108 protein-coding genes, 1 tRNA gene and 2 riboswitches (1 of these 111 running past the window's edge) are annotated in these 115,343 nt (G+C 30.7%); of the genes, 16 read left to right on the top strand and 93 right to left on the bottom strand.

The annotated features are described in order from the left end of the window. The 9 genes from FYJ27_RS06615 to FYJ27_RS06575 form a co-directional block, all read right to left on the bottom strand. Positions 1–641, bottom strand: the 5' portion of a protein-coding gene (locus FYJ27_RS06615; RefSeq protein WP_195839098.1) for a polysaccharide deacetylase family protein. The gene continues 220 nt to the left of window position 1, outside the view; only the first 641 of its 861 coding nucleotides appear in the window; it begins with the start codon at positions 639–641; its stop codon lies beyond the left edge, outside the window. A gap of 137 nt (positions 642–778) precedes the next feature. Next, entirely contained in the window at positions 779–2,422 is a 1,644-nt protein-coding gene (gene groL, locus FYJ27_RS06610) for a chaperonin GroEL (RefSeq protein WP_154484068.1), read from the bottom strand. A gap of 23 nt (positions 2,423–2,445) precedes the next feature. Next, positions 2,446–2,727, bottom strand: a complete 282-nt coding sequence (locus FYJ27_RS06605; protein ID WP_154484067.1) for a co-chaperone GroES — start codon at positions 2,725–2,727, stop codon at positions 2,446–2,448. Positions 2,728–3,260: 533 nt separating this feature from the next. Beyond that, positions 3,261–4,148, bottom strand: a complete 888-nt coding sequence (locus tag FYJ27_RS06600; RefSeq protein WP_154484066.1) for a DNA-3-methyladenine glycosylase family protein — start codon at positions 4,146–4,148, stop codon at positions 3,261–3,263. Positions 4,149–4,296: 148 nt separating this feature from the next. Continuing rightward, positions 4,297–5,562, bottom strand: coding sequence for a Glu/Leu/Phe/Val family dehydrogenase (locus tag FYJ27_RS06595; protein ID WP_154484065.1), 1,266 nt, complete (start codon positions 5,560–5,562; stop codon positions 4,297–4,299). A gap of 205 nt (positions 5,563–5,767) precedes the next feature. Then, positions 5,768–6,991 (bottom strand): electron transfer flavoprotein subunit alpha/FixB family protein, encoded by a 1,224-nt coding sequence (locus tag FYJ27_RS06590; protein WP_154484064.1) that lies wholly within the window; start codon positions 6,989–6,991, stop codon positions 5,768–5,770. Positions 6,992–7,033: 42 nt separating this feature from the next. After that, a complete protein-coding gene (locus FYJ27_RS06585) occupies positions 7,034–7,828 on the bottom strand; it encodes an electron transfer flavoprotein subunit beta/FixA family protein (protein WP_154484063.1) in 795 nt (264 codons plus the stop codon). Positions 7,829–7,854: 26 nt separating this feature from the next. Continuing rightward, on the bottom strand, positions 7,855–8,994 hold the full coding sequence (locus FYJ27_RS06580) for an acyl-CoA dehydrogenase (RefSeq protein ID WP_154484062.1): 1,140 nt from the start codon (positions 8,992–8,994) through the stop codon (positions 7,855–7,857). A gap of 330 nt (positions 8,995–9,324) precedes the next feature. Continuing rightward, a complete protein-coding gene (locus FYJ27_RS06575) occupies positions 9,325–9,972 on the bottom strand; it encodes a redox-sensing transcriptional repressor Rex (RefSeq protein ID WP_154484061.1) in 648 nt (215 codons plus the stop codon). Positions 9,973–10,145: 173 nt separating this feature from the next. On the opposite strand from FYJ27_RS06575, the gene FYJ27_RS06570 reads away from it, so the two are divergent. Both FYJ27_RS06570 and FYJ27_RS06565 read left to right on the top strand, forming a co-directional pair. After that, on the top strand, positions 10,146–10,358 hold the full coding sequence (locus FYJ27_RS06570; RefSeq protein ID WP_154484060.1) for a hypothetical protein: 213 nt from the start codon (positions 10,146–10,148) through the stop codon (positions 10,356–10,358). A gap of 74 nt (positions 10,359–10,432) precedes the next feature. Then, positions 10,433–12,340 (top strand): ABC-F family ATP-binding cassette domain-containing protein, encoded by a 1,908-nt coding sequence (locus FYJ27_RS06565; RefSeq protein WP_154484059.1) that lies wholly within the window; start codon positions 10,433–10,435, stop codon positions 12,338–12,340. Positions 12,341–12,503: 163 nt separating this feature from the next. Here FYJ27_RS06565 and tsaD read toward each other — a convergent pair whose 3' ends face one another. The 22 genes from tsaD to FYJ27_RS06455 form a co-directional block, all read right to left on the bottom strand. Next, the gene (gene tsaD / locus FYJ27_RS06560) at positions 12,504–13,526 is read right to left on the bottom strand and encodes a tRNA (adenosine(37)-N6)-threonylcarbamoyltransferase complex transferase subunit TsaD (RefSeq protein ID WP_154484058.1); all 1,023 of its coding nucleotides are present in this window, start codon (positions 13,524–13,526) and stop codon (positions 12,504–12,506) included. Positions 13,527–13,546: 20 nt separating this feature from the next. Further along, positions 13,547–14,011, bottom strand: coding sequence for a ribosomal protein S18-alanine N-acetyltransferase (gene rimI / locus FYJ27_RS06555; RefSeq protein WP_226807314.1), 465 nt, complete (start codon positions 14,009–14,011; stop codon positions 13,547–13,549). After that, positions 13,998–14,693 carry a tRNA (adenosine(37)-N6)-threonylcarbamoyltransferase complex dimerization subunit type 1 TsaB gene (gene tsaB / locus FYJ27_RS06550; protein WP_154484057.1) on the bottom strand — a complete coding sequence of 232 codons (696 nt, stop codon included), beginning with the start codon at positions 14,691–14,693 and terminating at the stop codon, positions 13,998–14,000. Before tsaB ends, rimI begins: the two co-directional genes overlap by 14 nt. Further along, the gene (tsaE, locus tag FYJ27_RS06545; protein WP_154484056.1) at positions 14,690–15,148 is read right to left on the bottom strand and encodes a tRNA (adenosine(37)-N6)-threonylcarbamoyltransferase complex ATPase subunit type 1 TsaE; all 459 of its coding nucleotides are present in this window, start codon (positions 15,146–15,148) and stop codon (positions 14,690–14,692) included. Before tsaE ends, tsaB begins: the two co-directional genes overlap by 4 nt. Positions 15,149–15,282: 134 nt before the next feature. Next, positions 15,283–16,497: a peptidase T gene (pepT, locus tag FYJ27_RS06540; protein WP_154484055.1), complete on the bottom strand. Its 1,215-nt coding sequence runs from the start codon at positions 16,495–16,497 to the stop codon at positions 15,283–15,285. Between the two features lie 32 nt (positions 16,498–16,529). Then, positions 16,530–18,047 (bottom strand): YfcC family protein, encoded by a 1,518-nt coding sequence (locus tag FYJ27_RS06535; RefSeq protein ID WP_154484054.1) that lies wholly within the window; start codon positions 18,045–18,047, stop codon positions 16,530–16,532. 115 nt (positions 18,048–18,162) lie between these two features. Beyond that, positions 18,163–18,771 carry an ECF transporter S component gene (locus FYJ27_RS06530; RefSeq protein WP_154484053.1) on the bottom strand — a complete coding sequence of 203 codons (609 nt, stop codon included), beginning with the start codon at positions 18,769–18,771 and terminating at the stop codon, positions 18,163–18,165. Between the two features lie 106 nt (positions 18,772–18,877). Further along, positions 18,878–19,000: riboswitch (FMN riboswitch) on the bottom strand. A gap of 50 nt (positions 19,001–19,050) precedes the next feature. Next, positions 19,051–19,257, bottom strand: a complete 207-nt coding sequence (locus FYJ27_RS06525) for an amidohydrolase family protein (RefSeq protein WP_326831050.1) — start codon at positions 19,255–19,257, stop codon at positions 19,051–19,053. Next, on the bottom strand, positions 19,235–19,729 hold the full coding sequence (locus FYJ27_RS06520; protein ID WP_154484052.1) for a hypothetical protein: 495 nt from the start codon (positions 19,727–19,729) through the stop codon (positions 19,235–19,237). Before FYJ27_RS06520 ends, FYJ27_RS06525 begins: the two co-directional genes overlap by 23 nt. Before the next feature lie 79 nt (positions 19,730–19,808). Continuing rightward, on the bottom strand, positions 19,809–20,975 hold the full coding sequence (locus tag FYJ27_RS06515; RefSeq protein WP_195839097.1) for an amidase domain-containing protein: 1,167 nt from the start codon (positions 20,973–20,975) through the stop codon (positions 19,809–19,811). Between the two features lie 241 nt (positions 20,976–21,216). Continuing rightward, positions 21,217–22,377, bottom strand: a complete 1,161-nt coding sequence (locus FYJ27_RS06510) for an amidohydrolase (RefSeq protein ID WP_154484050.1) — start codon at positions 22,375–22,377, stop codon at positions 21,217–21,219. A gap of 30 nt (positions 22,378–22,407) precedes the next feature. Then, entirely contained in the window at positions 22,408–24,168 is a 1,761-nt protein-coding gene (locus FYJ27_RS12755; RefSeq protein ID WP_154484049.1) for a hybrid sensor histidine kinase/response regulator, read from the bottom strand. 22 nt (positions 24,169–24,190) lie between these two features. Next, the gene (locus FYJ27_RS06500) at positions 24,191–26,296 is read right to left on the bottom strand and encodes a Tex family protein (protein WP_154484048.1); all 2,106 of its coding nucleotides are present in this window, start codon (positions 26,294–26,296) and stop codon (positions 24,191–24,193) included. Between the two features lie 129 nt (positions 26,297–26,425). Beyond that, positions 26,426–27,533, bottom strand: a protein-coding gene (gene prfB / locus FYJ27_RS06495) for a peptide chain release factor 2 (RefSeq protein WP_195839096.1) whose coding sequence is annotated in 2 segments (ribosomal slippage) — positions 26,426–27,457 and positions 27,459–27,533 — 1,107 coding nt in all. Because the reading frame shifts where the segments join, the coding sequence is not laid out codon by codon here. 14 nt (positions 27,534–27,547) lie between these two features. Next, on the bottom strand, positions 27,548–30,283 hold the full coding sequence (gene secA, locus FYJ27_RS06490) for a preprotein translocase subunit SecA (RefSeq protein ID WP_154484046.1): 2,736 nt from the start codon (positions 30,281–30,283) through the stop codon (positions 27,548–27,550). A 79-nt stretch (positions 30,284–30,362) separates the two neighbouring features. Next, positions 30,363–30,965 (bottom strand): DUF5317 domain-containing protein, encoded by a 603-nt coding sequence (locus FYJ27_RS06485; RefSeq protein ID WP_154484045.1) that lies wholly within the window; start codon positions 30,963–30,965, stop codon positions 30,363–30,365. 75 nt (positions 30,966–31,040) lie between these two features. After that, complete coding sequence (gene hpf / locus FYJ27_RS06480; protein WP_154484044.1) at positions 31,041–31,574, bottom strand: ribosome hibernation-promoting factor, HPF/YfiA family; 534 nt, start codon at positions 31,572–31,574, stop codon at positions 31,041–31,043. A 447-nt stretch (positions 31,575–32,021) separates the two neighbouring features. Further along, on the bottom strand, positions 32,022–32,492 hold the full coding sequence (gene flgN, locus FYJ27_RS06475) for a flagellar export chaperone FlgN (RefSeq protein ID WP_154484043.1): 471 nt from the start codon (positions 32,490–32,492) through the stop codon (positions 32,022–32,024). 8 nt (positions 32,493–32,500) lie between these two features. Continuing rightward, the gene (gene fliS / locus FYJ27_RS06470; RefSeq protein ID WP_154484042.1) at positions 32,501–32,890 is read right to left on the bottom strand and encodes a flagellar export chaperone FliS; all 390 of its coding nucleotides are present in this window, start codon (positions 32,888–32,890) and stop codon (positions 32,501–32,503) included. A 19-nt stretch (positions 32,891–32,909) separates the two neighbouring features. Continuing rightward, positions 32,910–34,643 (bottom strand): flagellar filament capping protein FliD, encoded by a 1,734-nt coding sequence (gene fliD / locus FYJ27_RS06465; protein ID WP_154484041.1) that lies wholly within the window; start codon positions 34,641–34,643, stop codon positions 32,910–32,912. Between the two features lie 11 nt (positions 34,644–34,654). Next, the gene (locus FYJ27_RS06460) at positions 34,655–35,020 is read right to left on the bottom strand and encodes a flagellar protein FlaG (RefSeq protein ID WP_229775496.1); all 366 of its coding nucleotides are present in this window, start codon (positions 35,018–35,020) and stop codon (positions 34,655–34,657) included. Between the two features lie 47 nt (positions 35,021–35,067). Then, entirely contained in the window at positions 35,068–35,748 is a 681-nt protein-coding gene (locus FYJ27_RS06455; protein ID WP_154484040.1) for a TVP38/TMEM64 family protein, read from the bottom strand. A 188-nt stretch (positions 35,749–35,936) separates the two neighbouring features. On the opposite strand from FYJ27_RS06455, the gene FYJ27_RS06450 reads away from it, so the two are divergent. Next, positions 35,937–36,818 (top strand): FUSC family protein, encoded by an 882-nt coding sequence (locus FYJ27_RS06450; protein WP_154484039.1) that lies wholly within the window; start codon positions 35,937–35,939, stop codon positions 36,816–36,818. 47 nt (positions 36,819–36,865) lie between these two features. On the opposite strand, the gene FYJ27_RS06445 is transcribed toward FYJ27_RS06450, so the two are convergent. Beyond that, a complete protein-coding gene (locus FYJ27_RS06445; RefSeq protein WP_154484038.1) occupies positions 36,866–38,563 on the bottom strand; it encodes a M3 family oligoendopeptidase in 1,698 nt (565 codons plus the stop codon). A 150-nt stretch (positions 38,564–38,713) separates the two neighbouring features. On the opposite strand from FYJ27_RS06445, the gene FYJ27_RS06440 reads away from it, so the two are divergent. Next, positions 38,714–40,462 carry a hypothetical protein gene (locus FYJ27_RS06440; protein WP_154484037.1) on the top strand — a complete coding sequence of 583 codons (1,749 nt, stop codon included), beginning with the start codon at positions 38,714–38,716 and terminating at the stop codon, positions 40,460–40,462. Between the two features lie 7 nt (positions 40,463–40,469). Here FYJ27_RS06440 and FYJ27_RS06435 read toward each other — a convergent pair whose 3' ends face one another. Further along, positions 40,470–40,724 (bottom strand): TIGR03905 family TSCPD domain-containing protein, encoded by a 255-nt coding sequence (locus FYJ27_RS06435; protein ID WP_154484036.1) that lies wholly within the window; start codon positions 40,722–40,724, stop codon positions 40,470–40,472. Positions 40,725–40,984: 260 nt separating this feature from the next. On the opposite strand from FYJ27_RS06435, the gene FYJ27_RS06430 reads away from it, so the two are divergent. Beyond that, positions 40,985–41,404: a Fur family transcriptional regulator gene (locus FYJ27_RS06430; RefSeq protein WP_154484035.1), complete on the top strand. Its 420-nt coding sequence runs from the start codon at positions 40,985–40,987 to the stop codon at positions 41,402–41,404. A 90-nt stretch (positions 41,405–41,494) separates the two neighbouring features. Further along, entirely contained in the window at positions 41,495–42,040 is a 546-nt protein-coding gene (locus FYJ27_RS06425) for a rubrerythrin family protein (protein ID WP_154484034.1), read from the top strand. A gap of 45 nt (positions 42,041–42,085) precedes the next feature. Here the strand turns inward: FYJ27_RS06425 and FYJ27_RS06420 are convergent, their stop codons facing one another. Then, positions 42,086–43,153 carry a hypothetical protein gene (locus tag FYJ27_RS06420; RefSeq protein WP_154484033.1) on the bottom strand — a complete coding sequence of 356 codons (1,068 nt, stop codon included), beginning with the start codon at positions 43,151–43,153 and terminating at the stop codon, positions 42,086–42,088. Between the two features lie 12 nt (positions 43,154–43,165). Continuing rightward, on the bottom strand, positions 43,166–43,681 hold the full coding sequence (locus tag FYJ27_RS06415) for a cob(I)yrinic acid a,c-diamide adenosyltransferase (RefSeq protein ID WP_154484032.1): 516 nt from the start codon (positions 43,679–43,681) through the stop codon (positions 43,166–43,168). 155 nt (positions 43,682–43,836) lie between these two features. Here FYJ27_RS06415 and FYJ27_RS06410 point away from each other — a divergent pair, with 155 nt between their 5' ends. The 3 genes from FYJ27_RS06410 (at position 43,837) to FYJ27_RS06400 (ending at position 47,696) form a co-directional block, all read left to right on the top strand. Continuing rightward, positions 43,837–44,730 carry an MBL fold metallo-hydrolase gene (locus FYJ27_RS06410; protein WP_154484031.1) on the top strand — a complete coding sequence of 298 codons (894 nt, stop codon included), beginning with the start codon at positions 43,837–43,839 and terminating at the stop codon, positions 44,728–44,730. Between the two features lie 490 nt (positions 44,731–45,220). Beyond that, the gene (locus FYJ27_RS06405) at positions 45,221–47,218 is read left to right on the top strand and encodes a S9 family peptidase (protein WP_154484030.1); all 1,998 of its coding nucleotides are present in this window, start codon (positions 45,221–45,223) and stop codon (positions 47,216–47,218) included. 238 nt (positions 47,219–47,456) lie between these two features. Then, entirely contained in the window at positions 47,457–47,696 is a 240-nt protein-coding gene (locus FYJ27_RS06400) for a hypothetical protein (protein WP_154484029.1), read from the top strand. A 77-nt stretch (positions 47,697–47,773) separates the two neighbouring features. On the opposite strand, the gene FYJ27_RS06395 is transcribed toward FYJ27_RS06400, so the two are convergent. The 4 genes from FYJ27_RS06395 to FYJ27_RS06380 form a co-directional block, all read right to left on the bottom strand. After that, positions 47,774–48,724: a LysO family transporter gene (locus tag FYJ27_RS06395; protein ID WP_154484028.1), complete on the bottom strand. Its 951-nt coding sequence runs from the start codon at positions 48,722–48,724 to the stop codon at positions 47,774–47,776. A gap of 310 nt (positions 48,725–49,034) precedes the next feature. Further along, positions 49,035–49,661 carry a hypothetical protein gene (locus tag FYJ27_RS06390; protein ID WP_154484027.1) on the bottom strand — a complete coding sequence of 209 codons (627 nt, stop codon included), beginning with the start codon at positions 49,659–49,661 and terminating at the stop codon, positions 49,035–49,037. Between the two features lie 161 nt (positions 49,662–49,822). Beyond that, entirely contained in the window at positions 49,823–54,169 is a 4,347-nt protein-coding gene (locus tag FYJ27_RS06385) for a SpaA isopeptide-forming pilin-related protein (RefSeq protein ID WP_154484026.1), read from the bottom strand. Between the two features lie 311 nt (positions 54,170–54,480). Beyond that, the gene (locus tag FYJ27_RS06380) at positions 54,481–57,042 is read right to left on the bottom strand and encodes a GH39 family glycosyl hydrolase (RefSeq protein ID WP_229775495.1); all 2,562 of its coding nucleotides are present in this window, start codon (positions 57,040–57,042) and stop codon (positions 54,481–54,483) included. A gap of 128 nt (positions 57,043–57,170) precedes the next feature. Here FYJ27_RS06380 and nadE point away from each other — a divergent pair, with 128 nt between their 5' ends. Next, on the top strand, positions 57,171–57,998 hold the full coding sequence (gene nadE / locus FYJ27_RS06375; RefSeq protein ID WP_154484025.1) for an NAD(+) synthase: 828 nt from the start codon (positions 57,171–57,173) through the stop codon (positions 57,996–57,998). Between the two features lie 41 nt (positions 57,999–58,039). Here the strand turns inward: nadE and FYJ27_RS06370 are convergent, their stop codons facing one another. From FYJ27_RS06370 to FYJ27_RS06340, 7 genes are all read right to left on the bottom strand, one after another. After that, positions 58,040–59,428, bottom strand: coding sequence for a sigma-54 interaction domain-containing protein (locus FYJ27_RS06370; RefSeq protein WP_154484024.1), 1,389 nt, complete (start codon positions 59,426–59,428; stop codon positions 58,040–58,042). A gap of 99 nt (positions 59,429–59,527) precedes the next feature. Then, complete coding sequence (locus FYJ27_RS06365; RefSeq protein ID WP_154484023.1) at positions 59,528–59,935, bottom strand: hypothetical protein; 408 nt, start codon at positions 59,933–59,935, stop codon at positions 59,528–59,530. A 30-nt stretch (positions 59,936–59,965) separates the two neighbouring features. Beyond that, positions 59,966–61,447 carry a sodium:solute symporter family transporter gene (locus tag FYJ27_RS06360; protein ID WP_154484022.1) on the bottom strand — a complete coding sequence of 494 codons (1,482 nt, stop codon included), beginning with the start codon at positions 61,445–61,447 and terminating at the stop codon, positions 59,966–59,968. A gap of 20 nt (positions 61,448–61,467) precedes the next feature. Beyond that, positions 61,468–61,890 (bottom strand): hypothetical protein, encoded by a 423-nt coding sequence (locus FYJ27_RS06355; protein ID WP_154484021.1) that lies wholly within the window; start codon positions 61,888–61,890, stop codon positions 61,468–61,470. 21 nt (positions 61,891–61,911) lie between these two features. Next, positions 61,912–63,240 (bottom strand): acetyl-CoA hydrolase/transferase family protein, encoded by a 1,329-nt coding sequence (locus tag FYJ27_RS06350; RefSeq protein ID WP_154484020.1) that lies wholly within the window; start codon positions 63,238–63,240, stop codon positions 61,912–61,914. Between the two features lie 206 nt (positions 63,241–63,446). Further along, positions 63,447–64,469 carry an alpha-hydroxy-acid oxidizing protein gene (locus tag FYJ27_RS06345; protein WP_154484019.1) on the bottom strand — a complete coding sequence of 341 codons (1,023 nt, stop codon included), beginning with the start codon at positions 64,467–64,469 and terminating at the stop codon, positions 63,447–63,449. Positions 64,470–64,665: 196 nt separating this feature from the next. Then, complete coding sequence (locus FYJ27_RS06340) at positions 64,666–66,678, bottom strand: SPOR domain-containing protein (protein ID WP_195839095.1); 2,013 nt, start codon at positions 66,676–66,678, stop codon at positions 64,666–64,668. Between the two features lie 311 nt (positions 66,679–66,989). Between FYJ27_RS06340 and FYJ27_RS06335 the strand changes: the two genes are divergently transcribed. Next, positions 66,990–67,529 (top strand): HdeD family acid-resistance protein, encoded by a 540-nt coding sequence (locus FYJ27_RS06335; protein ID WP_154484017.1) that lies wholly within the window; start codon positions 66,990–66,992, stop codon positions 67,527–67,529. Positions 67,530–67,581: 52 nt separating this feature from the next. Here the strand turns inward: FYJ27_RS06335 and FYJ27_RS06330 are convergent, their stop codons facing one another. Then, on the bottom strand, positions 67,582–68,823 hold the full coding sequence (locus FYJ27_RS06330) for an aminopeptidase P family protein (RefSeq protein ID WP_154484016.1): 1,242 nt from the start codon (positions 68,821–68,823) through the stop codon (positions 67,582–67,584). 69 nt (positions 68,824–68,892) lie between these two features. Continuing rightward, positions 68,893–70,221 (bottom strand): circularly permuted type 2 ATP-grasp protein, encoded by a 1,329-nt coding sequence (locus tag FYJ27_RS06325; protein ID WP_154484015.1) that lies wholly within the window; start codon positions 70,219–70,221, stop codon positions 68,893–68,895. A gap of 282 nt (positions 70,222–70,503) precedes the next feature. On the opposite strand from FYJ27_RS06325, the gene FYJ27_RS06320 reads away from it, so the two are divergent. Then, complete coding sequence (locus FYJ27_RS06320) at positions 70,504–71,433, top strand: TDT family transporter (protein ID WP_154484014.1); 930 nt, start codon at positions 70,504–70,506, stop codon at positions 71,431–71,433. 30 nt (positions 71,434–71,463) lie between these two features. Here the strand turns inward: FYJ27_RS06320 and FYJ27_RS06315 are convergent, their stop codons facing one another. Both FYJ27_RS06315 and FYJ27_RS06310 read right to left on the bottom strand, forming a co-directional pair. Further along, complete coding sequence (locus tag FYJ27_RS06315; RefSeq protein ID WP_154484013.1) at positions 71,464–71,928, bottom strand: C-GCAxxG-C-C family protein; 465 nt, start codon at positions 71,926–71,928, stop codon at positions 71,464–71,466. Positions 71,929–72,064: 136 nt separating this feature from the next. Next, positions 72,065–74,110 (bottom strand): methyl-accepting chemotaxis protein, encoded by a 2,046-nt coding sequence (locus FYJ27_RS06310; RefSeq protein WP_154484012.1) that lies wholly within the window; start codon positions 74,108–74,110, stop codon positions 72,065–72,067. 471 nt (positions 74,111–74,581) lie between these two features. On the opposite strand from FYJ27_RS06310, the gene FYJ27_RS06305 reads away from it, so the two are divergent. Continuing rightward, positions 74,582–75,490: an SMR family transporter gene (locus FYJ27_RS06305; protein WP_154484011.1), complete on the top strand. Its 909-nt coding sequence runs from the start codon at positions 74,582–74,584 to the stop codon at positions 75,488–75,490. Here FYJ27_RS06305 and FYJ27_RS06300 read toward each other — a convergent pair. Together FYJ27_RS06300 and FYJ27_RS06295 are read right to left on the bottom strand one after the other, a co-directional pair. Continuing rightward, positions 75,462–75,974, bottom strand: a complete 513-nt coding sequence (locus tag FYJ27_RS06300; protein WP_154484010.1) for a GNAT family N-acetyltransferase — start codon at positions 75,972–75,974, stop codon at positions 75,462–75,464. The two genes, FYJ27_RS06305 and FYJ27_RS06300, sit on opposite strands and share 29 nt — an antisense overlap. Further along, positions 75,974–77,695 carry an ABC transporter ATP-binding protein gene (locus FYJ27_RS06295; RefSeq protein ID WP_195839094.1) on the bottom strand — a complete coding sequence of 574 codons (1,722 nt, stop codon included), beginning with the start codon at positions 77,693–77,695 and terminating at the stop codon, positions 75,974–75,976. Before FYJ27_RS06295 ends, FYJ27_RS06300 begins: the two co-directional genes overlap by 1 nt. Before the next feature lie 330 nt (positions 77,696–78,025). Here FYJ27_RS06295 and FYJ27_RS06290 point away from each other — a divergent pair, with 330 nt between their 5' ends. Next, positions 78,026–79,090, top strand: a complete 1,065-nt coding sequence (locus tag FYJ27_RS06290; protein WP_326831049.1) for a uroporphyrinogen decarboxylase family protein — start codon at positions 78,026–78,028, stop codon at positions 79,088–79,090. A 153-nt stretch (positions 79,091–79,243) separates the two neighbouring features. On the opposite strand, the gene FYJ27_RS06285 is transcribed toward FYJ27_RS06290, so the two are convergent. The 20 genes from FYJ27_RS06285 to FYJ27_RS06190 form a co-directional block, all read right to left on the bottom strand. After that, positions 79,244–79,627 (bottom strand): DnaA N-terminal domain-containing protein, encoded by a 384-nt coding sequence (locus FYJ27_RS06285; protein WP_154484007.1) that lies wholly within the window; start codon positions 79,625–79,627, stop codon positions 79,244–79,246. Between the two features lie 107 nt (positions 79,628–79,734). Next, entirely contained in the window at positions 79,735–80,997 is a 1,263-nt protein-coding gene (locus FYJ27_RS06280) for a flagellin N-terminal helical domain-containing protein (RefSeq protein WP_154484006.1), read from the bottom strand. Between the two features lie 233 nt (positions 80,998–81,230). Then, positions 81,231–81,467, bottom strand: a complete 237-nt coding sequence (gene csrA, locus FYJ27_RS06275; protein WP_154484005.1) for a carbon storage regulator CsrA — start codon at positions 81,465–81,467, stop codon at positions 81,231–81,233. Positions 81,468–81,469: 2 nt separating this feature from the next. Further along, positions 81,470–81,922: a flagellar assembly protein FliW gene (gene fliW / locus FYJ27_RS06270; RefSeq protein ID WP_154484004.1), complete on the bottom strand. Its 453-nt coding sequence runs from the start codon at positions 81,920–81,922 to the stop codon at positions 81,470–81,472. 569 nt (positions 81,923–82,491) lie between these two features. Beyond that, positions 82,492–82,926: a DUF6470 family protein gene (locus FYJ27_RS06265; protein WP_154484003.1), complete on the bottom strand. Its 435-nt coding sequence runs from the start codon at positions 82,924–82,926 to the stop codon at positions 82,492–82,494. A gap of 131 nt (positions 82,927–83,057) precedes the next feature. After that, complete coding sequence (flgL, locus tag FYJ27_RS06260) at positions 83,058–84,029, bottom strand: flagellar hook-associated protein FlgL (protein WP_154484002.1); 972 nt, start codon at positions 84,027–84,029, stop codon at positions 83,058–83,060. Positions 84,030–84,053: 24 nt separating this feature from the next. Further along, complete coding sequence (gene flgK, locus FYJ27_RS06255) at positions 84,054–85,478, bottom strand: flagellar hook-associated protein FlgK (RefSeq protein WP_154484001.1); 1,425 nt, start codon at positions 85,476–85,478, stop codon at positions 84,054–84,056. A gap of 43 nt (positions 85,479–85,521) precedes the next feature. Then, positions 85,522–86,931 (bottom strand): flagellar hook-associated protein FlgK, encoded by a 1,410-nt coding sequence (flgK, locus tag FYJ27_RS06250; RefSeq protein WP_154484000.1) that lies wholly within the window; start codon positions 86,929–86,931, stop codon positions 85,522–85,524. Positions 86,932–86,934: 3 nt separating this feature from the next. Continuing rightward, positions 86,935–87,408 carry a flagellar protein FlgN gene (locus FYJ27_RS06245; RefSeq protein WP_154483999.1) on the bottom strand — a complete coding sequence of 158 codons (474 nt, stop codon included), beginning with the start codon at positions 87,406–87,408 and terminating at the stop codon, positions 86,935–86,937. Between the two features lie 16 nt (positions 87,409–87,424). Continuing rightward, on the bottom strand, positions 87,425–87,703 hold the full coding sequence (gene flgM, locus FYJ27_RS06240; protein ID WP_195839093.1) for a flagellar biosynthesis anti-sigma factor FlgM: 279 nt from the start codon (positions 87,701–87,703) through the stop codon (positions 87,425–87,427). A 72-nt stretch (positions 87,704–87,775) separates the two neighbouring features. Next, positions 87,776–88,195: a TIGR03826 family flagellar region protein gene (locus FYJ27_RS06235; RefSeq protein WP_154483997.1), complete on the bottom strand. Its 420-nt coding sequence runs from the start codon at positions 88,193–88,195 to the stop codon at positions 87,776–87,778. A gap of 11 nt (positions 88,196–88,206) precedes the next feature. After that, a complete protein-coding gene (locus tag FYJ27_RS06230; RefSeq protein ID WP_154483996.1) occupies positions 88,207–88,872 on the bottom strand; it encodes a ComF family protein in 666 nt (221 codons plus the stop codon). A 9-nt stretch (positions 88,873–88,881) separates the two neighbouring features. Beyond that, a complete protein-coding gene (gene recD2 / locus FYJ27_RS06225; protein WP_154483995.1) occupies positions 88,882–91,095 on the bottom strand; it encodes an SF1B family DNA helicase RecD2 in 2,214 nt (737 codons plus the stop codon). A 67-nt stretch (positions 91,096–91,162) separates the two neighbouring features. Continuing rightward, entirely contained in the window at positions 91,163–91,741 is a 579-nt protein-coding gene (locus FYJ27_RS06220; protein WP_154483994.1) for a hypothetical protein, read from the bottom strand. Positions 91,742–91,806: 65 nt separating this feature from the next. Then, entirely contained in the window at positions 91,807–91,950 is a 144-nt protein-coding gene (locus FYJ27_RS06215) for a YvrJ family protein (RefSeq protein ID WP_154483993.1), read from the bottom strand. Between the two features lie 66 nt (positions 91,951–92,016). Further along, positions 92,017–92,235 carry a DUF2922 domain-containing protein gene (locus tag FYJ27_RS06210; RefSeq protein WP_326831047.1) on the bottom strand — a complete coding sequence of 73 codons (219 nt, stop codon included), beginning with the start codon at positions 92,233–92,235 and terminating at the stop codon, positions 92,017–92,019. 31 nt (positions 92,236–92,266) lie between these two features. Then, positions 92,267–92,491: a DUF1659 domain-containing protein gene (locus tag FYJ27_RS06205; protein WP_154483992.1), complete on the bottom strand. Its 225-nt coding sequence runs from the start codon at positions 92,489–92,491 to the stop codon at positions 92,267–92,269. Positions 92,492–92,624: 133 nt separating this feature from the next. After that, a complete protein-coding gene (locus tag FYJ27_RS06200; RefSeq protein WP_154483991.1) occupies positions 92,625–93,107 on the bottom strand; it encodes a sigma-70 family RNA polymerase sigma factor in 483 nt (160 codons plus the stop codon). A 193-nt stretch (positions 93,108–93,300) separates the two neighbouring features. Beyond that, a complete protein-coding gene (gene metK / locus FYJ27_RS06195; protein WP_154483990.1) occupies positions 93,301–94,488 on the bottom strand; it encodes a methionine adenosyltransferase in 1,188 nt (395 codons plus the stop codon). An 89-nt stretch (positions 94,489–94,577) separates the two neighbouring features. Next, positions 94,578–94,690: riboswitch (SAM riboswitch) on the bottom strand. A gap of 58 nt (positions 94,691–94,748) precedes the next feature. Beyond that, positions 94,749–95,222 (bottom strand): COG2426 family protein, encoded by a 474-nt coding sequence (locus tag FYJ27_RS06190; protein WP_154483989.1) that lies wholly within the window; start codon positions 95,220–95,222, stop codon positions 94,749–94,751. Between the two features lie 323 nt (positions 95,223–95,545). Here FYJ27_RS06190 and FYJ27_RS06185 point away from each other — a divergent pair. Further along, positions 95,546–95,622 (top strand) — tRNA-Pro (locus FYJ27_RS06185). A 461-nt stretch (positions 95,623–96,083) separates the two neighbouring features. Continuing rightward, on the top strand, positions 96,084–96,794 hold the full coding sequence (locus FYJ27_RS06180; RefSeq protein ID WP_154483988.1) for a tRNA 2-thiocytidine biosynthesis TtcA family protein: 711 nt from the start codon (positions 96,084–96,086) through the stop codon (positions 96,792–96,794). Positions 96,795–96,836: 42 nt separating this feature from the next. On the opposite strand, the gene FYJ27_RS06175 is transcribed toward FYJ27_RS06180, so the two are convergent. From FYJ27_RS06175 to FYJ27_RS06075, 21 genes are all read right to left on the bottom strand, one after another. After that, positions 96,837–97,172: a rod-binding protein gene (locus FYJ27_RS06175; protein WP_154483987.1), complete on the bottom strand. Its 336-nt coding sequence runs from the start codon at positions 97,170–97,172 to the stop codon at positions 96,837–96,839. A gap of 22 nt (positions 97,173–97,194) precedes the next feature. Further along, positions 97,195–97,989, bottom strand: a complete 795-nt coding sequence (gene flgG, locus FYJ27_RS06170; protein WP_154483986.1) for a flagellar basal-body rod protein FlgG — start codon at positions 97,987–97,989, stop codon at positions 97,195–97,197. Positions 97,990–97,999: 10 nt separating this feature from the next. Then, positions 98,000–99,040: a flagellar hook-basal body protein gene (locus FYJ27_RS06165; RefSeq protein ID WP_154483985.1), complete on the bottom strand. Its 1,041-nt coding sequence runs from the start codon at positions 99,038–99,040 to the stop codon at positions 98,000–98,002. Positions 99,041–99,104: 64 nt separating this feature from the next. After that, positions 99,105–100,130 (bottom strand): rod shape-determining protein, encoded by a 1,026-nt coding sequence (mreB, locus tag FYJ27_RS06160; protein WP_154483984.1) that lies wholly within the window; start codon positions 100,128–100,130, stop codon positions 99,105–99,107. Between the two features lie 168 nt (positions 100,131–100,298). After that, complete coding sequence (spoIIID, locus tag FYJ27_RS06155; protein ID WP_216383582.1) at positions 100,299–100,553, bottom strand: sporulation transcriptional regulator SpoIIID; 255 nt, start codon at positions 100,551–100,553, stop codon at positions 100,299–100,301. Between the two features lie 99 nt (positions 100,554–100,652). Further along, entirely contained in the window at positions 100,653–101,411 is a 759-nt protein-coding gene (locus tag FYJ27_RS06150; protein ID WP_154483983.1) for a M23 family metallopeptidase, read from the bottom strand. A gap of 190 nt (positions 101,412–101,601) precedes the next feature. Further along, complete coding sequence (spoIID, locus tag FYJ27_RS06145; protein ID WP_154483982.1) at positions 101,602–102,624, bottom strand: stage II sporulation protein D; 1,023 nt, start codon at positions 102,622–102,624, stop codon at positions 101,602–101,604. Positions 102,625–102,700: 76 nt separating this feature from the next. Beyond that, positions 102,701–103,954 (bottom strand): UDP-N-acetylglucosamine 1-carboxyvinyltransferase, encoded by a 1,254-nt coding sequence (murA, locus tag FYJ27_RS06140; protein WP_154483981.1) that lies wholly within the window; start codon positions 103,952–103,954, stop codon positions 102,701–102,703. A 20-nt stretch (positions 103,955–103,974) separates the two neighbouring features. Continuing rightward, positions 103,975–104,733 carry a YwmB family TATA-box binding protein gene (locus FYJ27_RS06135; RefSeq protein ID WP_154483980.1) on the bottom strand — a complete coding sequence of 253 codons (759 nt, stop codon included), beginning with the start codon at positions 104,731–104,733 and terminating at the stop codon, positions 103,975–103,977. Positions 104,734–104,867: 134 nt separating this feature from the next. Beyond that, positions 104,868–105,299, bottom strand: coding sequence for a F0F1 ATP synthase subunit epsilon (locus FYJ27_RS06130; RefSeq protein ID WP_154483979.1), 432 nt, complete (start codon positions 105,297–105,299; stop codon positions 104,868–104,870). A gap of 1 nt (position 105,300) precedes the next feature. Next, on the bottom strand, positions 105,301–106,698 hold the full coding sequence (gene atpD / locus FYJ27_RS06125; protein WP_154483978.1) for a F0F1 ATP synthase subunit beta: 1,398 nt from the start codon (positions 106,696–106,698) through the stop codon (positions 105,301–105,303). A gap of 18 nt (positions 106,699–106,716) precedes the next feature. Then, positions 106,717–107,583, bottom strand: a complete 867-nt coding sequence (gene atpG / locus FYJ27_RS06120) for an ATP synthase F1 subunit gamma (RefSeq protein ID WP_226807702.1) — start codon at positions 107,581–107,583, stop codon at positions 106,717–106,719. Between the two features lie 14 nt (positions 107,584–107,597). Next, the gene (atpA, locus tag FYJ27_RS06115; protein ID WP_154483976.1) at positions 107,598–109,103 is read right to left on the bottom strand and encodes a F0F1 ATP synthase subunit alpha; all 1,506 of its coding nucleotides are present in this window, start codon (positions 109,101–109,103) and stop codon (positions 107,598–107,600) included. A gap of 21 nt (positions 109,104–109,124) precedes the next feature. Continuing rightward, positions 109,125–109,667, bottom strand: coding sequence for a F0F1 ATP synthase subunit delta (locus FYJ27_RS06110; RefSeq protein WP_154483975.1), 543 nt, complete (start codon positions 109,665–109,667; stop codon positions 109,125–109,127). Then, a complete protein-coding gene (locus FYJ27_RS06105) occupies positions 109,655–110,167 on the bottom strand; it encodes a F0F1 ATP synthase subunit B (RefSeq protein ID WP_154483974.1) in 513 nt (170 codons plus the stop codon). The genes FYJ27_RS06110 and FYJ27_RS06105 overlap by 13 nt, the downstream gene beginning before the upstream one ends. Positions 110,168–110,225: 58 nt before the next feature. Continuing rightward, positions 110,226–110,504 carry an ATP synthase F0 subunit C gene (gene atpE / locus FYJ27_RS06100; RefSeq protein WP_154483973.1) on the bottom strand — a complete coding sequence of 93 codons (279 nt, stop codon included), beginning with the start codon at positions 110,502–110,504 and terminating at the stop codon, positions 110,226–110,228. 38 nt (positions 110,505–110,542) lie between these two features. Next, positions 110,543–111,214, bottom strand: a complete 672-nt coding sequence (atpB, locus tag FYJ27_RS06095; RefSeq protein WP_154483972.1) for a F0F1 ATP synthase subunit A — start codon at positions 111,212–111,214, stop codon at positions 110,543–110,545. 32 nt (positions 111,215–111,246) lie between these two features. Further along, complete coding sequence (locus tag FYJ27_RS06090) at positions 111,247–111,633, bottom strand: ATP synthase subunit I (RefSeq protein ID WP_154483971.1); 387 nt, start codon at positions 111,631–111,633, stop codon at positions 111,247–111,249. Then, complete coding sequence (locus tag FYJ27_RS06085) at positions 111,581–111,865, bottom strand: AtpZ/AtpI family protein (RefSeq protein ID WP_154483970.1); 285 nt, start codon at positions 111,863–111,865, stop codon at positions 111,581–111,583. Before FYJ27_RS06085 ends, FYJ27_RS06090 begins: the two co-directional genes overlap by 53 nt. A gap of 236 nt (positions 111,866–112,101) precedes the next feature. Next, positions 112,102–113,700 carry a sigma-54 interaction domain-containing protein gene (locus FYJ27_RS06080; protein ID WP_154483969.1) on the bottom strand — a complete coding sequence of 533 codons (1,599 nt, stop codon included), beginning with the start codon at positions 113,698–113,700 and terminating at the stop codon, positions 112,102–112,104. A 160-nt stretch (positions 113,701–113,860) separates the two neighbouring features. Continuing rightward, a complete protein-coding gene (locus FYJ27_RS06075; protein ID WP_154483968.1) occupies positions 113,861–115,207 on the bottom strand; it encodes a short-chain fatty acid transporter in 1,347 nt (448 codons plus the stop codon). Positions 115,208–115,343 lie beyond the last annotated feature (136 nt).

Here is a 115,343-nt window from a genome sequence, read left to right as displayed (position 1 = left end):
ACTTCTTCTGTATCTTTTAAAAATCTATCATAATGGAAATTTTCATCTTCCAAAGCCATTGGAAGTACGCCTTCCCCATGGTGAGAATTTTCTTTATAATAATGAAGATCATAGGAATGAGGTTGTATCTCTATGATTCCACTTTCATACATTTCTTTTGCTTCTTCCCAAGTAAAGTAAGAATACCTTGGATCATTATTATAGTTCTTTATGCCAATTCTAGAACCTATTGCAAATATAGTAGCCTTCATATGATTCTTTTTAAGAATAGGATAGGCGTATTTATAATTATCATCAAGTCCATCATCAAAGGTTATTATTATAGGTTTTTCTGGTAAGCTTGTCCCGTTATTTACATAGTCAACTAATTCTTTAAAGGATATAGCTGTATATCCATTGTCTTTTAAATACCTTATATCTTCTTCAAATCTTTTATTAGTTATTGTTATTTTATTGGTCTCTATATTTTCTGCTCCAACATGATGGTACATAAGTATTGGTATAAGTCTTTCTTTATCTATTAGTGAAGTAGTTTTCAAAGAAATATTTTTAGTTGCACTTTTTCCCGCTACTAACATCATCAATAGTACTGAAATAGGTATTATATTGAAAAGTTTGTATACTGTTTTCTTATCTGCCATAGAAATTCCCCCTAATTGTATTTGGTTAATAAATAATAGCATATTTACCTTACAATTAGGTTTAAATTTGGTTACAATTTTGTAAGTTAGAAAAGAAAAAACCTCTGAGTTTCCTCAGAGGTTTTTGTTGATGTATATTACATCATTGGCATTCCGCCGCCCATTCCACCGTTCATGCCAGCCATTGCTGCTGCCATGTCATCGTCTTCTTTTACATCTGCTACTGCACTTTCAGTAGTTAGTACCATTGCAGCTACTGAAGCAGCATTTTGAAGTGCTGAACGAGTAACTTTAGTTGGGTCTACGATACCTTCTTCTATCATATTTGCATAGGTTTCTCTTAGTGCATCGAATCCAACTCCAGTTTCTCTTTCTTTAACTTTTTCTACTATTATTGAACCTTCAAGTCCTGCATTTGTAGCTATTTGTCTTACAGGTTCTTCTAATGCTCTAACTATTATATTAACTCCTGTTCTTTCATCGCCTTCTGTTTCGTCTAATAACTTTTCAACAGCTGATATACTGTCAACAAGAACTGTTCCTCCTCCTGGAACTATTCCTTCTTCAACTGCAGCTCTTGTAGCAGCTAGTGCGTCTTCAATTCTTAGTTTTCTTTCTTTAAGCTCAGTTTCTGTAGCAGCTCCTACTTGAATTACAGCTACTCCACCAGCAAGTTTTGCAAGTCTTTCTTCTAATTTTTCTGCATCAAATTCTGATTCTGTTTCTTCTAATTGAGCTCTTATTTGATTTACTCTATCTGCAATTTCTTCTTGGCTTCCTTCTCCATCAACTATTGTAGTGTTTTCTTTATCTACTCTTACTGTTTTAGCTTTTCCTAACATATCTATTGTAGCTTCTTTTAATTCATATCCTAATTCTTCTGAGATAACTGTTCCACCAGTTAATATTGCAATATCTCTAAGCATTTCAGTCCTTCTATCACCAAATCCTGGAGCTTTAACGGCTACACAATTGAATGTTCCTCTTAATTTATTTACAACTAATGTTGCTAGTGCTTCGCCTTCAACATCTTCAGCGATTATTAATAATGGTTTGCTTTGTTGAACTACTGCTTCTAAGATTGGAAGAATTTCTTGGATATTTGAAATCTTCTTGTCAGTTATTAAAATGTATGGTTCATCTAATTCCGCTTCCATTTTTTCAGTATCTGTTACCATGTAAGGGGATAGATATCCTCTATCAAATTGCATACCTTCAACTACATCTAAAGTAGTTCCCATGGATCTTGATTCTTCAACTGTTATAACTCCATCATTTCCTACCTTTTCCATAGCTTCAGCTATAAGTTTTCCTATTTCTTCATCTGCAGCTGAAATTGAAGCAACTTGCGCTATAGCTTCTTTTGATTCAACTTTCTTTGAAAATCTTCTAATTTCATCTACTGCTGTATCTACAGCTTTATATATACCTTTTTGTAGGATCATTGGGTTAGCTCCAGCAGCAACGTTTTTAAGTCCTTCTCTGATTATAGCTTGAGCAAGTAATGTAGCAGTAGTTGTTCCATCTCCAGCTACATCGTTAGTCTTTGTTGCAACTTCTTTTACAAGTTGAGCTCCCATATTTTCATATGCATCTTCTAATTCTATTTCACGTGCAATTGTTACACCATCGTTAGTTATTAGTGGTGCACCAAAAGATTTATCTAAAACAACATTTCTTCCCTTTGGTCCAAGGGTTACTTTAACTGTATTAGCAAGTTTATTTATACCTTTTTCCATTGAACGACGTGCGTCTTCACCAAATTTAATTTCCTTAGCCATTTTTTTCACTCTCCTTTAATTTTTTATTCAATAACAGCTAAAATATCATTTAATTTTACTATTGTATATTCTTCTTTATCAAGTTTTACTTCAGTTCCACTATATTTGGAGAATATAACCTTGTCTCCTAATTTAACTTGTTTGCTTTTCTTTTCATCATTTTCAATATCTGGTCCTATGGCAACTATTTCTGCCATTTGTGGTTCTTCTTTTGCTGAGCTTGGAAGTACTATACCACTTTTAGTTTTTTCCTCAACTTCAATCATTTTAATAACTACTCTGTCTCCTAAAGGTTTAATATTCATATACTTAGCCCTCCTTATATTCAAGTATTCATTTATTCCGAAATTTTATTAGCACTCGACTCTTATGAGTGCTAATACTTACAGTTTATATGTTACTTAATATGTTTTTAGTAATCAAGTCTCAAATTTAGGGTTTTTATGGCTATAATCCTATTATTTAATAAAAATAGCTAAATATCTTATTTTTTCATTAATTACCTTCCTTTTTATTCGTATACCCTATATATTGTTTTCTATACTATGTTAATGAAATAAAAAAATTCCTGGAGTTCCAGGAATTTTTTTATTATCCATCTAATTATATTTTACTTGGTTTATATATATACCCCTTATTACAAGGAAATATACTATTTGAAATACTAAATATCCTGCCATAACTACAAGACCATTAGTAAATAAAGTGTAAACTAGTCTTACAAGTTCTCCAAAGGCTTAAATTTCTATCCGCCCAACAGTATATAGTCTATCTTTTGTAAGTTTTAAAATCTTTTCATCATCTTCAACTACTAAAATCTTATACATTTATTTCACCCTTATTTTTTCTTTTTACCAATTCCAAGCTCCCTAGCATAGTAAAATAGATACTGTTGTGCAAATCCTGCTAAATCTTTAAATTTTTCCTCTCCATATCTTTGTATTTTTTTCATGCTAGTATCTTCTTTTAAATAAAAATATTCCATAATCCTTTTAACCCATACATCTATAGGGAATGCATCATATTTTTCCATAGCAAATAATAGTATACAGTCTGATACCTTTGGTCCAACTCCTTGAAATTCCATAAGTTTTTCCCTTGCTTCATCTGTGTCTAAGGTTTTTATATCATTTAAATCTGCCTCACCATTGTACACCCTTTTAGCTGCACTGGATACATATTTTGCTCTAAATCCTATTTTAGTTTCCTTTAATTCCTCTACATCTACCTTAGATAAGGCTCCAGCAGTAGGAAAAGCATAATAATCTTTGCCGTTGTACTCTCCTATATACTTACCATATCTTTTACTTAAACGTTCAATAGAAGATTTAATTCTAGGTATTGCATTGTTAGCAGAAATAATAAAGGATATAAGTGTTTCAAAAGGTTCTTGTTTTAATATTCTAATACCACTACCGAATTTAACTGCTTCCTTAAGTATTTCATCTTCTGAAAGTTCTTCTTTCATTTCACCATAGTCTCTTTCTAAATCAAAATAGTTATACCAAATATTATTAAAATCTTCTAAATTGGTATTGGACAGTATAATTTTATCATCTTCACTTTTAACATTCAATACTCTTTCAAAAGCCACTCCAGTAAAGCTATTGTCATCTTCTTTATTCCATCTAAAACATTGACCACATTCAAATATATGTACAGGGTCAAAATCTTTAATCCCTTCTATTATAACTTTATTATTGCCTTCCATTATATTGTATTTCATAATATCCACCTTTCTGTAATTTTGCATTTACCTATATGATACCCTAATATAGGCATTTTCACGCCAATTTTAAATTACAAATTATAAATTTACTATAATATAAAAAAGGCTGGTGAAAATTCACCAGCCTTTTTATATTAGGGATTTATTAATACCATCCTCTTAATTTCATTACATCTGCAACTTTTTTAACTGAGTGCATATAAGCAGCTTGCCTCATAGTTACATCATGTTCTTCTTTAATTGCCCATATATCATTAAATGCGTTAACCATAGCAATTTCTTCTTTTTCTATTACTTCGTCTTCTTCCCAATAATATCCGTACAAGTTTTGTACCCATTCGAAATAAGATACTGTAACTCCACCAGCATTAGTTAAGATATCTGGAGTAACAGTGATTCCTCTTTTTTCAAATACTTCATCTGCATCTGTTGTAAGTGGACCATTTGCAGCTTCACATACAAGCTTAGCATTGATTTTTTCTGCTACTTCAGCAGTAACAGCATTTTCAAGAGCTGCAGGAATCATAATATCTACTTCTAATTCCCAGAACTCATCAAGAGATATTTCTTTTGCATTTGGATATCCAACTAAGTTGCCATGTTCTTCAACATATGCAGCCATATCATCATAGTCTAGGCCATTTTCATTGTAAATAGCATAAGTTCCCTTCTTAGGTGCCCATTCTCCAACAGCTATAACTTTAGCACCTTGTCTTTGGCAATTTCTAACTGTATTAGAACCTACATTTCCAAATCCTTGAACAGCTACTTTTGCTCCATTCATTTCAAGTCCAAGTTTTTTAGCAGCTTCTCTTGCAATAACAGCTACTCCAAGACCTGTAGCTTCATTTCTACCCTTCGATCCACCCCATTCAACTGGTTTACCAGTTACAACGCCTAAGGCATCATGGCCTGCAAATTTACTATATTCATCAACCATCCATGCCATTATTTGAGCATTAGTATTTACGTCTGGAGCTGGAATATCTATTTTTTCACCTAGATATTTGTTCATGCCTGCTATATAACCTCTTGCAAGTCTTTCTAGTTCCCCTTTAGATAATTCTGTAGGGTCTACTGTTATTCCACCTTTTCCTCCGCCATAAGGAATGCCTGTTACACAACATTTAAATGTCATCCACACTGATAATGCTTTTACTTCAGTTGGATCTACATTTGGATGGAATCTTACTCCACCTTTTGCTGGTCCTATAGCATCGTTATGTACTGAACGATACCCCTTAAAAGTTTTTACAGAACCATCGTCCATTTTAACAGGAATTGAGATTTCAATAAATCTTTTAGGTTCTTTTAATATTTCGTATACAGATGGGTCTAATCCTAATTTGTCACATGCTGCCTTAACTTGTCTTTGAGCACTTTCTAATGGATTTAAATTTTCCTTTGCCATTGAAATGACCTCCTTTAATATACAATAAGTCCCTTTAATTTTATCTTGAAATCGTTTTCTTTTAGCAAGCTTCCCTAATTCACTAGACCTAGAATAAGCTCACTAATTAATTATATTTTAACACTCATTTCCTTTAATTGCAAGAATCATGTTGAAAATACAAATGAAAATGAGACAAAGGCTAGCCTTTGTCTCATTTATATGATTAATTTTCTGAAAGGGATTTTACAGCTTCCATTATGTCGTCTACATTGTCTAATGCTTGGATTAATTCTGGTATTACTTCATATAAGTCTCCAACTATACCATAGTCAGCTACTTCGAATATTGGAGCATTTGCATCTTTGTTTATAGCTACTATACATTTAGAATCTTGCATACCTGCCAAGTGTTGGATAGCTCCTGAAATACCACAAGCTACATAAAGTCCTGGTCTTACAGTTTTTCCTGTTTGACCTACTTGATGTGAATGGTCAATCCAGTTAGTATCTACTGTAGCACGGCTTGCTCCTACTACTCCGCCTAGTTTTTCAGCTAATTCTTCAATTAGCTTAAATCCTTCTTCGTTTCCTAATCCTCTACCACCAGATACAATGATTGGAGCTTCTTCCAATGCAACTACTGGTTTGTCACTCTTAACAACTTCTACAACTTTAGCCTTAATATCTTCAGCTTTTAAGTTTGGTTTAACTACTTCTACAACTCCTTCATGGTCTTCATGAAGTTTTGCTTTTTCCATAACTCCAGGTCTAACTGTTGACATTTGAGGTCTGTGTTTTGGACAAAGAATTGTAGCCATTAGGTTTCCACCAAAAGCTGGACGAGTCATCATAAGACGTCTGTTTTCTTTGTCTACATCTAATCTTGTACAGTCAGCTGTAAGTCCTGTATGAACTTTTGCTGATAGTCTAGGACCTAAATCTCTTCCTATATTTGTAGCTCCTATTAATAGAATTTCTGGTTTTCTTTCTTCAATTAAGTCAAATATAACTTTTGAATAGCCATCAGTTGTATAAACATCAAGAAGTTCGTCATCTACATAGATTACTTTATCTGCACCATATTTAATTAATAGGTCAGCTTCTTCTTCCATGTTATGGCCTAGTAAAACTGCAGAAAGTTCTGTTTCTAATTCGTCTGCAATTTTTCTTCCTTCACCTAATAATTCTCTAACAACATTAAGAGTTTTTCCTTCTCTTTGTTCTGCAAATACCCAAACGCCTCTGTAATCATCAACGTTTACTCCGCCATTTTTTGTGCTTTCTTTATAAATAGCTTTTACAGGACATTTATTGATACAAGCACCACATGCTATACATTTATCTGTTATAACAGCTTTTTTATCTATCATATTAATTGCATCTGCTGGACAAACTGTAACACAAGCTCCACAGCCAACACATTTTTCTTTTATGACTTTTATTGCCATAGCTAAATCCTCCTTTATATTAGATGTTATCCGTCCGTAAGTTTATATAATCTTTCTTTCTTTAAGTCTTACTACTAATTGTCTAGCAGCTTCTTTTCCATTACCTTCTAAGATTTCACATGCTGAATCTCTTCCAGGTGGAGTGAAAGATTTGCTTACTTCAGTTGGTGAACCGTCAAGTCCAATATTTTCTCTATCTACATTATAGTCATTAGCTGACCATACTTTAACTCTATCTTCTTCTCTATATGCTTTGTAGATACCTTTTATTGAAGGATATCTAGGTTCGTTTAATTCTTTAATTGCAGTTAAAAGTACTGGAAGTTCACTTTCAACTACATAATATCCATCTTCTAAAGCTCTTTTAGCTACAACTTTTCCTTCTTTTACTTCTAAATCTTCTACATAAGTGATTTGAGGTAAACCTAAATGTTCTGCAATTTGTGGACCAACTTGTGCTGTATCCCCGTCAATAGCTTGTCTACCACATAATATAATGTCGTAATCACCAATTTCCTTAATTGCGTCTGCTATTGCAGTTGATGTTGCCCAAGTGTCAGAACCAGCAAATGCTCTGTCACTTAAAAGTATTGCATCGTCAGCACCCATAGCTAATGCTTCTTTTAAAGCTACATCTGCTTGAGGTGGCCCCATGCTTACAACTGTTACTATTGTATCTGGATTTTCATCCTTTATTCTTAATGCTTCTTCTAAAGCATTTCTATCATCAGGATTTATTATGCTTGGAACTCCTTCACGGATTAAAGTTCCTTTAACTGGATCAATTTTTACTTCATTTGTATCAGGAACTTGTTTTAAACATACTATGATCTTCATAATTTCCTCCTCCTTTAAATTGTTAATTATCTTAATAAGTTTGCTGCAATAACCATTTGTTGTACTTGAGATGTACCTTCATATATTTCAGTTATCTTAGCGTCTCTCATCATTCTTTCAACTGGATAGTCTTTAGTGTATCCATATCCACCGTGTAATTGAACACATTTTGTAGTTACACTCATAGCTGTATTTGCTGCAAATAATTTAGCCATAGCTGCTTCCTTGTTGTATGGAAGTCCGTTAGCTTTGTTAAATGCCGCTCTGTAAACTAATAATCTAGCAGCGTTAATTTCAGTTTCCATATCTGCAACCATCCATTGTAATCCTTGGAATTTAGATAATGGTCTACCAAATTGTTGTCTTTCTTTTAAGTATTCAACAGTTACATCTAATGCACCTTGTGCTATTCCTAATGCTTGAGCAGCAATTCCAATTCTACCACCATCTAGTGTTGCCATTGCAATTTTAAATCCTTTGCCTTCTTCACCAAGTAGATTTTCTTTTGGAATTCTACAATTTTGGAAAATAAGTTCTGTTGTTGCTGAACCTCTAATACCTAACTTATCTTCTACCTTACCAATGCTGAATCCTGGAGTATCTGCTTCAACTATGAAAGCACTTATTCCTCTAGTGCCTTTAGTTCTATCAGTCATAGCAAATATAACATATGTGTCAGCCTGTCCACCGTTAGTAATAAATATCTTTGAACCGTTTAATACATAGTGATCACCATCAAGTACTGCAACCGTTTGTTGTCCAGCCGCATCAGTACCTGCATTTGGCTCAGTTAGACCAAAAGCTCCTAATTTTTCTCCTTTTGCTAATGGTACTAAATATTTTTGTTTTTGTTCTTCTGTACCAAATTTGTATATTGGCCAACTACCTAGTGATGTATGAGCTGATAAAATAACTCCTGTAGTAGCACACACTTTTGATAATTCTTCTACAGCTATAGCGTAAGCTATTTCGTCTCCGCCAGCTCCACCATATTCTTCTGGGAAAGGTATGCCCAACATATGTGCTCTAGCCATTTTCTCCACATTTTCCTTTGGGAACCTTCCTGTTTCGTCAATATCCGCTGCAATTGGTTCTACTTCGTTTACAGCGAATTCTCTCATAACATTTCTAACCATTTCTTGCTCTTTAGTTAAAGTGAAATCCATATTATATTTCCCTCCCTGTAATATTGGCTAAGTATTATCCAAATTATATTATAATTCATTTGAAAGTTTTTTTCCATCATATTTGTTAATTATTTATCTTTTTTTACATAGTTCTACTATTTTTTCTCTTATACAGCTTCACAGAAATGCCTATATATTCTGCTATATATCAGATATATAGGCATTTCTACATCATAAAAAATATATTTTAAAAAAATATTATTCGATTAAAAAGTAATTTTTTGTCGCCTTATTCACAAGTTGTTAATTTTTTCAACTCTGATGTAAAAATTTTCATCTATGATACATTCTATGTGAGCGTAAACTATTTTATGAATTATAGATATCACAATTTTTTAAGAAATAAGACAATGTAAATAGACTTTCATTTAAATGAACATTTTCTACTACTATGTGTTCAGGTACTTTTAAATCTGCAGGAGCAAAATTCCAAATTCCTTTTATTCTTTCACTCTTTATGAAAATATCTGCTATATCCTGTGCATTTTCCTTTGGTGTAGTTATAATACCAATCTCTACATCATTATCTCTTATGAATTGCTCCATTAAATCAACGTCTCTTATTTCAACTTCTCTTATTTTTAATCCAATAAGCTTTGGATTTTTATCAAATAAAGACAATACTTTAAATCCTGCATCTTCAAATCCTTTATAATTTGCAACTGCTTGGCCTAAGTTTCCTGAACCAGCTATTACAGTATTATAATCTCTATCAAGACCTAGAATTTTACCAACTTGTCTGTGAAGTTCTTCTACATTGTAGCCATAACCTTGTTGGCCAAAGCCACCAAAATTATTTAAGTCTTGTCTTATTTGAGATGCTGTAAAACCTGTTAATTTACTTAGTTCTTGAGATGAAATTCTATTTATTCCCTTATTTATTAAATCTCCTAAATATCTATAGTATTTAGGAAGTCTTCTTATGACTGTCATTGAAACTTTACACTCTCTATCCATATTTAAACTCCCTTTCTTGCTTAATTTTAAAAGAAAGTACTGTTTCCTATTTATTATATCAATTTGTTATTTACGTGTCAATTTTATATCCCCTTCTTAATTTAACTTGAAAAATGAATATTAAAACCCTATTTTACAAACAATAATCTTGAAAATTATAAAGGAGGAATTCTATGGCTAGTAAAGAGCAATTAATGAAAGTCGCCTTATATTGTGATGAATATAAAACTGATGAAAATTCATCTATACAATCTTCTGTTGACCCTTGTATTAACAATATGAAAAGCTGTGAAAATTGTACCCATTTTACAGCAGAACATAAATGTGACATAGACCTTGTAGATAAAGTTTTATCTAGCATGGCTATGGAACTAGATAATAAATAGTCCTTAATCTTTCATAGGACTATTTTTTTTGATAGAATAAGTTTACTGAACTTATTTGTATAGGAGGAAAAATCATGATAATTTTATCTTGTAATAATATATCTAAATTCTATCTTGCAAAAGAAATTTTAAAAGATATAAGCTTTTCTATAGATGAAGGAGAGAAAATAGGATTAGTAGGTTTAAATGGTTCTGGAAAAACTACCCTATTCAATATATTAGCCAAAGAAATTCCCAAAGATGGTGGGGAAATATATACTCAAAAAAATTTAAGGATTGGTTATTTAAAACAACATACACAAATCCAAAGTAAAAATACAGTATTTAATGAATGTTTAAAAGTATTTGAGCATCTAATAGAAATGGAGAAAAACCTAAGAATATTAGAAGAAAAAATAAGTATAGAAGGAAAAAAAGGGGATTCAGAAACCTTACAAAATCTTATGGAAAAATACTCCAACCTATCAGAGCAATTTTCTAATCAAAATGGATATGGATTTAAAAGTGAAATAAAAGGCACCTTAAAAGGATTAGGTTTTTCTGATGAAGATATGGACAAGAAGGTAAATAATTTAAGTGGAGGTCAAAAATCTAGATTAGCTTTAGCAGAACTACTTCTTCAAAAACCTGATCTGCTTTTGTTGGACGAGCCTACAAACCATTTGGATATTGAAGCAATATCTTGGTTAGAAAAATTTTTAAATGAATATAAAGGTTCTGCTCTAATTATCTCCCATGATAGGTACTTCTTAGATAATGTAGTAAGTAGAGTATTCCACTTAGAAAATCTAGAACTAAAAACCTACAATGGAAACTATACTGAATTCATGAAAAAGAGAAAAGTGGAAATGGAACTACTTAAAAGACAATATGAAAATCAGCAAAAAGAAATAGAACGACAAGAAGAAATAATCAAACGCTTTTTAAACTATGGAGGCCAGAGATATATTAAACAAGCCCAAAGTAGGCAAAAAATGTTGGATAAAATAAAAAGAATAGACAAACCCCTAGCTGATTCTAAAAAAACAAAATTAAAATTTGAACCTAAAATAAAAAGTGGTAGGGATGTTTTAGCAGTAGAAGATTTAGGAAAATCCTTTGATGAAACTCCTCTATTTAAAGATGTAAGTTTTAATATATATAGGGGAGAAAAGGTTGGACTTATTGGTCCAAATGGCATTGGAAAAACTACATTATTTAAAATCATCTTAAACAATATGCCTCCTACCTGTGGAGAAATAACGTTGGGGCATCATGTAAATATTGGATACTTTGATCAAGAGCAGACTGATTTACATCTAGACAAGACTATTATAGATGAAATATGGGATGAAAATCCTAAACTAGACTATTATCAAATAAGAACTTATTTAAGCCAGTTTTTATTTTTTGGAGATGATATATTTAAGGAGGTTGGAGATCTCAGTGGTGGAGAAAGGAGTAGATTGGCCCTTCTCAAGCTAATGCTTTCTAAAGCCAATTTTCTTTTAATGGATGAGCCTACTAACCATTTAGATATTGACTCTAAAGAAGTATTGGAAGAATCTCTTAAAAACTATAATGGTACATTATTTGTTATATCCCATGATAGGTACTTTTTAAATACAGTAACAGATAAAATACTTGAATTATCTAAAGATGGTATGGAAGAATTTTTAGGCAATTATGACTATTATGTAGAAAAGAAAAACCAAATTGAAGAAGTAGAGGAAGAAGAAACTAAGACTAAAACACAGATAAAACTTGAAAAAAAGAAGGAAAGAAAAAAAATAGAAGAAAAACGAAAAATAAAAAGGAAAGCTACAGAATTGGAAAATCAAATTATATTAAATGAAGAAAAAATAGTTAATATAGATGAAAAGCTATCTGATCCAAATATATATGATAACCTTGAAAAAGTGAAAGAATTGACAGAAAAAAGAGAAGAAACTCAAAGACTAGTAGAAAAGCTTTATGATGAACTCATAAATTTAGAGGACTAAGACTAAAAATAAATACTGTCCCCAATAAATCCACAAGTTATTCACAATGTCCACAGTTTTATCCACAGCTTTTCCCCTCTAGTCTCCTTATTTTCTTTACTTTTTCCACAATATACACATTGTTTCTCAAATATATCTAATTTAAATGTGAATAATTTGTTGATTATTTCTGATCTAGCTCTAAATTTGGCTCTACTGTCAAACCTAGATCAGAACTTTGTCCACTAATATAATTAAAATATGCACAGGATCCAATCATAGCTGCATTATCTGTACAAAGGGTTGTGGAAGGATATTTTATTTCTATACTTTCTTCATTTCCCCTTATCTCTAATAAATTCCTTAAACCCTTATTTGCAGCTACTCCACCTGCCAATGCTATGGTCTTACTATTTCTCTCTTTTGCCAATCTTATAGTTTTTTCAACAAGTACTTCTATAGCTGCCTGTTGAAAACTGGCTGCTACATCTTCAACTACTATTTCTTCCCCTTTTTGTTTCATCTGATTTAAATAATTTAAAACAGCAGTTTTAAGTCCGCTAAAACTAAAATCATAACTATTTTCTTCCAAACATGGTCTTGGAAAATCTATAGCTTTAGGATTTCCAACTTTTGAAAGTTTATCTATCACCGGTCCTCCTGGATAAGGTAAGCCTAAGGACCTAGCCACTTTATCAAAGGCTTCTCCTGCTGCGTCGTCCCTAGTTCTTCCTATTAGTTCATAGTCTGTATAAGAGTTAGCTTGTACTAAATAGGTATGTCCTCCCGATACTACTAAACAAGTAAAAGGGGGCTCTAGTGTTTTATGTTCAATATAATTAGCACAGATATGACCTTTTATATGGTTCACCCCTATGAGAGGCTTATCTAATGCATAAGCTATAGCTTTGGCACTAGATATCCCTACAAGTAAGGCCCCTACAAGACCTGGCCCACGTGTAACTCCTACTATATCTATATCTTTAAAATCTACATTGGCTTCTTTCAAAGCTTTTTCTATAATTATATTTATATTTTCAATATGTTTTCTTGAAGCTACTTCTGGAACTACTCCTCCAAACTTTCTGTGTATTTCTATTTGAGAAGAGATTATATTTGAAAGAACCTCTCTTCCATTTTTCAAAACTGCACAGGAAGTTTCATCACAGGAAGTTTCTATAGCTAAAGTTATAATATCTTTTTCCATTTTTTAACCTCCAATTGCCTTTATATAGTTTTCCACATGATTATAGCATCTTCATTGTCATCTGAATAATATCCTGGACGAATTCCACATTCTTTAAACCCGTACTTTTTATATAATGATTTTGCTATCTCATTTGATTTTCTAACTTCTAATGTCATAGCTCTAATACTTCTATCTATACATAGATCTATAAGACCTTCTACAATTTTGTTTGATATTCCAAGGCCTCTATACTTTTCATGAACAGCTATATTTGTAATATGACCTTCATCTATAATAAACCATATACCGCCATAAGCTACTACTTTATTATCCATTTCTGCTACTATATATTTTGCAAGGGTATTTTTAGTTATTTCCAACGTAAAAGCATCTTTTGACCAAGGGCTGGAAAAAGAAGTTTTTTCTATTTCCAATACATCTTCAATATCAACTTCCGTCATATCCCTTATTAATGCATCCATAAAATCACTACCTTTTTTCATTTAATTGTCTTTGTGCTTGGGATTCTCTTAAATAATCTGGGGATAAATTAAAATAGTTTTCCTGAGAACCTTCCTCCCATTTTAAAAGGGCTAGTTCTCCTATACTTGATGCCTTTGCCATATTTAAAGATATTGGAGCATATAATGCTTTATCCTTTAATTTTTCATCTATTCTATCTTTAAAAACAAGGGTGCCATCCCCATTAAATAATACCTTTTCATATTTAGAATCTACTATATCTAAAAGCTCATCTATATTTAAAATAGTAGGTTCCATTATATTGAGAAGTTTTCCATTTTCCCATCTATATATACCTGTATATACCCTATCCCTTCTGGCATCCATTATAGGTATGACAATTCCATCAAAAGGTACATTAAACGCCAAAGCCTCCAATGTAGATATTCCAATAACAGATTTATCTACTACATGGGCTAATCCTTTAATAGTAGCCAATCCAATCCTAAGCCCTGTAAAGGAGCCTGGTCCTACTGAGCCAGCAAATAAATCTATATCTTCTGGCTTCAATTTTAGACTATCCATCAATGTTTTAATCATAGGTATAAGTCTTTCTGAATGTGTCATATCTTGATTTAAAGTATATTCTCCTAAAAGTTTTTCCTCATCTAATACTGCACAAGTAGCTACTACACTAGATGTATCTATTGCTAAAACCTTCAATTTTTCTTCAACTCCTCTATTATTGTTTCGCTTCTTTTTCCATTACTAAAAATAGAAATTATTCTCTCATTATCAGTTTTTCCTCTATTCATTTCAACAGTTAGAATATCTTCTGGAAGAAACTTTTCAATTTTATCTCCCCATTCTATAATTGTAACTCCCTTAGAATAAAAGTATTCCTCAAATCCTAAATCTATTACATCTTCTATCCCTTCTAATCTATAAACATCAAAATGATATACTGGTACCCTTCCCTTATATTCATTAATAAGGGCAAAAGTAGGACTAGTGACATAATCTTTTACATCTAATCCTTTTGCAATAGATTTAGTAAGAGTAGTCTTTCCAGCTCCCAAATCTCCAGTAAGGCAAACTATATCCCCACCTTCAAGAAGACTACCAAGTCTATACCCAAACTTTTCAGTATCTTCTAAACCTTTCAATACAATTTCCATCTAAATCAACCTTCCCATTAATAATAAACTATCTTATATTATAGCATTTACAAATTATTTAAGCTATATTATTAATATTAGTATAGGATGAAACAAGGTGGCCTAGAAATAGACCACCTTGTTTTATACATTAACTATTTTTTAGCATTATTTTCAGCAATCTTCACTATTAGCTGAGATGCTAATTTCATAGATTCTGTTGGTATAAATTCAAATCTTCCGTGAAAATTGTAGCCACCTGTGAAAATATTTGGACAAGGAAGACCCATGTAAGAAAGTCTTGCTCCATCTGTACCTCCTCTAATAGGTTTAATATCAGGTTCAACTCCAATATCCAACATAGACTTTTTAGCAAGTTCAACTATTTCCATATGGGGTTCTATTTTTTCTTTCATGTTATAATAGCTATCTTCAATTTCTATATTTATTATATCCCCATATTTATCATTTAAAAAACCTACAACTTTTCTAATATATGTTTTCTTCTGTTCAAATTTTTCCATAGAATGATCTCTAATAATGTAATTAACTACAGTATAATCTACACTTCCATTGATATCGTCTAGCAAGTAAAAACCTTCATAACCTTCTGTATACTCTGGTTTTTCGTTTACTGGCAACATATTCTCAATTTCCATAGCTACTCTAAGAGAATTAATCATTATATTTTTTGCTGAACCTGGGTGAACATTCTTTCCTTGAATTTCTATTCTAACACTTGCTGCATTAAAGTTTTCATATTCTAATTCACCAACTGGCCCTCCATCTACAGTATAGGCAAAGTCCGCTCCAAAACCTTTTACATCAAATAAATCTGCTCCTCTACCTATTTCCTCATCTGGAGTAAATCCTATCTTAATATCCCCATGCTCAATCTCTGGATGTAAGGTTAAGTATTCTATTGCATCCATAATTGCAGAAACTCCTGCCTTGTCATCAGCTCCAAGTAGTGTTGTTCCATCTGTTGTAATAAGCTCCTTGCCTACAAGCTCTTTTAAGAAAGGAAATTCTTCCTCTTTTATACTATACTTATCATTTAGTTTAATATCTCCGCCTTCATATGTTAAAATCTGTGGATTTGTACATTTACCATCTAAATCTGGGCTAGTATCTAGATGGGATATAAAGCCTATTGTAGGAACATCATTATTTGTATTCGATTTAAGTGTTCCATATACATATCCATTTTCATCTTGCTTTGCATCTTCAATTCCCAATTCTTTTAGTTCTTCTACTAATAAAGCTCCAAGTTCTAATTGGCCTGGTGTACTCGGACAAGTTTTGCTATTTTCATCAGATTTAGTATCTATAGCAATATACCTTTTAAATCTTTCAATAATTTGATCCATGACAAATCACCCTTTCTTTAATATTTATTATCCTATAATATCGTTTGTAGAGCAAGCATTAAAATGGAAAACACCCCTATTATGCCCATTAGTGGAAGTATAAATTTCAACCATTTATTATAAGTTACATCTACCATTTCAAGGGTTGCTAAAATCAGTCCTGTTGGAGTGATAAATGCCATCCAACCTTGACCCCAATTATATGCAGTAACTACAACAGCTCTTGATATGCCTACTGTATCTGCTAAAGGTGCCATGATAGGCATGGATAATGTAGCCAAACCTGATGAAGATGGTATGAAAAATCCGAGGAAACTAAATAGTATCATTTGGACTGCTGCAAAAAGACCTCTATTCATATTTTCAATAATTGATGATGTATAATGAAGTAATGTATCGGATATCATTCCGTTATCCATTACTATATTTATAGCCCTTGCAACACCAATAATAAGGACAACCCCTATTAAATCTGCTGCACCGTCTAAAAATGTATTAACAGCCTCTTTTTCAGAAAGTCCTGATAAAAATGCAATTATAAATGTTACTGCTAAAAATAGGCCGGACATTTCAGGAAACCACCACACACCTGTAGATACACCCCACACCATAACTGGAAATGCAGCTAAGAATACAATCAGTATTAAAATTCTTCTCCAATTAAATGGAACTACATTATCAGGATCATAATCTTCTAAAAACTTTTTCTCTATATTTTCCATATCATCATAAATTAATGAATTCTTTGGATCTTTTTTAACTTTATTGGCATATCTATAGATATATATAAGTGTTATAATCATGGCTAACACTAAACTTATAATACGGAACGTAAGCCCTTCACTAAAAGATATTCCTGCAGCATCTGAAGCTATTACTACAGAAAAAGGATTTACAGTTGAAAACATAGTACCAATAGAAGAACCCATATATATAGCTGCGATACATACTATAGCATCATAACCACTTGCTATGAATATAGGCATAAGTATAGGATATAAAGCTATGGTTTCTTCTGCTAATCCAAAGGTAGTACCACCTACTGCTATTAAGGCAGAGACAAATATTACTAATAAAAATTCTTTTCCTTTAGTCTTTCTTGACAATGCTGCAATACCTGCATCAAAGGTACCAGTCTTATTGATCAAACCTATAATACCTCCAAGTATCAATACGAAAACCATAATATCAACAGTATCCATTACTCCCTGAATAGGAGACATAATAATAGGCAATATACCTTGAGGTGATTGCTCTATTCTTTCATAGGTACCTGGAATTGCAATAGGTTTTTTAATACTTCCACTCAAAAATTTGTCTATATTCATTTTAATATTCAATCTATCTAAAGTTTCTTGAGTAGCTGGAAGGGTGCTTATTTCTCCTTTGTGATCTTCTACTTTAAAAACATTTTCTTCTACATTATATTCTAATCTTGAATAAAGTCCTGCAGGGACTATATAAGTCAATATAGCAGCCAATATTAAAACAATAAATAGAACTGTAAAAGCTGTAGGAAACTGAATCTGTTTTTTCTTTTGTTTTTTCATATGAGCTTTCATCTCCTTAATAAATATTATTTTTTCCAATCCCATTTATTATATTACCCTAATTTTTTTAATATATTGAATAAAATAAGACTGTCCAAAAGGACAGCCCTATAATTTATTTATGAAGTATTGGTGATACTTTTTTGTATAGAAGGAATGTAATTGATGTAACTATTACACCTTTTAATATATTGAAAGGAACTACTGCATAGATTATAAGTGATTTAAAATCTACTACATATTTGTTAACTGCACTTCCCATAGCTACAATCTTGTCTAATGGCATTCCAAATAACTTAGCATAGAATGGTATCATTACATAGTAGTTGGCAACAGCCATAGCAATAGTCATAGCTATAGTTCCTGCAATCATTCCTATAATTGCATTCTTAATATTTTTATTTTTGTGGTATATATATCCTGCTGTATATACAAATATACTTCCTACAACAAAATTTGCAAGTTCTCCTACTCCTCCAGTACTTGTTCCCTCTATAGCCACATTCAAGATATTTTTTATAAGCTCTATCAGAACTCCTGCTACAGGTCCTAGTGCAAATGCACCCATAAGTGCTGGAACTTCACTCAAATCCATTTTTAGAAATGGTGGTGCAAACCATAGCGGAAACTCTATTAACATCAATATAAATGCAATAGCTGATAATACTCCTACCTTAGTTAACATCCTAGTTGACATTTTACCTTTTTCTCTTTTTAACTCCATAATAAAATCCCTCCAAGTTTAGTATTTCTTCAGGGACTCAGAAAGGATTCAAAAAACCCCGAAGGATAACCTTCGGGGCAAAAATATACTCGCATCACATTTAAGTATAAATCTTCTCCCATCCAGACTTTAACTGTCGGCCTTGGATTTTCACCAAGTCAGCCAAAAAACTCTTGGCTCGCGGGCTATAACCGCCGGTGAGGAATTGCACCTCGCCCTGAAGATTATATTTAATCTCAATTACATTATATATATAAATAGTATTTATGTCAATAATATTTATCCTTTATATACTACTTTTCCATTGATAATAGTTGCAAAAGTTTTATAGTCTATATCTTTTAATGGATTTCCATCAAATATAACTATATCTGCATCTTTTCCTACTTCTAAACTTCCTACCCTATCTGATATTCCTATTATCTCTGCTGGATTAATAGTTATAGCTTTTAGTGCTTCTACTTCATCTAACCCTACTTGACATATGACAGATTGTATATTTATCTTTATCTAATTGTCTAATATTTATTATAATTCTATTTCCCTTAACCCAATTATTTTTATTTTCTATACCATTACCTACAGTACAATAATCTATATATCCATCTTTAGCTTGTAAGTCATATGTTATAAAAGTCTCAAAGCTTTTATCCTCTAAGTCCTGTATAAACTCTACCTTTTCAATTTTATAATCTTTAAGTGGATTAATTGCACCCTCTTGCATATCTATATTTTTAAATGTATATTCTATATATTTCGAAAATAATATTTTAGCTACTTTCACTTTATCTTTTTCATTAGTTTTTATTATAGGAACAAAAAACTTTGTATTTGTATCTACTTCAAAAGCTTCGTTCGTACCTACTATATCAACTCTAGTTTTAACATCCATTATATATACATATATTAAAATCATAAATAAAAATATTGATAATAAAAAATATGCTACTTTTTTCAATTTAATCACCTTCTATTTTAATTCTTATACAAGGCGTACATATAAAACCATCTTACTCAATACAATCTAATTTTTGAATTTACAAATAATATATATATATTCTTATTCCAGAAACTCTTCCTTTAAGACTATTATGATTTTTGCTATCAGAATGAGCCGCATATGAAAAGTCAGACTTTGAAGTATTTCTCTTATTTACAAATATTGTATGATATGCTACTCCCTTGCTATTAACCAATGATATAGCATCACCTTGATAGGTTTTGTCATAAACAGCTTTTTTAAAATTTGATTTAGTTTGCGATGCTGATACATCAGTAAATTTACCTGCCCTTACTTGCCAATGCCATCTAAACATATTGGCTCCTCTCCACGTAGAAGATATCTGGTTTAAATTATATCCTTTATAATACCAAGCTGAAGTATTATCTACTTTTCCATCTTTAAATTTCATGCCTCCCGCTCTTAAACACTGAGAAACAAAGTTAGCACAATCACCACCAGAACCTGAAAAATCTCTATAATTAGGATTACGTTTAGATCCATCCCATTTTATCGCATAAGCCATAGCCTTTGACTCATTATATTCAATAGCTTTTGTTAAGCTGATTTCATCATCTTTTATAAATTCACCTAGTTTTTCATTAATTGATTTCATTAATTTTAAATTTTGTTCATCATTATAATTATCTTCCGTTGAAATATTAGACGCTAAAGAAGCTATAATTTCTTTAACTTGGAATTCACCCATTCCTGTTTTTTTAACCACATCTTCAATATTACTTGCTAAATAATTCATAGACTTTTCTTTCATGTCATCAATATTTATATTTGCATATTTTAATAAATATTGCTCTACTTTCATATAAGAATCAACGCTTTGATAATATTGGGGCATTGGATCATGTCCCATATTGTTTTCATAAATATATTCTAAAATGTCTGTCTTCAATTGATTTTGATCAATATCATTTAGGTCAGGATATGATTCTTTAATATATTCATCTAAAGATTTTTTTACTTCAGTGATTTTAATCTTCTTATCTTCTTCATTCAAGTCCTCCGATTGAATAGAAAAATCAATAATTTTTTCTTGTTGTTCGTTAATCTTAATCTTTTCATTTTCATTATTATTTTCTACCACATCAAAATTTAAATATTCCTCTATTTCATATTCATTACTTGCAAAAGATGTCGTTGTAAAAATAAACATTATTGCAAAAACTAACCCTAAAATTTTTTTCATAATATTCTCTCCTATCATATTATTAGCTTTGTAGATTTAAATAAAAGTTGTTTTATATTCTTATTTTCAAATCTACAAAGCCATATGATTACAATATTATTTATATTATACCATTTTTGGAACAAAATAAATTACTATTATTAAAAAATTTCATTTTTAATCTAATTATAAATATATTAAGAGGTAGCTTTTTAAAAAGCTACCTCTTAATATATTTCCTCTTCAAAATTTGCTATGCAGCCTACTTTCTATATACTACTTTTCCATCGATAATAGTTGCAAAAGTTTTACAATCTATGTCTTTTAATGGATTTCCATCAAATATAACTATATCTGCATCTTTTCCTACTTCTAAACTTCCTACCCTATCTGATATTCCTATTATCTCTGCTGGATTGATTGTTATAGCTTTTAGGGCTTCTACTTCATCTAATCCAGACTTAGCTGCTAGTCCTGCACAAAGGGGTAGATATTGTAGTGGAATAACTGGAGAATCTGTTATAATAGCAATTTTTACTCCTGCTTCATGGAGTATCTTAGGAGTATCAAAGGTTTGATTTCTAAGTTCTATCTTAGATCTATCTGTTAAAGATGGTCCAACTATAGCAGGTTTCCCTTCTTCTGCTAATATATCTGCAATTAAATGGCCTTCAGTACAGTGATCTAAAGTTATATCTACATCAAATTCTTTAGCTATTCTTATAGCTGTTAAAATGTCATCTGCCCTATGGGCGTGAGCTTTAAGTGGTATTTCCTTTTTAAGTACCTTTATCATGGCCTCCATCTTCATATCATATTCTGGCATTTTAGAAGAATCTTCTAACCCTTCTTCTTTCTGTTTAAGGTACTCTTTCGCCTTAAATAATGTTTCTCTCAATTTAGCTGCTGTAGCCATCCTAGTTATAGGGGATTTTTTTTGACTTTCATACACCCTTTTTGGGTTTTCTCCAAAGGCAACTTTCATAGCCACAGGTTCTTTTATGATCATATCATCAACCCTTTTTCCATAAGTCTTAATAGCTACAAATTGTCCCCCAACTACATTGGCACTTCCAGGTCCTGTAACTGCTGTAGTTACTCCTCCCATATAAGCTTCTTTAAAATTAATATCCATAGGATTTATTCCATCTATTGCTCTTAAATGGGGAGTTACTGGTTCTACCCATTCATTTCCGTCATCACCTTCAAATCCCATACCATCTTCCCACATTCCTAAATGACAATGAGCATCTATAAATCCTGGAGTTATCATTCTTCCCTCAGCATCTATAATTTCTGAGTCCAATGGTGCTACAAGGTCTTTGCCTATTTCTACTATTTTTCCATCATCAATTAATATACTTCCATTTTCAATTATTTCCCCGGCCATAGTATGGATACGACCATTTTTTATAAGCAACATATAATCCCTCCCTATATTTATTTTGACTCTCTAACTAATATTATAGCTTTTATTCTTAACCACATCAACAATTTTTAAAGCTTTCCCAATAGTATCTGATAATTCTTCTACTGTACAAGGCTTATTCAATATATAATCGATAGTATCACAATTTTCTACAATATCATCTACAAATCCCGTTAAAAGTATAAAAGGTTTATTAGGATATTCTTTTTTTACCTTTTGTGAAACCTCAATTCCATTTTTATATGGCATAGAATAGTCACATATTATGAGGTCATATTCTTTTTCTGAAAGTCTTGACATAACCTTTTCTCCCCTAGTCTCTACATCTGCATTCATATTCAATAGGGAAACAAGTTCTTTTATAGATTTTGCTACAATATATTTATCATCTACCACTAAAATATTTGCAGCAGTCTTATATTCTTCTTCCTCTTCTGCTACTTTTAACTGTTCCTTCGTAGTACTAGGGAATATTATGGTAAACTTGCTACCTTTATTTACTTGGCTTTCTACTTTTATATCTGCACAATGTTCGTTTAATACTTTTTTAACAATGTTTAGTCCTAAACCCGTTCCATGTTCTCCTTTGGTAGTAAAGAAAGGATCAAATATTTTTTCTAACATATCTTCTTCGATCCCTATTCCTGTATCTTCTACTTCTATGTAACTATCTTCACCTTTGTCATAGGTCTTTATTTTAACAACTCCATCATATGTTATAGAATCAACAGCATTTAATAGTATATTTAATATTACCTGTCTTATTTCAAATTCATTGCAATATATATATTTTCTTGAATTTAATTCTTTTATAAGTTTTACATCTCCTGTGTTTTTCCTATCCATTTCAATGACACCATGATCGATCATATCTACACTGTCTTTAACCAAATCATTTAACCCATGTATTTCTTTTTTAGCATTATAACTACCCTTTATATAGCTTTGTATTTTATTCATCATAGCTTTTCCATCAAGGGCAGTCTTATATATAGTATTTAGATATTTTTTTACTTCTTCATCTTTTTCTTTCAGCAAACACATCTGTGAAAATCCTACAATAGTTGCTAATATATTGTTAAAGTCATGGGACATACTTTCAGATAGTTCTCCCAAAGTCTTTAAGTTTTCAATTCTCTTTAGTTCCCTTTCATATTCTTCTTGTTGCCTTTGTCTTATGGATAAGTTAATAAGAGAAGTTTTTATAAGTTCTAAATAAGTATATACATTTCCACCACTAGAATCTTCTAGAACAAATAAATCATGAAGAGTGATAAGACTTAAAAAATCTTTTTCATGAAAATCATCAATTATATATTTAATAACTACCATTATATTTTTTTGTCTACAGATCTTTTTCATTTTTTTATGAAGGGTACATAGCTCTTCCCCTTTTACACGAGAAGTATAAAAACTGTCCCTTGTAGTATAAACTATTATCTTTTCAAATCCTTTTTCCTTATAACTGTCTATTTCTTTTTCATAAAAATCTATTATTTTATCTAATGAAAGCAATCCATTATCTAAAAACTTTTCTTCTGAACATACAAAAGTTAATTGTCCATTTTTATATTTCTCTTCCATATCTATTTTAAAATACTTCCCCATACTTTTTAAATCAGGCTTATCTTTTTTTTCATTATACACATATATTAGTGCTCCCTCATCATGTAATACATTATTGACAAGTTTTTTAAGGGGTGTTACATACTTCTTCCCAAAATTAGAGCTAATAATGCCACAGAAAAGTTTTCCAGTATACTCTAATTCTCTAACTTCTTCCACAGAACTACCTCCTTAATGGGACCTATATATCTCTCATACTTAAAGAAATTTTTCCCTTGGATATATCAATATCTAAAACCCTTACTTGGACTATATCCCCTATTTTTACTACTTCCATAGGATGTTTTATAAATTTATCGCTTAATTTTGATATGTGAACTAGTCCATCTTGTTTTACACCTATATCTACAAAAGCTCCAAAATCCACTACATTTCTCACTGTTCCTGTAAGGACCATATCTGGCTTTAAGTCTTCTATATTTAATACATCTGTTCTAAATATGGGTTTTGGCATATTTTCCCTTGGATCTCTTCCAGGTTTTTTTATCTCCTCGATAATATCTTTCAAGGTAGGTATACCTACTTCTAACTCTTCAGATAAGCTATCTAAACTTACTTCATCTAAAGCATCTCTTTCTAGAATTTTCTCAGCTATATCATAAGACTCTGGATGTACTGCTGTATTGTCTAGTGGATTTTCGCCTTCTGGAATCCTTAAAAAACCAGCACATTGTATGAAAGTTTTTTCTCCTAAGCCCTTAACTTTTAAAAGCTCTTTCCTATTTTTAAATATACCATTCTCATCCCTATAGTCTACTATATTTGCAGCTACCCTATTAGATATTCCTGACACATATTTAAGTAGTGATGTACTGGCTGTATTTAGATCTACTCCTACTGTATTTACAGAAGACTCTACTACTCCACTTAAAGCTTCATTTAATTTAGTTTGATTTAAATCATGTTGATACTGGCCTACCCCTATATGTTTAGGCTCTATTTTTACAAGTTCAGCTAGGGGATCTTGTAGTCTTCTAGCTATAGATATAGCGCCTCTTAGTGAAACATCCATGCCTGGAAATTCTTCATTAGCTATTTTAGAAGCTGAATAAACTGATGCTCCTGCCTCACTAACTATTATGTAAGACACATCTTTATTTTCCAGTTCTTTTAGCATCTCTACTACTACTTGCTCCGTTTCCCTAGAAGCCGTTCCATTACCTATAGCAATTATATCCACATTGTGTTTATTTATTAGTCTTTTTAGCTCTGTTTTTGTCTTTTCTACTTGATTTTGAGGTTCTGTAGGATAGACTACAGTAGTTTCTAATAGTTTTCCAGTTCCGTCTACTACTGCTACTTTACATCCTGTTCTAAACCCTGGATCTACTCCCATAACTACTTTGTTTTTTATAGGAGGTTGCATAAGTAATGGCTTTAAATTTGTAGAAAAGACTTTTATTCCTTCATCTTCTGCCCTTTCTGTTAAAGCTCCTCTAATTTCTCGCTCTATTGAAGGAAATATAAGTCTTTTATATCCGTCTTCAATAGCCATTTCTAAATATTCTGTAGTAATAGCTCTATTATTTTTTATCATTTCCCTTTTTAGAATATTTAATATTTCTTCATCAGGAACCAATATTTTAACCCTAAGAACTTTTTCCTTTTCTCCTCTATTTATAGCTAATATTCTATGATTAGGAATAGTTTTTACTTTTTCATTATAGGAATAATACATTTCATATACAGTTGATTCTTTACTATCTACTACTTCTGATTTTAAAATTCCCTTTTCGAAAAATATCTTTCTTATTATCTTTCTAAACTTAGCATTATCAGAAACTATTTCTGCTATAATATCCATTGCTCCATTATAAGCTTCTTCTGTACTTTCTACTCCTTTTTCTATATCTATAAAAGGGCTAGCTATTTTTTCTAAGCTACCTTCTTCAATCTCTTCATCAATAATTATCTTAGCTAAAGGTTCCAATCCTTTTTCCTTTGCCTTAGTAGCTCTTGTTCTCCTTTTTTTCTTATAAGGCCTATATAGATCTTCTACCCTTTGAAGAGTATCTGCATTTAGTATTTCCTTTTTTAAATCATCTGTTAGTTTTCCTTGTTCTTCAATAAGTCTTATGACTTCATCCTGTCTATTTTCTAGATTTCTTAAATAATTTAGTCTATCATTTAGCTCTCTTAAAACTATATCATTTAATTCTCCAGTTTGTTCCTTCCTATATCTGGCAATAAAAGGAATAGTATTACCTTCGTCAATAAGCCTTATAGTATTGTTGACTTGGAAACTTTTAAGTTTAAATTCCTTCATCAAAATACTACTGATGTCCATTTAACCACTTCCTATCCTAATATATTGTTAATATTATTAAAACCACCACTATACTATTCTACAAATTTTATAAAATTCCTTTGTTTGACAATTAATAATTTTTTAATAGCTATTAATTAAAACCCTTCTTTAAAGAAGGGTTTTTTGTTTTAAGTATTCATTTATAAACATATCTATATCTCCATCCATCACACTATTTATATCTCCTACTTCTAAATTAGTCCTATGGTCCTTGACCATATTGTATGGATGGAAGATATAAGACCTAATTTGAGATCCCCATGCAATTTGAGTATATTTACCTTGTAAATCCTCAATTTTTTCCTTATGTTCTTCTTCTTTCAGTTGTATAAGCTTAGCTTTGAGCATCTTCATAGCATTTATCCTATTGCTATGTTGAGATCTTTCATTTTGACATTGTACTACAATACCAGTAGGAATATGGGTTATCCTTACGGCAGAATCTGTTGTATTTACATACTGTCCTCCTGCACCACTAGATCTATAGGTATCGATTTTTAAATCCTTAGAATCTATATCTATATCTGTATCATCACCTAGCTCTGGATAGACATCTATACTAGCAAAAGAAGTATGTCTTCTACCCGAAGAATCAAAAGGGGATATTCTTACAAGTCTATGAACCCCTTTTTCAGATTTTAAATATCCATAGGCATTTAACCCCTTTATAAGAAGGGTTGCACTTTTTATTCCTCCTGCTGTATCAGGAAGGATATCTAAAGTATCTATTCCAAAGCCTTTGTCCTCTGCCCATCTTCTGTACATTCTAAGAAGCATTTCTGCCCAGTCTTGAGCTTCCAATCCTCCAGCTCCTGAATGAATGGATAGTATAGCATTATTTTTATCATATTCTCCATTTAGAAGGGTAGTTAGTTTCAAATTCTTAGCCTTTTTGGCCACCTTATTGTAAGAATTTTTTATCTCCTTATTTAAAGAAAAATCTTCTTCTTCAAGGGCCAATTCAATAAGAACTTCTAAATCTTCTAATTCCGATTCTAAACTTTCATACTCATCTATTCTATCTTTTAAATGTTTAGATTCTTGAAGAACTTTCTGTGCATTTTCTACATCCTGCCAAAACTCTTCTTTAGCTGCTTCTATATCTAAGTCTTTAACCCTTTTTTTCATACTATCTATGTCAAAGGGAAACACCCAAATCTTTTAGTTCATTCCTAATTGAGGCTACTCCTTCTCTATATTCATGAATGCCTTCCATTAAATCACTCCAATCTATGCATTTCTGCCACAGCACTTTTTATATTTTTTCCCACTTCCACAAGGACAAGGATCATTTCTGCCAACTTTTTTCTCTTTAACTATTGGCTTTTGTTTCCCCTGATTTTCTTTATTGGTTGAAACCGCTTTTGCAACCCTCTTTCTTTCCATTTTATCTGGAGTTTCAACATTGTACAAATATTTAACAGTATCTTCTTGTATGCTAATAGTCATATCTTCAAACATGTCAAAACCTTCTATTTGGTAAGCTCTTACAGGATCTTCTTGACCATAAGCTCTAAGGCCAATACCTTGCTTTAGTTGAGCCATAGCATCTATGTGGTCCATCCACTTATTGTCTACTACCTGAAGAAGTACAATCCTCTCTATTTCTCTAAATCTTTCTTCTCCTATTTCTGCTTCTTTTTCTTTATAGCGTTTTTCAGATAGACTGTACAACTTTTCTCTAATTTCTTCTTTATCCATATTGTTAATATTTTCTTTAGTCAAATACCCAGAAGGTAAAAAAGATGTTTTTAAATAATTTTCAAATCCCTCTAAATCCCATTCTTCTACAAACTCGCTGCCTTGAGAATACATATCTATAGCCCTATCTATCATGGATTTAGTCATAGACATTATATAGTCTCTTAGATTTTCTCCTTCTAGCACTTTTCTTCTTTCACTGTATATTACTTCTCTTTGCTTATTCATTACATCATCATATTGAAGAACATGCTTTCTAATAGCAAAGTTATTTCCTTCTACTTTACTTTGAGCACTTTCAATAGACTTAGTTAAAAGTTTATGTTCTAATGGTTCATCATCTGGAAAATTATCCCCAATAAATCCTTGAACCCTATTACTTCCAAACAATCTCATTAAATCATCTTCAAGGGAAATATAGAATCTAGATGAACCTGGATCTCCTTGACGACCAGCACGTCCTCTAAGCTGATTGTCTATCCTTCTTGACTCATGTCTTTCAGTACCTATGATATGAAGTCCTCCTACCTCTACAACTTCATCATGTTCTTTATCTGTTTCTTCTTTAAACTTTTCATAAAATTTTTCATATACCTTCCTTGCTTCCAATATCTCAGCATCCTTTGTGTCAATAAAGCTATCTACTTGAGATATAATTTCTTCATCATAGCCTTTCTTCTTCATTTCTGCCTTTGCAAGGTATTCTGGATTCCCTCCAAGTACTATATCTGTACCACGACCAGCCATATTTGTAGCTATAGTCACCGCTCCAATCCTACCAGCTTGAGCTACTATCTCAGCTTCCCTCTCATGATGTTTAGCATTCAATACTTCATGTGGTATTTTTTCTTTTTTAAGCATTTTACTTAGTATCTCAGATTTTTCTATAGAAATGGTACCTACAAGTATAGGTTGACCTGTACTATGTCTTTCTTTTATCTCTCTAACTGCTGCATTGAACTTAGCTTCTTCATTTTTATATATGCTATCATGGAAATCTTCCCTTATAACAGGCTTATTTGTTGGAATCTCTACTACATCCATATTATATATCTCTCTAAATTCAGATTCCTCTGTTTTTGCTGTACCTGTCATACCAGAAAGTTTCTTATACATTCTAAAATAATTTTGGAATGTAATTGTAGCTAAAGTCTTAGACTCGCTTCTTACTTCTAATCCTTCCTTAGCTTCAATAGCTTGATGTAGTCCATCGCTATACCTTCTACCATGCATAATTCTTCCTGTAAACTCATCTACAATCAATATTTCTCCATTTTTCACTACATAATCTATGTCCCTTTTCATTAGATATCTTGCTTTTAAACCTTGATTTATATGGTGAGCTATCTCCATATTATCTGGGTCTGCTAGGTTTTCAAGTCCAAAAAAACCTTCTGCTTTTTTAGTCCCTTTTTCAGTTAGTGTAACAGTTCTAGCCTTTTCATCTACTACAAAGTCTACTACTTCTTCTTTTATTTCTCTATCAAATGGATCAGACTTTCTTTCATTTGGATCTATTTTTCTTCCTTCTAATTTTTTAACAAAATTATCTGCTGTATAATAAAGTTTTGTAGATTTATCTCCTGCACCTGAAATAATAAGAGGTGTTCTTGCTTCATCTATAAGAATACTATCTACTTCGTCTACTATGGCAAAGTTTAATTTTCTTTGAACCATTTCATCTTTGTATATAACCATATTGTCCCTTAAATAGTCGAATCCAAATTCATTATTGGTTCCATAGGTTATATCACAATTATAGGCTTCTTTCCTTTCTTCACTATCCATATCATGGGTGATACAGCCTACACTAAGACCTAGGAATTCATATACTTTTCCCATCCATTCTTTATCCCTTTTTGCCAAATAGTCATTGACTGTAACTATATGAACCCCTTCTCCAGTAAGGGCATTTAAATATGCAGGAAGGGTTGCTACAAGGGTTTTTCCTTCCCCTGTCTTCATTTCTGCTATTCTTCCTTGATGGAGTATTATACCTCCTTCAAGTTGAACCCTGAAATGTTTCATACCTAAAACCCTACTAGAAGCTTCTCTTACTACTGCAAAAGCTTCTGGGAGTATATCATCTAATGTCTCTCCTTTTTCCAATCTCTTCTTAAATTCAGATGTCTTTTCTTTCAACTCTCTATCAGAGAGTCTTTCTGTACTGCCTTCTAAATCTTCTATTTTATCTACTAAAGGAGCTATCTTTTTCAATTCTCGCTCACTATAGGAGCCAAATATCTTTTCAAATAAGGCTTTCATTTTCTAACCACCTTTCAAAAACAGAACATATCCATCAATCAATTTTACCATTAATTATTTTGATATACAAGATATGTGATTATCTGCTTATAAAGTCAAATTGAACCATATTCCCAAAATCCCTATCTTCAGATATCATTATTTCTTGTATAAGTACAAATAATCCTAAGTAAATTATAAAATCCCCTAAGCTAAATATATGAGGATAAGGATATGGTTTTGGTAATACGATTATATCTCCTAATATAGCCAATTTAGTTTTTTCTACTATAGGAGTATATAAAGGTAATTTCCCTTGTTCTAAAAGGAAGCCAAGGTCTTCAAAACCTAATAATTCTATTCCTTCAACAAGTATAGGTCTCTTCCATCCATTGAAAATCATTGCTAAAATATTCATAATTGAACCTGCTAAAACAACCCATAATGATCTATATCTTAAATTAATTATTATTCCTATAAACAACAATATATAGGATATAATAGATAACTGTTTGGTAAATCTAAATACTTCATCAAGATAATGTAGTTCTTCGATGAAATTAATTGTTACTAAAAAGTATTGAATAATTAAGGCCAATATTAAAACCCACATTTTCTTGAAATTAACCCTCTTAAATCTTGATAATTTGCCACCTCTTACAAGGCCTATTATTATAGATAATATAATTATTTCAATAAACAATAAAATCCCTCCTTATACTAAAAAATTGCAGGATTTTCATCCTGCAATTTTGCACTCTATATAAATATTATACTATTAAAACTCTGGTTCAATCAAGCCATAATTTCCGTCTTTCCTTTTATATACTACATTTACTTCATCAGTCTCTCCATTCATAAATACAAAGAAATTATGTCTAAGTAATTCCATTTGAAGAATAGCTTCCTCAGCATCCATTGGTTTCATTGCAAATCTTTTCACTTTAACTAATTTTGGTATATCTTCTTCCTTTGGTTTAGGCATTGGTTCAATATTTTCAAATCTTATAGTTTCCCCATTTTGGTATCTCTTTTGAAGCTTTGTCTTATATTTTCTTATTTGTCCTTCTAAAACATCAACTGCTTTATCAATAGAGTTATACATATCATCACTATATTCCTCAGCACGGAGTATTGTTCCAGGAAGGTTGATTGTAACCTCAATTATCTGTCTATTCTTCTCTACGCTAAAGGTTACATTGGTATCCACATCCTCTTGAAAGTACTTATCAAGTTTCCCTATTTTTTTAAAAGTTATTTCCTTTAGAGCATCTGTTATATCCATATTCTTACCAGTGATCTTTATCTTCATAGACCCCAACTCCTTTCATGCAAGTAAAACTACTTGCTTCTCTTATTAGTATATAATACCCACAAAAAACCCACTTATAACAAAAATATTTTACTTATGGATTTATTCACTCCTTTTGTATAATTATTTATAAACTTATTAACAATTATATGTGGAGCAATAGTGGATTATATTCATGTTTTTCTGTGGATAGTGTGTATAATTCTGTGGAAAACTGTATATAGTACTTTTAATCATGTGGATAAGTCTCTTGATAAAAAGTGGACAAGTCATATTTCTTTGAAATTCCACCTTTTATGATAATATTAACAATTATTTGATAATTATACTTATTCTTATTGTAGTACTTTAAGAGAAAAAAATCAACTAAAAACACTATATGTACAATATATACATCTTATATACATAGAATATGCATAAAAAAAAGAAATAACTGTAAAATTACAGCTATTTCTTTTCATCTATAAAAATATTTGAATCTAAAGTTTTGTTATAACCTTTATAGGCTTTTTTCCCTTTTTTCAATTTTTTTAGGTCTAATTTTATTTTTTCCAAACTCTTTTTTAAAACTTTATTGTTTTCTTCATCTAAAATAGATATAGCCATCAAAGTAGAGCTTATCTCTCTTATAGTCCCCTTTAGTTCTCTTAGATTTGGATACTCTTCTACATTTAACTCATTTATATCGTCAATATTACATTTATTTTTTAACTCAGAAAATTTGATTAAAAATTCCCTATCTAATACATCTATTTTTTTTATTATCTCGTCTTTTTTGTCCAGTATTTCATCATTACTAAGCATATCTTCTTTTCCAATATATTTTTTTTGAACTTTTGTAAGTTTTAAAATAGAGTTTAGATGGCCTAGTTTTTCTTTACTTATGTATATCATACTATCTATTAGTTCTTTAGCCATATCTACACCTACTTATTTTTATATCTAGCTTTTTTAGATTTTTGCATAGCTTCTTTCCAAGTATCTTTTAAATCTGTTAAAAGCTCTAAAACTTCATCTAAAGGTTCTACTTCCTTCTTTATATTTCCATCAATTAGCCTGTCCATCATAAATTCATAAAGCTCTCTTAAATTCTTTGATACTTCATAATCCATATTTAATGACGCATTTAATTCTATAATTATATCTTGAGCTCTCATTATAGATTCATGAGCTCTCTTTATGTCCCCTTTTTCAATACTTAATTTCCCAATATTTATAAACTTAATTCCACCTTCATAAAGCATAAGGGTCAATTCCTCTGGAGTTGCTGTATATACAGTATTTTGTTTATATTGATTTAGGGCATTATAATTCATTTAACCAATCCTTTCCCTTCTAATTAGAAAATTGCTGCATAAGCCACATACTCTGTTGATTCATACGAGAAAGAGCTTTTTCCATAGCTGCAAATTTGGAGTAATAATGGTTTTCTTTTTCAAATAAGTACACATTCAAATCATCAATCTTACTTTCTAATTTCATAACATCTTTATCTATCATACTAATACTACTATGCTTCGTTACAAAATCTATAAGCATATTAGACTTAACATTTCTATATAGATTGGAATCATCACCTATGCCTGATTTATTGATAATATCTTGCATACCTAAAATAAGATTATCATAAAGTCTTGTTACGATTCCACTTTGTTTCCTTTTAGCTTGAAGCTGTTCACTACTAAGTTCTCTATCAGATTTATAAGATGTAACCCCTTCTAATTCTCCTTTTCCATAGTCTGGACTTTTAAAAAGGAGTTCTAAAACACCATCTGCATCTTTTCTAATAGCTTCCTTTAATTTTATCTCATCTATAGATAATTTGCCACCTAAACTGCCTTGAGAAAACTTTTCCGTACTAATACCAATTTCAGTTAAATGTTTGAAGCTTCCTTCCACACCTTCTATGTTCTCATACATCCAAGTTCTTGAGTTTCTCATAGTCCTTGAAATCAACTCATCACTTCTTAAAAGACCAGATTTAGCTTTTTCCTCCCAAAGCTCAATATCTTTTTTATCCATTTCCTTCTTTTGGTCAGCAGTTAAAGGCAGATAATCCCTATATTTTTTCTGAGTCAAAAGCAAATTAGATTTTTCAACTAATTTATTATATTCCTCTACAAATTTCTCAACCTTTTCATAAAAAGCATCTATATTAGTATCTACAGTTGCAGTGAAACTGCCTATACTTTTTATATTAAAATCCATACCGTTTATAGTAAATTGGTTGGACCCTATTTCAATACCTTCTGCACCATCAAAGTTTATTCTAGCATTTTTGCCTCTATATTTTCCTTCTGAATCTGATTTTTGGTTAGTATTTAATTTTAGTAAACTGTTGTCACCTTCAATGAAACCATTCTTACCATCTATAACACTTTTATCATCTATCTTTATCCATGTATCTGTGCCAGTTCCTTCTGTTTGAAAAAAGAACCTATCTATATTTGCATCATAAACAGCTCTTACACCTAATGATACTTCTTTTTTATTATCCCCTTCTCCTACCTCAACTTTAGCATTATTTATAGCCTTTACTACATCATTAATACTTTGTGAACCTGTAAATTCAAATTCCTTAGTTCCATTTTTAGTATCTATAGAAAACTTTATTACATCTCCTTCATCTAATCCAAACTGACTAGCCAAATTGTCTTTAGTTCCACCTTCTACAGTAATATTGCTGCTACTTGCCATCTTGACCCCTTCTGCCAATTGTTCTACTTCTACATTGTAGCTTCCGCTCATTGCTTTGGCAGTTGTACTAACTGTGCCTACTGATTCATTAGATGATGTGGCAGACTTTACCCAAGTTAATTTTTCATATGAATTTGAAACCATAGCTCCTGTGGAAGTCGTGGTTGTAAGGCCAAATTCTTTCCTGGTATTCAATATAAAATTTGCAAAATCTTTATTTAAATCATTATAAGCTTCCCTTTTCCAAACCAATAGCTGTTTGTCTTGTTCTACCCTATTTAACTTAACTTTCTCTGTTTCCATTAATTTTCCAACCATCTCTTCTGTATCAAATGGAGAAGCTAAACCTGTAATCCTTAAATTATTATACATAATATCACCACCTATATCCTTTCATCTACCATTATCCCTGTTATTTCCCAAATAGCAGCCACCAGGTCTAATATTTTTTCTGGAGGTATTTCTCTTATTACTTCATCAGTATTTACATCTATTACTTTTACCATTATTTGTTTTGTATTATCATGAATTGAAAATTCAAATCTTCTATCATATATAATAAATTTCTCATTGGCTTCTTCTATTCCTTTTATAATTTCATCTTCTGTATATTTTTTATCTTCTGGGAAGGAACCTTGTCCTTTTTTAATATTTGAATTTATGTGTTTATCAATATTTAAATTATTTATTTCTTCGCCTACAGTCATATAATTAGCCTTAGGTATAGATAAACTTTCTCCAACTCTCATATATATCCCCCTCTCTTACTCTTATTTTATATATCGACTAAGTAGGGTTATTCTTTAGATTTAAATTTACTATTTCTTTGCCAAAGTATGACTATACCAACATATATAATCTTGATACTAGCCCCTATAATAGCCCCTATTGGATCTTCCTTTAAATTAACTGCTCTTGAAAAGAAAAAGGTAGTTATAAATTGGCCTGGTCCAAGGCCTAAAATTGTTCCCAATATATAATCTCTAAGTTTAATAGATGTAACACCCGATACAAAATTAGCCACACTAAAGGGTATGAAAGGCATACTTCTCAAGAAAAACACATAACCAATTCCAAATTTCTCTATCTTCCCTTTCACTTCATCTAAACTGACTTTTCTCTTCTTTCTATTATAGATTTTATATACAATTTTCATTACATCATCTTGAAAAACCCGTGCTATGTAAAAAGATACTATAGAGCCTACTATTCCTCCAATAAAAATATATATAAATCCTTTTAAGCCAAAAAAGAAAGCCCCAAAAGCATTTAACCAGGATATAGGTACGAAAAACACAACTAATACAGCTGTAGCTATAGTAAAAAACATTCCAAAATTTGTACTTACTTTTGCTGTGGTAAAAAAATCTATTAAGCTTTCCTTATCATATATATTTACAGTAGAAATAAGGTATATGAGAAAGCCTACAAAACCTGCTATTAAAAGCCATTTCAATTTTTTTCTATTTTTTTTCATAAAAAGCACCTCTGATATTTATCTATAACTATACTTTACATTATATGTAGTTTTTTTCAACTCTATAATAACTATACTATATATTGTAACAAAAAATATAGTTTTCACTTCCTTGTACTAAAAATAAAACATTGATATAATTATATTAAATTTATATAGATGAAAATTCTTGGAAGGATGTTGGTAGTATGAAAATTGGTATGAGAACTGTTAAAACTGCAATAGCTGTTTCTCTAACCATATTCATAGCACAAATTATAAAGTTAAAGAGTCCATTTTTTGCGGGAATTGCTGCAATAATTGCCATGCAATCTTCTGTTGCTGGCTCTTTTAAAGCTGGAAAAAGTAGAATGCTTGGAACAGTTTTAGGGGCTGCTTTAGGACTTGTTTGCTCACTTATATCACCAACAAACCCTATTATCATTGGTATGGGGGTTATTATAATCATACATCTATGTAATGTTTTAGAATGGAAAAAATCTGCTACTATTGCAGCTATAGTATTTTTATCTATAACATATAATCAAGAACCTGGAAATAGATTGAACTATAGTTTATATAGAACATTAGATACCTTTGTAGGAATAATAATTGCAACCCTTGTTAACTTCTTTATACTGCCTCCCAATTTTAAAGACAAAGTCCATTTCTCTTGTAATAATATTTTAGCTGAAAGTTTAAATTTAATAGAAAGCCTTATATGGAAAAACAAAGATATAAATATAGGAGAACTTGAACATATAAAAAACAATTTGAAAACATTGGAAGATTATTATGGCACCTTAAGAGAAGAAGTAGAGTTAAATATTTGTAAAGGTGAAGATTGTAAACATCTGAAAAATACCTATGATTCTTTTAAGGATATATATGATAATCTAAGTATACTCTCAAGTATAGACTTTGACCCTATAATTAATAGAACAAATACCCAAGTATTGGAAAAAATGTATGATAAAAAAGTTCCACATTCCCATAGAAATGCAATGATTGAAATGGATATAGTATTTAACTACCACCTTAAAATAATACTTGAAGAAATGGAATATTTAATAGAGATATTGAACTTCTAACAGGAGAATATCATAAGCTATCCTAAAAAATTAGGATAGCTTTTTAATTAAAACTCAGTATCATCTACTGAATCTAACCATTTACTTATAGGTTTTATAACTTCTCTTATTGTTCCGTCTACAAATGGATTTTTAAGTCCAGCTAATTTTACAAGATTTAAGAAAGAATCACTTCCACCAGCCCTACATAATCTTAAATAATCTTCCCAAAATTCGCCGTCTCCTTCCATTGCCTTTATCCAAAATTGGAATGCACATACTTGAGCTAAAGTATAATCAATATAGTAAAAAGGAACTTGGAATATATGCCCTTGTCTAAACCAATATCCACCCCTATTTAAAAAGTCATTTTCTTCATAATCCCTAAATGGAAGGTATTTCTTCTCTATTTCTCTCCACTTAGCTTTTCTCTCTTCAGGAGTAGCTTCTGGATTTTCATATACAAAATGCTGAAACTCGTCTACTGTTACTCCATAAGGTATAAAGTTAACTGCTCCACTTAAATGGCTAAATTTATATTTTTCTACATCTTCCTCAAAGAAAAGTTCCATCCAAGGCCAAGTTATAAATTCCATACTCATAGAATGGATTTCGCAAGCTTCCAATGTAGGGGAATGATATTCTGGCACTTCAAAAGATCTACTTAAATAAAATTGAAAAGCGTGGCCTGCCTCATGGGTCAAAACATCTACATCTCCACTAGTACCATTGAAATTGGAAAATATGAAAGGAGAATCGTATTTCGTTATATGGGTACAATATCCACCACTCATTTTTCCTTTCTTACTTACAAGATCCATAAGCTCTCTTTCTACCATGAAGTTGAAAAATTCAGCTGTTTCTTTAGAAAGTTCATTATACATTTTCTTTCCATTTTCAAGTATCCATTCAGGACTTCCCTTTGGAATAGCATTTCCAGTTAAAAACTCTAGTGGCTCATCATAATATTTAAGCTCATTAAGGCCTAGTCTAAGTCTTTGTCTATCCTTTAGTTTCACCACTACTGGCACTAAGTCTTCAAATACTTGTTTCCTATAATTCGCTACCATTTCTGCATCATAGTCTGTTCTTCCCATTCTAGCATATCCTAGTTCTACAAAATTCTTAAAACCTAATTTCTTAGCTATACCATCCCTTACCTTTACTAATTTATCATAGATAGTATCAAACTTGTCTTCATTTTCTTCAAAAAATCCTATGTAAGCTTCATAGGCTTCTTTCCTTGTGTTTCTATCTGTAGATTGCATAAAAGGTTGCATTTGGGATAGATTTCTCTCTTCACCTTTAAATACTATTTTAGCTGAAGCTATTAATTTATCGTATTCAGATACTAGCTTATTTTCAGTAACTAGGTCCTCTATTATTTCATCAGAAAAAGTTTTTAATTTAATTTCTGATAGATTAAATAAATGGGAGCCCCATTTTTCTTCTAATTCATTTCTAAATTTAGAATTAACTAAAGCCTTCATATATCTAGATATTAAATTCTCATATAAAGGCATGTTTTCATCGAGAAATTCTTGCTCTTTTTCATAATATTCATCTAAAGTATTTATCGAATGTCTTATATAAACTAAATTAGACATAGATTCTACTTCTTCTCTTATACCGTTTATTTTTCCGATGATTTCATTTTGTTCTTTAGAAGAATTTGCCTTCTCAAATTCTTCTATCAAATACATAATTTCTTCTTCAACCTTTTCCATATCTGGCCTTTTATATTCATAATCTTTAAATTTTAACATTTGACCCCTCCTAAAAAAAACTTATACTTAAAAGTATAATATCAAATTTTTTAAATATTTCACACCCTTATATTTATGCAAATTAATCTTGTTTAATATATAATGATAGTATACAATTTAAATAAAATTTTAATTCTTTGGAGGATGTATATGAAGAAACTTGATTATGAGCAGATTATGAGTATTCAAGAAAGTGCTACAAAAAAACTACTTAATTATATAGATACTTTTTTTCAAAGGGAAAACAATATCAAGACTATTCCATTCTACTATCCAGATTTCGATGAAAGAAGAACCAGTACAGCTTTCAATGTTTGGATAAGCCTAGACTATATAACTAAATATGGTAAAAATTTCATAGAGCATTTCATAGAGGATTCTCCTGATAAATTAAATGATTTAGAAAAAGAAATACTTTTAGAAAGGAACAAGTCCCACATAAGTCTATATGAAATTAAAAATATAAAAGACGATTTAATGTATGTAAAAGACCTTCTATGTAATAAACATCATATTGTATGGGAACCAGAACTTTCTAAAATAGTAGATAAATCAGAACTTATATTTGGAAGGGTATCAAAAGTAATTATATATGAAAAATTTGTTGGGGATATTAGCTTTCTTCCTGACTTCTCTAAAAACACATTTTTGGAAAAAATATTTCTAGATTATGAATCCATTAAAGATAAAGAAAATAATATTCTAATGGAAGAATACCTTAGAAAATATAGTTTAAATGTATATAAAATCTATACAGACTGTATATACGATGTCTTAGGATTTAATGATGAAAATGATATACAGTTGGCAGAAGAATTAGATGAATTTGAGTCTTTTCTGGAAAAAGACCTAACCAAAAGCACTGTAAATAAACATATTAAAAATCTAATAGATATATACGAATACTATTTGTTCGATTTAGACTATACCCTTTATGATTTAGATAAAATAAATCTTAATAGATTGATTAAAGAAGGTATATTTGATGATTTCATACCTAGCAAAACTAAATTAAACTCTTATATTGCAACTTTAAAAAAATATATTAAATTTTTAAAAGACGAAAAAAATAAAAAAAGGTATGAAAAATCCTATGAAGAAATGCTTACAATAAGTAAAAAAAGGGATGAATACTTTAAACCTGCAAAACCTATAAACATGCCTTTATATTGGGATAAAAATCTAGACCAACCTATTAAGGACAATTTAAATAAAGAGGCTATAGAGTTCTTAAATAACTATGAAAAATATTTATTTTATATAAGAAATAACAATGTAACAATATCTAAAAAAAATAAATATATGGAAAATAAGTATTTGTTAGATTTAAATAATCTAATTACTCAGGATATGATGGCAAAAACAACTAAAAATATAGTGCAAACAGATCTTCCTCTAATCCACCTTTTTTATAATTTCTCACTATGCAATTATATATTGACTATAAATAAAAATAGAATCATACCTTATGAAAAAGAAAGTGAATATATTGAGTTAAAAAGATTTGAAAAACTAGCTTTGTTTATAGATTATATTTGGAATATAATGTCTTGGGAAAAGTTTGCAGGTGCAGATTATAAAAGTATTGAACAGGATTACAAATTTAATATAATAGATAATTTAAGTAATTTGACTCCAGATATGATATATAATTATGATGATATTAAATATATCTATATTGATACTCCAATATTTGATGAGAAAATAATATATCTATTTGAAAATATGGGGTTATTAACCTTTAAAGAAGCATCCTATTTTAAAGAAAATTCTGTTTCTACTATAAGTATTACCAACTTAGGAAAAGCAGTATTTAATATATTAAAAGAAAATAAAAATAAAAATGTTAAAAATATAGGAAAAATAATAGATTTAAATAAGTGGAAAAAAAGCAAATAGCATATCGTTAGCTATTTGCTTTTTCTTTATATTCTTTCAGTGCCTTAGAAAACTGATCTGGACAAGATGTGTTTTTAAATCCACATCTAATTCCAGAAAGCTTGTCTATTACTTCATCTATATCCATTCCCTCTACAAGATGAGATATGCCTTTTAGATTTCCCTCACATCCTCCTACAAACTCTACATCTTTTATTTTACCCCCATCTACATCAAAAATTATCTCTCTACTACATACTCCCTTTGGAAAATATTTCTGCATATAGTCATCTCCTTTTGTTAAATTTTCTATTGGTATTTTAAAAGGCATACATATATTTATACTATATTTTTCTTTAATCGTAAAGTTAGAGCAAATATAATGTTTTTTTGAAAAATAAAGGGAATATATAAAATATAAAGTCGATTGTTAAATATTTCATTATTACTAAAGAACTTGACAAATAATTTTAAACAATTTATAATATAAATTGTAATCATTACAAAACTGAAGTCGTTACAAATGAAAGGGGATTTTTTAAGATGGCATTTAAAACAGATTCAGCAAGAAAATACTTAAAAGAACATGATATTAAGCCATCAACTATTAGAATAAAAGTACTTCAATACTTAAAGGATAATAAATATCATCCTACAGTAGATGAAATATATAAAGAATTAATAGAAGATATACCTACCCTTTCTAAAACTAGTATATATAATACATTAGAGTTGTTTTTAGAAAAAAATATAGTAAATCTTGTATCCATTGATGATAAAGAGTCTAGATATGATATAGATACATCTGCACACGGACATTTTAAATGTGAAATTTGTAATAAAATATATGATTTCAATATTAATACATCTAATATAAGTGAAGAAGATATAAAGGGTTTCATTATAAATAAAAGGAAAATATATTATGAAGGTATATGTAAAGATTGCTTAAAATCAACCTAATAATTCAAGTTATAAAATCATGGGCCAGTTGAAGGTCCAATTGGCCCATGATCAAATATATAAACAATACTATTAAGGGGGAATTTTTTAATGAATGCAATGACAGCAGAAAATTTACGTTCAGCTTTTGGCGGTGAAAGTCAAGCTCATATGAGATATTTAGCTTGGGCAGATAAAGCAGAAAAAGACGGTTTTGAAAATGTAGGAAGACTTTTTAAAGCTATTTCCTATGCAGAACAAATCCATGCTACAAGCCATTTTAAAGTAATGAAAGATGAAAGTGGAGATTTCTCAGTTACAGCTGGAGCAGGATTTGGACTTGGAACTACTTCTGAAAACTTACAAGGAGCTATAAACGGTGAATTATTTGAAGTAGAACAAATGTATCCTGCTTACATAGCAGTTGCAGAACTTCAAGATGAAAAACAAGCTATAAGATCTATGAATTTCGCATTAGAAGCAGAAAAACTACATGCAGCTTTGTTCCAAGAAGCAAAAGATGCAGTAGATGCTGGAAAAGATGTAGACTTCAATGAAGTGTATGTATGTCCTATCTGTGGATATACAGCAGCTAACGAGGCTGAAGACAAATGCCCTATCTGTGGTGCTAAAAAGGAATTATTTAAAAAATTCTAGATTAAATCTAAAAAATGGAGACATTATGTCTCCATTTTTTTAACTTCATATTCCACAAAGATCATATATATTTAAAAATTCTACAGCAAGTTTCTTTTCTTCCTCTGTAAGTACATTGGAACTTGAAAACATATCTAAATCCTTTATCATATCTTCATTTCCAGTTTCATAAAGCTCAAAAGTTTTAAAGGCATATGCAGTTTCCTCCATAGCTTTTGGCACTTTAGCTAAAGCCTTTATAAATGTAATTTTATCCTTTAAATAAAGATCCTTCATTAAATTTGAAATAATAGTATGCTGTTCATCATAGAGATTTAATGATATTTTTAATATACTTTCAATATCTTCTTTATCTTTAATACTTTGTTTTGAAAGCCAGTTTAATATCTTTATATCACTGCCTTCCCCATATATCTTTTCAAGATTTTCTAAGTCTATTTCAGGTAATTTTGAAATTATTGTTTTTAATTCCTTACTATCTATTTCTTTCTTGTTCATAGCTATTGACATTATCTTTTCTTCTAGGGAAGGCTTATACTTAATTTGAAAAGACTCTTTATTTTCACCAGACACCTTTGCACATCCTACATTATCATCTTTCCAATACTCTGGGTAATAGTCATAACCTTCTTTAGCCTCAAGCAAAGGCTCTGCTCTTTGGCTCCAAAGATAGTATATTGCTAAATCTATATTTTCCTCCTTATTTTCTACACCTATTAAAAGTTTCTTTGAATCTGGCGACCAGACAGTGTTTCCAGTGGTAAATATTTTATCAAATAATTCTAAATCCTTTACTGAAATTATATAGGTAGTACTAGTAGCCTCTATTCCACCATCAACTGTTAAATAATTTCCATCTGGTGACCAATTAATATTATGTAAATAGCCACCTATTCCTTCTATATTACCCTTCTTTTTATTTACAACATCATCTATTTCTAAAATATAATTTCCTTCTACCTCTCTTAAGTAAGCGACTTTCTTCTCTCCATACCATACTTCTTCCACTATATTATCCTTATTTTTTGAACTTTCCTTTCTATAATTTTTTATTATAAATATAGGAATAACCAACAATACTACAGCTATTATAAATATAATTTTCTTTTTCACCTACAGACCCTCCTAGAACTCTATACCTTTTCTTGCTTCTACACCTTCTGTATAGTAGTGTTTTATTTCTTTCATTTCAGTAACTAAATCTGCTAAAGCTATTATTTCCTTTGGTGCATATCTTCCTGTAATTATTACTTCTACAGAGTCATCCCTATTTTCAATTATTTCAATAGCCTCTTCTATAGAAAATAATTTGTAATACAAAGCAATATTTAATTCATCTAATACTACCAAATCATATTTTCCACTTTCTAATACCTTTTTACAAATCTCTAGCCCCTTCTTTGCAGCTTCTATATCTTCTTCTGTAGGATCATTATATATGAAACAATCCCTGCCAAACTGCTGAATTTCTATATTGGATAAATAGTCTACAAGCTTCAACTCACTATACTCCATTCCCTTTACAAACTGTCCTATAAATACTTTCTTACCTGCAAGAGCTGCCCTTATAGAAAGTCCTATACTAGCAGTAGTTTTTCCTTTTCCATTTCCTGTATACACATGGACATAAGATTTTTCCATATCGTGCCACCTACTTTTTTTTATTTTACCATTATTATATACTATATTAAAATCTTAGTGTAATGCTAGGTTTAAATGAAAAACTTAGATTTTGGTATATAATATTAAGTATATAATATTAAATATAAATATATAATGAAAAAGGATGTGAAAACATGAATCTTACTAAAATAAGAGGTAATACTTTTTATATTCCTAGTAATACTAACACAGGAGTTTATACTTATAAAAATAAAAACTGTCTCATTATTGATACAGGAATGAATAATACAGCTGCTAGAAAAATTGAAAATGTACTACTTTCTAATAATCTTCATCCTAAATATATAGTAAATACTCATAATCATTTAGATCATTCTGGAGGAAACAACTATCTTACTGAAAATTATCCAGGATGTATCACCTATACTTCTGAAAAAGAAAGGTTATTTATGGAGAATAATGAATTATTCCCTTACACTTTTTATGGAGCCGTTAGCACTAAAGATATAGCTAAAAGCAATAAACCTATAAAAGTAGACTATACTCTTAACTATGGTACAGAAAAAATAAATGATGAAAAATTTGAAATTATATCTTTAAAAGGCCATACTCTCGACCAAATAGGCATTGTGACCCCAGATAAAGTATGTTTTTTAGGTGATAGTTTATTTAGTGTAGATATACTAAATAAATATCAATTACCTTTTATATATAGTGTGGAAGATACTTTAAATTCTTTTGAGCATATTAAAGAAATAGATGGAGATATTTTTGTACTAGGCCATTCAGATAAGTTATATTCAAAAGATGAAGTAGAGAATTTGGTAGATATAAATATTAAATGGGTAAATAATATATCAGAGGAATTTTTAACAATATTGGATCAACCTTATAGTAGAGAGGATCTTTTGCAAAATATTTTAATTTTAAATGATATGGATTATTCTAATTTCAATCAATATCATATCTACTTCTCATCTACAGCAGCTTTTTTAACTTATTTAACCAATAAAGGTCTTGTTGAAAATCATATTGAGAATGGAAAGATTTATTATTATAGAAAATAGGGCTTGATTTTGAAATAGTGCTAAGTCCCCGCAAATAGAAATAAAAATTCGCTCCGAAAAGAGTTTTGATGAAATATTATCCTCCCTAAAAATAAAATGCTAAATGTTTTCAAACTCGCTTCGCTCAAACAGTGAAAAATTTTTAACGCATTTTATTTTTAGGTCGGATTATTTCATAGCAAAACTCTTTTAAGTCGCTCATTCTTTATTTCTATTTACTCAAACATTATACTATTTGAATAAGTATAGTTAAAGCTTTAAACTATGCATAGTAAAGGATTTTGGGTTATTGCGTTTGACTGACTAAAAAAGTCTTTGATTAGAAAATCAAGTCCTATTTTCTTCAAAGCTTTTTCGGAAGGAAAACCAATAACCCAAAATTCGTGGACTTGCACTATGTTAAATACAGGGGACCAGCACTATCTTAAAAGAAAGTACCAAGTATTGTTAAGTAAAAAAAATTTAAAATTATTTTTGTGGAGGGATTTTTATGGAAAAGTTACAGCTTGATGATTTTACTAAGTATAAGTTTCTTTCTAGCCTTAAATATTCTCCCAATGGAGAATACGCTGCTTTCGTACTTCATAGAATGGATTTAGAGGAAAACAAGTATCTATCTAATATATGGATTTATAATACTCGTACAGATAAATACTTTCAATTAACTTCTCTAGATGAAGAAAAATCTTTCATATGGCTAGATGAATCAAATATTCTATTTCCAGCTATGAGAAACTCAAAGGATAAAGAAAAATTAGAATCTGGAGAAGAATTTACAATCTATTATAAAATAAATATTCACGGTGGAGAAGCAGTAGAAGCATTCAGAGTACCACTAACTGTAACAGAACTTAAGAAGGTAGATGACAAAAACTTTCTAGTTACAGCCCTTTATGACCACTATAAACCAGATATAAACAATCTAGAAGGTAGTGAAAAAGAAAAAGCCATAAAAAAATTTAAAGAAGAAAAAGACTATGAAGTATTAGATGAAATACCTTTCTGGTCCAATGGCCAAGGTTTCACAAACAAGAAAAGAAATAGATTATATCTATATAACAAAGATGAAAATCAAATTAAACCAATTACTGATGAATTTACAGATGTAGAATTTATTAATTTAAATAAAAATAGGACTATGGCTATAATCATTGCTAACTCTTTTAAAGATAAGGCTCCAATTAAAAGCAATCTATACTTATATGATATAAATAAAAATAATTTAGAAAATATAACCCATGAAGATCCTTTTGCATATGTTTATGGAGATTTTTTAAATGATAAAATAATATTTGCTGGCAACAATATGAAAACCTATGGAATAAATGAAAACAGCCATTTCTACACTATGGATTTAAATAATAAAAGAACAGAAAAAATAACCGATGATTTTGATCATAGTATATGGAATTCAGTAGGTTCTGATTGTAGATATGGAGGTAGTCAATCCTTTAAAGTAGATGGAGACTATCTATACTTTGTGACTACAGAAATAAACTCATCCTATATAAATAGGATTGATGAAAATGGCCATATTGAAAAAATAACTACTAAAGGTGGTTCTATTGACGGTTTTGATATACATAATGGAAATGTATTATTCATTGGTTTAAAAAATATGAAACTTCAAGAACTATATACTTTAGAAAATGGGGAAGAAAAGCAGATTACATCCTTTAATGAATGGGTAATAAAAACTAAAAGATTATCTACTCCAGAAAGGATAACCTTTGAAAATGAAGATGGAATAACTTTAGAAGGTTGGATAATGAAACCTGTAGATTTTGACCCAAATAAAAAATATCCAGGAATACTAGATATCCATGGTGGACCAAAAACTGTTTATGGAGAGGTATTCTACCATGAAATGCAATATTGGGCTAATGAAGGATATGTAGTATTCTTTACCAACCCTAGAGGTAGTGATGGAAGAGGCAATGAATTTGCAGATATAAGAGGAAAGTATGGAACTATTGACTATGATGACCTTATGAAATTTACTGATATAGTCCTTGAAAAATATCCATTTATAGATAGCAATAAAATAGGGGTAACTGGTGGTTCTTATGGTGGATTTATGACTAATTGGATCATAGGCCATACAGATAGATTTAAAGCTGCTGCCAGCCAAAGAAGTATTTCCAACTGGATTTCTAAATTTGGAACTACAGATATTGGCTACTTCTTTGTAGACAATGAACAAGTTGGGACACCTTGGAACAATGTAGAAAAACTTTGGTTCCACTCCCCTGTTAAATATGCAGACAAGGCTAAAACCCCGACACTATTCATTCACTCAGAAGAAGACTACCGCTGTTGGCTACCAGAGGGACTACAGATGTTTACTGCACTAAAATATCATGGAGTAGATGCAAGACTTTGCATGTTCCGTGGAGAAAATCATGAATTAAGTAGGAGTGGAAAGCCTAAACATAGGATTAGAAGGCTTAAAGAAATGACAGATTGGTTTGATAAGTATTTGAAATAAGAATAGGCTAGATTCTCCTAGCCTATTCTTATTCTTCACAATATGGCTCAATTATTCTCTTAAGTTTATTAATATCGTCCCCTTTTATATAGCCATATTTGCCAAAGCTATCAAAAACCTAACTAAATTTCTAATATTTCAAAATAATTTTCTTTCATTTAGTACAAAATCAAATATTGATTAAACAAAATTATTCAGGGTATCTTATTGATGTAAAGGATTAAAAGGGGTGATTTGCATGATTTCAAAAGAGTTATTACGAGAAAAGACCATTGCATTTTTAGAATATATGGGAGTATATATTGATAACTTAGAAGATAATGAAAAACTAGAAGAATTCGCAGATATAATAAAAAATACTGAAGATTCTGCTGAAAAAACCAATGGACTAGTTTATAAATACAATGATGAATACTTCCTAGTAATAAACTTCTTAGACGGGGATTATCTAGTAGCACCTATAGAGTATACTCCTTAATACAATTTAATTAAGCGCAAATTAAGGGATGATTATACTATGATTATTAATATACTCATCCCTATTTAGTTATTATTCTACATAAAAAAATTATATAATATAGGTAATATAACAGGTACAGCAAAAGTAAGAATGGTTCCAGTAATTAATGCCACTAACCCTAATTCTGGTCCAACAAATTTTGTTACTGGCACCAACATAGTATCCATATTTCCAGCAGCTCCTCCTGCAATTGGACTTCCCTTACTTATTTTAATTAAGAGAGGTAGAAGTAAAATCGTAAAAAATTCTCTCATAACATTAACCATGAAACCATATGTTCCCACCTCAACTCCATACACCTGTGTCATATATGCTCCAGTAACACTATAATAACTCATTCCACTAGAAGATATTACTGAAATATGTAACGGTAAGCCAAGTATAATTCCAGACAAAATACCTGATATAAGACTTCCTATAAAAATTGCAATTGGAAGAAAAATAATCTTCCATCCTAATACCTTGATATAATTAAATATCATACGATTAGAACCTAAACTAATACCTACACTAGTATAGAGAATTATCAAAAAAATATTTAAAGCATAATCTAAAATAAAATTCTTTGGAAGCATAGTAATACTAAAAATAATTCCGACAACGATAGATACAGGCATAATCCAAATCAGCGGAGACATCTTCTTTTTTTCTTCTTCAAAAATATTTACCTCATCATTTACATTGATTTTTTTTGAGGATAATTTTCTACTTATTTTTTCTAAAGGCAATATTGTTTTTTCAACAAGAACAGTAAAAATCACACTGAAAGCTATAGAAGACAAAGCAATTATCATACAGTTTAATCCGATAGTCCCTAAATTAGACATAATAGAATCATTTATGCCAATATTTGCGCCTATAGTTAACATTAAACCCACCAAAGCAATATTTACTAGTAAATCTACGATTTTTAAAACAGAATCTGATAAATTTTGAACCCCAACTATTAAACCTATTGTCAAGCACAAAAATGGAATCCATACCATATGTTTTCTCATCCCCTTTATTTTAAAAAACAGTAATACTTGTTGCTCTTAAAATCTACATAAAATTAGTTGCAATATTCATGCCTAAATTCACATTTATAAACTATAATATCAAAGTAGAGATGTTATAAGCTCTACAGAAAAATAAGTTTTAAAAACTATAAAATATATCATTGCTTCATTGCCAATACGTTAATAATTAGCAACTTTTTAGCATTACTACTAAAAATCTATCCACTCTATATAAAATAATTAAAGATATAAAAAGGTAGAAAAATTTCTACCTTTTTATATCTTTCTATTATAAGTATTAATTTAACTTGCTTTTATCTATATTTCTATCTACTAATGTGTCCAGTTTATCCTTCATATCTTTAAATAAAGGGAGTATTTCATCAGATAAGATTTCTGGAGGAAATGCTATATCATCATTTTCAAATATTCCTCCTATACCTTCCATTATATCTTTTAGAGAATATATATCTTTTGCATATAAATTCCAAGTTTCATAGCTCGTAACTATATATTTAAGCTCATCACTCATATCTACTACATAGAAAGTATCCATAAGCCATCTAATACCTTCTAATAAATTAACTAGTTCACTCCATGTTTTTTTACTAGGCTCTTTATAAAATTCATTTGCCAATACTTCTACTTCGAAAATAGCTTCTTCTAAATATTCAATATTAGAAAAAAGAATTTCCTTTGTTATATCTTTTATATTCTTAGTTATAACTTTTACTTCCTCTATAGTATCTATATTTTTGAAAAAATAACCATAAAAATTATTATAGACTTCATCTCCATCTATTTCAAAATGGCTCAATGTATAATTTGAAATAGCTATAATATTATTAACTTCTTCAAATATTTCCTCTATAGACTCTACATTATTCTCAAACTCTAACACCTTATTTAATATATAAATCTTCATAAAAATACCTCCAAGATTGCGTTCTTTTTTATATGTCACCACTAAAACTAGTATATTATATGTATATTTTTTTCACAAGATGTGAACGTTATAATTATATCTAAAAAAGTAATCTCAAATGATTTTAAAATCATTTGAGATTACTTTTTTTACTCATTAATTTACTTTTTTCTTATTATCAAACCAAGTACTAATAATAGTAAACCACTCATATAAAATACTAATTTGCCTTTTTCTCCTGTCCTTGGTAAATTAATTATAGGTTTTTTTAATTCTAATTTTGGTTTTTCTGGTTTTTTAGGTTCTTTAAAGTCATCTTGATCTTGTGGTTTTTCTGGTTTCTCCTGTTCAATTTTTTCATTTTCTAAAACCTTTTTAACTATCTCTCCATTGTCCTTAATCTCAAATGTATATTTTTCATTATTTTTTACATATCCTAATGGAGCTTCAGTTTCCATGAAATAATATTTTCCATAAGGTAGTTGTTCAAATTTTGCTATTCCATTTTTATCTGTTATCTTTTCCTCTACTAATTTTCCATCTTCATCATATACAGCTATTTTAGCATTTGCTAATGGTTTTGATGTAGATTTATCTATTTTACTTAATTCTAAAGTTCCCTTTATCTTTGTATTTGATATACTTTCTGGATCAGCTTTTACTGTTTTTCCATCTTCAGTTATACTTGCTTTTAATATAGTATCTGATAAGAGATAACCTTCTGGGGCTTTTGTTTCTTTTATTATATAGCTGCCGTATGGGATATTTTCAAATACTACTTTTCCTTCACTATCACTTACTGCTGTTGCTATGGCTAACTTGTCATTATCTTTACTGTATAATGTGAACTCTGCTCCTGCTAATGGTTTCTTATCTTCATCTAATTTACTAAATTCTATACTTCCTCTTATCTTTGTATTAGATATACTTTCTGGATTAGCTGTAACTATCTTTCCATTTTCAGTTATATTTGCTTCTAATATAGTACCTGATAATAGATAGCCTGCTGGGGCTTTTGTTTCTTTTATTATATAATTTCCATATGGGATATCTGTAAATACTACTTTTCCTTCACTATCACTTACTGCTGTTGCTATGGCTAACTTGTCATTATCTTTACTGTATAATGTGAACTCTGCTCCTGCTAATGGTTTCTTATCTTCGCCTAATTTACTAAATTCTATAGTTCCTCTTATCTTTTTATTTGATAAACTTTCTGGATTAGCTGTAACTATCTTTCCATTTTCAGTTATATTTGCTTCTAATATAGTACCTGATAATAGATAGCCTGCTGGGGCTTTTGTTTCTTTTATTATATAGCTGCCGTATGGGATATTTTCAAATACTACTTTTCCTTCACTATCACTTACTGCTGTTGCTATGGCTAACTTGTCATTATCTTTACTGTATAATGTGAACTCTGCTCCTGCTAATGGCTTCTTATCTTCGCCTAATTTACTAAATTCTATAGTTCCTCTTATCTTTTTATTCTCAAATTTATATTCAATATCTTTTTTGCCATCTTCATTATTTAACTGGAACTCATATACTTCATCACTTAATGCATATTTATCTGGTGAAACTTTTTCTCTTATATAATAAGTTCTATCAAATTTCAATCCTTTAAATAATACTTCCCCATTCTCTCCTGTTGGTTCAGATGTCTTCAATACATTACCAAATTTATCTAATAGTTCGAATACAGCTCCTTGTAATTTTATAGAATCATTATCTTCATCCACTTTAATTATCTTTATACTACCCCTGCTAGATCCAGTCGCACCACCGCCACCAATTTGGAATCTAACTTTTATTTCTTCACTAGTATCTGTTGTTGTTCTACTGCTTCCTTTGAAATCTATTGTATTTGTAAAGATAGCATCCTTGTGAGAATCAGCAATATCCGTTCTAAATTTCAATACATGCGCTTCCGTTATTTCCCCTGTAAAATGGAATTCAAATTTTCTAGTTTCAGGATTATAATTTACATTTGAAGCATCTAAAGCTACTTCTTCCCCTTCTTTATATTTCCCATCTTTATCAACTATTAACTTAATCAACTTCACTGATGAAGTATCTAATTCAAGACCTTCTTGTAGTGTATCTTCAAGTATAGCATTTGATATAGGTAATTGATTTTGATTCAATACTACTTCCCAATCAATGAAATTATTTCCGCTTTTATAATTACCTCTTTTACTAACAACAGTATTTTCAATCTTATTGCTAGCTGTTGACGATACCCCTGTTTTAGGAACTTCATCTCCATTTATAGCTGCTGTGTTATCTAGATTTTGATCCCCATTGGTATGGAAAATTGATTCATCGACTATTTTTGTTTTAAATTCTATAGTGTGTATATCTTTTATTTCTCCAGGAAATTTAATAGTCAGAGTTTTATTCTCTTCGTTATAATTAATTTTAGCATTATCCTTACTAGGTCCAGTTATTACAACAGAATCTTTCACAAAGTCTTCATATTTTCCTATAACATCTGTAACCACAACATTGTTCATAGGCATCCTATTTTGATTGATTTCAATTTTCCAAGATGCTTCCCTAATTAAATAATCATAACCTGTTCCAATTTTTTTAATAACTTGACTTGATACATATTGATATCCAGTAGATTTCGATTCTGGTATATTACTTCCAGTTAATTTAGCTGTATTATTAAAACTTTTACTAGCATTATTGGCCCAAATATTATTATCTAACACTTTAGTTTTAAAGGTTAGCATATATGTGTCATTAATTTCTCCATTAAAGGAATATTTAATCGTTCCATTTTCATATTTGAAAGTTCCATCTGCATTATTATCTATTTCAAAAGAACCTTCCACATATTCTAATCCTTCTGGTATTGTATCTTCAACTACTGCATTCTCAATTTTTATCTTATTATAATTAACCCTTATTTTCCAAGTGATTTCCTGAGTAGAAGGATCATAGCCGGGATTATCCCATTTCTCAATTACAGAAGTAGGTACCCCTATACCTCTTTCAGCAGTTGTACCTTCAGGAACTCCATCTCCTTCTAATTTTACTTTATTGGTATATGTTTTAGATTCATTAGATTCATAAGCCTTTGGATCAACAACTTTAGTTGAATAAGTTAAAGTATGTTTTTCTTTAATTGTTTCATTGAATTCATATGTGAGTTTATATGTCTCATTGTCTCCTTTAACATAATCATACTCTACAGTCTCTACAGTTTTCCCATCTAGTTTCACAGAGCCTTCTACTAATTCTAAGCCTTTTGGAATAGTATCGACTATTTTTGCATTACTTATTTCTAAGTTATTTTTATTAATTTCTACAATCCAATCAATTTGTTTAGTTTCATACTTGTATTCACCCTTTTTGCTTATGAAATCAACTGTTGTTTTTACACTAGCTTCATTAGAGATAGATTTGCCATTATCATTAAATGTAGCTTCTGCTTGATTTTTAAAATAGATTGTTTTACCTTCTTTATCAAAAGCTGATAAATCAGGTTTTGTCTTAAAGGAGATATTATAAACCTCTCCATCTTTAATTGATTCATTAAATGTATAGGTTAATTTATTCCCTTCAAATTTAAATTCACCATTTGCATTATTATCAATAATTGCAGAATTCTCTACATAGGTTTGACCCTCTTGTATTACATCTGATATAACTACATTTTCTATAGAGCGTCCATTAGGCGTTGTTTCAGGCCTTATTTCAATATTCCAAGTTATTTCGTTTTTATCATTATCATATTCTCCTGATTTACTTAAATTGACATTAGCCGTTTCTTCCTCTTTTTCAAATTCAACTACAATAGTTTGACTATTACCTCCACCTAAGTCGAATACAATCTCTGTTTCCCCATTGTTGCCTATCTTTTCAGCATCGAATTCAGAATATACCCAGAAATAACCACTTCTATCATATAATTGTTCATTCACATTTTCATCAAATTGAATTGTTGCATTATTGTTAGTATCGATATTTACTGTGGCTATTAAATCACCATTTCCATTTTTTAATTGGATTTTCATATTCTCTATTATATTAATTTCTTCAGGTATTTCTAGAGTATATTTTTGATTTATATCTACATTAAGTTCATTTTCTATTTCATAGTTATACTGGATACGAATTTTAGAATCTTTGGCAATGGGACCTTCAAAATGATTACCGTTTTCATCTGTAATTTCTACATCCGTTATAAATTTAAACTCCGTTCCACTTCTTTTGTTTACTTCCTTGAGTTTTTCTTCCCCTAAATTTTTAATCTCTGTTTTATTGGTTTCATATTTTGTTAAAACCTCTTTAGAATTTGGAGTGTCTTCAGAATTCACTTCATCTTCTACATTTTCACTTTCTCCCTCAACTTTTAATTCTCTTTCCACATTCTCTTCAAACTCTTCTTCACCAAGTGCATAGTTTTCATGTATTGGTATCACAAGCTGCATTACAAGTGCTAAGATAACCATTATAACCATGCTGTATTTACCCTTATTACTAAAAAACTTCAATCTATCTCCCCCTTGTTTTTTATTTAATTGGTTAATAGCATCCCAATTTTTTAAAAAATACTTTTCCCTATTTTTATTTTTTACAGCTCAATTCTTGCTTTATCTAGATTCTAGAATCTTCCACTGTATATAGATAGTATTATGTTTTTTTATGTGTTTCATGTTCTTTTTTGCTAAAAAACGGTTATATTTTTGTTCAATTATATTTTTTAAATAGTTTTCTTAAAATTTGTATTATGTTTTTGTTATGTAAACTTAAAAAGCTGTAGATATTTTACAAAATATCTACAGCTTTTTAAGTTTATATCCAATTAGAACATTTTTTCTAATAATATTAACTCTGTACCATGGACCGGTACATAAGCTTCTAATTTATGACTTTCATCTGCCTCTATACAATCTACAGTTATTTTAGGTTGGGATCTTCCTTTTAAATATTCTAACTCTTCATATGTCATATTTTCAGGTGCACCCATCTTTATCCACTCATCAAATGATGAGCCATTTTCTCTATTTAATTTATAGCTAGTAATTTTATAACTACCCTTAAGACCCAATATAGAAATTTTAACTTCTTTAGATTTTTTATCTTCATATATTGAATATCTATCTGTGTTAGTCAATAAAGAAGTGTCCCCTCTTAAAAAGAATTCATCAAAGTATGCATAGTTATATAATAAAATTTGAATATCATCACCATCTTTAGTAACTATATATTCATTGCCCTTTTTTACTATTTCTTTTCCTAATTTAGATAATAGGTAATATGCAAAATATGAAGGCTTTTTTAAACCACTTTTACTAATTAAGCCAAAGTTTCCATGAAACTCTGAAATAGCTACTTTTTCTTCTTCCATTATATCCGTAAATGTCCAATATCCTAATGAATCTGATTTTCCATTACATTTCAAAATATTATCAATTATAAAATTTGATACAAAGCATGTATCATGAATTAAATTTCTACCAAATGCAGATGCATTCCATTCTGTTATATGAACTTCTGGATTATAACCCATTATTTTATTTATTTTATTGTTTGCTAGTTCTAAAACATTATAAACATGGTCTTTATCATAATATATCTTTTGATTTCTCCACCAATTATATATTGTATCCCATGAAATTTCTCCTTGCCGAGCCTTTGAAGCCATTTCCTGTACATCTTCCCTTGGTCTATAAAGTTCTGGATATATATGTAAGGATACAAAATCTAATGGTATGTTATTTTCATTATTATATTCTAAAAACTCTTCCAACCAAGGCTTGTCTTGAATAGTTTGATATGTAATAGAAGGCCCACCTACTTTTAATTTCTCAGAAACAGATTTAATAGCTAATACAGTTTCTTTATAAAATTTAAAATAGTCTTCCTTATCCCCTATCCAAAAAATATTTTCTAAATCTGCTTCATTCCAAACTTCAAAATACCAACTTTCCACTTCCTTTAAACCATATCTATTTACACAATGCTTTATAAAATTTACAACTAAATCTGTCCATAGGTTAATATCCTTAGGTTGAGATATATTTGCTTTCCACCAAAAAATTGTATCATCTGAACTTTTAAATTCAGTAGGCATAAAGCCTAACTCTACAAAAGGTTTAATATCAATGTCCATAAAAAAATCAAAAAGTTCATTTACATAAGACCAATTATAAATAATATTACCTTTTTCGTCCCTATTAACTATCATCATATCATCAGAGAAAATACCATGAAATCTTATATACTCAAACCCAATATCTTTTTGGACTTCTTTTAACTGTTCTTGCCAACTACTTCTTAATCCTTCCGATGCTCTGCCAAATGTAATAAGTCTTTTCCAATAGTCACTTAATAATTCTCCCCTACTATTTACGTCAATATCTATATACTCTATTTCTTTAGTTTTAATATTATTATCTTTTATATTAATATCAATAGGTTTTAAATAACTGAATAGCTTTTTAAATACAGAATTCCTATCTACATCTAAATAACTCCTGCTACGATTTTGTTTTTTGTTCATTCCGAATATCCTATCTTCTATATACATATCTTTAATTTGTTTTCTATATTCAGTAGGAGTACAATTATAATTTTCTTTAAATATCTTATTAAAAAAACTAATATTAGAAAAGCCACTATCATTAGATATCTCTGTTATACTGTTATTAGTATTCTTCAACATATTTACTGCCCTGTTCAACCTCATATAATTTAAGTATTCTTGAAAAGACATTCCTGTTTTATCTTTTATAAAATGGGATAAATAATAATAGCTAATATGTTCCTTTTCCGCTATTTCTTTTAGAGTAATTTTTTTATCTATATTTCCATTTACATAGTCTGCTATACGTTGAAGTCTAAAAATATCACTATCTCTTAATTCTTCTTTGTCATTATCTAATATATCGTATTCAAAATTATTAATTAAATAATCTCCCAATAAATATAAATAACTTCCTATTCTCAGTTTATATCCTTTTGTTTTTTTATTTAATTCTAATACAATCTTTCCAATATACCGTCTAATAAAATCAAATTTTTTCTGTTCTTCTTTACTAGTATCAAAAGATTTACAATCAAATTTAATCTTATTTATTTCAGGACAATAATCTTTAAAAAAATCAGGATTTATTTGTAGGGCCAGTAATATATTATCATCTTTAGTCCTTTTAGTACTATGTAGTTCATTACAATTTATTAAAATAAAATCATCCTCTTTAAGATAGTAATCTTCTCCTCCAATTCTAACTTCTACTGTTCCTTCTAAAACCAATAATATCTCTATTAAATTATGCCAATGCATTTCAAAACTATCTATACTATGGATTATTTCTCTTATAGGAAGATCATTTTCAGGTCTTAGAGCCTCATACTTATACAAAAAAACACCTCCATGTAAGTAATTTACCCTTCATATATTATATATAACAATTATACTTATTGTAATTATTTAAATATATATATTATTTTAGGGTACTAATATATTAAGTATATTTAGGAGTGATTATCATGGAAACAATAAAAAAATTTATTAAAACCAATATAGAAAAATATAAGTTTAAAGGCGTTGTTATTGGTATTAGTGGAGGAATTGATTCTGCAGTAGTTGGAAAACTTTTAGTAGATTCCTTAGGCAGGGACAATGTCTTTGGTTTAATACTACCTGAAAGGGATTCAGCACCAGAAACAACCCATGATGCAGTACTTGTATGTGACTATCTAGGAATCAAATACAATATTATTAATATAACTGGAGTACTTCGAAAAATAGGAGTCTATTCCCTTAAACCTCCTGCTTTCCCTTTTCCACGGGCCATTCAGAAAAAGTATTCTAGAAATGTATGGAACAATGAAGAAGAACCTTTTATACAAGATTTAACTACTCAGGGAGATGAAAGTTTTTCTGAAAGCCTAGCTTATTACAGAACAAAACCTAGAATTAGATCTATCCTTCTATACTTTGAGGCTGAAAAAAGGAATTATGCAGTAGCTGGTTGTACAAATAAGACAGAATACCTTACAGGTTTTTATACAAAATGGGGAGATGAAGTCTGCGATATTGAACCAATACGCCATTTATATAAAACAGAAGTATTTGAAATAGCAGAAAAACTAAATATTCCACAGAAGATAATAGAAAAAACACCTAGCCCTGACATTGCTCCAGGAATTACAGATGAATTCGCACTAGGTATTGACTACAGTGAATTAGATAGAATATTATTCAAAATAGAAAACAATGAAGATCTTTATGATGAAAATAAAGATAATGTAAATAAAATAAAGGAAATACTTGATAACAGAAAATATAGGGAAGCAAAACAATTACATTTATAATATGTTTTTAGATAGAAGAATAACATCCTAAATTTAGGATGTTATTCTTCTATCTCTATTTTCAAATCCTCTATTTTTCTATACAATGTCATACGAGGTATCTTTAATATTCTAGCTGCCTCTGCTTTATTGTTATTACTTTGTCGTAAAGCATCTTCAATCAACTTTTTTTCTACTTTTCTTATTATATGGTATAATCCTGAGTCATCTTTATTCTCTTTTATTATAGAATCGATAAAAAGATTGTCAGGTAAATCACCTGCATTTATTGTGGGATCATCTGCATTTACACAAGCCTTACCCAGAACATTCCCTAACTCCCTTACATTACCTGGCCAATGATAACTTGTAAGAATATCCATAGCATCTTTAGATAATCTCCTGTAAAATCCATATTCTTTGTTAAATCTCGTAAGAAAAATTTCTGATAGTTGGGGAATATCTTCCACCCTTTCTCTTAAAGGAGGAATTTCCAAATTCAGCACATCTAGACGATAGTATAGATCCCCTCTAAATTTATTTTGAGAAACCATCTCTTCCAAATTTTTATGTGTTGCAGATATAATCCTTACATCTATAGGAGTAGGCTTATTGGATCCTATGCGCACTATTTCTCTTTCTTCAATTGCTCTCAATATTTTAGCTTGCATATGATAAGGCATGTCTGCTATCTCATCTAAAAATATAGTTCCACCATTGGCCAATTCAAACTTACCTATACTACCTTCAGATTTTGCACCAGTAAAAGAACCTGGTTCATATCCAAATAGTTCTGACTCTAGTAAGTTTTCTGGCATAGCAGATGCATTTATACTTATGAAGGGCATATTAGCTCTATCACTTTCATTGTGAATGGCTTGGGCAAAAAGTTCTTTTCCTACACCACTTTCTCCTTTTATTAGCACATTTAAATTCAAATTGGCTACCTTTTTTACTTTCCTCTTACATAATAAAATGGATTCAGAATCCCCTATAATATCTGATAAAGTATATCTTGCATTATTCAATCTAGCAATTTCATTTTGATATAATTTAAGTTTCTTATCCAATATTTCATATTCTCTCAATATCTCTTTCATTTCTTCGATTTCTTCAAACAAAATCATACCTAAACCACCCATTAAATTTCCACTACTATCAAATATAGGTATCCTATGACAAATAGCTTCCTTTCCATTAGGAAATGTGTGTCTTACAGCTATATCCGCCTTCTTCTTATCTAATGATAGTAGGAATTTCGATGTAGGGTTTATTTCTGTTACCATTTTTCCCAACATATCTTCTATAGGAATTTGAAGAAAATCTGAAAACGCTTTGTTAATGTATACCATTCGACCATCTTTATCTAAAAAATCTATAGCTATAGGAACATTATCGAATGCAATATGACAAAAAGATATAAATTCTTTTGAATTAATAAAGCCTTGCATATGACATCATCCTTTATGTTATTATACTCTTATATTAACATAAAGGAACAAAAAAAGACATAGACTTGCTAATCTATGCCTTTTCCTACTACAACTAATTTACTGAAAACTTACTTTAGCTTGAAAAATATCATTAAATATGCTAAATATCTGGTCCATATCTATTTTTCTATCATCTGTATATAGTTTATATTCCCCATCTTTAGTATTCATTATAATAGAAGCATTTTTCAAAATGGTCCTCTTTCCCAATTCAATAGTTTTTATATCTTTATAATCTATTAATATATTGTTTTCACTGTAGTTTATTATCTTTTCCGTATCTAGTAATGCTAAGTCATCCCTTTTATTTTGACCAGCATCAGCTCTTAGCATCCAAGTTTTAAAGCTTTCTCCCAGCCATAATAGTACCAATCTTCTGTTGGTTATTACTACATCATAATATTCCTTCTTATAAAATCCTACTTGAAAAAACTTTGGTATAATATCTAAAACTACTTCATCCATGGAAACCCCTTCCATTCCTATGAGTATTTTTTAAGAATCCATTACTGCTTGTATATCACTATCTAGTTTAGGTTCTGATGTCATATACGAAACAACTATATATACTATAATAGAAATAACTAATGTCAATGTACCGTTGTATATTTTTAAAGGTGCAAATATATTTTCATAAAATGCAAAGCCTAGGCTCTTTGATACTTCTAGTCCAACATTTAGTACTAACCCAACAAGTATTGACCAAAATGCTCCTTCTTTAGTACCCCTTTTCCAGTTTAGTCCTATACCTAGTGCTGGAGCCAATGCTGCTGCAAAAGTTCCCCATCCAAATGCACCTAATATTGCTATACCTTTAGTTCCAAATGTGAAAGATACTACAACTGTAAGGATTGATAATAATACTACTGCTAGTCTACCGTACTTTAACTCTTGGTCAGAGCTTAGCTCTTTACCAAATACTTTTGGTATATCTCTAACCATAGATGCCGAAGCAAGATTTATAAAGGAATCAGCTGTAGACATAACGGCAGATATTATTCCTGCATATATTATTCCTGCCAATGCTTTAGGAGCATAAGTATTTAAAAATATGGATATAGCGTTGTCTGCGTTTTCCAGTGCAGCTAATTCTCCTATCTCAACTTTATATCTCACTGCTAGCCCAACACCTAACCACAATAATCCTCCCATCATCCCTGCTATACCTGCTAGTGCAGGACCCCATTTTAACTTTTTAGGATCTTTTATCATGTAAAATTTATGGGCTATTTGGGGTTGTCCTACTATACCTATGGACAAACAGAAAAACCAACCTATTGCTACACCAGGACCTATTAATCCAAAAGGTCCTACAAATTCTGGACTTACTTTATTTGCTAAGGTAGCAGTCATATTTGCCATTCCACCACCATGTACCAATGTATATCCAAAGACAATCAATGAAGATATTGCCATTATTGATCCTTGAAAAACATCTGTATATACCCCTGCCAACATACCACCAGCCACAGAATAAATAAGTACTATTGCCATACCAATAACTACAGACGCTTCAAAGGACAGGTTAAATATTGGAGAAAGAATAAATGCAAAAGCACTTATTTGGGTTGCTAGATAAAGTACAAGACCTATTATTGAAGCTATTGCAGATAAAAAGCTAGCACCTTTACTTTCATATCTAGCATATATGGCATCTGAAACTGTCATACAATCCCTCGTTTCTGCTAAAAACCTCATTTTTTTACCTAGTATTAGCCAAGCCATAGTAAAAGAAATAGACGTAGGGAATGTCATCCAAAGAGTACCTATTCCTAAATTATATTCTAACCCAGGACCCCCAACAAATACATATCCTGATATAGCAGCAGAAAACGAAGCCATAGCCACTGCTATTATACCTAGTCTTTTACCTGCAACAAAGAAGTCTTCCGAACTCTTTGTTTGCTTCATTGCCCAGAATCCAATTCCCAATACAATCAACATATATACAACTATTATTCCTATTACTACACCCATTATCTAGACCTCCTTTTATTTTAGTGTAATTCTGTTTCATGACCTATTTCTTTTTCAAATTTCTTTATATCATCTTCATCTAAATAATCTTCATCAAATCTAATGCCATAAACCAATGTTCCAAATATATAGGGAAGAATCCATACACCATATACCATAATAGCTGTGCCAGGTACAAATCCTAATACAGTACCCTTAAATACAGTGTCATCTATAAGGATCATTGCTAAAAATCCTACTGTCCATATGATATAAAGTGAAATCAATGAAAATTTAAGGCCTTTTCCAACTTTGTTTCTTCTTAATGCTCCTAAAGTCATCCATGAAACCATTACTACTGGGAAAGAAAGAACAAGTAATATAGGAAAATTACCTATTTGAGCTATTAGCATAAGTATTGCTCCTATGAGTAAAATCTTTACCCAAGTATCATTTTTATTCATGTCATAACCTCCTTTTATTTTTTACCATATTTGATTTTTATTTGCTTCAAACCTAAGCCAATCTCTAAAATCTGGATGAGCTATATTTATTAAAGCATCTACCCTATCTTTTACTGATAGTCCTCTTAACCATGCAACGCCATATTCTGTTACTACATAATCTACATCATTTCTTGAAAGGCTTACAATTGAACCTTGTTTTAGAAAAGGTAATATTTTAGAATGTAATTTTTCATTACCTAGTTCATCTTTTGTTTTATAAGTAGAATGCATTGCTATAATAGATTTCCCACCTTCGGATCTCTGGGAACCTATAACAGTATCTGCTTGTCCACCAGTGCCTGAATACTGAATACTTCCTATAGATTCAGAAGCACATTGACCAGTTAAATCTATTTCAAGACTAGCATTTATAGAAGTAAACTTTTTATTGTTTTTTATTTGAAATGGATCATTGACCCATGAACCAGATTTAAATAATACTGTAGGGTTATCATCTAAAAAGTCGTATAGTTTTCTAGAACCAAAGGCAAATGCACATACAGAATATCCATCATAAAAACCTTTTTGAGAATTGTCTACTGCACCACATTCTATTAAATCTACCATTGTTTCAGTAAACATTTCTGTATGGATTCCTAAATGTCTTTTTACCTTTAATTCATTGGCTACTGCATTTGGTATATTTCCTACACCTAATTGTATCGTGGAACCGTTTTCCACTAGTTCAGCTATATTTTGCCCTATTTTCCTATCTACATCTGTATAAGGAGTTATATTTATTTCTGGAACCTCTCTATTGCTCTCTACTATGGCATCTACTTGGCTTACATGGACTATATTGTCACCAAATGTCCTTGGATAATTAGGACTTACCTCACATATAACATAGGCTCCAGCATCTATTAAATCCTTCTCATAGATATTACTTATTGATAATGACATATATCCATGTTTGTCCATTGGAGAACATGTACAAAATAATACTACCCTTCTGTCTTTTATACCAGATAATTTTTTCCATACTGCTATATGGGCATGTTGAGGTGTAAAAGTAGCATTCCCTTTTTTATGAGCCTCTCTAAGTGCTTTGGTAAAATACCAACCATGATTAAATACAACATCTTTATATTCTGGATTTTTCATAACTTCATAATTACCTACAGGTAAACAAGTTTGAAGTTGTACACCAGATACTCCATTGTCTTTTACTTTGTGAAGATTTTCTAGCAATATCATTGGCTCTGCTGCTGCCTGTGCAGCAATTATTACATCATTAGATTTAATCAATCTAAGTGCTTCATCTACAGTTACTGTTTTGTCTTTATATATTTTTTTGAAATATTCCATATATAATTGCCTCCTCTATATAATTTGTAATTACAAATTATATAAAGCAATATCTATGCCAAAGTGAAAAGTCTTTAAATATAGGCATTATAGAAGTTTTTAAATAAATTATAAATAGATCTTATGTAACATAAGGTTACCCATGTAACGATATGTTACATGGGTATTGAATTTAAAACATTTTAAATTATATTAGTATACAATTATTACCACTCTATTGAAATCTTTGAGCTGTCAATAGAAGAAAGGTCTTTACACCCTGTTAATATCATGGCTTGATACAGTTCCTTCTTCATATTTTCAAGAATCAATGAAACCCCTTCTTTATAACCTCCAAAGGCTCCAATGATTATAGGTCTACCTATTAGCACTCCATCTGCTCCTAAAGCTAACATCTTAAATACATCTACTCCTGAACGTATTCCACCATCTACAAGGATCATGATATCTCCCTTTACAGCTTTACTTATTTCAGATAATGCCTTTGCAGTAGATTCAGCATAGTCTAATACTCTACCACCGTGATTTGAAACCACTATAGCTTTAGCCCCTATCTCTACAGCCAATTTAGCTTCTTCAACAGTCATTATTCCCTTTAAAATAAAAGGTAATTTAGTTGAAGAAACTAATTCTTTCAACTCTTCTATAGTTTTTGGCCCAACAGGTTGTCCTTTTAGTGCCATAGTCACTAAACCGGCACCATCAATATCTACCCCTACAGCTATTGAATTGATACTTTCTGCCTTCTTTATATTTTCAATAATATCTTTGTTTTCTCTTGGTTTAATAATAGGTACCCCTTTGCCATTAACTGTTTTTAAAGCACTAAGTCCATCTTCATACATAGTTAAATCTGCTGAATCACCAATCATGGCAATTGTACCTGATGATATACTGCCATTTACTACACTATCTATATACTCTCTTTCTGTTAAAGCCCCTCCCATATTAAATACACTTCCTGTTACAGGTGCTGATATTATAGGAAAGTCTAATTTTGTACCAAAGAATTCAAAATCTAAATCTGGATTTTTAGCATCATGAATAGTTTTTAGTCTTAATTTAACTTTACTCAAATCTTCTACATTTGCTTTAAAAGCAGAGCCTGTCAATGAACCTCCCATACCTGGAACTTCTCCAGCACAAGCTACTCCATTGCATACAGGACAAACTCTACAATATCCTTTCATTTTTTCCCTTGCCATAGATCTAACTTCTTTTAATTCCATAATAAAGATCACTTCCTTTCTTTAATTATTATACCAAATTTGTGAACATAATTTTTTTCTTTTCAAATTCAATTTATAAAAATGGTATAGATATTTTAGAAGGTATTTTCATGAACACATAGAATACATTTATCATTATATTTAGCAAAAAAATAGTAAAAATGCAGGAAATAACAGTATTCCCTGCATTTATTATTTATTTGTTCTTTTTTCTTCCTAAAAACATACCATATACTAATAGTAATAGACCACTACTATAAAAACCTATATTATTTTTGTACCCTGTTTTTGGTAAAATACCTTTGTTATCTTCTGGCTTGTCCGATTCTTCTTTTGGAGATACTGTTTTTTTATCATTTCCTGATTTATTTGAATCTGATGGATCTTTTGGTTCTTTTGGTTCTTTGGGATCTTTGGGTTTCTCTGGCTTTTCTGGATCCGTTGGTTCATCTAAATCTTCTGAACCTTCAAGTTCAGCTATTCTTTGCTCCGCTTCAATAAGCTTATCAATATTTGATACTAGGATTTTTTGTTCTTGTGATAATTTTTCAAAAGCTGATCTAGCCCTTTCTACTTCTTCCTTATGCTCCATTTTTAAATCTTTTGCTTCTGGTAATTTTTCAATTAAATCTATTACCTCTTGAATATCGCCAAATCCTCTGTTTAACCAATTTCTTAACTCTTCAATACTGTCTTTAATATTATATGGAATTAAAGCTTTTTGGCTATCTGTAAGTACATTATCATATTTATTGATAATATTTTGCACCAATTCTAAATCATCTATAGTAAGTTCTTCAACTTCTGGTAGTTGTTCAACTCCATTGCTAAATTCTAAACTAGTATTCATATCTTCTTCTAATGGTACTGGTGTATTGTATAAGTCTCTCATATAATCTCTTATAATAGAAATACCATAGTCTGGATTTGGAGCCCAAAGCCCTCCTAGATCTTCTACATATTGTATAGTTCCAGCCCATTCAGCTTCCTTAGTTTTATACCATCTTGGATGAGGCTCACCTATTGGATCTACTCCACAATAAATTCCTAGATGATTAAAATGTCCTCTAACCCCATCTTCAGGAGTATCAAAAGTTTCATGATCTTCTGGCCTATCTCCAACAGGATCTGCTATTTTTATTCCTGCCCAGTTATTCATTTCAGGCTTCACTGCTCCAGTATACTTTCCAAAATTAGTCTCCTTGCCTGCTTGTGTATAAAGGATTTCTGGTCTCATTCCAGTTTTTTCGCCATATATCCAATACATAGGAGCTATATCAACATAGCGCTTATGGGCCCCTCTTTTAACAGCCCAAGCTTGAGCTTGTCTTACAACTGCTCCTGTTTCAGATTTAATTGGGGTTTTTAAAGATTGGATCTTTTCCTCTACAGCTACAAGTTTTTCTAAATATCCAGCCTCTATTTTTTCTCTTTCTTCATTAGCTATTTCATTATAAAGTTTTCTTGCCTTTTCACTATTTACCTTATCCTTTACAATTATCTCTATAATACTATCTGGATCTGGCAATTGATCTACTAAATTCATAAATTCTTCATGAGGTGGACATTCTCTAACTGGATCATCTGGCCTAAATGTATCTATATTCCTAAATGTAAATTCTTTTATGAAATAGTCATATCCCTTTTGTTTAACAATTTCAGCATAATTCTCTGCTTCTTCTTTAGTTTCAAACTTTCCTGCTAATGCATAGTGGTTATGAGTATCATCTGGGAGAAATAATCCAAAAGCATTTGCAAATCCATCATCAATCATTTTTTGAACTTGGTTTAAAGCGTTTTCCTTAGTACTAAATACCCCTGTTTGAATAGTAAACCAAGTTTTCTCTACTAAATCTTTCGCCATAATAATATCCCAGCGGGTAAAGTTTTTTTCAGTTATCCAAGCTGATTCATATCCTTTGTGTTTCTTCACTTCATCAACTAATCTCTGAGCATCATCTCTGTATTCAAAACCTCCAGCCATTACATAATAGTTGTGACTGTTTGGATCGTCAAATATAAAAGCCTCTTCAAAACCCAGCTTGTACAAATTTAAAGCTATATTGAAAGCAGTGTCTTTGTTGGTAGTAACAGATGCTTGAACACAATACCAGAGCTTCGCATCTTCTCCTTGTCCTATAGCTGGTATACTAAAAGACAATATCATAGATAAAATCATTACCAATGAAATTAACTTTTTACCCTTCATAAAATTAATCCCCCTTTGGACTTTATATTTTCCCATTGTTGTATAAGTATACCATTTTTGAAATAATATTTCAATATATATTTTATATTCGAAATATTATTTCAATATTATCGTTTGATTTATCCGGCTTTTCTAGTTTTGCTCCATCTTCCGAAAAATCCTCTACATGTCTATTTACATATATATTTACATAAGCTATTTCCATATAACTAGAAAACAGTTTTCTTATATATTTTTTTATTTTTTTGAATACTAACAATAAAACTGGGTAAATATAGATTGATAACTTTAATAAATGGGGGAATGAAGTCGTGAAAAATTTTATCAAACAAACTAAAATAAGTTTTATTCTAATGGCAATTATGTACATAGTATTCGGTATACTATTTTTGACTCGTCCAAATTTTACTAACAAGATTATTGTTACAATCTTAGGTTTGATGTTGAGTATATATGGAATCTCTCAAATACTTAAACATGTCAATTCTGATGATGTTGAAAAAGTCCAAAGCTTTCATCTTAGCATTGGAATTATTACCCTATTAATAGGAATTTATTTTTTCATAAAGCCAGATATAATAATTTCTATACTAGGCGCAATTCTAGGACTTTTCCTATTTTTACATGGGGCTTTAAATTTACAACATGCTTTTAACTTAAAAAATATGTACTATGAAAAATGGTGGGTACTTACTATATTTGGTATTATATCTATAATACTTGGATTCTACGGAGTTATGAATCCTACAAGTATTTCTCCAGTATTTTCAATAGTTATTGGTTTAGGTATGATAATAAGTGGATTAAGTGATATATTTATAATATATAAAATTTCATCCCATTTTAAATAAAACCTATCCCCCAAACTATAATCAATATAGATATGGGGGATTTTTACTTTAACTATCTATTCATATAATCTTCTATCTCTTCTACAGTTTTTAAAATATCTTTAGATAGATTTTCACATCCATCTTCTGTTATCAACAGATCATCTTCTATTCTTATTCCTATTCCTTCTTCTTCAATATAAAGACCTGGCTCATTTGTTATAACCATACCTGGTTTGAGAACTGTATTATATATTCCTATATCATGAGCATCCAACCCTAAATAATGGGATACACTATGGAAATAGTATTTTACAAGCTCCTTATCATCCCTTATTAGCCCTAACTCTTTACAACCTTCTGTTAATACTTTTTTAGCAATTTCATTTAATTCCTTATAAGGAAGGCCTGGTCTTGCTGCTTCTTCAACAGCTTCTTTTGCCTTTAATACAACATTATAAACTTGTTTTTGTCTTTCAGTGAATTTTCCATTTACAGGGAATGTACGGCTTATATCTGCATTATAGTATTTATATTGGGCTCCTAAATCGAATAATATTAAATCTCCATCTTCAGCTCTACAATTATTCTCCACATAATGAAGTATAGTAGCATTTTTCCCACTTGCAGCAATGGTCTTAAAAGCCTTCTCATATATTCCATTTTTCTTTAAGGTAAAATCAAAATATGCTTCAATTTCGTATTCCATCATTCCTGGTTTAATATTATCTATCATATTCTCTATGCCTTCTTGGGTTATTTCTATTGCCTTTTTCATAAGTTGAATCTCTTCATCTGATTTTATAACCCTTAACTTTGCAATATCATAATAGGCGTTTTTTATTTCAATATATGGATATCTTTCATTGATCATCTTAGCAAAATATTGGGGATCAGTTATTGCAGCTCTAATCTCTTGTCTTTCTAAATCTAAATATAACTTTTCAATTCTATTCCTTTCTAAAATAGAACCAATAGTTTCTTCAAATTTATCTAAGTAATCAATATTTTCTACTCCTGATACTTCTTTTGCTTCTTCAGCAGTCATTCTAGCCCCAATCCATCTTGCCATAACTGGATCTGGTCTTTCTACAAATATCTTTTCTGAAATATCTCCATCTATTTTACTTATCAATAGGATAATTTTCTCCCTATCAATTCCAGTTAAATAATAGAAATTCCTATTTGGCGCAAACTGATACTGTTCATCTGCAGATTTATATGGTGCTGTACCTGCAAATAACAACAATATACTATTGTCTTCTAAAGCTTTACCTAGTTCTTTTCTGTTTTTAATGAAGAACTCTTTATCCATTTTAAAGACCCCTTTCCTCGTATAATCACTAGTTAAATTATACCATGTAAACTATTAGATAGTCTATAATCATACTTGTGACAAAACCAACATATTGGGAATTGAAAAATATCCTTCTCTTCCAAATATTATATTGTTCCTGCTAATCCTAGTATAAACCCCTGCAAATTTTTCATTGTACATATATACTCCTATATTAAGCTTAAAATCTTTAACTTTTAATTTTCCATCTTCAAATTGTACAAAAGGTCTAGTATAGGGGTCAATAAATTCTTGAACTAAATAGTCCTTATTCCAACACTTGATCAATATATTATTCCATTCTTCTTCAGAAAAATCTCTACCAGCATTAACACCCTGAGAAGCAAAGGAATCTATAGGTTTTATTATATAACTATCTTTATTTTTCAAAACCTGTTCAAATATCTTCTCGTCACCACCAAATTCCTTAGTAATAGGGATATGGTTCTTTATAAGATTTCTTTCTTCTTCTGACAAAAAGCTTAAAGTATCTTCATCATGGAGTATTTTAAATATAATCTTATTGTGCATTATTTGAGACCTAAGAGAACCTACAACACATACTGCTCCATCTTTATAAGCCTCTATAAGATCAGGTATTTCATTAGACTTTTCTATAAACTCTACAGTAACTATCCTCCTATATATAAGATCTATCCTCATATCTTCATAGTACAACTTTCCATCCCTATATTTCAAATCCCTTGGATCTGCAATAACACAATTATAACCATGTTCTATATATGCTTTTTTAAAAGCTTCAAATTCAGCCGTTATTCCAGTTTCTTTAAAATCTACAATTGCTATATTAGGTTTATTATCCTTCTTATCATATCTACTATATATTTTTAAACTTTCCTCAACCCAGCTATTTATCAATTCAAAATAGGATATATTATACCTTTTTTTCATTATTTCCATGGATTCAGTATCTAGCAGTATATTTGAAAAAATATTGTCCTCATTCATACCAGAAGTGCCATCTGTATTTACCTCTATAAATTTAAATTTATCTCCTCCACCATAGAAAAGGTCAAACCTTCCTATAGGAATATTTACATCATAACCTGGATCTACCAATATAAGTTCTTCCAATAGCTTAGGATATTTAAACTTCTTCCTATACTCTGGAGATTCTATGTATTTTTCTGTAACCTTATTTGCTATAGACATTAATACTTTCCCTATATTATTGAAGTTTTCTATATCTTTTTCAGTAAAAAACATAGGTTGATATAAAAAAGGGATTGGCTTTCCCTTATATCTTGCATTGGATTTTGCTACCTTTTCCACTGTTAATCTATAATCTTCATAATACTTCTCAGGATTTTCTTTTACAATATCTATATACTCCTTAGTTAAACTAAGTCCATCCATACTACTTCACCTCTACTAAATATTTTAGTATATACTTACCCAATATTATGAAGTTTTAATACTTGTCAACTATTAATAAATCTTTATTATATAATTATGACTTTGATATAACTGGAACTGGGCTTTCTACAAATAATAATACCATAGAAACCATTATCTAGTATATTGTACTTCCTTTATTAGAGGACAATTATTATAGATATTTTCTATTGGACTTGTTTTTGCTTATATGGTAATCTATGGTAGAATAGTTAAAATATAAATAGGAATGGAGAGATGCATATGAAAAGAATAGTTAAACAATTGCCAGTACCAATTGTTGGACTAATGTTAGCTTTAGCAGCTACTGGAAATCTAGTACTATCCTATGGAAATATCTACAGAAATATCTTTGGTATATTGTCTGCTATTATTTTAATTTTAATGCTTTTAAAGATCATAATATATCCAAAAGAAGTAAGAGAAAGTTTAGATAACCCTGTAGTTTATAGTGTTTTTCCTACTTTTTCTATGGGAATTATGCTTTTATCCACTTATATAAAAGACTTTTCATATTCATTAGCCTTTATTATGTGGATTATTGGACTTATTCTTCATATTATATTAATCTTTTCCTTTACAAGGAAATATATATTTAACTTCAATATTAAAAAAGTTTTCCCTAGTTGGTTTATTGTCTATGTTGGAATTGTAGTAGCATCTGTTACTAGTCCAGTATTTAATATGATGAAAATTGGACAAGTAATATTTTGGTTTGGATTTATATCTTATTTAATATTATTGCCAATTATTTTGAAAAGGGTTTTAAAGATTGGAGAGATTCCAAAACCAGCACTACCTACAATTGTAATCTTCTCTGCACCTGCTAGCCTTTGTTTAGCTGGATATATGAATTCTTTTCAGAATAAAAACATGATCATTGTCTGGTTCTTAGTAGCTTTATCACAACTTACACTGCTATGTATATTATTCCAACTACCTAAACTATTGAAACTACGATTCTATCCTAGTTATTCAGCTTTTACTTTTCCACTAGTTATTAGTGCCATATCTATTAAATTAACAAATGGATTTTTAGCTAATATAGGGAAACCTATACCAATACTTAAATATATTATAAAGTTTGAAGAATTAATATCAGTTATAATGGTACTTTATGTATTATTTAAATATGTAAAATTCATGTCTAATAAAACTGAAACTGTAAAATAATAGTAAGCCACTAAAATTAGTGGCTTACTATTATTTTATTTCAACTTGTCCATCTTCTATTAATTTTTCAGCAACCCATTCTGCAACTTTTCCAGTAATTTCTACACAGTGTTTTTTCCTTTCAGGGCTTTTGAAATTATCCCCTGCCCACTGTCTAGTCATAACCCTACAACAAGTTGAGCCATATTCTTCTTTTATAAAATCATGTAGTCCTGCTGCTATTGGAAACATTTTATCATTCATAGGTTCCCCATGTACTCTACCATATACCATTCCCAGAGCCATTTGTCCCCCGCTTACAGCTCCACATAAACAGCCAGATTTTCCCATGCCTATTGGAAATCCTGAAGCCATTTTTACAATGTCATCATTATAGGGTTTATCAAGCAATCTGTTTATAGTATGCACTACTGCTTCTGAACAAAAAAATTCTCCTCTTTCAAAGTATCCCTCTGCTTCTTTTTTTACTGACTCCAACAGTTCTTCTCTTGTCATACATATACCCCCTAAGCTTTTATTCATACTAATTTTACGATACTATAGCCATTAAAACAAATTAATATTATCTATAATGTTTGTATTAATATATATAAAAATTATAGATAATATTAGCTTAGGAATATATTGCCTTCTATATTTTAAATTTCTGAACCATATCATTTAACTTTTGTGCAAGCTCAGATTGTCTCTGGGCTGTTTCAGCTACATACTCTATAGCTTCTGTAGTTTCATTCATATTTTCCCTTATAGTCTCTGCTTTTTCACTAGATTTCTGTGTGGACTGAGCCATACTTTGAATTGCATCACTTACTTCACCAACTGTTGCTGTAATTTCTTCTGACATGGCTGCTAATTCTTCTGACATTGTACTTACAAAATCTGAATCAATATAGTATTGATTACCCATTTCTTCATATTCGTCATAATTTTTTCTAATATCCACATCTATAAATGCCAATATATCATTACCTGTTTCGATACTATCATTAAATACTTTTTTCACTGATTCTATAGTGTTTTGTATATCTATTACAGCATCGGAAGATTGTTCTGCAAGTTTTCTTACTTCTTCTGCTACTACTGCAAACCCTCTTCCATGTTCTCCTGCTCTTGCAGCTTCTATTGCAGCATTTAAAGCTAATAGATTAGTTTGTTCTGCTATGGAGGAAATAGTGTCTGTCATGATTTTTATATTGTCTATTACAGCACTTTCTTCAATAACTTTTTTCATATTGTTTTCCTTTTGAATATACAATTCTACTGCTTTTTGTTTTGCATCTTTACTATTAACCTGTACCTGACTTGCCCTCTCCTTAGCAGATTTCGCATTGTGACTACCTTTTGTAGCATTTGAAGATAATACATTTACACTTGAATCTACTTCTTCCATAGATGCGCTTATTTCTTCTGACGCAGCACTAGATTCTTCCATATCTTCTGCAATTGTATCTACAGCATCATTGATTGTTAAGGACTTTGCTGACAATTCTTCAACTGTTGCTGATAACTCCTCAGCCGATGTGTTAATATATTCAGAATTATCCATTATAGATTTTATAATAGAATGGATATTTTCCTTCATTTTGTTTAAATGATTACTCATTTCACCAAGTTCATCATTACTTTTTAATTCTAGTTGTCCTGTTAAATCTCCATCTGCTATTTGCATAGCAAAATCATTAACTTTTTTAATATTATTTCCTATGTAATTTGCAAATAAAAATATACATAAAACTACTATTACAATTGAAATTATTATTATAGAACCTATCTTAGTTCTTAAAGAATCTACTTGTGAATAAACTTCTGACTCTGGTATTGCCATACATACAATCCAATTGGTGCCATCTATAGTCTTATAATATACTTTTTCAGTTCCATGATCATCTTTAAATGTTGATTTGCCATTCTTTTTAGATAACATTTCTTTACCTAAATCTGCTAATGTTTCGTTTTTATCATCCTTTATATTAATTTTCATCATTTTAGATTCATCTTGATCTGCAATGTATAGACCATTTCCATCTATTAAAAAAACCCTGCCTTTATTGCCTATTTTCATGCTTTTAATATTATTCTGTAAAGTAGATAAATCTATATCTGCTGTAGTTACTCCAATAAAATTATTGTTTTTATCATAAAATGGAGATGTTGAAGTTACCATAGCAACCTTTGCAACTTCATCATAGTAGGGAGCTGACCATTCAACAGTTTTTTCGGAGTCTTTTCCAATTTTATACCAGTCATTTTGTTTATAATCTACTTTACTGTATTCATCTAAATAGACAGCCTTACCATTGGATTTATAAGCATAAGGCCCAAATAACTCTCTTTCTTCATCAAATTTAAATGGCTCAAACCAAATTCCTCCACCAGAAGTTTCCTCATTTGTCTCAATTAAATCCTTTATAATATTAGCATAATTTTCTTCAGTAAAAATTGATAAAGAGCTTTCTACCATTCTGGCCATGCTTTCAGATATTTTTTCATGCCTTTGAAGGCTTTTCTCTATTTCTTGAGTTTTTTCATTAACTAAGCTATTCATTCTTATCTCAAGTTCATTGTTTATTATCTTCTTCGAACTAGAAAAGCTCATATATCCTAGTGAACACATTGATAATATAATTACGGGAAGAAGCAATAGTATCATTTTTACTTTTATACTTTTAACTTTCATAAATTCAACTCCTTATATAAATATTATATAGTAGTTTATAATATCGACTAAAAAGGTAAACTCTTTAGTGCTTATATTAAAACTAACATATTAGGAATTGAAAAATACCCTTCTCTTCCAAAAATTATATTGTTCCTGTTAATCTTAGTATAAAGCCCTGTAAATTTTTCATTGTACATATATACTCCTATATTAAGCTTAAAATCTTTAACTTTTATTATTGAAGTTTTCTATGCCTTTTTCAGCAAAAAACATAGGTTGATATAAAAAAGGGATTGGCTTTTACTATATCCATATATTCCTTAGTTAAAATAAGTCCATCCATACTACTTCACCTCTACTAAATATTTTAGTATATACTTATCCAATATGGTGAAGTTTTAATACTTGTCAACTATTAATAAATCTTTATTGTATAATTATGACTTTACTGGTATAGTGAAATTAGATTTGAAAACAGGGGGAAAGGTTATGTTCTTCTTATTTCTCGCAACACTTTGTAGTTCTTTAATTGCCCTTATATTTAAATACGCAGAAAATTCTAATACAAATAGGTATGCTATTACTAGTTCCAATTATTTTATTGCTTTTTCAACTAGTTTATTTATGATCTTCTACAAGGACTTATTTAAAAATATAACGAAAGAAAATACTTTTTTTAATGAATTTAAACTTTTACATTCTAATAATATACATACTTTATCCCCATATTCCAGCATAATTTGGGGAATTATAGTAGGCTCTATTGCAGGAATTTTCTTTTTTCTCTCCTTTATTTTTTATCAAAAAAGTGTAAAAGAAAATGGGGTAGGTATATCTGGTACCTTTGCTAAACTAGGTATATTGATACCTATGATTTTTTCTATAATACTTTGGAATGAACTCCCTTCTTTTATTCAATGGATAGGGATCATACTCTCCATGGCTTCTATAATTATTGTAAATCTACCTAATAATATGGAAGATAGATTTAATTATAATAAAAGCCTTATACTACTCTTTATACTTGGAGGTATGGCAGAGTTTTCAAATAAAATATATCAAAAATATGCATTAAATGAATTTAAAGATATATTTTTATTCTCAGTATTCTTTGTAGCTTTTTTAATAAGCATATATTATACTTTAAAACAAAAAAATAAGATTACAAAAAAAGATATACTTACTGGATTTGCAGTAGGCATACCTAATCTATTTTCTTCATATTTTTTAATATTATCTTTAGAAAGTGTAAAAACTTCTGTTGCCTTCCCTATTTATAGTGCTGGAAGCATTGTTTTAATAAATATTGGAGGTTTCTTTATATTTAAAGAAAAGCTTTCTAATAAGAATAAATTAGCAATAGTACTTACTATAATTGCTTTAGTTTTAATAAATTAGCCTTATAATCTTTAAAACCACAAAAGTCCTTTCTATAAAAATCTCCAACAACTTTAAAACCTAAACTTTCATGAAAAGACAGGGAGGCTATGTTTTTTTCTGGAGCCATATTTACAAATACTAATATCCCTTTTTCTTTATAATTGTTTTTCAGAAATCTATAAAGTTCTTTACCAATATGTTGACCTTGAAATTCCTCTTTAACACCTATCTGCTCAGAGTAAACACAGTTATGGATATTCTCTCTAAGCTCAGTGTACTTTAACATATCTTTAGGATATTTAATACTAAACCACAAAAATCCTACAACCCTGTTGTCAATCCTAGCAACTATAAAATTTTCAATATTATCTTTTATAAACTCCTTAGGGATTATCCTTAATAAAACCCCTCTTTCCTTGTTTTTAGCATATTCTATATTAAGCTCTTTTGAAATATTATGAATAGATATATAATCTTCTTTTTTAGCATATTCTATAATCATTATTGGCTCATCCCTTCTATAAGACCATCATAGGCTGCTTTTTCTACATTATATAGATTGTAGAAAAAGCCTTTTCTATCTATTAGCTCATAGAAACTGCCTTCTTCAATAATAGTACCATTGTCCATAACTACTATCTTATCATATCTTTGCAACAATTCTTCATTTAGTTTATGGGTTATAACTATACTAGTTAACCCTTCTATATCCAATATTGAAGATTCTATTTCATAGGAAGTTTCTGAATCAAGGCTTGCTGTAGCTTCATCTAATAAGAGTATAGGGGTATTTTTAATTAAAGCCCTAGCTATGGATATTCTCTGTTTTTCCCCTCCTGAAAGATTGCAGCCATTTTCTCCTACACTGGAATCACTCCCATTAGGCAAAGTTTTGACTAAATCTAAAAGTCCAGACTGGATTATTGCCCTATCTATTTCATCATCTGTATAGTTTCCATATAAAGCAATATTGGCTTTAATGCTATCATCAAACATAAATACATTCTGCTGTATTATAGATATAAGATCATAGGTAGAAGAAATCTTTAATTCCCTATTCTCCATATTGTCTATAACTATTTCTCCATCATAGCCTTTATAATATCTTAATAGAAGTTTTAATAAAGTAGACTTGCCACTACCACTTTTCCCTACAATAGCTACCTTCTCACCTTTATCTATACTTAAGTTCATATCTTTAAGTATTTGCCTGTCTTCATTGTATGAAAAAGATAGATTTTTAAATTCAATAGAATTTTCAAAGGAGCTTTTTTCTAAGCCCTCATCACAGACCCTATCTACTTTAACTATATTTCCTATTTTATCATTTATAGGTTTTATCCCCTTTATTTTATTAACTATATTGGAATAATTAAGGATAGGATTTACTATATAGTTCATAAGCTGTACCGAAGTCAACATTCCACCTACAGTAAATTTGCCTTTTAATACAAGATAAGTCCCTAATCCTAGAGGAGCAAAGAAGACCATAGAACCAAAAAATTGTGATAAGGAATTGACTATAGCTTCCATTTTAGCAGAATCATATTTCCTATCTTCTACAGCATTATTTGAGTTATTATAATCTTCCCTTATCTTTTCTTCTATATTGAAGCTTTTAATAACTTCAAATCCTGAAAATATATCTTTAATCTTCGTAGTAAAATTACTTACACTATTGGAATATTCCTTTTTCCTCCTTCCCATTTCTTTTTGAAATATTAAAGGAATGAAAATAGGAATAAAACCTATTATAAAAGCTGCAATAGCTATGTATATATTTAGTCTGAAAATTGAATAAGTTCCCAATATAAATAAAGATATATATTGGAAGCTATCTAAAATATTTATAAAATAATCTTGTTCGATTAAATTAGTATCATTATTTATAGTTGAAATATAGTCAGCACTATTTTGATCATTAAAAGAAGCCATATCCTTAGACATTATATTGTTAAATATATCTTCTTTTAAATAACACATAGATTCTCTAATAAACTTTCCTCTAAATATTCTAACTAAATATGACAATATAGCCTCAGCTGCCATAGTCCCCATTCCAATATATAAAATTCTTTTAAATCCCAATCCACTTCCCGTAACACTAACATCTACAATATTTCCAAGAATAAAAGCAAAAAATATATCTACAATAGAAAGAAGTACTGCAAATAATAAATTTAAAAATAAAAGCCCCCTTGGTTTAAAAAAATATTTTCTCATACCCATGCCCCCATGAAATTAATATTATATTTAAAGATTTAAATATAATATACCATCATTTATTAAAAATAGCAATCAATTAATTAATAATTATGATTAACTAATTAATAAATTTAATATTAAAGTTGATTTTATTGAATGTTATGTTTTCAAGCCTTTTTAAAATAAATTTAATGACTCGTTTATTGGCAATTTAATAAATAAAATTTTCAGTAATATTATTGATTATATTAATTTGAATATAATCCCTATAAGATAATTCTATTATATATATGCAAATGTATTATATATAATTAAATTATAGGTTCTTAGAAAGGAAGTGTTTATTTGGTGAAAATAGAAATGACTCCTAAAGAAAGAATGACAGCTTTTTCTAAAGGTGAAGAAATTGATAGAATAATTTGCATCCCTGATATGGGGGTTACTATGGCACCTTTTATTGGAGCAACTGCAAGAGATTATTATCATTCAGCAGAACTTATGGCAGAATTGGAAATAGCTTTATTTAAAAGGCTCCATCATGATAGTGTCGGAATATCCACTAGCTTAAGAGGTGTTGCTGAAGCTATGGGTTCTAAAGTTGCCTTTCCTAAATATGGCATTTCATATTTACTAGAACCAGCTGTAAAATCTGTAGATGGAATAGAATCCTTAAAAGTAGCCAATCCTCTAAAAGATGGTAAACTACCTATTCTACTTAAAGCTATAAAACTTACTAGAGACGCACTTATAGATAAAGTAGATGTCAGTGCTTCCATGTCTGGCCCTATTAGTGTAGCTGCCTCTGTAGTAGGAACGGAGAATTTAATGAAGTGGATGATAAAATATCCTGAAAAAGTTCATACTTTAATGGAAATAGTAGCAGAATCTAACAATAGATATATAGAAGAAGTAGCTAAATTAGGCGTATCCATTGGCTTTGCCGATCCAGTCTCTTCTACCAGCCTTATAAGCCCAAAACAATTTAGAGAATTTTCCTTACCTGCCCTTAAGAAGAATATAGATAAAATAAAAGAAACTACTGGCAGTTCTCCTAGTATACATATATGTGGAAAAAGCAGAGACATATGGGAAGATGTCGTAAACGCAGGTATTTCTAATTTCAGTATAGATAATGTGGAAGATTTAGAAGAAGCTAAAAAAGTAATGGGAGATAAAGTAATAATCACAGGTAATGTTCCACCTGTTGATGTAGTGTATAAAGGTACTAAAGAAGATATATTTAAATCGGTTAAAGAGTGTATTAGGAAAGGTCACGACTCTAAAAAAGGCTATATCTTAAGTACAGGCTGTCAGATTCCAATGCATACTCCAATGGAAAATATAGAAGCGTTTATGGAAGCCGGAAGAAAATATGGAAAATACCCAATAGATTTAAAGCTATTGGATGATTAATGTAAAAACTCAAAAGGATGGCCAGCTAGCCATCCTCTCTTCTTTTCTAACAGGATTACTCCATTTATCTAAATTAACCCTAATTCAAGTCACTTCTTTTTTAAAAATACATTAATCTTCTTATAGAAAGTATATACTCGTATATACATGTTGTCAGTTTATAGTATTGTTATCAATTCCTTCTACCAAAACTTCTATATTATAATCTTTATTAGTTATGATTTTAAGAGCGTTTTTAATTAATTTTCCATATCTCTCTTTAACTATACTTTGAGCAAAATCATTTTTAACTGAAATATAAAAAGAATTGTCATTAATTTCTATAGGATTTATATCTCTTATCCATGTATTAAAAGAAACTTCTGTCAATTCTTTTTTTATAATATCTATGGCTTTGTTCCAAATATCTAATAGTTCCATATCTATATCAGTAGATTGTTCTTCAGCTTTAATTGCTTTAAGTTCATTTTCTATTATACCAATACTTTCTTTAATCCTCTGTATTTCCATAAGTAACAAATCGATTCTTTCAGTCATATGAAAACCTCCTTGTTAAATTATAAAATAACTTCCATTTGATAAAACTTTCTCATTGAAAAAGTCAGAGGAGTGATTTCCTCTGACTTCCTTATTGTCATATTTAATTATCTTAATAATTGTAATACTGTTTGAGGTGCTTGGTTTGCTTGAGCCAACATAGCAGTTGAAGCTTGTTGTAAGATGTTTTGTTTTGTAAATTCCATCATTTCTTTTGCCATGTCTACGTCTCTAATTCTTGATTCTGCAGCTTGTAAGTTTTCAGCTGATGTATCTAGGTTCTTTATTGTATGTTCTAATCTATTTTGCATAGCACCTAATTTAGATCTTTCAGTTGATACTTTTTCAATTGCTTTATTAATAGTAGTAATACTTCCTTCTGCATTTGCCCTTGTAGATACATCTGAACCATTGATAGTAAATTTAAATCCATTAGTTAATTGAGCAGGTGTCAATCCTAGATCGGCTGCATTTATAACACTTCCACCTTCTGGTGTTACTGATACTCCAGTTTCTACTGTTCCAACTAACTTTCCATCTTTAACAAGATTTGTTCCTTTAACTTCATAGTTTCCTGGTGCTAAAGCTTTAGCAGCTGTTGCATCAATCTTATTTTTAATATCATATTTAGCACCATTACCACTGATAGTAATTTGTGCTCCTGCAGCTAAAACTTCTTTATCTGTTAAATCAATTAGATCAGTATCACCAACTGATACTTTATTAGAATCTATTGTAGCAACAGTATTGCCATCAGCGTCAAGTAATGCGTCTTTATCTTCACTAACTGTATAAACTCCATCTGCTAATACTGAATTATCAGCGTTATTTTCTACAGATCCCTGTTCAGTAGAAATTGTGCTAACTAATCCTAAACTTGTAGAATCCATTTTCCCTATTTGTAATTCTATATTTTGTCCTTCATTAGCTCCTATTTGAAATTTACCTTTGAATCCACCATCTAATAGACCTTGAGTGTTGAATTCAGTTGTATCAGAAATTCTATCAAGCTCAGCTACTAATTGATTCATCTCATCTTGAATAGCTCCCCTATCAATTTCAACATTTGTATCATTAGCTGATTGTACTGCTAGTTCTCTCATTCTTTGAAGGATTGCATGTGTTTCATTTAATCCACCTTCTGCTGTTTGAATAAGTGAGATACCGTCTTGAGCGTTCTTTGAAGCCATGTTTAATCCTCTGATTTGGCCTCTCATTTTTTCTGATATTGCTAGTCCTGCTGCGTCGTCTCCTGCTCTGTTGATTTTAAATCCTGATGAAAGTTTTTCTAAGGATTTAGCTGTTCCATTGTTGTTAATACCTAATTGTCTGTTGGCATTCATTGCCATCATGTTGTTATTAATTCTCATTATATATTCCTCCTTGAAATTTTATTATTCGGCATCCGTGCCTGGCCGCCCTTTGGGCGGAATTATAAATTTAAAATTATAAATTACAAATTGTGGTGCAAATATAAATTAATCTTTGATTAATTTATATTTGATCTTTTAATTTGAAATTTGTAATTCATAATTTGTAATTAGAAAATAAAATGTCTTTTATTTTATTTTCATTATATATATCGAAAACAAAATATAAAACTTTAGTCTTTTTTGTCTTTTTTTATTATTTCTTTTAACATATCTAAGTTTATATTTATTTCTGAGGCTTTTTTGTTTTCTTCTTGTATGTTTTCGTATAGTTCTTTTCTTATAATATCTATATTTTTTGGAGCTTCTATACCTAGTTTTACTTTACCATCGTTTATTTCCAATACTTTTATTTCTATATTATCTCCTATGACTATGCTTTCGTCTTTTTTTCTAGTAAGGATTAGCATATTTAAGCCCCCTCACTATTTAATTCTTTTTTAAATATATAGTGTTTAGTTGAATATCTACTATCATCCAATACTATTTGTTTTCCTAGTTTTTCTTTTACATTTACTACTATTGGTCCTGAAAGGTTTGTTGTCATTTCTTCTATGTTTTCTGGTATTACTACTATGGTATATAGTGCTACATCTTCTTCATCTTTTATTTTCAATGTTTCTATAGCTGATTCTGGCAGTACTATGTCATAGTCAACTTTTACAAAGAAAGGGTTTATAACTACAAAGGCTAAATCTTGATTGTCTACTGACTGAAGCCATTGGAATGGGTTTTCTTTGTCTGGATTGTTTATTATTATGTATCTTTTTTCTTTTTCGAATCCTGGAATTCCGTTAGGAAAGTTAATTATGCTACTCTCATCTATTTCAATTTCCCCAAAATTTCTAGTATTTAACTTCACCATTTCTCCTCCTCAAAGGTAATTTAGTTTAGTACTTTCTTTTAGCATAGTGCTGGCTCCCGCAAATAGAAATAAAAATTCGCTCCGAAAAGGGTTTTGATGAAATATTATCCTCCCTAAAAATAAAATGCTAAATGTTTTCAAACTCGCTTCGCTCAAACAGTGAAAAATTTTTAACGCATTTTATTTTTAGGTCGGATTATTTCATGGCAAAACCCTTTTAAGTCCCTCATTTTTTATTTCTATTTGCTTAGACATTGTACTATTTGAATAAATATAGCTAAAAGTTTAAAGAATTAACATAGTTAAGGATTTTGGGTTATTGAGTTTGACTGACTAAAAAAGCCTTTGACTAGAAAATAGAGACGAATTTTTTTCATGAAACCTGTGAAATTGATTGAAAATCAATTTAGCAAATAACCATTATTTGCGGTAGGGTTTTGTGAAAATCAAGTCCTATTTTCTTCAAAGCTTTTTCGGAAGGAAAACCAATAATCCAAAATCCGTGGACTAGCACTATTTTGGACATAATTAAATTTCGCGTGGAACTGGCACTAAATTAAAAGAAAGCCTTAAAGTCCCATATTTATACTATTTCCAACCTCATTTCCCTTTTTATAATTCAATACCGACTCTTTATAAAAATTTAATTTCCCCATTTCCCATTCTAAGTTTAAATACCCTTCTACATCTATCTTAGGCATACTTTTAGGCATTATATCTATGTTCCAGTCTTTATTATCAAAGGTATTGTCAAAGGCTATTTCTGGTATGGCATCTGGCATTCTCTTTTCTATGCTTGCCATTCTATTGCCTTCGGACACTATTCTATCTATTCCTTCTGATAGCTGTGAATTTGTATATTCAACACATTCTTTGGCAAAATCAGTATTATTTTTAAGCCCTGCTTCAGCAAAACATTCATACTGGTCTATAGTTACTTTTGGAAGCTGTCTATCTATATAGACCTTTGGATAAGTAGTCTGGATATTCAAAGGAGTTATCAATTTTACCACCCCTATATTTTTCTCACTTTATTCAAAAAAATATAAATTTTAAATTAGCTAAAAACTAATTTATATTTGGCCCTTTAATTTATAATTTTAAATTTGTAATTTATAATTGATTTCTTAAGATCTTACCTTAAGAAATCTACCAGGCTTGGTTGAATTATATTCATTCCTACTGCTAAACTTGCTCTATATACATTTTCTTCTGCTTTTAAATCTATAGAAGCTTTAGCTAAATCTGTATCTTCATTTTTTGATAGAAGTTCTGTAGTACTTAGTACTTGAGAGTCTAATTTATCCTTAGTTAATTCCAATCTTCTCATCTTAGCCCCTATTTCTGCCCTTACTGATAGGGTTTGATCCATACAGGTTTGAAGTCTTCCTATGGTTTTATCTATTTCACCTTTATTAGCTTCTGGATCTTCTAGTGCAGCTTCAAATTGTTCAAAAACAGAGATTAGATAACTTGTATCATTTGTATCTACTTCCGTTTTTTCAAAAGGATTACTTTCATCAACTGTTCCCACTCCAAAAACTTTTATTCCTACAGTATTTACCTTTACAGTTTCAGAAACCCCTATATTATATTCTACTATCTCATTTACAGCTAATTTAGATGTTTCATTAGAATTTTCATCTACTAATTTATATTTCCCCTTTTCATCAAACAACTTCTTATCTGTCTTATATCCTGTAAATATATGTCTACCTGCGTAGGTGGTATTTCCAATTTCTATTAAATGTTTTTTTAGTTGCTCTACTTCTGCTTTTACTTTTTTCAAATCTTCATCTGAATAGGTTTCATTGGCCATTTGTACAGCCAACTCATTTGCTCTATGTAATACGCTTCCTATTTCTATAAGGGCTGACTCTGTTTCTCTCATCCAAGATTCTGCATCTTCTGCATTTCTTTTATATTGTTGGATTTTTGAAATATCTGTACGCAATTTAAGACTTTTACTAGCCCCTATTGGATCATCTGAGGGGACTGAAAATTTCTTTTTACTAGATATTTGTTCATTTATCTTGTCCAATCTACCTAGATTTTGATTTAAATTATATAATAAATTGCCAACGAGCATATTGTTAGTAACACGCATAGGTTTTCTCCTTTCAATTAAAAATTACCTACCTACCAGTCCTAGTCTATTTATAGTTACATCTAATATAGCATCAAATGTAGTTATCATCTTAGCTGCCGATACATAGGCATGTTGAAATTTAACTAAATTTCCTATTTCCTCATCTATAGACACACCTGATTCTGATTGTCTTCTTCTTAGAATATTTTTCATAACTATCTCTTGGGTACCTTTCATTCTCTTGGCCTGCATACTATCTACTGCCATATTAGATAATATAGATTTAATAAAATCATCAGGATTACCTTTTGACATACCATCTGGAAAAAATTCATTGTTTTCCCTTAATGCTATTATTTCAAGTAAATTTTTATTATCTTCAACTCCACCAGGCTCACCTGCAACAGCTATTTTCCTTAAGTCTTCTATAATTTCATTTGACACAGCTATAGTTGCAGCTGGATTTTTTTCATCCATTGTAAAGAAATCAATGCCAGTACTTCCATCTAACCCATAACCTTCTTTATGCTGATTATTTATTCCTTCAGCAAACCCTTTAGCAAATTCATCTAATTTATTCTGATAGTAAGGTATGCCTCTATAACTACCATTTTCTCCATCACCATCTACTAAATCTAAAAGTCCTTTTAATTCTCCTGATCTTAGATTTATATGATTTCCATTGGACCATTTTAATTCTTTAGGCCCATTTATATCTTTCTTATCCTTAGGTCCATATTCCATCTTTGTTACATAATCATGGTCTACTAAGGTAATGCCACTTACTGATACTTTGTATTTTCCATCTGTAGATTCATCTACCCTTACATTTACAATCTTTGATAGCTCATCTACTAATAAATCTCTTTGGTCTCTTAAATCATTGGCTGAATTTCCATCAATTTCTAGTGCATATATCTGTTTATTTAATGCAGCTATTTGATCCCCTATATCATTTACCTGTTTTACCTTTGTCTCTATTATAAATTCAGTTTCATTTTTAAGATTTTCAAGCCTTTTTGCCGTTTCATTTATATGTTTAGTCAGTGCTATGGCAGTTTCTTTTACTGGTTCCCTATAGGAAAAATCTGAAGGATTAGTAGAAAGATTTATTAGTGCTTCAAAAAAGTCATCCATATATTGTCTAAAACTGCTATCTGAAACTTCACCAAAAAGCTTTTCTATTTCCATAAGTGTATTTTCTTTTACTTCCCATTCTCCCATAGGTGCAGATTCATTCCAATATTTAAGATCTATATAAGAGTCCCTCATTCTTTCTATATCATGTATTTCTGTACCAGTACCTAAAAATCCTACTCCTGGCATATGGAATGGATCTGTCGCCCTTTGATTGGCAACTTGTCTTGAATAACCATCTGTATTCATATTGTTTAAATTATGATTTGTTACGTATAAGGACCTTTGACTAGCTATAAGTCCTGATACAGCTGAGTTAAAACCATACATATTTTCTCCCTCCGGTCGAAAAAATTTATAATTGGCGAAGCCTCTATCTTGCCATTCTATTTACAATAGTATCTATCATTTCGTCTATAGCATTTACTACTCTTGAGTTGGCTACATAGGAGTGTTGGTATCTTAGCATATTTGTCATTTCTTCATCTAGAGATACACCAGAAATAGTTTGTCGTCTTTCATCTATTTGCTTTAAAAGTTTCCCTTGATTGTCTGCAATATTTCTAGCTGTCTTCCTTTCCACAGCAATATTAGCAACCAAATCCCTATAATATTCTTCAAAAGTCATATCGTCTAAAAGTTTTTCTTCTCTCAATTTTAATATTTCCTTTGCAATCTCCCCATCTCCCTTATCACCAGATTTAGAAATTGCTATTTTATTAAAGTTTGCAAGGTCTGGATTAACTTTAATATTTGAAGCTTTTATTGTTCCATTATCACCTACAAAAAAGTCTTTACCACTATTTCCTTCTAAATCTTTACCACCCATATGCAATTCATTTATTTCATTAGCTATATTCTCAACCAATGTATCCAAATCATCCCTATACTTTTCTACAATCTCATCCCTTGCATGGATATACCCAAATAGGCTTCCCTTTTCTCCTAATTCTATATGTTCTCCTGTATCTGACCAGCATATATAGGCATAGCCTTTATTTGGTTTATCTTCCATAACTCCATCTGGTCTATCAGTTGTCATGCCTATATGGTTGATATAGCCTCCATTGACTAAATCCCTGCCTTGTAGTGAAACTACTATTTCATTTGTTGGCTTTTCATAACATTCTATAGGTATCATTCCTGACAATCTATCTAAAAGCTCATTTCTCCTATCCCTATAGTCATTGGCTTTAACCTTTGAAGTTTCTCCTTCTACAAGCTTTATTTTATCGTTTAAACTGGCTATTTCATCTAATATATTATTTATTTCTTCTATTTCATTTTTTATTTCCTTATTTAAATTTAATTGAAGATTATCAAGTTGAGTATCTATATGATTGACCGTTTCAGTAAAGGCTACTCCACTTTCATGGAGTAGTCCTCTCATTGTAAGACTATCTGGAGTCTTATATACTTCTTCCCAACTATTCCAAAAACCTTCCATGACCTTTTGAAGTCCACTGTTAGTCACTTCATTAAATATTATCTCTACTTCTCCTAAAATATCACTAGTAGCATTCCAATAGCCATATTTCTCTAATTCATATCTATATCTAAAATCTAAAAATTTATCCCTAGTCTGTCTTATTTCTTCTACATGTACCCCTGTACCTTTTTCTAGGCCCTCACCTATTTTTACATATCTATTAGTAGCATGAACTGCACTTTGTCTTGTATAATAAGGGTTATTTACATTTGATATATTATGGGATACTGTGTCTAAAGCTTTTTTGTTTGCATCTATTCCTGATATGGATATATATAATCCTCCAAAAGACATTTTTTACACCTTCCTATCGAATAAACTATTCTTTGAACTTGATTTTTTATTTTCATTCCCATAAGTAGGAGGGGTTGTAGCATTGGTCATTAAATTTAGATTGAACTCTATCCATTCTAATGAATCTTTAATAAGAGCATTATTTGTCTTGTTATTTTCCTCAATAGTCTTCAGTACATTAAAAAGTTCTTCCCCCAATTTTTCTAAATCCTCTTTTTCCTCTGGTATATTGGATATTATAGTGGCAAGAGAAGTTTCTTTTCCTATTCCCCAACTATCTAAAAGATGTTCTCTTTCTAATTCCAAATTAGCTACTTCATTTATCAATCTTTCTTCTTTAACAGTTAAACTCTTTAACTCCTCTATTTCGTCATTCATAATTATGTCTGTCTTCTCCATTTCAATACTATCTAACTCTTTCAAAGCTTCTAACTGTTTTTTTAAAATCTCCATAAGTTCTTCTTTAAAAGTGGCCATGGAATCCCCTCCAATCTTATACTTTCGTATCAAAATTTGCTCTTTCAAACATCTTATCTACAATTTTCCTTCCATCTATTTTATAGGTTCCAGTTCTAATGCTATCTTTTATTTCTTTCACTTTATTTTCTCTAATATCTGGTAACTCTTTGATTTTATTAAATGTATTTTGATATTCTACCGCTTTATCAGATAGGTTTAATTCATCCCTTTTATATTTATTCTTTAATCCAACTTTTTTAACCTGTTGATTTTCATATACTTGAAAAATTTTATCTACTCTATTGATTTTCATAAGAAAACACCCCATTTCTCTCTACTCTCAACTATATTATCGGAAATAATGGAGTGTTTCTTTAGACTTTTATTAACTTTTACCATTTCTATATCTTTCCTTAATCCTCATCTTTTCCCTAGCATCACTATTTTGTAATTCAGATGGATCTTTTCCTCCACCTATAGCTTGTTTAAATTCCCTATCCATATCTACAATACATTTTTCACAAAATCTACCTGTTCTTATGGATTTGCCACATCTTTCACAGGTAAGTATAGCATTATCTTCATCTTTTATTTCCAGTCTTCCTTGTTTTAAAAAGCTTATTATCTTCTTTGTCTCTACTCCTGTTTCATCAGCGACTTCAGATATATTGGCACCTGGATTTTCATCTAAATATTTTTTTACCTTTTGAAAATCTTCTTCTTCCTGTTTCCTACATTTAGGACATATATTAAAATTGTCATATACATATATTCCACCACATTGTCTACAATTTCTTATATCCATAAAAATCCCCCTTATAATTTCATTCCAGAGGTTACAGCTAAAGCATGTACATTCTTTGCCTGTCCCTCTTCTAAAAGAACTTTAGCACATTCCTTTATAGTTGATCCTGTAGTTATAATATCGTCTATAATTAATATTTCTTTATTTTCAAATTCAGTGCTATCTACAATTTTAAATACCCCTTCTATATTCTTCATTCTGTCATATCTATTTAATTTATTCTGAGGTTTTGTATGTTTAATCCTTATTAGCTTTTCCCTTGATAGAGGAATATCCAAGATTTTAGATAGATATTTAGCTATAAGTTCTGATTGATTATAACCTCTTATGGCTTTCCTTCTCCTATGAATAGGTACATAGGTTATTATATCTATGTTTTCTATAAGATTTTTTTCATATATAGTTTTAAGAAGTATTTCTCCTAGTGGTTTATAGAGATATCCATAGTTTTCATATTTATAAAGGTAGATTTTTTCTTTTATAAACTCATTGTAAAAAAGTGAATATACTACTTTTCCTAAATATGGGGAGTCCAGATCTACTTCCCTATTTAAATACTCCATATTATCTTTACAATAGTTACATATATAGTTTTTTATATCTTCTTCATTACCACAAAATAGGCAAATCCCTTTTTCAGGAAAAAGTAACTCATTGAATCCATCAAAAATTCTCATAAGCTCCTCCTAAAAAAATGTAAGCATGGTTTTCATCCTATAGTCCAATCCAGAATATCTCTTTGTAATCCTATTGTTCTGGATCATCTTAAGAAGAAACCTTTCCTCACCTACAAGGACTACTAACTCTTTTGCCCTAGTAATAGCTGTATATAATAAGTTTCTAGTAAGTAACATTGGAGGTCCCCAACATATTGGCATAATAACTACTGGAAACTCACTACCTTGGCTTTTGTGAACAGTTGTTGCATAGGCTAGCTTTAGCTCATCTAATTGACTAAAATCATATTCTACTTCCTTTTCATCATCAAAAAGTACTTTAAGTATTTCATCTTCTTCATCTATATCTATTATAAATCCAAAGTCTCCATTATAGACCCCTTCCCCTTTTTCTTTAACTACTCCATTTTCTATGATCTCCCATTCAGTAGTATAGTTATTCTTTATCTGCATCACCTTATCCCCTACCCTAAATATTTCATTCCCTATTTTCTTTTCCCTTTTTCCATAGCCTTTAGGGTTCAACACTTCTTGGAGATATTTATTTAGTGAGTTTGTGCCTACATCCCCTTTTTTCATTGGGGTTAATACTTGAATATCTTTTAGTGAATCATATCCATTAAATTTTGGTAACCTCCTATTACATAATCCTAGTATAGTATCTACTATTTCTTTTGAATTATATTTAGGTATGAAATAAAAGTCTTTTCCCTTTGCATTTAAACAAGGATATTCCCCTTTATTTATCTTATGGGCATTGACTATTATCATACTTTCTTCTGCCTGTCTAAATATCTCATCTAATTTAACTACTTTTACTACACCACTATTTATAATGTCTTTTAATACATTTCCTGGTCCTACTGAAGGAAGTTGATCTGTATCTCCTACAAATATTACCCTAGTTCCTGCCATTATGGCTTTCAATAGATTGTTCATAAGGATAATATCTACCATAGAAGTTTCATCTATAATGACTACATCTGCTTCTAGGGGACTAGCTTCATCCCTTCCAAATCCCATTTCATCTTCCATAAATGAATATTCCAATAGTCTATGAATAGTCTTTGCTTCTCTATCTGTAGCTTGGCTCATCCTTTTAGCTGCTCTTCCTGTAGGTGCTGCCAAAACTACTTTCAGTTCTTTCTCTTCAAATAATTTTATAATTGCATTTATTGTAGTAGTTTTTCCTGTTCCTGGTCCTCCAGTGATGATAAGCATCCCATTTTCTACAGACTCTTTTATAGCTTCTCTTTGTCTTTTAGCAAACTTTATTCCTTCCTTATCCTCTATATTGTTGATTTCTTCTTCCACATCTATATTTAACTTTTCTAACTCTACCCTGGAAAGTTCTACTATCTTCTTACTTACATTGGTTTCTGCCATATAGAAAGGCATATAATATATCCATATCTCTCCATCTACATTCTCCAATTGAATATCTTTTCTTATGGCCAAATCCCTTATAGATTGTTCTATTAGTTCTTCTTCTACTTCAAGTATTTTCCTAGACTCTTCTATAAGTATTCCTTGTGGAACATAGGTATGGCCATTTCCTGAGGATTTCATAAGTTGAAACTTTATACCTGCTTCAATCCTATAAGGTGAATTGGTGGCTATTCCCATATTTTTAGCTATTTCATCCGCTTTTTTAAAACCTATTCCAAAGATATCTTCTGACAATCTATAGGGATTTTCTGAGATTATATTTATAGTATCTTTTCCATATTTTTTATATATTTTAACACCATAGTTAACAGTTATTCCATACTGTTGTAAAAAGACCATTATATCCCTTAATTCTCTTTGTTCTTCAAAGGCTTCAGATATTTTCTTTACTTTCTTATCCCCTATACCTTCTATTTCTTTAAGCCGTTCAGGATTATATTCTATTATTTCTAAAGAATCTTTCCCAAATCGTTCTACTATCTTTTTTGCCGTCTTTTTCCCTACATGAGGAATGAGACCAGATGAAAGATATTTTTCTATTCCATCTAATGTTTTTGGAGTTATTGTAGACACATTTTCTATTTTTATCTGTTCTCCATAGTTTGGATGATAGATCATCTCTCCAGCAACTTCTACAGATTGACCTATATTCAAAAATGGAACATTGCCTACAATTGTTATGGAATCTTCTTCTGCATGTAGTTTGGCAACGGTAAATCCATTAGATTCATTTCTAAATATTATATCTTCTACAATTCCCTCTACAGTAATCAATCTCCATTCCTCCAATTATCTTTATTAGATAATATTATACCATAAAATATTATCTATACTTTACAGCTTATTCTAAAGTCTCCTTAATCTTAAGTAACTCCTGCCGTAAAAGGGCTATATCACCTTTAGTAGCAGGTTTGTTGTACTCATCATAAAAAACTATATCTTCATATATTCCCTTCTCTTTTTTATTGTAGAATTTTTTTATTATTTCACCATTGTTTATATGCTTTTCGACAGTTTTCAAAGAATTCAGACTTCTAATCTTATAATTAGAGCTTAAAAATATATCTACACCATTTACTCTTTCTTCTATTTTCTCTATATACTTTATATTTACATAACCTAAAGCTCCATCATTTCTAGATATAGGTTTTCTTGTCTTAATTGGTATAAATATATTTTCTTCATTAAAGGGAATAGGAACCAATTTATTTATATTTAGTAAATCACCATAGTATTTTCTAGACTCTTTTAAGTCCATTAGAAAGTACCTACCTAAACAATTTAAAAAACTTCTTAAACTCTGTTCTAAATATTTTTCTCCACCTTTATAAGTATAGATAGCTGTACAATTTCCTTTCATATTTAAATAAACAGGTATAAAAGCCATTAACTCTTCTTCTAAATATTCCCCTATATCCATAAAAAACCCCTCCCTTGACTATTTATTATAATAGAACATACGTTCTAAGTCAAGAGAAGGATTTTTTATTTCATACTAGTTATAACTTTAGATAGTTCATTTATACTTTTTGTTAAATCATCTAATTTACCTTCTATTCTAACCAAAAGGTAAATAGATATAACTATGGGAAAGCCTAAATTGGCTATCTGAGTATAAACTTCTTCCATTATATTCTCCTTTCTTCAATTTTAAACAGTAAGTGGTGAAGACAGCAGGTCTTCACCACTTATAGATTAAATTTCTATTTCTTCAATAGTAGTTCTTATAACTCTTGCTCCTACTGGTGTTGTTAGATCTCCACCGTTGGAGTCGAATACATTTGTCTCTATGATATTGTCCATTGTGCTCCTTACTTCTTCCCCTGTTAAATCATTTCTTGGATTGTCAACGGATAAAGTCACCCTTCTATCTTCTAGGTTTTTAAATACCATTTGCAATTTAGCATTTTCCACTAAATCACCTCCCTTACATTATTTTTTTAAACTAAATTTCTTCTAACAATTCTACTTCTTCTACTTTTTTAACCTTTAATAGTGGTAGTTCTTGAAGACCTGATAGTGATTTTGCTACTCCGTAAACATTTTCATTAGCTGCATCCACTTTTAGTTTGGAATAGGTTTTAGATTTAACTATTTGCTTATCTCCATCCATTCCTCCGTCTAATTCTAATTTAAGTTTTGCAGAGTCCTTTATTTCTGTAACTGCCATATTATCACCTCCTCTACTTCTTATATAGAGAAAGCAAGGAAATCTTACTATTGTTAAATATTTTTATTTATAGTATTTTTTAGTTTATCTACTGCTTTTGTCTTTGTATTCACTACTGTCCTATAGGATAAGCCTAGTTTTCACTAATCTCTACCATAGTCATTTTTTGAATATAGTAGTATATTAAAACCTCTACTTGCCTATTAGAAAGGTAGGATAGTCCTTTAAATAATGTTTCTTTTTCTTCTTTGTTTATAATAGTATCTAAAGGTCCAAATCCTTTATCTTCTAAAAGGTCTATAAACTCTTCTTCATCATCTAAAGTCTCATTTAAAGATAATGTTATTTTTTCCTTATGTTTATTTAGATAATGGTATTTAAGTTGTAGTTTTAAATATCCTAAAAATCTACTTCCCTTTGAATCATCATAGTCTTCTACAGTTCTAAGGATTATCTCATATCCCTCCTGGATTAAATCATCATATTGAGAATAGCAATTGTAGTATCTTCTTATAGAGTTTAAAACTAAAGGTTTAAGACTAATAATTAACCTTTCCTTTGCGTTTCTATCCCCTTTTTTACTTAAAGTAACAAGCTTATCTATTTCACTATACAAGTAGATCCTCCTATTGAAGGCCGGCCATCTTGTATTGCTAGCAACTTTATATTACTGTGAAAAAAGGAAATAAAAAAAAGTAGAATGAAGTATTATCTTCACCCTACTTTTAAAATATCTATATTATTTTGTACCGAAAATAAACTGATCTAAATACTTATTAATAAAAATCTTCTAGACCCTTAAATAATACTTATTTTCCAAGTCCTTCACTTCTAAGTACTTCTGCCTTGTCAGTTCTTTCCCATGTAAGATCTAAATCTGTTCTTCCAAAATGACCATAGCTTGCTAATTGTTTATATATAGGTCTTCTTAAGTCTAATTTGTCAATAATAGCTGCAGGTCTTAAGTCGAAATGTTTCCTTACTAATTCTTCAATCTTTTCATCTTCAATTTTTCCAGTTTCAAATGTATTAACATATATAGAAAGTGGTCTAGCTACCCCTATAGCATAAGCAAGTCCTACTTCACATTTGTCAGCAAGTCCAGCTGCTACTATATTCTTTGCTACATATCTAGCTGCATAAGCTGCAGACCTATCTACTTTTGTTGGATCTTTTCCTGAGAAAGCTCCTCCTCCATGTCTTCCATATCCACCATAAGTATCTACAATTATCTTCCTACCAGTAAGTCCTGCATCTCCCATAGGTCCACCTATTACAAATCTTCCAGTTGGATTTACATAGTATTTAGTGTTGTCATCTATCATATCTTCTGGAACTATTTTTGTTATTACTTCTTTAATAATATCTTCTCTTATAGTTTCTAAATCTACTTTAGCACTATGTTGAGTAGAAACTACTATATTTTCAATCCTTACAGGCTTATTGTCTACATACTCAACAGTTACTTGGGTCTTTCCATCTGGTCTTAAATAAGGAAGTGTACCGTCTTTTCTAACTTCTGCAAGTCTTCTAGCCAATTTATGAGATAGTGCTATAGACATAGGCATGAACTCTTCAGTTTCATTACAAGCAAAGCCAAACATCATTCCTTGATCTCCAGCACCTATCTTATCGTATTCATCTTCTCCATTTTCCTTGTGCTCTAATGCTGCATCTACTCCCATTGCTATATCTGCAGATTGCTCATTTATGGAAGTTAGTACTGCACAAGTTTCAGCATCAAAACCAAATTTTGCCCTTGTATATCCTATTTCTTTTATAGTATTTCTAACTACCTTTGGTATATCTACATAACAATTTGTAGTGATTTCTCCTGAAACTAATACTAATCCTGTAGTCACGGAAGTTTCACAAGCAACCCTAGCATAAGGATCTTGTGCTAAAATAGCATCTAATATTGCATCAGAGATTTGGTCACAAACTTTATCTGGATGGCCTTCAGTAACTGACTCTGATGTAAACAACCAATTCTTCATAATAGAACCTCCTTAGATTTATATTAATAGATTGATTTATTCTGAAAAATAAATAAGCCCCTTCCAAAGGAAAAGGCTGACAAAATGTCACCTCATCTTTCAGAATTTGATTCTGTGGGATTTAGCACCGTCGTAGACTAATAACTAGTTACGGGTTGCCGGGTTTCAAAGGGCCCATTCCCTCCACCACTCTTGATAAGGTATCAAGATTTTATTCATTTAGTTCATTGTACCATATTAGAAAAAGCACGTCAATTAAGTTAAAAAACTGAAATAACTTTATAACTTAAACTAAATACTATAATTCCTGCAGCTATTATTCCAGATACAATACTAACTAAAGCTTTTCTAGGGTCTAATTTAAGTAATGTAGCAGCTATACATCCAGTCCAGGCTCCTGTAGTTGGAATTGGCACTGCTACTAGTATGAAAAGTCCTAATAGACTATACTTCTTTATTTTATCCCTACTTTTTTTAAGAGTTCTTTTCTTCACTTTTTTTACTAATTTAGAAAACAAAGTAGTTTTTTCTAAATAGTCCATTATAGGTTCTAAAAGCCTTAATAAGAAAGGCACTGGTATTATATTTCCTATAATGCTCAGTGCTGTGCTCTCTAGTGGTGTGAAACCCATAGATATTCCTAGAGGAATGGCACCTCTAAGTTCTACAAGAGGCATAGCAGCAACAAACATAACAGCTATTTCATCTTTTATTGTTTCTAATATATCAAGCATAAAATCCTCCTATATATCAACTTAAACTTTTATAGTTATTTAATTGTATTATAAAAAAATAATTTAAGTCTTTCCATTGGTTCATCTTTCAAAACTCATAGTATGTCTAACAATATTGTTAGGTTATAAAACTTATGTCTTTTTAATATATTCTAGTCCATGTAAAAGATTCCTTTAAAATAAATAAATTAGTTTGAAATAATGCGAACAAGTTGGATTTAAAGAGATATATGGAGAAAAAAGAAGAATATTTTGTTTAATAGTCTATTTTGGCATGTGCATTATAGTCAAAAACCCCCTATAATAAAAGAGTCGGCGGGCAACGGGGTGTAGCGCAGTTTGGTAGCGCACGTGGTTTGGGACCATGGGGCCGGGGGTTCGAATCCCTCCACCCCGACCATTGATGAAAGAAGGATTGAAATTTCAATCCTTCTTTTTTTATACTCTTTTTTCTAATCAAAGACTTTTTTAGTTAGTCAAACTCAATAACCCAAAATCCTTAACTATATTAATTCTTTAAATTTTTAGCTATATTTATTCAAATAGTACAATGTCTAAACAAATAGAAATAAAAAATGAGGGACTTAAAAGGGTTTTGCTATGAAATAATCCGACCTAAAAATAAAATGCGTTAAAAATTTTTCACTGTTTGAGCGAAGCGAGTTTGAAAACATTTAGCATTTTATTTTTAGGGAGGATACTATTTCATCAAAACCCTTTTTGGAGCGAATTTTTATTTCTATTTGCGGGGAACCTGCACTATATAAAAAGAAAATATCTAAATCCAGAAAAATAAGTAGTGAAATATATAGACTAAAATAGTATAATATATTTTGATATGTATATAAGAAAGGGGATACTATGAAAAAGATTTTAGGTCCTATGAGAAGAGCCATACAAGATTTTAACTTAATAGAAGACGGAGATAAAATTGGAGTAGGTGTATCTGGTGGAAAAGACAGCATGGTACTACTATATGCCTTAAAACTCTATCAAAGATTTAGCCCAGAAAAATTCCAACTAGAAGCATTCACAGTAGACTTAGGTTTTAAAGACTTCAACACCAAAGCCATTGAAGAATATTGTAAAAGTATAGGCGTACCTTTCAATATAAAAGAAACCAATATTAAAGATATAGTATTCGATATAAGGAAAGAAAAAAATCCTTGCTCCCTGTGTGCAAATATGCGTAGAGGTGCTATACACAACGCCTTAAAAGAAAAAGGATTTAACAAGCTAGCCCTAGGCCATCATAGCGATGATGCCATAGACACCCTTTTTCTAAGCCTATTATATGAAGGGAGACTAAATACCCTACAACCCCTAACATATTTAGATAGGAAGAAAATATATGTAATACGTCCATTACTATATACTTCAGAACAAGATATAAAAAATGCCATAGAAAAAAATAATATTCCAATAGTTAATAATCCTTGCCCAGTAGACAAAAAAACTAAAAGGGAAGATATGAATAAACTTGTACAAAATATTTACAATGAAGTACCTGGTGCTAAAAATAGGATACTTACAGCTATGAAAAATAAGGAAGGTTTAAAACTTTGGTTCTAAAATAAAAAAGTAGTGGTTCTCCACTACTTTTCATTATAATAACTATATTCTAATTGTATTTTGGTTTTTAAACTGATCATAAAGCATCTTAGCTATTCCTATACCATTTTCTTCACTATCAGATATCCTTTTCGCCATTTCCTCATCAAACATATCTTCAAATATTTTAGTTCCTGTACTCTTTTCTATAAATCCATCATCAGGTATAGTTTTTCTCATTTCCTTCAACATCATATGTATAAAAATAGATTCAAATTCCTTACATACATCCATTAACTCTTCATCTTTCATGTCTTTGCTTGCATTTTCAATTTTCTTTTGAAGAATATCTTCATTAGCAGTTTTTTGCATCACAAAGCTATTGGGAAATATCTCCATACTATCACCCCGTTATTCTCTATTATCTCTTAAGGTTTCCAATCAATTGAAGCATTTCATCAGAAGTTTGTATCACTTTAGAATTTATTTCATAAGCTCTTTGAGCACTGATCATCTTCACCATTTCATCTACTACTTGAACATTTGACGCTTCTAAATATCCTTGAGCTATTCGGCTCTCCATGCCATCTAAATCTATAGGTATTTCCTCTCCAGAAGCTTCTGTTGTACTATAAAGATTTAGGCCTTCACTTAAAAGTCCTTCTGGATTCATAAATCTAACTAATTTCATCCTACCTAAATTTACTGTATTGTTCCCTTCATCTGTTGCTGTTATATTACCTCTTTCATCAACAGTTACATTCTTTAATCCATTCCTAATAACTATAGGATTATTTGTATCGCTTAAAACCCTATAGCCTTCACTAGTTACCAAGATTCCTTGGTTTCCCTCTACGCTTAGTTTGAAACTTCCATCCCTTGTATACATAGTCTCTCCATTGGGAAGTTGTATTGCAAAAAAACCTTCCCCATTTATAGCTAAATCATAATCATTCTCTGTTTCAATAAAGCTACCATTTTTAAAATCTCTCTTAGTAGCTGTAGGCATAGTACCATGGCCTACTTGTAAATTTACAGGCCTGTTTTGATCATCTACTATATTATTCCTTCTCATACTAGTATAGAAAAGATCTTTAAACTCTGACCTTTGAGTCTTATATCCTGTAGTATTTGCATTTGAAAGATTGTTAGATATAGTATCTATATTAAATTGCTGTGCTCTCATTCCTGTAGCAGCAGTCCACATTGCTCTCATTTTTCTCCCCCTATACTCTTCCTATTTCATTTGCTGATTTTTCCATCATCTCATCCTGTACCCTTATAGCTTTTTGACAGGTTTCAAAATTTCTTAAAAGGGATATCATCTCTACCATTTCATTTATAGAATCTACATTGGAGTTTTCTAAAAAGCCTTGTATCAATTCTCCATCAAAAGGTATTTCTTCAGCCTCTACATCTTCTGCCATCCTATAGAAATTATCCCCTATTTTTCTCAAAAACTCCTTGTTATCTAAATCAACAATATCTAAATTGGCCACCATATTTCCATCTACAAATACTTGTCCATCTTTTGTAATCTCCACATCATTTCCATTGATAATTATAGGTCCACCAGTTCCCATAACTAGATAGCCTTCAGATGTAGTTAACTGTCCCATACTATTTACAGTAAAAGAGCCGTCCCTAGTATAATAAGTTTCTCCATCTTCACCTTGAACTTTAAAAAATCCACTTCCTCTTAAAGCTAGATCGAAAGTTCCTCCAGTGTCTAACAAGTCCCCTTGGGTGAAATCTGTTACAACCTTTTTGACTTTAGCTCCTGCATTCATAGTTCCTACAACTCTTGGACTTGGACGAAAAACAATTTCTTCAAGTAATCCTTCTATATTTCCTCCACCTTGAATAGGGTTATGATTCCTATCTAGAATATAATTTTCCCCATCTGTCTTATATTCATCTTGTTCATTTTTATAAAATGTTTTTAAATATCCTTCATCATCTACTATAAATCTAATATCCTTTACATAACTAATGCCATTAGGCGTTCTCACCATAAAATATCCTTCATTTGTACGAGCCCTGTGAATATTTCCATTGGTTTCATATTCTATTTCATTTTCTCTTTGGGGCCTAAAATCTGGCCTATCATTTATTTTGGAAAGCAAAACTTCTGGAAAAGATTCAGTCAAAACCACATCTTTTTTAAATCCAGTAGTATTTACATTTGAAAGGTTATTTGATATTGCTTCTAATCTTCTTTGATTTGCAATCATTGAAGTAGCACTTATATATAATCCTCTATTCATTATATCACATCCTCGACATAGTACTCACAGGTATATATCGTCAATTTTAAAATATACTTTAGACCTATCTCTCAACTATTGAATCAGAATCCAATAAGTTATTTTCCAATACATCTACCCAATCAAGGGCTTTACCAGTCCCTGTAGCTACACAGGCAATTGGATTTTCTGCTATATTTACTTTGATACCAGTTCTCTCAGATATCAATTTATCTAATCCATATAAAAGGGCTCCTCCACCAGTCATTAATATTCCTGTATCAGCAATATCTGCTGCCAATTCTGGCGGTGTCCTTTCAAGTACTGTATGAACTGTATCTACAATATTTGAAATAGGCTCTTTCATTGCTTCAAACATTTCATTTGAAGAAATCTTTATATTCTTTGGAAGACCAGTTACTAAATTTCTTCCCCTTATTTCCATATAAACATCCTTTTCTCTCTTATAAGCAGTACCTATATTTATCTTTAGACTTTCTGCGCTTCTTTCACCTATCATTACATTATGTTTTTTCCTAATGTATCTAGTTATAGCTTCATCACAGTCATCTCCTGCGATTTTTAAGGAACGACTAACTACCATTCCTCCCAATGAAATAACAGCTACATCAGTAGTTCCACCACCAATATCTACAATCATATTTCCATTAGGCTGGGTTATATCTATACCTGCACCTATTGCTGCAGCTATAGGTTCTTCTATTAAGTAGGTTTTCCTTGCTCCTGCTTGATTACTAGCTTCAATTACTGCTCTTTTTTCAACTTCAGTAACTCCACTTGGTACACATATTATAATTCTAGGTTTGAAGAAAGTTTTTCCTGAAGCTTTTCGTATAAAATATTTTAACATCCTTTCAGTTACGTCATAATCAGATATTACTCCGTCCTTTAAAGGTCTCATAGCAACTATATGTCCAGGAGTACGTCCCAACATCCTCCTTGCCTCTTCACCTACAGCTAAAAATTTATTTGTATTATGATCTATTGCTACTACTGAAGGTTCATTTAGTACTACACCTTTATCCTTTGCATATACTAAGATACTTGCAGTCCCTAGATCTATTCCCAAATCTGTTCTAAAAGCAGCCATCTATGTTCCTCCTTTTATTATAATCATATATATAATATGTAAATTTCTATATTAGTCACCTTAGTATAATTCTATACTTATTATAAAATTCCTTCAACTTTTTTTATATAACTATAAATAATAAGAAAATAATCCCAAAAAACTTAAAAGGTCCCTTTTGGGACCTATTTAGTCGTTTACTGCTTTGTATTTCATCTTTGTAGCTTTGCCACCTCTAATATGTCTTTCTGCTTTATTCTGCTCTAGTACTTCTTTTACCATACTTGCAACAAGAGGGTTTATCTTAGGGAGACGTTCTGTCACGTCTTTATGTACTGTACTTTTACTAACCCCAAATACACTGGCTGCTTGTCTAACGGTTGATTTTTCACTTATTATATACTTTGCAATCTCTAAAGCCCTTTCTTCTATATAGTCTTTCACATATTTAACCCCCTTTGAACTTTATTTTAGGAATGAGTCTTTTTAAATACTTATGCACTCTAAAGCCTTAATAGAACTTTTATTCTAGCCTTCTAGTTTTTAGTTAATCCCTGGTAAATATTTTTTAGGATCTATTTTTTTCCCATTTAATAATACTTCTAAATGTAGATGAGGGCCATTTGCCATTTCTAAACCTTTAGGCTTTCCTATTCCACTTATAGGAGTTCCTTTTTTGACACTTTGGCCTTTTTTCACCATATCCTTTGTTGATAAATTAGTATATCTAGTTTCCAATCCATTTCCATGATCGATTGATATTACTACTCCCCATAACTCGTCTTCATATACTTCTTTAACTACACCGTCAAGACAAGCTTTTACTGCTGTTCCCTCTTTTGCTTTAATATCTATACCTTCATGACTAGTCCACTCTTCTAAAGTCTCTGAATAAACTAATTTATCAGCACTATAATCCAATCCAAGTTCTCCTTCTACTGGTATATGGAAGGTTTGTATTGCTTCTGGTTCTGAGTTTTGTTTTGGTGGCTCTTCTTCTTCTTCTTTTGGTTCTTCTTTTTTCTCTTCTATTTCTTCTTTTGGTTCTTCTTCTTTAACCTTTTCTTCTTGTTTTTTTCTTTTCTGTTGTTTTAAACTTTCTAAAGAAGGTTCTTCTACACCGTGTTTATCTTCATCTGTAAGTATTAAAAAATCTTCCTCCATTGGATCTTCTTCACTTTTCATCCTATCTAAGTTACTTTTAGAAGCCCATACTGCTACTGTTCCTACTATACAGACACAGATAAATAAAATGATATAAAAGCTATCTTTGTTTGTTAGTTTGTTAAATTTATTCTTCATTTAATACACCTCCGTCTCAACTTCTAATAATATTATTGCCATAATTAAATATTTAATACACCTAGTCCTATTTTCTTCAAAGCTTTTTCGGAAGGAAAACCAATAACTCAAAATCCGTGGACTGGCACTATGTTTGAAGAAAGTAACACAAAAATGCCACAAAAAAATATAAAAAAGAGTAGAAAATTTTCTACTCTTTTTTATATTTTTTAATCTCCACACCAGTATAATAGTGCTTCAATATATCCTTATATTTTTTTCCTTTTTTACCCATGCCATTGGCTCCCCATTGGCTCATACCTACTCCATGACCGTAGCCAATAGTCTCAATATCTACCATTTCAGTCTTTGGATTATATATTATTTTAAAATTAGTAGAGTTGAGATTAAATATTTCTCTAATCTCACTACCACTTACTACTTGACCATCTACCATTACTTTCTTTATCCTACCACTTTCTGATCTTTCTACTAGTTTCACCTTTTCAGGAAGATTTTCCTTTGTAATATTTACACCAGGATACTTTTTCTTCAACTTAGATAGAAATTCATCTACTTTAAAAGTGGAAATATCTTTAAACTTTGGTGCTCCTTCTTCATAGGGACTTGATACCGATTTTAAATAAGGGCTGTCATTAGAAAAAACATCTCTTACATCTTCTGTCATACCACCACTAGTTGAATGATAAAGAGGTTCTGCAATCTCTTTACCATAATAGATTACTTCTCCAGCAGTGTCCTCTACAGCCTCTTCAATCTTAGCCCAGTATTTATTCATCCACTTTTTAGAATGAGCTTCTTCCAACTCTTTTATTGAGAGAAAAGCTTGACAATGGACACCAGTACAAAGGGGGGCTTGTGGATGATCAGGATGTCCTTCATTAAACTTGTTCATTTTATGAAGGGCATAGGTCCTACTAGCCACTGCCTGTGCTTTTAGTGCTTCTATATGGAACTCTCCAGGCATTTCGGCTGCTACAACCCCTTTTACATAGTCCTCTAAAGAAAGTTTCACAACTTCTTGAGTTCTAGTATCATATACCTTTATGTATCCATCGAACTCTTCTTTCTTAACTTCCTTTTCTTCCTTCTTTATATCCTTTATCTTTATTTTGTTTTCAAGAGAAATAAATTTAGAAGTCTTCACAAGTATAGTTGGAAGGATAATAGTTATTATTAAAATAACTCCTACGTATATCCATATTTTTTTCATCTTCTCCCCCTCTTTTATCAAATGTTTAGATACGACCTAATTACATTCTATGCAGCGGGAAAAGATGATATGTTAATTATTCTGTCCTATAAATTTTAGCTCCTAGTTTTGTTAATTTCTTTTCTATTCCATCATAACCTCTATCTATATGGTATACATGATCAATAGTAGTTTGCCCATCGGCTATAAGACCAGCTAATATAAGAGCTGCTCCCGCTCTTAAATCTGTAGCTTTGACCTGTGCACCTGTCAAAGAATCAACACCTTGAACTATGGCACTTCTGCCATCAATCTTAATATCTGCACCCATTCTCTTAAGTTCATCTACATGCATAAATCTGTTTTCAAATACAGTCTCAATGATGACACTAGTACCTTTGCTTACACTCATAAGACTCATAAATTGAGCTTGCATATCTGTAGGAAATCCTGGATAGGGCAAAGTTTTAACGTCTACAGCATTTCGGCTGTTCTTACCTATAACCCTTACCTTATCTCCATTTTCCCATATTTCACATCCTGTTTCTCTAAGCTTTGCAATAACCGGCTTAATATGGCTTGTAATAACATTTTCAACTATAATATCTCCACCAGTAATAGCACTAGCCACCATATAAGTTCCCGCTTCAATCCTATCAGGTATAACTGAATGGTGACATCCACCTAGTTTTTCTACTCCATTGATCCTAATACTACTAGTACCAGCGCCTTTAATATCTGCACCTAATTTACTCAGGAAATTAGCTAAATCCACTATTTCTGGTTCCATAGCAGCATTATCAATAACAGTTTCACCTTCTGCTAAAACTGCTGCCATCATTATATTTTCTGTTGCTCCTACACTAGGAAAGTCAAGGTATATTCTATCTCCTACTAATTTATCCCCATAGGCTGCTACATATCCATGATCTACATCAATATCTGCCCCTAGTGCTTTAAACCCTTTAAGATGCAAATCTATAGGTCTAGTACCTATAGCGCAACCTCCTGGAAGAGATGTCTTAGCTTTTCCTAAACGGGTCAAAAGAGGTCCCATTACTAAAAAAGAAGCCCGCATCTTACTCATTAACTCATAGGGTGTTTCATGTTTGTTCAAATTGGCAGAATTGATCTTTATCTTTCCACCTTCATATCTCTGTACTTCTGCTCCTAAAGAAGACAATACTTCACAAATAACATCTACATCTCTCAAACTTGGTACATCTTCTAATATAATATCTTCAGTGCCTAATAGAGAAGCCGCAAGAATTGGTAGCGCTGAATTTTTAGCCCCACTTACTCTAACCGTTCCTTTTAATGGAGGGCTCTTCTCTACCACTATTTTACTCAAATAAATCCCCTCCTAATACTTTAGTAACTAATTGTAATAATTGGTGTTCCTATCCATACATAAGTTTTTTCTTCATACTCATTATACCTCATTGCAAGATTATAATTCATCTTTTCATTACCTGAATATATCTTCTTTTTAAATATTGGAGTATAAGCTGTAAGACTTATTAAATCTCCCTCATCATAATTATCTACTATTTTTCCATTTATCCTTTTTATTGACTGTGCAATCAGTTTATCTATATCACTCCTATTCAATTTTCCTTTAAAACCTCCTACAATGCAAGTTGTAATTTCTGGTTTAATCCCATATTGTGTAAATATATCTTGGGTATTCTTCATTATATCATTAATTTGACTATTTTTCTCCCTTTTTATTGGGTTTACAAAAATAGTAGTTTCACCCTTATTACTACCCTTATGTAAATAAGATGAAACTATTATGTTAACTGAGTCTTTAGTCCTATTTTTCACTTTATATTGTATAAAATCTTTTTTCTCTACAATTTCTTCAATAAGTTTCCCTTCAATCCCTAATTTTTTAACAAATTCTTTCCCTAAAGACACTACTTCCTCTTTAGTCATAAATTCATCTGAAAACTTTCCACTACAATGGATGTCTAATTCTATAAACTCCGCTCCCATATTTTCTATAGACTCCATTAATACTTCTTCCTGATATGTATATCCCTCTAAATCTTCTTGGCTAAAACTAAAGTTTGTTAAAATTAAAGATAGAATAATTCCTAAAAATATAATATTTCTAATACCTTTCATATTAAAACCTCCTTATATAATAGGAGGAAAAGGTACATATGTAAAAATGTAAAGGGGGACAAAACATTTTCACATTAAAAAAGCACCCTTTCCTCATGGTATGAGTATTGCCATGAGAGGGTACTTTTTATACATTATTGATTAATATTTTTTGTTCCGTTTATATTTTTCATCTCTGCCACATCAAGCCTATTTAATGCTCTTCTTAATGCTAATTCAGCCCTTTTTGTATCTATTCCACTAGGCCTTTCTTTAAGCCTTTTTTCTGCTCTTTCCTTAGCTTCTTTAGCCCTTTTAACATCTATTTCATCAGGCCATTCTGCTGCATCTGATATTATTGTAGTGCCTTCTTTTGAAACTTTAATATATCCGTTACAAAGAGCGGCAACCCTTTCTTTTCCATCAATCATTATTCTTACTTTACAGATTTTAAGTGGAGTAACCAATGGAGCTCTATCTTTAAGTACTGCTAAATCTCCATCTATTCCTCTCACTATAACAGACTCTACTTCGCCAGAGAAAAACTTTCTATCAGGAGTTACAATTTCAAGAGGAAAAGTAGCCATATTATCCCTCCATCTCCTTAGCTTTTTCTATTGCTTCTTCAATAGTTCCTACCATAAAGAAAGCTCGCTCTGGTAAATCATCATGTTTTCCTTCAAGAATTTCTTTGAAACCTCTTACTGTTTCTTTAATAGGTACATATTTTCCTTCCATTCCTGTAAACTGTTCTGCTACATAGAATGGTTGAGATAGGAATCTTTGAATTTTTCTTGCACGAGAAACTGTAAGTTTATCTTCATCAGAAAGTTCATCAATACCAAGGATAGCTATAATATCTTGAAGATCCTTATATCTCTGAAGAACTTCCTGTACTCCACGAGCTACTTCATAGTGTTCTTCTCCAACTACTGAAGGATCAAGTATTCTAGAAGTAGAATCCAATGGATCTACTGCTGGATAAATACCTAATTCAGCAATTTGACGAGAAAGTACTGTAGTAGCGTCTAAATGGGCAAAAGCTGTTGCTGGTGCTGGGTCTGTCAAGTCATCAGCTGGTACATATATAGCTTGAACTGATGTGATAGAACCTTTTTTAGTGGATGTAATCCTCTCTTGTAATTGTCCCATTTCTGTTGCAAGGGTTGGTTGGTATCCTACAGCACTAGGCATCCTTCCGAGAAGTGCTGAAACCTCTGAACCTGCTTGAGTAAATCTAAAAATATTGTCTATAAATAAAAGGACATCCTGCCCTTCTTGATCTCTAAAGTACTCTGCCATAGTAAGTCCAGTAAGTCCAACCCTCATTCTAGCTCCTGGTGGCTCATTCATCTGTCCAAATACTAGGGCTGTTTTATCTATTACTCCAGACTCAGCCATTTCATAGTAAAGGTCATTTCCTTCCCTAGTTCTCTCCCCTACTCCTGTAAATACAGAAAGTCCACCATGTTTTGTCGCAATATTGTTGATTAACTCTTGTATAAGGACTGTCTTTCCTACTCCTGCACCACCAAACAATCCTATTTTTCCACCCTTTGAATAAGGTGCTATAAGGTCTACTACCTTTATTCCAGTTTCAAATATTTCCTTTGTTGTTTCCTGTTCTTCAAAAGATGGAGCTGGCTTATGAATAGGAGAAACATTTTTTGCACCTACTTCTCCCTTTTCATCTATAGGTTCTCCTAAAACATTAAACAATCTACCTAGTGTTTCTTTTCCTACAGGTACTGCTATAGGTTCTCCAGTATCTACTGCATCTGTTCCTCTTTTAAGTCCATCTGTAGCACCCATGGCGATACATCTTACTGTATCATCTCCAATATGTTGAGCCACTTCTACTACAAGTTTATCCCCATTATTATCTATTTCTATAGCATTTAAAAGATTAGGAAGATTTTCTTCGCTAAATCTTATATCTACAACAGGTCCGATTACCTGAACTATTTTTCCTATATTTGTAGCCATATCCACACTCCTTTCTCGCTATTTTAGAGCTTCTGCCCCTGCTACAATTTCAGATATTTCACTAGTTATTGCAGCTTGACGAGCCCTATTGTAGCTAAGAGTTAATTCATCTATCATTTCTTCTGCATTATCTGTTGCCGATTGCATAGCAGTTCTTCTAGAACCTTGTTCACTACAAGAAGATTCTATTAAGCCACCATAGATAGTACTTTCAATATATTTAGGAATTAAAAAATCAAGTACTTCTTCAGGTGAAGGTTCATATTCTATAACAGAAGTTTTTTCTTTTTTATCACTTTTTACGCCTTCATTAGGTAGGAGTTTGATTATCTTGTTTTCTTGAGAAAGGGTAGTTATAAACTCTGTATAAACAAGTTTTACTTCATCTACTTCCCTATTTTCATATTTTTCCATAGCCAATTGTCCAATTTGTACTGCATCACTAAAAGCTGGTGCTTCCGTTATATCTAAAAATTCACCTACTACATTGTAGCCTCTACTTTTAAAATAGTCTTTTCCTTTACGGCCTATAACAATTAGGTCAACTTCATCTTTTCTAGACTTTATTTCACTTTCTACAACCCTTATAACATTGGAATTATATCCTCCTGCCAAACCTCCATCAGCAGTAATAACAATATATAGGGATCTTTTAACTTCTCTAATCTCTAGAAAAGGATGTCTCATATTTCCTGTAGCAGAAAGTACTTCTTGGATACTTTCTCGAACAGTATTGAAATAAGGCCTTGTTTTTTCTAGTTTTTCCCTTGCCTTTCGTAGCTTCGCAGAAGATACCAATTCCATTGCTTTAGTTATTTGCTTTGTATTAGTAATTCCTCTAATACGTCTCTTAATGTCTCTTGTTGATTCAGCCAAATATTTCACCCCCTAATAGGGAATTATTGAAAGCTCTTTTTAAATTCTTCTATAGCTTCTTTCAATCTTTCTTCCGTTTCTTCAGTTAGATCCTCTGTTTCCTTAATATTCTTAGTAATATCGGGATAGTTGTTATCCACAAAATTTATAAACTCTTTTTCAAATTGACCCATCTTTTCCACAGGTATATCGGATAAGTATTTATTTATAGCTGCATATAAAATAAGAACCTGATGTTCTGTACTCATAGGGCTATATTGAGGTTGTTTAAGAATCTCCATGATTCTTTCACCTTGGTCAAGCCTTTCCTTTGTATCCTTGTCAAGCTCTGAACCAAATTGAGCAAAAGCTGCCAACTCTCTATATTGAGCTAATTCAAGCTTTAACTGCCCTGCAACCTTTTTCATAGCCTTCATTTGAGCAGCTCCTCCAACCCTAGATACAGAAAGTCCAGTATTTATAGCTGGTCTTTGTCCTGAGAAGAAAAGATCTGTCTCTAAGAATATCTGTCCATCAGTTATAGAAATAACATTGGTTGGTATATAAGCAGAAATATCTCCTGCCAATGTTTCAATAATAGGTAATGCAGTTATAGAACCGCCACCATATTTATCATCTAATTTTGCAGACCTTTCAAGAAGTCTTGAATGTAGATAAAAAACATCTCCAGGGAAAGCTTCCCTTCCTGGTGGTCTACGAAGTAACAATGACATTGCCCTATAAGCAATAGCGTGTTTTGAAAGGTCATCATATATTATAAGTACATCTTTTCCATTATCCATGAACTCTTCACCCATACTTACACCTGAATAAGGTGCTATGTATTGAAGTGGTGCAAGCTCACTAGCTGTAGCTGATACTACAATACTATAGTCCATAGCTCCATGTTTTTCTAACACATCAACTATTTGAGCTACAGTACTCCTTTTTTGACCTATAGCTACATAGATACATATTACATCTTCACCTTTTTGATTAAGAATAGTATCTATAGCTACAGCAGTCTTTCCAGTCTGTCTATCCCCTATTATAAGCTCCCTTTGTCCTCTACCTATAGGGAACATAGAGTCAATAGATTTGATACCAGTTTGTAATGGTTCAGATACACTTTTTCTAGTAATAACACCTGGAGCAATCCTTTCTACAGGTCTAAATTTAGTTGCATTTATAGGTCCTTTCCCATCAATAGGTTGGCCCAATGCATTAACTACTCTGCCTACCATTACATCTCCTACAGGAACTTCCATTATTCTTCCTGTTCTCTTAACTGTATCTCCTTCTTTAATATCTTTATCTGAGCCTAGAAGTACACAACCTACATTGTCTTCTTCTAAGTTTAAAGCCATACCATAAACTTCGCCAGGAAATTCAATAAGTTCCCCAGCCATACAGCCTTCTAGACCATGAATTCTTGCTATACCGTCTCCTACTTGAATCACAGTCCCTATATCTACCATATCAAGTTTCTTATCATATCTTTTAATCTGTTCCTTTATAACTGAACTTATTTCTTCTGGTCTTAGATCCATCAGACTATCACCTCTATTTCCTTATACTTTCATACTCTTTAAATTTTTTTCAATAGATTCTAGCTGTCCTTTCACTGTTCCATCTATTATTTTATTTTCAACCTTAAGCATTACTCCTCCAACTACTTCTTTATCTACTACGTTTTTTAGTACTATATTTTTTCCCAATTTATTTGAAAGTATAATTTTTAATTTGTCTTCAGCTTTCCTATCCATTGGAACAGCAGTTATTGCTGTTGCTTCTAATATGTTTTTCTCTTCATTATATAGATAATGATAATAACTATCTATTTCCCTTATATATCTTTCTCTTCTTTTATCAATAATTACATATAAGAAATTCAATAACTCTTGAGAAACAGAACCCTTAAATAAACTATCTACTAAATTCTTTTTCTCATCCTTAGTAATTTTAGGATGGATAAGAACTGCCTCAAGATCTGGTTCTTTTTCAAGAACCTTAGATATAAAAGATATTTCATTTTTAAACTCTTCAATTTTATCCAACTCTAAACCAGTTTCAAAGAGAGCCAAAGCATATCGTTTGCTTACTAATTTTGCCATTTATCTGTCCCTACCTCATCTATAAACTTGTTAATTAAATCTTGTTGCAAGTTTACATCTAGTTCTTCATCAATAACTTTAGAAGCTATAAGAAGGGCCATATCTCCTGCCTGCAGTTTTATTTCGTCTAAAGCTTTTTCTTTTTCTCTATCTATTTCTTTTCTTGCCCTATCTATGATGCCATCAGCTTCTACTTTTGCTTCATTTATTATATCCTCTTTTATTTCTTCTCCTCGCTTACGTGCAGACTCTATTATCTCCTGCCCTTCAGCTTTAGCTTCATTAATTTTGGCTTCATATTCACTTTTGAGTTCTATTGCTTCTCCTTTTAAAGCTTTGGCATCATCTATATCACTTTGAATCTTATTTTTTCTTTCATTCATAAATTTTGAAACAGGCTCATGTAAAAAATGTTTTAGTACAAGAAATAATATTAATGTTGATATAAGTTGAAGTATCATTGAAAGCAATTCTGGTATAACTCTTACATCAATGTCCATAAACAGAACCTCCCTTTTTATGAGGTATATTCTAAGAGATGGGAAAACCCATCTCTGATTATAATCCTAAATAAGCTGTAAGTAACGGTCTTACAAATAAAAGGATTATAGCAATAACTAATCCATAAATACCAGTTGTCTCTGCAACCGCTTGACCTAAAAGCATAGTTCTAATTATATCATCTTGAGCTTCTGGCTGTCTTCCTACTGCTTCAGCACCTTTAGCTGCAGCATTACCTTGACCAATCCCAGGTCCAATACCTGCTATCATAGCAAGGCCTGCTCCTATTGCTGAACATCCTAATATAAAAGCTTCACTAGTTATTCCTTCTAACATATTATTTCCTCCTCCCAGAAATTAAAAATTTTAAACTCTTAATCCATTGCTCCTCCTACAAAAATCATAGTCAGCATGGCAAATATAAAAGTTTGAAGCACACCAGAAAACACATCAAAATACGCATGTAATACTGGTGTAAGAATTGGAGCAAAATATCCTAAGGCACTATATAATAGTCCCATTATAATAACTCCACTTAAAATATTCCCAAATAAACGGAATGAAAGAGATATAGGATTTGCTAATTCTCCAATGATATTTAATGGTGTAAGAAACGCCATCGGCTCAGTAAAATTCTTAAAATATCCTAAAAAACCTGAAGTTTTAAAACTATAGTACTGAGTCAAGAAAAATGTCATTAATGCCAACGTAAATGTCACACTATAATCAGACGTTGGAGGGGTAAAACCTATAAGCCCAAATAAATTTGCTACTAAAAGAAACATAATCAATGTTAAAATATAAGGTGCAAAAAACATTTTATCTGGTCCCATAGTACTTTTTACTAAACCATCTACAAATTCTACTAAAGCTTCTACTACATTTAATAATCCTGAGGGCTTTTCACCAGCTTCTGCCTTTTTAATCTTACTATTTACAATCAAGGCAAATATGGTTAATATTATTAAAATTATCCAAGAATTTACTATGGTATCAGGTATTAAAAAATCCTTTCCAAATAACTTCACAGGTATTTCAATCTTCAATTCTTTCCCTCCCTTCTTCAGGTTTAGTCATTTTAATTTTTTCTTACTTTCCTTTTAATAGTATCATAGATTGCACTGGAAAGTATAACAAACTTTATAATGAAAAGCCCTAAGGCTGTAGTAACAAAACTCAAATAATCTGCCAATGCTGCTATAGTTAAAACTACAGCGTAAATAAAATATCTAATAAAATAATTCTTCACAGAATATCCATAGGCTCTTTTAGGATCCATCTGAACAGATCTTTTTATTGAAAAAGCCATTAATATAAAACTTAATACACTAATACTAGAACCAAAAAACATACCTAATGCATAGAACTTACCATTTTCCATTACTATTAATAATATTCCTACTATAAATAAACTAAGAGCTATTGCCCTTTTTATTATCGTCCTTATCTTTTCGTCTCGAAGCATCAACTTCACTTCCTTTTTCGGTCTTCCTATTGCCAAGTTTAAATAAATTCATAAATCCAGACAAAGCTCCAACTATAATAAATATAATAGTGAAAACCATTCCAGTATTTAGTTTTTTATCCATTAGATTTCCCAGATAAACACCTATCAGAATAGGGGTAATTATGGAAAGACCTACTTGGGTTATTAATGCAATCCCTTCTCCAATTGTTTTTTTATTATTATTTTTCAATACAAACACTCCATCTTATTATATATACCCATAGGCTTTATAAATCTATAAAAGTTTTTAGAGTTTTTTTGGAAAATATTATCTCAAAATTATGTATATATAGAATATATAATATCTAGAAAAATTTTTCAAATTAATTTTAAACTTTTTTGTATTAATTATCCATTAAATATCCATAAATATGTTAAAATGTGTTCTATTTTCATATATGTATCATCGTCATAATGATACATGTTTTATAGTGGTACACCATATTTTTTAAGTTTTCTATATAAGGTGCTCCTAGAAATCCCTAATATCTCTGCTGTTTTCTTCTTGTTTCCGTTATTTTCTTCTAAAAGCTCTAATATATGTTTTATCTCCATATCTTCCAATGATTTTTTATCTGCTTTATTTCCACTTACAGGCACAACTATTTCCGTCTTTTCTACTATACTCTCTGGTAAATGCACAGGGAGTATTTCCCCCTCAAAACATAAATTTACAGCCCTAAATATTACATTTTCAAGCTCCCTTACATTTCCTGGCCAATCATAGTTTATAAGTATATCTAAGGCATCATTACTTATAGTTATTCCCTTCTTATCTAGTTTTGTTGCTGCCTTTTCTAAAAAACAATCTATAAGTTTTATTATATCCTCTTTTCTGTATCTTAAAGGTGGAATTTCTAAAGAAAACATATTTAGTCTATAATACAAATCTTCTCTAAAATTTTTCTTCTTAACTTCTTCTTCTAAATTTCTATTAGTAGCTGCTATAACCCTTATATCTACTTCTATAGGTTCATTTCCTCCCACCCTAGTAAAAGTGCCACTTTGGAGTACCCTTAAAAGTTTAGCTTGAATATCTATAGGCATTTCTCCAATCTCATCTAAAAAAATAGTACCTCCATCAGCCAATTCAAATTTTCCTAATTTACCACCTTTTTTAGCCCCTGTAAAAGCTCCTTCAGCATAACCAAATAGCTCAGATTCAACTAACTCCTTTGGAATAGTAGAACAATCAAGTATTACAAAAGGTTTTGAAGCTTTTGAACTATTGTTGTGAATAGCATGAGCAAATAGCTCCTTTCCAGTCCCACTTTCCCCTTGAATAAGGACTGTCATATCTGTATTTGAACCAGCCTTTGCTATTTTGATAGTTTTAGCCATTTTTTCACTCTTATGAATGATATCTTCAAAAGTAAATCTTGCACTATATCCAGACATATTATTTATAAACTTAGTAGCCGTATTTATCTCTTTTATCTTATCCAATGCTCCTACTACTTTTCCATCTCCATCTACAATAGGCAGAATAGTCTTTAATAACCTTCTTTTCTTACCTTCTTTAGTCTTTACAAATATCTCCTTATTAAATACTGGTGAGCCATTTTTCAGTACTTCTACTACCTTTAATTTTGTAGAATAAAAATCTTGAAGAGGTCTTTTAGTTATTTCATCCTTAGGAACCTCTATAAACTCTAATGCTTTTTCATTAAAATACTTCACATATCCATTATTATCAAATACTAAAATTGCATCAGGAACCGTCTCAGCTATCCTAAAATTGAAAGTATTTAAATCATCTAATTTAGACATAAGACCTATGTTTTTAAGCTTTTCTTTAACTAAATGGGCCACTATATTTGAAATAGATTCTAATCTATCTTTATAAATATCCCTATCTATATGTATAATCATCTTATATCCACTTATAATGTATTCCTTTGTAAAAGGTTTATTCAATTCTTCTATATCTAATAAAATATTTCCATTAGAATCATAGATTTCTATTGCTACCCCTTCAATATTTAACTCGTCTCTAAGATTTTCAATACAGTTTTTCTTAACCATGTTTAAAACCTCCAGATAGATCCTAGTTTATAAACTACTTGTATTTTATTATAAACCATTGAAGCCTCTATGCCTAATATAGTTAAGAAGTTATCAATATATAGTTAAAAATGTATCAAAATTAGCAAAAAGACGACTCCTTCGAGTCGTCTTTTCCCTATTATAAGAATAACAATCCAAGCATTATTAAAAGTCCTCCCCAAAGCAAGTCGATTATACAGAATCCCATAATATCTCTAGCTCCAAGACCTGCAATACCTAATGCTGGTAGAGCCCAGAATGGTTGGATCATATTTGTCCAAGCATCTCCCCATGCAATAGACATAGCAGTTTTAGCTGCTGATACACCTAACTCTTTGCCAGCTGGCATCATAATCGGAGCTTGAACTGCCCATTGTCCACCGCCAGATGGAACAAAGAAGTTAACAATTCCTGCACTTAAGAAAGAAAATAGTGGGAATGTTCTAACTGTTGAAACACTTACAAACCATTCAGAAATAAGTGATGCAAGGCTAGCACCTTCTGGATTTGCTCCAACCATCATACCCATTATTCCTGAATAGAATGGGAATTGGAGTATTATACCTGCTGAACCTTTTACTGCCTCTCCTACAGCTTTTATAAACCTTCTTGGTGTTTGATGGAATATCATTCCTAGTATTAAAAATATAAAGTTTAATATGTCTAAGTTTAAATCAAAACCATTTGTAGAGAAATAATATACTATATATATAATTCCAAATATTCCTGTGATTAAGGAAATTATTCTACTGTTTTCAACTTTATCAGCTGGAGTTTCATTTATTATTTCATCATCATCATTATTATTTTTCAATATATCTGCATTTATAGTTACAGCTTGATCTTTATCTGGATGCATAGCTCTATTTATAAGGGGTAGGGTAAATATAATTGCAAAAGAAATGATTAGGTTGAATGGTGCAAATATAGTTTGAGTAGTTGGTATTACTTCTGTTACAGCACCTGCTGTCATTCCTGCTAAATCCGCTGTACTTGTTGCTAATGTAAGTGGTATAGATGCTGAAATTCCTCCATGCCAAACTAAGAATCCTGAATAAGCACTGGCAATTAAAAGTCTATAGTCTACATCTCTTACTTGTTTAACTATCTCCATTGCATAAAGAGCTCCTATAACAAGTCCAAAGCCCCAGTTAATCCAACAAGCTAATGCTGAAACCAAGGATACTGCAAATATAGCTTGAGTAGGAGTCTTTGGTATACTAGCCATTTTCCTAAGACCCTTTTTAACTGGTGGAGAACTAGCTAATGTATGTCCTGTAACCAATACTAATGCCATCTGCATTGAGAAAGCCAATAAATTCCAAAAACCGTCTCCCCAATGAACTATCATATCTAGTGGGGTTTGACCAGTAAAAATTATTCCTAATACAAACGTTAATATTGTTAAAAATATAGCAAAGATAAACGCATCTGGCAAATAATTTTGTACTAAATTTACACAACCATTGGTAAACTTTTTAAACATATTAATCCTCCTTGTACAATATAGTTATAATCAAATTACAGTTTTCCACTGTAATAATTATCAATTTCTTAGATACTAATATAGTCTTCTTTTCTAATCATTAAATACATTTCTTTGGCTTCTTATCTTAGCCATA

Origin of the sequence: Anaerosalibacter bizertensis, from assembly GCF_009696605.1 — a bacterium.
Lineage (GTDB): Bacteria > Bacillota > Clostridia > Tissierellales > Sporanaerobacteraceae > Anaerosalibacter > Anaerosalibacter bizertensis.
This window is presented reverse-complemented; position numbering and strand designations above follow the sequence as displayed.

Excerpts from the sequence above, each read along its gene's own strand:
- groL (WP_154484068.1), bottom strand. The coding sequence starts at position 2,422 with ATGGCTAAGGAAATTAAATTTGGTGAAGACGCACGTCGTTCAATGGAA.
- FYJ27_RS06605 (WP_154484067.1), bottom strand. The coding sequence starts at position 2,727 with ATGAATATTAAACCTTTAGGAGACAGAGTAGTTATTAAAATGATTGAA.
- FYJ27_RS06600 (WP_154484066.1), bottom strand. The coding sequence starts at position 4,148 with ATGAAATACAATATAATGGAAGGCAATAATAAAGTTATAATAGAAGGG.
- FYJ27_RS06595 (WP_154484065.1), bottom strand. The coding sequence starts at position 5,562 with ATGGCAAAGGAAAATTTAAATCCATTAGAAAGTGCTCAAAGACAAGTT.
- FYJ27_RS06590 (WP_154484064.1), bottom strand. The coding sequence starts at position 6,991 with ATGGCAATAAAAGTCATAAAAGAAAAATGTGTTGGCTGTGGAGCTTGT.
- FYJ27_RS06585 (WP_154484063.1), bottom strand. The coding sequence starts at position 7,828 with ATGAAGATCATAGTATGTTTAAAACAAGTTCCTGATACAAATGAAGTA.
- FYJ27_RS06580 (WP_154484062.1), bottom strand. The coding sequence starts at position 8,994 with ATGGATTTCACTTTAACTAAAGAGCAAGAAATGGTTAGAAATGTTATG.
- FYJ27_RS06575 (WP_154484061.1), bottom strand. The coding sequence starts at position 9,972 with ATGGATAGAGAGTGTAAAGTTTCAATGACAGTCATAAGAAGACTTCCT.
- FYJ27_RS06570 (WP_154484060.1), top strand. The coding sequence starts at position 10,146 with ATGGCTAGTAAAGAGCAATTAATGAAAGTCGCCTTATATTGTGATGAA.
- FYJ27_RS06565 (WP_154484059.1), top strand. The coding sequence starts at position 10,433 with ATGATAATTTTATCTTGTAATAATATATCTAAATTCTATCTTGCAAAA.
- tsaD (WP_154484058.1), bottom strand. The coding sequence starts at position 13,526 with ATGGAAAAAGATATTATAACTTTAGCTATAGAAACTTCCTGTGATGAA.
- rimI (WP_226807314.1), bottom strand. The coding sequence starts at position 14,011 with ATGAAAAAAGGTAGTGATTTTATGGATGCATTAATAAGGGATATGACG.
- tsaE (WP_154484056.1), bottom strand. The coding sequence starts at position 15,148 with ATGGAAATTGTATTGAAAGGTTTAGAAGATACTGAAAAGTTTGGGTAT.
- pepT (WP_154484055.1), bottom strand. The coding sequence starts at position 16,497 with ATGGATCAAATTATTGAAAGATTTAAAAGGTATATTGCTATAGATACT.
- FYJ27_RS06535 (WP_154484054.1), bottom strand. The coding sequence starts at position 18,047 with ATGAAAAAACAAAAGAAAAAACAGATTCAGTTTCCTACAGCTTTTACA.
- FYJ27_RS06530 (WP_154484053.1), bottom strand. The coding sequence starts at position 18,771 with ATGGAGTTAAAAAGAGAAAAAGGTAAAATGTCAACTAGGATGTTAACT.
- FYJ27_RS06515 (WP_195839097.1), bottom strand. The coding sequence starts at position 20,975 with ATGAAAAAAATTTTAGGGTTAGTTTTTGCAATAATGTTTATTTTTACA.
- FYJ27_RS06510 (WP_154484050.1), bottom strand. The coding sequence starts at position 22,377 with ATGTTGCTTATAAAAAATGGTCGTATCCATACTATGGCCGGGGAAATA.
- FYJ27_RS06500 (WP_154484048.1), bottom strand. The coding sequence starts at position 26,296 with ATGGACATCAGTAGTATTTTGATGAAGGAATTTAAACTTAAAAGTTTC.
- secA (WP_154484046.1), bottom strand. The coding sequence starts at position 30,283 with ATGAAAGCCTTATTTGAAAAGATATTTGGCTCCTATAGTGAGCGAGAA.
- hpf (WP_154484044.1), bottom strand. The coding sequence starts at position 31,574 with ATGAAGATAAAGATCACTGGTAAGAATATGGATATAACAGATGCTCTA.
- flgN (WP_154484043.1), bottom strand. The coding sequence starts at position 32,492 with ATGGCTAAAGAACTAATAGATAGTATGATATACATAAGTAAAGAAAAA.
- fliS (WP_154484042.1), bottom strand. The coding sequence starts at position 32,890 with ATGAATTATAATGCCCTAAATCAATATAAACAAAATACTGTATATACA.
- fliD (WP_154484041.1), bottom strand. The coding sequence starts at position 34,643 with ATGTATAATAATTTAAGGATTACAGGTTTAGCTTCTCCATTTGATACA.
- FYJ27_RS06460 (WP_229775496.1), bottom strand. The coding sequence starts at position 35,020 with ATGAGAGTTGGAGAAAGTTTATCTATACCTAAGGCTAATTATATGACT.
- FYJ27_RS06455 (WP_154484040.1), bottom strand. The coding sequence starts at position 35,748 with ATGAAAAAAAATAGAAAAAAATTGAAATGGCTTTTAATAGCAGGTTTT.
- FYJ27_RS06450 (WP_154484039.1), top strand. The coding sequence starts at position 35,937 with ATGAAAATTGGTATGAGAACTGTTAAAACTGCAATAGCTGTTTCTCTA.
- FYJ27_RS06445 (WP_154484038.1), bottom strand. The coding sequence starts at position 38,563 with ATGTTAAAATTTAAAGATTATGAATATAAAAGGCCAGATATGGAAAAG.
- FYJ27_RS06440 (WP_154484037.1), top strand. The coding sequence starts at position 38,714 with ATGAAGAAACTTGATTATGAGCAGATTATGAGTATTCAAGAAAGTGCT.
- FYJ27_RS06435 (WP_154484036.1), bottom strand. The coding sequence starts at position 40,724 with ATGCAGAAATATTTTCCAAAGGGAGTATGTAGTAGAGAGATAATTTTT.
- FYJ27_RS06430 (WP_154484035.1), top strand. The coding sequence starts at position 40,985 with ATGGCATTTAAAACAGATTCAGCAAGAAAATACTTAAAAGAACATGAT.
- FYJ27_RS06425 (WP_154484034.1), top strand. The coding sequence starts at position 41,495 with ATGAATGCAATGACAGCAGAAAATTTACGTTCAGCTTTTGGCGGTGAA.
- FYJ27_RS06415 (WP_154484032.1), bottom strand. The coding sequence starts at position 43,681 with ATGGAAAAATCTTATGTCCATGTGTATACAGGAAATGGAAAAGGAAAA.
- FYJ27_RS06410 (WP_154484031.1), top strand. The coding sequence starts at position 43,837 with ATGAATCTTACTAAAATAAGAGGTAATACTTTTTATATTCCTAGTAAT.
- FYJ27_RS06405 (WP_154484030.1), top strand. The coding sequence starts at position 45,221 with ATGGAAAAGTTACAGCTTGATGATTTTACTAAGTATAAGTTTCTTTCT.
- FYJ27_RS06400 (WP_154484029.1), top strand. The coding sequence starts at position 47,457 with ATGATTTCAAAAGAGTTATTACGAGAAAAGACCATTGCATTTTTAGAA.
- FYJ27_RS06395 (WP_154484028.1), bottom strand. The coding sequence starts at position 48,724 with ATGGTATGGATTCCATTTTTGTGCTTGACAATAGGTTTAATAGTTGGG.
- FYJ27_RS06390 (WP_154484027.1), bottom strand. The coding sequence starts at position 49,661 with ATGAAGATTTATATATTAAATAAGGTGTTAGAGTTTGAGAATAATGTA.
- nadE (WP_154484025.1), top strand. The coding sequence starts at position 57,171 with ATGGAAACAATAAAAAAATTTATTAAAACCAATATAGAAAAATATAAG.
- FYJ27_RS06370 (WP_154484024.1), bottom strand. The coding sequence starts at position 59,428 with ATGCAAGGCTTTATTAATTCAAAAGAATTTATATCTTTTTGTCATATT.
- FYJ27_RS06365 (WP_154484023.1), bottom strand. The coding sequence starts at position 59,935 with ATGGATGAAGTAGTTTTAGATATTATACCAAAGTTTTTTCAAGTAGGA.
- FYJ27_RS06360 (WP_154484022.1), bottom strand. The coding sequence starts at position 61,447 with ATGGGTGTAGTAATAGGAATAATAGTTGTATATATGTTGATTGTATTG.
- FYJ27_RS06355 (WP_154484021.1), bottom strand. The coding sequence starts at position 61,890 with ATGAATAAAAATGATACTTGGGTAAAGATTTTACTCATAGGAGCAATA.
- FYJ27_RS06350 (WP_154484020.1), bottom strand. The coding sequence starts at position 63,240 with ATGGAATATTTCAAAAAAATATATAAAGACAAAACAGTAACTGTAGAT.
- FYJ27_RS06345 (WP_154484019.1), bottom strand. The coding sequence starts at position 64,469 with ATGGAATTAAAAGAAGTTAGATCTATGGCAAGGGAAAAAATGAAAGGA.
- FYJ27_RS06340 (WP_195839095.1), bottom strand. The coding sequence starts at position 66,678 with ATGAAGGGTAAAAAGTTAATTTCATTGGTAATGATTTTATCTATGATA.
- FYJ27_RS06330 (WP_154484016.1), bottom strand. The coding sequence starts at position 68,823 with ATGGATAAAGAGTTCTTCATTAAAAACAGAAAAGAACTAGGTAAAGCT.
- FYJ27_RS06325 (WP_154484015.1), bottom strand. The coding sequence starts at position 70,221 with ATGGATGGACTTAGTTTAACTAAGGAGTATATAGATATTGTAAAAGAA.
- FYJ27_RS06320 (WP_154484014.1), top strand. The coding sequence starts at position 70,504 with ATGAAAAGAATAGTTAAACAATTGCCAGTACCAATTGTTGGACTAATG.
- FYJ27_RS06315 (WP_154484013.1), bottom strand. The coding sequence starts at position 71,928 with ATGACAAGAGAAGAACTGTTGGAGTCAGTAAAAAAAGAAGCAGAGGGA.
- FYJ27_RS06310 (WP_154484012.1), bottom strand. The coding sequence starts at position 74,110 with ATGAAAGTTAAAAGTATAAAAGTAAAAATGATACTATTGCTTCTTCCC.
- FYJ27_RS06305 (WP_154484011.1), top strand. The coding sequence starts at position 74,582 with ATGTTCTTCTTATTTCTCGCAACACTTTGTAGTTCTTTAATTGCCCTT.
- FYJ27_RS06300 (WP_154484010.1), bottom strand. The coding sequence starts at position 75,974 with ATGATTATAGAATATGCTAAAAAAGAAGATTATATATCTATTCATAAT.
- FYJ27_RS06295 (WP_195839094.1), bottom strand. The coding sequence starts at position 77,695 with ATGAGAAAATATTTTTTTAAACCAAGGGGGCTTTTATTTTTAAATTTA.
- FYJ27_RS06285 (WP_154484007.1), bottom strand. The coding sequence starts at position 79,627 with ATGACTGAAAGAATCGATTTGTTACTTATGGAAATACAGAGGATTAAA.
- FYJ27_RS06280 (WP_154484006.1), bottom strand. The coding sequence starts at position 80,997 with ATGAGAATTAATAACAACATGATGGCAATGAATGCCAACAGACAATTA.
- csrA (WP_154484005.1), bottom strand. The coding sequence starts at position 81,467 with ATGCTAATCCTTACTAGAAAAAAAGACGAAAGCATAGTCATAGGAGAT.
- fliW (WP_154484004.1), bottom strand. The coding sequence starts at position 81,922 with ATGGTGAAGTTAAATACTAGAAATTTTGGGGAAATTGAAATAGATGAG.
- flgL (WP_154484002.1), bottom strand. The coding sequence starts at position 84,029 with ATGCGTGTTACTAACAATATGCTCGTTGGCAATTTATTATATAATTTA.
- flgK (WP_154484001.1), bottom strand. The coding sequence starts at position 85,478 with ATGTATGGTTTTAACTCAGCTGTATCAGGACTTATAGCTAGTCAAAGG.
- flgK (WP_154484000.1), bottom strand. The coding sequence starts at position 86,931 with ATGTCTTTTGGAGGATTATATATATCCATATCAGGAATAGATGCAAAC.
- FYJ27_RS06245 (WP_154483999.1), bottom strand. The coding sequence starts at position 87,408 with ATGGCCACTTTTAAAGAAGAACTTATGGAGATTTTAAAAAAACAGTTA.
- flgM (WP_195839093.1), bottom strand. The coding sequence starts at position 87,703 with ATGAAAATCAATAGAGTAGATAAAATTTTTCAAGTATATGAAAATCAA.
- FYJ27_RS06235 (WP_154483997.1), bottom strand. The coding sequence starts at position 88,195 with ATGGATATAAGAAATTGTAGACAATGTGGTGGAATATATGTATATGAC.
- FYJ27_RS06230 (WP_154483996.1), bottom strand. The coding sequence starts at position 88,872 with ATGAGAATTTTTGATGGATTCAATGAGTTACTTTTTCCTGAAAAAGGG.
- FYJ27_RS06220 (WP_154483994.1), bottom strand. The coding sequence starts at position 91,741 with ATGGATATAGGGGAATATTTAGAAGAAGAGTTAATGGCTTTTATACCT.
- FYJ27_RS06215 (WP_154483993.1), bottom strand. The coding sequence starts at position 91,950 with ATGGAAGAAGTTTATACTCAGATAGCCAATTTAGGCTTTCCCATAGTT.
- FYJ27_RS06205 (WP_154483992.1), bottom strand. The coding sequence starts at position 92,491 with ATGGCAGTTACAGAAATAAAGGACTCTGCAAAACTTAAATTAGAATTA.
- metK (WP_154483990.1), bottom strand. The coding sequence starts at position 94,488 with ATGAAGAATTGGTTGTTTACATCAGAGTCAGTTACTGAAGGCCATCCA.
- FYJ27_RS06190 (WP_154483989.1), bottom strand. The coding sequence starts at position 95,222 with ATGCTTGATATATTAGAAACAATAAAAGATGAAATAGCTGTTATGTTT.
- FYJ27_RS06180 (WP_154483988.1), top strand. The coding sequence starts at position 96,084 with ATGAAAAAGATTTTAGGTCCTATGAGAAGAGCCATACAAGATTTTAAC.
- FYJ27_RS06175 (WP_154483987.1), bottom strand. The coding sequence starts at position 97,172 with ATGGAGATATTTCCCAATAGCTTTGTGATGCAAAAAACTGCTAATGAA.
- flgG (WP_154483986.1), bottom strand. The coding sequence starts at position 97,989 with ATGAGAGCAATGTGGACTGCTGCTACAGGAATGAGAGCACAGCAATTT.
- FYJ27_RS06165 (WP_154483985.1), bottom strand. The coding sequence starts at position 99,040 with ATGAATAGAGGATTATATATAAGTGCTACTTCAATGATTGCAAATCAA.
- mreB (WP_154483984.1), bottom strand. The coding sequence starts at position 100,130 with ATGGCTGCTTTTAGAACAGATTTGGGAATAGATCTAGGGACTGCAAGT.
- FYJ27_RS06150 (WP_154483983.1), bottom strand. The coding sequence starts at position 101,411 with ATGAAGAATAAATTTAACAAACTAACAAACAAAGATAGCTTTTATATC.
- spoIID (WP_154483982.1), bottom strand. The coding sequence starts at position 102,624 with ATGAAAAAAATATGGATATACGTAGGAGTTATTTTAATAATAACTATT.
- FYJ27_RS06135 (WP_154483980.1), bottom strand. The coding sequence starts at position 104,733 with ATGAAAGGTATTAGAAATATTATATTTTTAGGAATTATTCTATCTTTA.
- FYJ27_RS06130 (WP_154483979.1), bottom strand. The coding sequence starts at position 105,299 with ATGGCTACTTTTCCTCTTGAAATTGTAACTCCTGATAGAAAGTTTTTC.
- atpD (WP_154483978.1), bottom strand. The coding sequence starts at position 106,698 with ATGGCTACAAATATAGGAAAAATAGTTCAGGTAATCGGACCTGTTGTA.
- atpA (WP_154483976.1), bottom strand. The coding sequence starts at position 109,103 with ATGGATCTAAGACCAGAAGAAATAAGTTCAGTTATAAAGGAACAGATT.
- FYJ27_RS06110 (WP_154483975.1), bottom strand. The coding sequence starts at position 109,667 with ATGGCAAAATTAGTAAGCAAACGATATGCTTTGGCTCTCTTTGAAACT.
- FYJ27_RS06105 (WP_154483974.1), bottom strand. The coding sequence starts at position 110,167 with ATGGACATTGATGTAAGAGTTATACCAGAATTGCTTTCAATGATACTT.
- atpE (WP_154483973.1), bottom strand. The coding sequence starts at position 110,504 with ATGTTAGAAGGAATAACTAGTGAAGCTTTTATATTAGGATGTTCAGCA.
- FYJ27_RS06090 (WP_154483971.1), bottom strand. The coding sequence starts at position 111,633 with ATGCTTCGAGACGAAAAGATAAGGACGATAATAAAAAGGGCAATAGCT.
- FYJ27_RS06080 (WP_154483969.1), bottom strand. The coding sequence starts at position 113,700 with ATGGTTAAGAAAAACTGTATTGAAAATCTTAGAGACGAGTTAAATATT.
- FYJ27_RS06075 (WP_154483968.1), bottom strand. The coding sequence starts at position 115,207 with ATGTTTAAAAAGTTTACCAATGGTTGTGTAAATTTAGTACAAAATTAT.